The sequence below is a fragment of the Micromonospora sp. NPDC047134 genome (assembly GCF_040643455.1).
In the GTDB taxonomy this organism is placed as follows: Bacteria; Actinomycetota; Actinomycetes; order Mycobacteriales; family Micromonosporaceae; genus Micromonospora.
Genome location: NZ_JBEYUI010000009.1, coordinates 1 through 114,329, shown reverse-complemented (window position 1 = coordinate 114,329; position 114,329 = coordinate 1). Strand labels below are relative to the sequence as shown.

Below are 114,329 nucleotides of genomic sequence, written 5' to 3'. Positions count from 1 at the left end.
GAGCGCCTAGCCGCCGGCTACGAGGTGGGCGCCGGGCGGTACGCCACCCACACCGGGGCCCGGGTGCTGTCGGTCCGCTGCGCCGCCTTCGGGGAACGTCGCCGGCTGGCTCCCCTGGCCGACCTGGTACGCGCCGCCGCCGGCCTGCCCAACGACACCGCCACCGCGGTCACCCGGGCGGCCGTGGAGGAGCGGCTGCGTCGGCTGGGACAGCGCCTCAGCCGGTCCCGCTCCGAGCCCACCCCGGTCGCCGTCGACCAGTTGCTGGCCCTGCTCGGGTACGCCGAACTGCCTGCCGGCACCGACCAGGTCGACTGGAGCGGCGCCCCGCCGCCGGACGCGGACGCGGTGCCGAACGCGGTGGCGGACCTGCTCAGCGCGCTCGCCGCGGAGGCGCCGCTGATGGTCGTGGTGGACGATCTGCACGACGCCACCAGCGAGACCATCCAGGCGCTGGAGGTCACCCTGTCCCGGCTCAGCGGCCCGGTCCTGGTGCTGCTGCTGGGCCGACCCGAACTGGTACGCACCGCCGGCACCCTGACCCGGGTGGCCGACGCCGAGGTGCACGCCCTGCCGCCGCTGCGGGGCGCCGACGCGGCCCGGCTGCTCACCAGCTATCTGGGCGGTGGGCGGCTGCCCCAGGCCGACACCGACCGACTGCTCGCCACCGCCCAGGGCAACCCCTTCTACCTGGCCGAACTGGTGACCCTGCTGATGGAGCGGGGGGCGCTGACCGCCGGGGCGGGCAACACCTGGCGGTTGGCACCCCGCTCGCTGGGCAGTCGACTGCTCTCCCGGGACCTGGCGGCCGTGCTGGCGGCGCGGATCGACGCCCTGCCGCCACAGGCCCGGGCCGTGCTGCGGGACGCGGCCGTGGTCGGTGACACCGTGCCCGACGGGGCCCTGGAGGTGTTGCGGGAACAACGCGCGGGCCGGGACGGTCGGCCGGCGGCGGTGGTCGCGGTGGAGTTGGAACGGGCGGTGGAGGAGCTGCTGCAACGCCGTATGCTGCACCGCACCCGGACCGGGTTCGCCTTCGCCACCCCCCTGATGCGGGAGGCGGCGTACTCCGGGGTCAGCAAGGCGGAGCTGGCCGAACGGCATGCCGCCCTGGCCCGGTGGGCCGCACCCGGGGAGGGCGCGACCGGCGGCCCGGGTGGCTTCGCCGACGCGGCCCGGGACGACTTCGTGGCCGCCCATGTGGAACGGGCCACCGCCCTGGCCGACGCGGTGACCCTGCGCCCGGACGCCCCGGCCCGGGCGGTCCTGCCCCTTGGGGTGGCGGCGCTGGGCCGGGCCGCCCGCCGATCCTTGCAGGAGGGTGAGCCGGCCCTGGCGGTCGAGTACGCCGAGCGCGCGGCCGAACTGGCCCGTGGCGAGGTGCCGGGTGCGGACCGGGTGGTGCACGCCCGGGCCCTGTTCCAGGTCGGTAGGGCTGCCGACGCCCTGGCCTACGCCGAGAAGATCGCGGCCAACGCCGGGGACCAGGCGGCCACCCGGGTAGGCGCGCTGCTGCTGGCCGGGCAGGCCCAGCAGGTGATGGGTGACCTGCGTCGGGCGGAGACCTGGTGGCGGGAGGCGCTGCAGGTGGCCACGGAGGCCGACCTGCCCGCCCTGCGGGCCTCGGCGATGCGGCGACTGGGCATGGCGGACTTCATCTCCGGCCGGCTGGGTCAGGCCAGCAGCCGGTTGGCCGCCTCGTACCAGGTCAGTCTGGCCGCCCAGGACCGCCGGGGGCAGGCCTGGTCCCTGCAGAACCTGGCCTGGGTGACCACCACCCGGGGGGACTTCGCGGGTACGGACGCCGTCCTCGGTCGGGCGGCGCGACTCTTCGCCGAACTCAAGGACCCCTACGGCCGGGCGTGGCTGCGGGGCACCACGGCCTTCGCCCGGCTGCTGGCCGGTCGGCTGCGGGAGGCGCACCGGCTGGCCCGGGTCTTCCTGCCGTTCGGTGAGCGGGTCGGCGAGGCCTGGGCGGTGGGCACCCTGCGGGCGGTCGACGCGTACGCCAAGGCCGAACTCGGCGAGCTGGCCGACGCCGATCAGGAGGCCAGGCGGGCGTACCGGGAGTTCGCCGCCGTCTCGGACGACTGGGGGCAGGGCTTCGCCCTGGTGGTACGCGGGGTGATCGCCCGAGGGCTGGGGGAACCGGAGCATGCCGCCGACCTGTTGACCGACGCCCTGTCCTACGCCCGCCGTACGGGTCATCCGCTGCTCACCGGGATGGCCGGCACCCTGCGGGGTTTCGTGGCGTTGGACTCCGGCGACGGCGCCGCCGCCGAACGGGACGCCCGTGCCGTGCTGACCAGCGTCGAGCCGCACAATCCGCAGGCCCCCGCGCAGGTGGCGCCCCGGGTGCTGTTGGCGACCGCCCGACTGGCGGCCGGGGACTCCGCCACCGCGGTCGGGTTGCTGGCGCCGGTGGCCACCGCGGCGGCCGGTACCCCCTCGTTGCTGTTCTCCCGACGCCAGTCGATGGCCCGGTACGCCTGCGCCCTGCTCGCCCATGGACAGCCCGAGCAGGCGTTGGACTGGGCCCGGCGGGCGGTGCAGATGCCGGCGGAGGACGTGCGCAGCCAGGTGATCGGGCTCAGCGTGCTCGCCGAGACGTTGGCCGCCTGCGGTCACCGGGCCGAGGCGAGGACCCGCGCCGAGGAGGCGGTCCACCTGGCGTACGCCACCGAGCAGCGCAGTGAGCGGGCCGCCGCCGAGGAGTTGCTCGGCCGCCTGCGCTGAAACTCCTCCCCGGACGTACGACGAACTCCGTCGATGCTGCGGCGAGTTGGTACGGCAGACGCAGTTCTGTCGGTTTCGGTGATGTTGTCCGTCGGAGTCGGCCGATAGCGTGCATGGTGCACGCGGCCGTCGATGTGGACGGTCACGCCGACAGGGGAGGGCATGAGATGAGGCTGCCGCGCTCGGTTGCCGGCTGGACGATCGCGGTGTTCGGTGTGTTGGCGCTGGTGATGGGGGCCGTCGGGCTGCTCTGGCCGGAGGCGCTGCTGGGGATGCTCGGTTTCGAGATACCCGAGACCCGGACGGCCGGTGACTACACCGGGGTCTTCGTGACCGCCTCGTCGATGGCCTCGTTCAACATGGGGGTCTACTACCTGCTGGCCACCGCCACCGAGTGGCGGGCCTTCTACCGCTTCACGGTGGTATTCCGTCTGGTCACCTTCACGGTGTTCACCCTCGCGGTGCTGGCCGACGTGGCCCCGGGCCGGTTCTTCGGGGTGGCGGCCTGGGAGGGCGTGGGGGCCTTGGCCACCGCCGCCGGTCTGTGGTGGGACGCCCGGCGAGGCGGCGGAGCTGCGGATTCGGCTGGGCGCGGCGGTGCGGAAACGTCGAGGGTGGAACCGTCCGCCGATGCGGTTCATTGAGCCGCAGTAGCAGTTGGGTATTTTCGATACCGTGACCGACACGCAGCCCGGCTCCCTGCCGACGCCCATTGTGCCTGGTCTGACTGATTTGCAGGTGTTCGCCCGGGGCGGGTACGCGACAGTTTACCGAGCCACCCAGATCTCGGTGGGTCGTGAGGTGGCGGTCAAGGTGGAGAATCGCACCCTGGTCAGCGAGCGGGACCAGGCGCGGTTCCTGCGCGAGGCGCGGGCCGCCGGCCGGATGTCCTCACACCCGCACGTGGTGGACCTGTTCGACGTCGGTGTGACCATCGACCAGCACCCGTACCTGATCATGGAATTGTGTGACGGGTCGTACGCCGAACGGATGCGCACCTCCCGGTTGGACGCCGTGGAGGCCCGCGACCTCGGTGTCAAGATCGCCGACGCGATCGCCCACTCGCACGGCGCCGGGGTGCTGCACCGCGACGTGAAGCCGGCCAACATCCTGTACTCGCACTTCAACACGGCCGTGCTGGCCGACTTCGGGCTGGCGGTGGTCGCCGAGATGCGGGACGCCTCGGTCGCCCTGGAGGTGCTCACCCCGGCGTACGCGCCGCCGGAGATGTTCAACCACAGCCCGCCGTCCCCGGCCGTGGACGTGTACGCGCTCTGCGCCACCCTCTACGCGGTCATGCACGGGCGTCCGCCCCGGTGGCAGTCCGAGCGCAACCCGAGCCTGGTGACCGTGCTGGAGATGTTCCACCAGCCGATTCCCAGCCTGCCCGGGGTGCCGGAGGACCTGATGGAGGTGCTCCGCGCGGGAATGGCCAACGATCCCGGGGAACGGCCGTCCGCCGCGGAACTGCGCGACCTGCTGACCAACCTCTCCCTGGGGATGCCCGGCGGGTACACCCAGGGCGGTTCGTTCGGGTACGGGGGTGGCCGCTACGACCTCGCGTACCCCACGGCCCGGGAGGGTCAGCTGGTCGAGGGGGCCTCCGCCGGTTCGACTCAGCGACGGCGTCGGCGCCGCTGGTTCTTCGGGGTGGCGGGGGTGGCCGCGTTGGCCGCCTCGGCCGGGGTCGGTGCCTGGGCCGCCGGTGGCATGCCGTCGACACAGGCCACCCTGCCCCCTCGCCCCTCGGCTACCGGCGTCCTCCGCCCGGGTTGCGCGACCGTGCCGGAGACCCTGCCCAGCGGTGTCCGGTGCGCGGAGGAGTTGGAGTGCTTCGGGCCGGTGCAGGTGCGTGGTCAACGGGCCCAGGCCAGTCGGGTGCCGTGCGACACGCGGCACACCTGGGAGAGCTACGCCCTGGGGGAGTTGCCGGCGGCGCTGCTGGACGCCGGTCATGACGAGATCGTGGCCGATCCGGCTGTCCAGCGGGTCTGCAACGAGGAGACCTTCCGGCTGGTCACCGGGGGCCGTCAGCCCATCGGCTGGAACCTGGAGGTGCTGCCGCCGGCCGAAGGGGAGGCCGACCGCATGTACCGCTGCCTGGCCGGACGTGGGCTCAACGGGCTGGCCTCACCCACCCTCACGGGTGGTTGAGGGGTAGACACTGCTCACTGGTCGTCGTCGCGGCGGTAGCGGGCTCGCATGGCCCGGACCGCGTCGCGGTCACCCAGGGTCTCCAGGGTGTCGGCGTCCACCCCGGGAGGCGCGGGGTCGGCTGGCCCGAGCGGCTGCGGGGGATCGGGGGCAGCGGTGGCCTTCTGGTGGCGGGCCGCGGTCACGGCCACCCCGGAGATGGTGGCCAGCAGGACGCAGAGCAGGGCCATCGCCACGCCGAGCAGATCCTGCCGGCCTCCGGCGATGAGTGACACCAGCAACCAGAGGGCCGCGACGGCGGCGGCCACCGCGACGGTGCGGGCGTCGGAGATGCGCTTCACCCGTCCAGAATGTCGGGGATCGCCGCGCTGTCAACCACGGGCTTCCCATCATTGGGAAAATCCTCGGCTGCCAACTGGTGAAGACAGCCTCATTGATGAACAGGTTGTTACATTCCTCAGGGTGGATGCCATGAATGATCCCCTCTGTCCGGAGATGTGACGAGTCCTGAGTATCTAGAGTGGTCGATGGTCGAGCCTCGACTCGACGTCCCCCACCCACCGGAAGGCATCCATATGTCACCAGTCCGGACACTGGCCGCGGCAGCTACAGCCGGCGTACTGCTTGCCGGGATGGCGGTGGCACCCGCCGCTGCCGCCCCGACCGCCATCGGTGGTGCGACCGTCTCGCACCGCACCAGCATCACGGAGAGCCTGCGCGTCGACCGGGTACCCACTCCCAAGATGAACTGGGCGGAGTGCGACGAGGGCGCCGAGTGCGCCACGGTCGACCTGCCACTGGACTACGACGACCCGAAGGGCCCCACCGTCGAGGTGGCGGTCGTGCGGGTCAAGGCACGAGACCAGCAGCGCAAGATCGGCAGCCTGTTCATCAACCCGGGTGGCCCCGGGGTTCCGGCCAGCGACACCGTCCTGGCTTCGCCGTACTTCCTCAGTGACGTGCTGCTGGAGCGGTTCGACATCATCGGGATGGACCCGCGCGGGGTGGGTGCCAGCAACCCGATCAGGTGCTTCAGGTCGGTAGCGGAACAGACCCGGGCGTACGAGGGGTTGAACGTGGCCTTCCCGCACACCAGGGCGGAGGAAAAGGCGTACGTTGCCTCCTCGGCCGCCGTCGGTAAGGCCTGTTCCACCACGGGCAGGCCGATCAGCGGCGCGATGTCCACCGCCCAGGTGGCCCGGGACATGGACGTGCTGCGCCGGGCCCTCGGTGACCAGAAGCTGACCTACCTGGGATACAGCTACGGCAGCATCCTCGGGCAGTACTACGCGAACATGTTCCCCGACCGGGTCCGGGCCGTGGCGATCGACGGGGTGCTGGACGCGACCGCCTGGGTCGGCGGCGGGAAGTACGGCGACCTGGACCAGGAGTCGCGGATGCGCAGCGCCCAGGGCGCATACAAGGCGCTCAGCGAGATTATGAAGCGGTGCGAGAGTGTCGGCGCCGAGGTCTGCCCGCTGGCCCCCGGCGACCCGATGGCCAAGTTCGAGTTGGCGATGCAACGGCTCAAGGCCGGGCCGGTGGTGATCGAGGTCCCGTACCTGGGCCCGCGAACCTTCACCTACACCAGCTTCATCGGGTCCGTCCTCAGGTTGATGTACTACCCCTGGAACGACGGCGACATCGTGTGGTTGACCGCAGAGGTGCTTCGGTTGACCGACCCGACGGCATCCGAGGCGGACCGGGAGCAGGCGCGGGCCGCCCTGGCCCAGCGGCTGGCCAAGGCCAACATCGACGACATTCCGTACGACAACATGCTGGAGGCCTTCCTCGGCGTCGACTGCGCCGACGCCAACCACCCGAAGGCGCTCGCCTCCTGGCCGGCCCGGGCGGCCCGGGCCGACAAGCGGGACCCCTACTTCGGTCGGCTCTGGACCTGGACCAGCGCGCCCTGCGCCCGAGACAGTTGGACCGTCCGCGACGAGGACCGGTTCACCGGCCCCTTCAACCGACGGACCGCCAACCCGGTGCTGGTGGTCGGCAACTACTGGGACCCCTCCACCAACTACAACGGGGCGGTGTCCACCTCGAAGCTGCTGCCGAACAGCCGGCTGCTGTCCAGCGACAGTTGGGGACACACCGCGTACGGGACCTCGGCCTGCGTGACCGATGCCATGGACGCTTACCTGCTGCAGGTGACCCTGCCCAGGAAGGGCACGGTCTGCAAGGGTGACATCCAGCCCTTCCAGGAGGTGCCGGAGTTCGCCGCGACCACCCGGGCCCAGGTGTCCGGCAGCGACATGGCCGCGCGGAGCGCCCCGAAGCAACTACCCCCGGTAGTGGCGCCGCTGCCGGTAGCGACACTGAGCGGCCACTGAGTTACGTTCGATTCACCGGGGTACGGCCGGCGTTCGGGTCGCCCGCCGTACCCCGGCCCTTCTTCCCGGTCTCAGTAGGACTTGTCCTGGCCGAGGAGGTGTTGGGCGACGAAGTTGAGGATCATCTCGCGGCTGACCGGGGCGATGCGGCTGGCGCGTACCGCCCCCAGCAGGGTGGCCACCCCGTACTCCGTGGTCATGCCGGCCCCGCCTAGGGCCTGGACGGCCGTGTCGACGGCCAGCGCCGCCGCCTCGCTGGAGGCGTACTTGGCCATGTTGCCGGCCACCCCCGCCTCCAGATCCCGGCCGGCGTCGTAGAGGGCCGCCGCCTTCTGGATCATCAGCCGGGCCAGCTCCACCTGCACGGAGGCGTGGGCCAGGGGGTGCGACACCCCCTGGTGGGTGCCGATGGTCCGGCCGCCCCAGACCGTCCGGGTGGCGGTGTACTCCGTGGCCCGTTCGATGGCGTACCGGCCGGTGCCGGCACCCATCGCGGCCACCGTGATCCGCTCCGGGTTCAGCCCGGAGAACAGCGCCGGCAGACCGGCGTCCAGGGACTCACCGACCAGGGCGTCGGCGGGCAGCCGGACCTCGTCCAGGTAGAGCAGGAACTGGTTCTCCGGGGACACGATCTCCATGTCGAGCTTGGAGCGGGTCATTCCGGGGGCATCGGTGGGCACCAGGAACAACGCGGGCTTGAGCTTGCCGGTCGTGGCGTCCTCGGTGCGGGCCACCACCAGTACGTGCTGCGCCTCGTCGACCCCGGAGATGTAGCACTTGCGTCCGGACAGCAGCCAGTCGTCACCGTCGCGGCGGGCCACCGTGGCCAGGCGGTGGAAGTTCGACCCCGCCTCCGGCTCGGTGATCGCGAAGACGATCTTCTGGGAGCCGTCGGCCAACCCGGGCAGGTGGCGTTTGCGCTGATCCTCGGTGCCGTGTCGGTGGATGACGGTGGCGGCGATCGCGGGGGAGACCACCAGCAGCAGCAGCGGGCAGCCGGCGGCGGCCAGTTCCTCGCAGACGATGGCCAGTTCGGTGATGCCACCGCCACCCCCGCCGTACTCCTCGGGGATGTTGACCCCCAGGTAGCCGAGCCGACCCGCCTCGTGCCACAGCTCGGTGGTGTGCTCACCGGCCTTGGCCTTCTCCACGAAGTAGCGGTGACCGTACCGGCGGCCCAGCGCGCGTACCGCCTCGCGTAGCTGGTCCTGTTCCGGGCTGAGGTCGAAGTTCATCACGATGCCTCCTCGAGCGGGTTGACCACGGCCAGCACGGCACCCGTGTCGACCTGCCCACCGGGGGACACCGGCAGCTCGGTGACCACGCCGTCGGTCGGGGCGAAAACGGGGTGTTCCAGCTTCATCGCTTCCAGGGTCAGCAGCAGGTCACCGGCGGCGACCTGCTGACCGACCTCGACGTGCACCCGGGTCACCGCGCCGGGCAGCGGGGCCAGCAGCGACCCGGCGGCCAGCGCCGCGCCGGGCAGCGGGAACCGCGGCGACTCGACCAGCCGCGCCGAGCCGTCCGGGCCGTCCACGAAAACCTCGGACCCGGTCCGGTGTACGCGGTACCCCCGCCGCACCCCGGCCACCTCCAGCACGACCCGCTCCGGGCTGGCCTCGATCAGGGTGACCGCCTCGCCCGTCTCCGCACGGGCCTCGCCGGACTCGTTCGGCGTGGCTGGGGTCGAGCCGGCGGGTGAAGTGGCGGTCGAGTCGCCCACCGGCGAGGTCGACCAGTGGGCCAGTCGACCCACCCGGTCCAACCGGTAGCGGACCTCGATCTCGCCACCGTCGCCGCCGGTGAACCGGGTTACCTGGGGAACGGCGGGCACGTTGCGCCAGCCGGACGGCAGCCCGGCCAGCACCGGGGCGGCGGCGCGGCGGGCGGCGGCCGAGGCCAGCGCGGCGGCCAGGGCCACCAGGGGAAGCTCAGCGGGAGGCAGCAGCGGGGCCAGGACCTCCGGGTGACGGTCCAGGAAACCCGTGTCGACCTGCGCGGCGGCGAACTCCGGGCTGCGCAGTACCCGGACCAGCAGGTCCCGGTTGGTGGTGACGCCGTGCAGTTCGGCCCGGGCCAGGGCACCGGCCAGGGCGCGGGCCGCCTCCGCACGGGTGGGTGCCCAGGCGATCAGCTTGGCGAGCATCGAGTCGTAGTGCACGCTCACCGCGGACCCGTCGATCACCCCGGAGTCCAGCCGCAGCCCCTGGTGCGGGGTGAACTCGGCGGCCACCCCGGGGACGGTGAACCGGTGCAGGGTGCCGGTGGCCGGGCGGTACCCCTGGGCGGGGTCCTCGGCGCAGAGGCGTACCTCGATGGCGTGGCCCCGCACCGGCGGGGTAGCCGACAGGGGCAGGGGCTCACCCTCGGCGACCAGCAGTTGCAGCCGGACCAGGTCCAGCCCGGTGACCGCCTCGGTGACCGGGTGTTCCACCTGGAGTCGGGTGTTCATCTCCAGGAAGAAGAACTCGCCCGCCTCGCTGAGCAGGAACTCCACCGTGCCCGCCCCGACATAGTCGACCGCCTGGCCGGCGGCCACCGCCGCCTGATGCAGGCGGTCCCGCAACTCCGCGTCGAGCAGGGCCGGTGCCTCCTCGACGATCTTCTGGTGCCGGCGTTGGATCGAGCAGTCCCGCTCGCCGAGGGCCAGCACCATACCGTGCCGGTCCCCGACGATCTGCACCTCGACGTGCCGACCCCGTTCGACGTACCGCTCGATGAAGACCGTGCCGTCGCCGAAGGCCGAGGCCGCCTCGCGGCGCGCACTCGCGACGGCCTCGGGAAGCCCGGCCGGGTCGCGGACGATCCGCATGCCGCGCCCGCCGCCCCCGGCGGCGGCCTTGACCAGCACCGGGAAGTCGGTCACCTGGTCCGCCTCGCTCCAGCTGGGCAGCATCGGTACCCCGGCCTCGGCCAGCAGGGTCTTGGCAGCCAGCTTGTCGCCCATCGCGGCGATCGCCTTGGCGGGCGGGCCCACCCAGGTCAGGCCGGCGTCGGCCACCGCCGTGGCGAAGTCGGCGTTCTCGGCCAGGAAGCCGTAGCCGGGGTGGACGGCGTCCGCCCCACAGCGCCGGGCCGCGTCGAGGATCAGGTCGATCCGCAGGTACGTCTCGGCGGGGGTGTGACCGGGCAGGCGTACGGCCTGGCCGGCCTCGGCGACGAAAGGCGCCTCGGCGTCCGCGTCGGAGTGCACCGCCACCGTCTCGATGCCCAGCGCCCGGCAGGTGGCGAAGATCCGGCGGGCGATCTCCCCCCGGTTGGCGACGAGCAGCCGACTGATCACGGGGCCAACCTTTCGTTCGCGACTGCGGGACTCCGCTTCGCTGCATTCCTCGCGCTCACGGGCATCTGCCTCACATTCGGAAGACGCCGAAGCCGTCGGCGCCCTTCACCGGTCCGTTGTGGATGGCCGACAGGCAGAGCCCGAGGACGGTACGGGTGTCCCGAGGATCGATCACCCCGTCGTCGTAGAGCCGACCGGAGAGGAACAGCGCTCCGGACTGCGACTCGATCTGCTGCTCGACCATCATCCGCATCGCCGCGTCGGAGTCGGCGTCGAACTCCCGGCCCCGGGCGGCGGCGGCCTGCCGGGCCACGATGGACAGCACCCCGGCCAACTGCGCCGGGCCCATCACGGCCGACTTCGCGTTCGGCCAGGTGAACAGGAACCTCGGCTCGTATGCCCGACCGCACATGCCGTAGTTGCCGGCCCCGTACGAGGCACCCAGGTTGACCGTCAGGTGCGGCACCTTCGAGTTCGACACCGCATTGATCATCAGGGCACCGTGCTTGATGATGCCGCCCTGCTCGTAGGAGGTGCCGACCATGTACCCGGTGGTGTTCTGCAAGAAGATCAACGGGGTGTCGGTGGCGTTGGCCAGCTGGATGAACTGGGCGGCCTTCTGCGCCTCGGCGCTGAACAGCACCCCACGGGCGTTGGCTAGCACCCCGACCGGGTACCCGTGCAGCTCGCCCCAACCGGTGACCAGGGCGGTGCCGTAGGCCGGCTTGAACTCGTCGAACTCGCTGCCGTCCAGCACCCGGGCGAGCACCTCGCGGGGATCGAAGGGCACCCGGAGGTCGGCGCTGACGACGCCGAGCAGTTCCTCCGGGTCGTACTTCGGGGGTTGCGGGTGTGGGTTGCGGGGGGCCGAGCCCAGCTTGCGCCAGTTCAACCGGCGTACGCACTGCCGGGCCAGCCGGATGCCGTCCCGCTCGTCGGCGGCGAGGAAGTCGGCCAGGCCGCTCGTCGTGGCGTGCATGGCCGCCCCACCGAGGGACTCGTCGTCGGCGTCCTCACCGGTGGCCATCTTCACCAGCGGCGGTCCGGCCAGGTAGACCTGGGACCGGTCCCGGATCATGATGGTGTAGTCCGACATGCCGGGCACGTAGGCCCCGCCCGCGGTGGCGTTGCCGAAAACCACGCTGACCGTGGGGATCTTCTCGGCCGAGAGCCGGGTCAGGTCGCGGAACACCCGGCCACCCGGAATGAAGATCTCCGCCTGGGTGGGCAGATCCGCTCCGGCCGACTCGACCAGGTTCACCATGGGCAGCCGGTTGGCCAGGGCGATCTCACCGGCCCGCCGGGTCTTCGCCAGCGACCAGGGGTTCACCGCCCCGCCGCGTACGGTCGGGTCGTTGGCGACCACCAGGCATTCGACGCCCTCGACCACCCCGATGCCGGTCACCACGCTGGCCCCGACCGGGAAATCCGTGCCGTACCCGGCGACCGGCGACAGCTCCAGGAACGGGCTGTCCTGATCCAGCAGCAGCTCGATGCGTTCCCGGGGGAGCAGCTTGCCGCGCCCATGGTGCCGGGTCACGTACTTCTCGCCGCCACCGGCCCGCGCCTGCCGCACGGTGTCGTCCAGTTCGGCGATGCGTTCCAGCAACGCCTCCCGGTTGGCGCGGAACGCCGCCGAGGTGGGATCGACGGCGGTGTCCAGTGTGCTCACGGTGCTCCCTCCGATGCCGGTCCGGCGGTCAGCTCTGCCGGCAGGTCGACCAGCCGGGCACGCAGCAGTTCGCCGAGCGCCTTGGCCTGCGGGTCGAACCGGGTGGAGGCGGCCACCCCGGCACCCAGCAGCCCCTCGATGACGAAGTTGACCGCCCGCAGGTTGGGCAGCTCGTACCGCTGCACCCGCAGCGCCGCGGTCTCCGGCAGCAGCTCGGCCAACCGCTCGACGCTCAGCCAACCGCGCAGCCAGGCCCAGGTCGCGTCCGTACGCGCCCACACCCCGAGGTTCGCGTCGCCGCCCTTGTCGCCCGACCGCGCCCCCACCACCTCGCCCAGCGCCCCCCGCCGGGTCGAGTGAAAGGAAGGGCCCCTTATTAACGCCTGGTGTTGTACAGGGGGCCCTTCCAAACAGGTCACCGGGGGCGGCGGGATCGGCACGCGGCTGCCGTCGGGCAGCACGGCGACGTGCGCGACGTCGCCCTGCGGCACGGTGTCAGTGGTGAAGACGCCGTACGGGGTGGCGTCCCCGGGCAAGGTGGTCAAGGTGCAACCCGGGTAGGAGGCGAGCGCCAGCTCCACCGCCGCCGCCGAGAAGGCCCGCCCGGCCCGCGACTTGTCACCGTCCCGCAGGTGTACGTGCAGCAGGGCGCTCGCCGTCTCGGTCTCCACCGCATCCGGATGATCCGTACGCGCCAGGGTGAACTCCAGCCCCTCCGGGCCTACCGACTCGGTCAACTGCGCCTGCACCAGGGCGGCCTTGGCCGGGATGTCCAGCCCGCAGAGTACGAAGGTCATCGAGTTGCGGAAGCCGCCCAGATTGTTGATGCCGACCTTGAGGGTCTCCGGTGGGGGCGTACCCCGGACCCCGCAGAACCGGACCCGGTCCGGCCCTTGCTGATCCAGGGTCACCGTGTCCAACCGGGTCACCACGTCCGGCCCCAGGTAATCCGGCCCGCCCACCTCGTACAACAGTTGGGCGGTGACCGTCTCGACGGTGACCGCCCCGCCGGTGCCCGGATGCTTGGTCAGCACGGCCGAGCCGTCCGGATGCAGCTCGGCGATCGGGAAGCCCGGCCGGTGCCCACCGTCGGGCAGTTCGGTGAAGAAGCTGAAGTTGCCCCCGGTCACCTGGGCCCCGCACTCGATCAGGTGCCCGGCGACGGTCGCCCCGGCCAGTGCGTCCAGGTCGTCGCGTCCCCAGCCGAAGTGGGCGATGGCCGGGCCGACGGCCAGCGAGGCGTCGGTGACCCGGCCGGTCACCACGATGTCGGCCCCACCCTCAAGGCAGGCGGCGATGCCGAAGGCCCCCAGGTAGGCGTTGGCGGTCAGGGCGTCCGGCCTGGCTAGGGCGTCGCCCTCGACGTACCCGACCCGCACCTCGAGCCCGAGCCGTTCGGCGAGGGACCGGACGGCGACGGCCAGCCCCGCCGGGTTCAGCCCACCGGCGTTGGTGACTATTCGTACGCCCCGGTCCAACGCGGTGCCGAGGGTGCCCTCCAGTTGCCGCAGAAAGGTCTTCGCGTACCCGAGGTCGGGATCGCGCATCCGGTCCCGACCCAGGATGAGCATGGTCAACTCGGCCAGGTAGTCCCCGGTCAACACGTCCAACTCGCCGCCGTCGAGCATCTCCCGCCAGGCCGAGAAACGGTCGCCGTAGAAGCCGGAGGCGTTACCGACCCGCAGCACCGTACCCGTGCCGAAGGTCCGACTCATGCGAGCCGCCCGGTGCCAGCCGGTGCGGTGAGGGGTACGGGCAGGTCGAGCATGATGCCTCCGGGCGGGATCGTCAGTGCCGCGCGCTCCCCGGCGGGTCGGCTGCGGGGGTGAGCAGGGCGGCGAGCTGGTGTTTCCAGGCGTGCAGCAGGGCGGTCCGCCGGGCCGAGTCGTCGCTGAGCAGGTTGGCCACGCCCAGCCCACGCAGCAGGTCGAGGGTCGCCTGCACCGCCTCGCGTACGCCCGGCCGCCGTTCGTCCACCCCGAGCAGCTCGACGGTCAGCCGGTACATCTCCCGGCCCACCCTGGCCTCCAACGGCAGCAGCGCGGCACGTAGTTCGGCGTCGGTGCGGGCGGCCACCCAGAGTTCCAGGGCGGCGACGAACAGCGGCCCGGTGAAGGCGGCGGCCAGCAGGTCGACGACTCGATCCAGCCGATCCGGGCCGGCCGGCAGGGCCTCGGCCTCGACGCGCAACTCCGCCGCCCGCCGCTCGCTGAGGTGCCCGACGGCGGCGGTGACCAGGGTCGCCTTGGTCGGGTAGTGGTGCAGCTGGGCACCCCGGGAAACCCCCGCCCGATGGGCCACGACCGTGGTGGTGGTGCCGGACCAGCCGTGCTCCACCAGGCAGTCGAGGGTCGCCTCCAGCAGTCGGGCCTGAGTGGCGCGACTGCGTTCCTGCTGAGGGACCCGGGTCGATGCGGTGGACACGCGCACAGCCTGCCCCGCCAGAAACAAACAGTCAAGCCTGACTTTTTATGGCTCCGGCGGGGTTGCGGGGTGCAGCGGTTCGGCCGCTTGAGGTAGCCCGAGGTAGCTGGGACGGCTGAGACACGCCACCCGCCCGGCCCAGGTGGTGGGCCGAGCGGGTGGCGTGAGCAGACGGGGTCAGACGCGGGCGCGGCGGGCCAGGCGCTCCGGGTCGAGGATGATGATGCTCTTGCCGTCCAGGCGGAGCCAGCCGCGCGAGGCGAAGTCGGCCAGGGCCTTGTTGACGGTCTCCCGGGAGGCGCCGACGAGCTGGGCGATCTCCTCCTGAGTCAGGTCGTGGGTCACCCGCAGCACGCCGCCGTCGCGGGTGCCGAAGCGACCGGCCATCTGGAGCAGGTTCTTGGCGACCCGGCCGGGTACGTCGGTGAAGATCAGGTCGGCCAGGGCGTCGTTGGTCCGGCGCAGTCGACGGGCGAGTACCCGCAGCAACTGCTCGGCGATCTCCGGCCGGTTGTTCAGCCAGGGGCGCAGGGCCTGCTTGCGCAGTCGAGCCAGCCGGCTGTCGGTGACCGCGGTGGCGGTGGCCGTACGCGGGCCCGGGTCGAACAGGGACAACTCGCCCACCATGTCCGAGGGGCCCATGACCGCGATCAGGTTCTGCCGGCCGTCCGCCGCGCGGCGGCCAACTTTGATCTTGCCGGACAGCAGGATGTAGAGACTGTCGCCGGGCTCGCCCTCGTTGAAGACGACCTCGCCCTTGCGGACCTCGATGGTCTCCATCTCCTTGGCGAGCGCCTCGGCAGCCTCCGGGTCAACGCCCTGGAAGATCCCGCTGCGGGCCAGTACCTCGTCCATCGCGCACACCTCCGGTTGCGCGTGCCGTCTGCTCGGCCGGGACTGCCGTCCGCTGATCCCCTCGCGCGCCGACCAGTCTAGGCGCACGTGAGCAGGAATCAGAGGTCCACCCCTGGAATCTTGATCGTTGGGCGTACCCGCCCGTTGTCGAAGCCTGCCACCATCGCCCGGCCCACCCGAGCGAGTGATGCCGCTGGTCGTAGGGTCACGGCGTGCTGAGCGACCCTGTGCTGACCACCCGCCGTGAGGACGGACGGGACATTCCGCTACTCGTGTGGCGGGCGAGGCGACCCTTACGGGCGGTCAGCAGCGCCCCGCTGGGCGGGGGCATCGGGGTACGGCGGTGGGTGCTGAACGCGACCGTGCCGATGTCGTACGACCGGGAGGACCCGGCCGCCCACCTGGTCGACATGGCCCGCCGGCTCGGCCTGGACGGGCCCGGGGTGGGGCTGCTGACCGGTGTCGACGTCGGGGAGATGCTGATCCGTACGGACACCGGGGTGCGGGTGTGGGCCACCGTGGGCCTGGGCACCCCGATTCCCGCCGCGGCGCCTGCGGCACCGGCGGTGGCTCAGCGGGTCGGCACGGTCAACATCGTGGCCTGGGTACCCGCCCGGCTGGGTGACGCCGCCCTGGTCAACGCGGTGGCCACGGCCACCGAGGCCAAGGCGCAGGCGATCGCCGACCTGGGACTGCCCGGCACCGGCACCCCCACCGACGCGGTAACCGTGCTGTGTCCGCCCACCGGGCCGGTCAATGCGTACGGCGGCCCGCGTTCGGACTGGGGAGCGCCGTTGGCCCGGGCGGTGCACGCCGCCGTACTGGCGGTCGGGACCGGCACAGTGGTGCCATGGTCGGATCGGCTCCGGGTCTGAAACTCCCCGACCGATCGGCCATCGTCATGCGGCTTTCCCGCGCGGTAGTGTCGCCCGCGATGTATGCTCCCGCCTCCCCTGCGTCCCGGCCACGTCGTTCCGCCGTTGCGGTGCTCGGTGCGCTGCTAGCCGCCCTCCTGCTCGCCGGATGTGCCCAAGCCGGGGAGAGGCCGCTCTGGCAGCCCGGCGCGGGCGGCGGTGACACCGGGGCCCCGGTCGAGTCGCCGACGCCGAAGGTCAAGAAGATCTCGCTCTCGGCCACCGGCGACATCGTGATGGCGATGGCCCCCAACCGGATGCCGCCCAACGACGGCAAGGGCTTCTTCGACTCGGTGAAGAAGGCCCTCTCCGCTGACCTGGTGATGGGCAACCTGGAAGAGCCGTTGACCGTGGACACGGGGGCCGGCAAGTGCGGGGCGGACTCCACCCGCTGCTTCCAGTTCCGGGCCCCGCCGGAGTACGCCGCACACCTGGCCGACGCCGGGTTCGACCTGCTCAACCAGGCGAACAACCACGGCTACGACTTCGGGGAGAAGGGGTACGAGAACACCCAGAAGGCCCTGGAGGAGCACGGCCTGGAGCACACCGGCGCCCCCGACCAGATCACCGTGGTGGAGGTCAAGGGCGTCAAGGTGGCCGTGGCCGGGTTCTCCTCGTACCGCTGGTCGAACAGCCTGACCGACATCCCGGCCGCCAAGAAGGTGATCGCCAAGGCCGCCACCCTGGCCGACATCGTGGTGGTGCAGGTGCACATGGGCGCCGAGGGTGCGGAGATGACCCGGGTACGACCGGGCACCGAGATGTTCCTCGGCGAGAACCGGGGTGACCCGATCAAGTTCTCCCGAGCCATGATCGATTCCGGGGCCGACCTGGTGGTCGGGCACGGTCCGCACGTGCTGCGGGGCATGGAGTTCTACAAGGGCCGGCTGATCGCGTACAGCCTGGGCAACTTCGCCGGTGGGGGCAACTCGCTCAGCAACAACGGGCGGCTCGGCTGGGGCGGGGTGCTGAAGGTGTCGCTGGAGGAGGACGGCACCTGGGCGGGTGGCTCCTTCGTGTCGACGTACATGGACGGGGTGCGCAAGCCGGTGGTGGATCCCGACGACCGAGGGCTGGGACTGCTGAAGGAACTCAGCAAGCTCGACTTCCCGGAGACCGGCGCCCGGTTCACCGACTCCGGCAAGATCAGCCTGCCCGAGGAGGACTGAGCCGCTCGGCGTACGCGTGTCCGTGGCACTGTCGTCGGGGCGACGTAGGCTGGCCGTCGTGACCCGAAGTGCCACCGAGACCGACCTCGGACGTACCCGGCGGGCCCGGCGGATCGGCCGGGTGCTGACCGAGACCCACCCCGACGCGCACTGTGAGCTCAACCACGGCAACCCGCTGGAGTTGGCCGTCGCCACCATCCTGTCGGCCCAGTGCACAGACAAGAAGGTCAACGAGGTCACCCCGAAGCTTTTCGCCCGCTACCCGAGCGCGGCCGACTACGCCGGGGCGGACCGGGCCGAGATGGAAGAGCTGATCCGGCCCACCGGGTTCTACCGCAACAAGACCAACTCCCTGATCCAACTCGGTCAGGCCCTGGTCGAGCGCCACGAGGGTCAGGTGCCCGGCCGGTTGGCCGACCTGGTGACCCTGCCCGGGATCGGCCGCAAGACCGCCAACGTCATCCTCGGCAACGCCTTCGGGGTGCCCGGCATCACGGTCGACACCCACTTCCAGCGGCTGGTGCAGCGCTGGGGGCTCACCTCGGAGACCGACCCGGTCAAGATCGAGCACGCGATCGGGGCGATGTTCCCGAAGCGCGACTGGACCATGCTGTCGCACCGGATCATCTTCCACGGCCGGCGGGTCTGCCACGCCCGCAAGCCGGCCTGCGGGGCCTGCACCCTGGCGAAGCTCTGCCCGTCGTACGGCACCGGGCCGACCGAGCCGGCCGCTGCGGCGAAGCTACTCAAGGGGCCCCGGGCCCGTGACCTGGCGGTGGCCGCCGGGATCGATCCGCAACTGGTGCCGGTGCAGGCCGTCCAGGCGGAGGCCCCATGATCCGCCGACTCGCCCTGCTAGCCCTGCCGCTGCTGTTGGTCGCCACCACGGCCTGCACGGCCGACACCGAGGCACCCGCGCCCAGTCGACCGGATCAGGCCGCCGGCCGACCCTCCCCGTTCGCCGACTGCGCCGCCCTGACCAGCCCGCCGAACGGTGCGACCGGGGACCCGGCGGTCGGCGAGACCGGCGGCAGCCGGCTACCCGAACTCTCCCTGACCTGCTTCACCGGGGGCGCCCCGGTGGCCCTGCGGGAGGTACGCGGCCCAGCCGTGATCAACATCTGGGCCTCCTGGTGCCCGCCCTGCCGCAAGGAACTGCCCGCCCTCCAACGGCTCAGCGAACGCGCCGAAGGGCAGCTCCAGGTGATCGGGGTGAACACCCAGGACAGCCGCACCGCCGCCCAGGCCATCGGCGAGGACTTCGGGGTACGGTTCCCGATGCTCGTCGACCAGGGGCAGGCGATGCAGCGGGCGCTGCGCCGAAACGCCTTCCCGGTGACGGTGTTCCTGGCCGCCGACGGGCAGATCCGGCACATCGACACCTCGGGTGCCCTGGACGACGCCAGCCTCACCACGCTCGTCCAGCAGCACCTCGACATCACGGTCGGAGCGTGATCGGAGGTGACGGGATGACTCATCGAGTGGAGACGGCCGACACCCGGCACTCCCCGGCCTGGCTGCAACCCCTGCTGGTCCGCCTGGGCACCGCCCGCACCGAGGACTTCACCCAGCTGCGCACCCCGGAGCAGGGGGCCCGGGAGAGCGCCGTACTGGTGCTGCTCGGCGAAGCCGAGACCGGCCCGGACGTGCTGGTCCTGCAACGGTCCGCGACCCTGCGTAACCACGCCGGTCAGCCGGCCTTTCCCGGCGGGGCCGCCGACCCGGAGGACGCCGACGCGGCGGCGACCGCCCTGCGGGAGGCCAACGAGGAGGTCGGGCTCGACACCAGCAGTGTGACCCTGCTGACCGAGCTGCCCCGGCTGTGGATTCCGGTCAGCGACTTCGTGGTCACCCCGGTGCTCGCCTGGTGGCACGCGCCGCACCCGGTGCACGCCCGGGAGCCGGCCGAGGTGGCCCATGTGGCGCGGCTGCCCATCGCCGAGCTGGTGGACCCGGACAATCGGATGCGGGTACGCCATTCGAGCGGCTGGATCGGCCCGGCCTTCTCGGTACGCGGAATGCTGGTCTGGGGATTCACCGCCGGGGTGCTCTCCGCTCTGCTGGACATGGGTGGGTGGAGTCGACCCTGGCCACAGGACCGGGTCGTCGAACTGCCGCCGATGGGGCAGACCCCGGCGCCGTCGGCCGGAACGGATCAGGCCGACGAGAGTGCGATGCGCTGATCAAGCGGTCACCTTCCGCTAGTGATCAGCCTTCCGCGAGCTGTCGGCCCGTACGCTTGACCCGTGTCGGCCGTGGATCTCGTCCTGCTCATGCTCATGCTCGTGTTCGCGATCAGCGGATACCGACAGGGGTTCGTCATCGGGGTGCTGTCGTTCTCCGGGTTCTTCCTGGGTGCCCTGATCGGGCTCCAGATCGGGCCGATGTTCGCCCAGCAGTTCGTCGACGGCGGCACCCGGGTTCTGGTCTCACTCGTCGCCATCTTCGGGTTGGCCGTGGTCGGTCAGGCCCTGGCCGGCTGGTTGGGGTCACACCTGCGCCGCACGATCAACAGTGATGTGGGTCGGCGGATCGACGACATCGGCGGCGCCTTCGTCTCGCTCTTCGCCGTGCTCCTGGTCGCCTGGCTGGTCGCGGTGCCGCTGGGCTCCTCCTCCCTGCCCTGGCTGGCCGCCTCGGTACGCAGCAGCGCCCTGCTCAACGTGGTCGACCGGGTGTTGCCCGACCAGGCACAGCAGTTGTCGACCGCCTTGCGCGACACGGTCGACACCAACGGGTTCCCGGACGTCTTCGACGGGCTGCGGCGTACCCAGGCCCGGCAGGTCGAGCCCCCGGACCCGGCGCTGGCCGGCTCGGAGGTGGTGGCCAGCGGCCAGCGTTCCGTGGTCAAGGTGCTGGGGTCCGCCCCCAGTTGCTCCCGCCGGATAGAGGGCTCCGGTTTCGTGTACGCCAAGGACCGGGTGATGACCAACGCGCATGTGGTGGCCGGTACCCGTTCGGTGGCGGTGGAGCTGCGGGGCGACCGGTACGAGGGGGAGGTCGTCGTCTACGACCCGAACCGGGACCTGGCCGTGCTGTACGTGCCCGGGCTGCCCGGCCCCTCCCTGCGGTTCGCCGCCGGCAACGCCTCCACCGGGGCGGACGCCATCGTGCTCGGCTTCCCGCTGGACGGCCCCTACAACGCCCAGTCGGCGCGGGTCCGGGACGTCGACCGGATCACCGGGCCGGACATCTACTCCTCCGGCAGTGTGACCCGCGAGATCTACACCATCCGGGCGCTGGTGCGCAGCGGCAACTCCGGCGGCCCCCTGGTCTCCTCGAACGGCCTGGTCCTGGGGGTGATCTTCGCTGCGGCGGCGGACGATCCGAACACCGGCTTCGCGGTGACCGCCGCCGAGGCCCGCCCGGTGGCCCTGGAAGGAGCGCAGCGCACCCGGGGGGTGAACACCGGGGAGTGCACCTGACGGTCAGGAATGTGGTGGCGAGGCTGATCGGGGCCACACCCCCAGGGCAGTGGCGGTGCCGATGATCACCGCCAAGCCGAGCAGCCATCCGGCCAGCACGTCACTGGTCCAGTGCACCCCCAGCGCGATCCGGCTGAACCCGGTGACCAGGGCGAGCAGCAGGGCAGCCAGCCAGATCGCGGCCTGCGTCAGGGGCCCGGCCCGGGTCACCGGCTGACCGGTTCGGGTCGAGGTGGGGGGTCTGGGCAGGAAGACCACCACGAGGACCCCGGCGGCGAGCATCGCGTTCAGGGCGTGCCCGGAGGGGAATGCCAGCCCGGGGGCCTCCGCCACGGGGTCCGGCAGCACCGGTCGGTCCCGGCCCACCAGCAGCTTCAGCAACGGCCCGAGCAGACCCCCGACCACCATGGTGGTGAGGACCCAGACCGCGAGGCGCCTGGCGCCCCGGCTGACCAGCCACAGCACCAGGAACAACGCCGCCGCCCGCAGGGGCCAGGGGGCGAAGAGGTCCGTGCACACCCGCATCACCCGTACCCACAGCGGGTGGACGACGGCGTACCCGTGCAGGGTCTCGGTCACGGTCACATCGAGCCGCCGCAACGGGGACCAGCCACCCAGCACCAGCCCGGCCAGCAGGGTGAAGGGCAGCAGGGGCAGCAGGGTGAGGGCGGGGACAGGGCTGCGGGGGGTGGGGGTGACCGCGGGCAGGCTGTGCTCCCGCCATGACACCCGCCGATCGCTGCCCACGGCGATGTTGTACCCCCGAGCGGGCAGGCGTACCGGGGATTCGGGCAGATTGGGTCAGCGGTGTGACTGCCGGTACCGGCGCACCATGAGTAGGGCCCCGGTGAGCAGGGCCAGGAGGATGGCCGAGCCCACCCAGAGCCGTTCCGAGCCGGTCTCGGCCTGCACCCCGGCCGCCCGGGCCCGCCAGCGGGTCTCCTGCTGCGGGCCGGTGAAGCCGAGTTGGTCGGCCTCCGGGGTGGCCGTCGGGACGAGGCCCGGCGCCGGGCCGAACCCGGTGACCCCCGGGGTCTCGTTGTCGTCCAAGGGGTTGTGTTCCACCAGGGGCACCTCCGCGGTCAGCGCCGCGATCGGGTCCACCAGGCCGTAGCCGAACCGGTCGTCGCGGCCGGTGGGGCCGATGTCCTTGGCGGTGACCAGCAGCCGGTTCACCACGTCACCGGCGGACATCTGCGGATAGCGGGCCCGCACCAGGGCGGCCGTGGCGGCGACCAGGGGTGCCGCGAAGCTGGTGCCCTGCACCCGCCAGTAGCCGCCGGGCGGGCGGGCGCCGACGAGACCACTGGCAGGGGCGGTCAGCACGGTGGCCCGGCCGGTGATCGCGCCACTCCACAGGTTGTCGCTGGACCGCTCCAGACCGGAGACCGCGATCACCCCGGGCTCGCGCGCCGGATACCACACCTTCGAGTCCGGTGAGGTGGCCAGATTCCCGGTACACGCGACCACCACGACGTCCCGGGCGAAGGCATAGTCGATCGCGGCGGCCAAGGCCGGGCTGTCTCCGCTGCCCCCCAGGGACAGGTTGATCACCTGGGCGCCGTTGTCGACCGCCCACCGCACCCCCTGGGCGACGATCAGCGCGTCGTCGTAGCGGTTCTCCTCGTCCAAGACCCGCACGGGCAGGATCCGGGCGTCCGGGGCCAGCCCCACCACACCCTGACGGTCCTCGTTGCGCCCGGCGATCAGGCCGGCAACGGTGGTGCCGTGCCCCACCGGATCCGGCTCGGCCGACCCGTCCGGCGAGACCAGGTCGATGCCGGGCAGCACCCGCCCGACCAGATCGGGATGGGAACCGTCCACCCCGGAATCGATCACGGCCACGGTCACCCCTCGGCCGGTAGAGGTCCGCCAGGCAACCTGTGCGCCGAGCCTGTCCAACTGCCACTGCTCGTCGCGGATCTGGTCGGGACGGTCGGTCACGTCGCCGGGCGCGAACGCCACCGCCGCGGCCAGGACCGGGTTGACCGGCACGGCAGCGGCCGGCACCGCCGCGACGACCACCGACACGGTGGCGGCCGTCATCGTGAGCAGTGCCCGGCTGGTCAGGCGTCGGGGCACCCTGGCACCCCTGAGCCGCACCCTGGTCACATTCTCAGCCGTTCGGTCGCAGCAGACATGACGATCGGAGATTACCGCTTCCGTCCCGCTTGCAAAGACGTTCGCGAGACTCGACGTCACTGTGGTGGCAGGTACGCCAACTGCACCAGGCGTACCCCCTCCCGTCGGGTGAACAGTCGGCCGCGTCCGGGCGGTAGCGGACCGGGTCGTACCGGGCCCACCAGGGCCCCCTCGTCCGGGCTGCCGGACATCACCAGGCCCGAGGTGGACAGTTCACGTAGCCGCTGGACGACCGGCTCGTACTGGGCCCGGCCGGCCCCGCCGCTACGGCGTACCAGCACCAGGTGCAGCCCCACGTCCCGGGCGTGCGGCAGATGCTCCTCAAGTGACCGCAGCGGGTTCGCCGGGCCGCTGGCCACCAGGTCGTAGTCGTCGACCAGCACGAACAGTTCCGGGCCGGACCACCAGGACCGCTCGCGCAACTGGGCCGCGTTGACCTCGGGGCCGGGGATGCGGCCCTGCAGGTAGCCCGCGGCAGACTCCATCAGGTCGGTGGTGTGCGCGGCCGTGGTGCCATACCCGATCAGGTGTGGTTCCTCGACCGCGCCGAGCAGGCTGCGCCGGTAGTCGACCAGGATCACCCGGGCCTGCTCCGGAGTGAACCGGGTGACGATCGTGGTGGCCAGGGCACGCAGGAAGGAGGACTTGCCGGACTCCGCGTCGCCGTAGACCACGAAGTGCGGTTCGGTGGCGAAGTCGAGTACGACCGGGCGCAGGTCCGCCTCGGCGATCCCGATCGGAATCCGCAGCCCGGTGGTGGTCTGGAGGTCCAGGTCCGGGTAGGGCAGCACCGCGGGCAGCAGCCGCACCCGGGGCGCGGTCGGCCCGGTCCAGGCTCCGCTGATCTGTTTGACCAGGGTGGCCGAATCCGCCTCGGTGGACTGGGGCAGGGCGGTGAGGAAGTGCAGACCGGCGGCGGTGATGCCCCGCCCCGGCGTCTGCTCTGGCACGTCCGCCGCGGCCCGCCGGGCGACCAGGGAGTCGGAGGGGTCACCCAGGCGCAACTCCAACCGGGAGCCGAACAGGTCCCGGATCGCGGGGCGGAAATCCAACCAACGCACCGCGGTCGCCACGACGTGCAGACCGTACGACAGACCACGGGTGGCCAGGTCGGTGATCAGGGGTTCCAGGTCGTCGTACTCGCCGCGCAGGGTCGCCCAGCCGTCGACGACCAGGAAGACCTCCCCGAAGGGATCGTCCTGCGGGGTCCCGGTGGTCAGGTGGGCGGCGCGTCGCCGCCGCCAGGCGCTGATCGACTCGATGCCGGACTCCGCGAAGGCCCGCTCCCGGTCGGCCAGCAGGGTGGCCATCTCGCCCACCGTCCGGCGTACCCCGGTCGGGTCGGCCCGGCCGACCACCCCACCGACATGCGGCAGGTCGCGTACCGCCGCCAACCCGCCGCCGCCGAAGTCCAGGCAGTAGACCTGCACCTCGGCCGGGGTGTGGGTGAGCGCCAGGGCACAGATCAGGGTACGCAGGGCGGTGGACTTGCCGCTCTGGGTGCCGCCGACCACGGCCACATGGCCGGCCGCCCCGTCCAGGGACAGCCAGAACAGGTCCCGGCGCTGCTCGTACGGCTTGTCGACCACGGCCACCGGCACCTGGAGGGCACCGTGCAACTCCGGATTGCCGAAGGTCAGGCCCCGCACGGGGTCGACCGTCAGCGGCCCGACCAGCTCGTCCAGGGTGGGGGCGCCCTCCAGCGGGGGCAGCCACACCTGGTGGGCCGGCGGCCCCTGCCCGGCCAGCCGGCCGATCAGCAGGTCGAGCAGGGTCTGCCCGGTCTCCTCCTCCGGCTCGGCGGTGATGGCCGGGGTGGGGGCCGGGGCGGCGGGGGTGAAATGGGTGGAGAAGGCGAGCAGCCGGGGCCGGTCCGGGCCGGCCGTCGAAGCCGAGACCCCCCGCCTACGCACCGGCCCGGAGACGTATGCGGCCTTGAAGCGCAGCAGCGGCTCGGTGCCGAACCGCAGGTACCCGTGCCCGGGGGAGCGGGGCAGTTCGTGGGCGTCCGGCACCCCCAGCACGGTGCGCGACTCCAGCGAGGAGAAGGTACGCAGACCGATCCGGTACGACAGGTGGGTGTCCAGCCCGCGCAGTCGCCCCTCCTCCAGGCGCTGGCTGGCCAGCAGCAGGTGCACCCCCAGGGACCGCCCCAACCGGCCGATCTGGACGAAGAGGTCGATGAAGTCGGGCTTGGCGGAGAGCAGTTCGGAGAACTCGTCACAGATCAACAGCAGGGAGGGCAGGGGGGCCAGCGGACTGCCGGCCGCCCGGGCCCGCTCGTAGTCGCGCAGGCTGGCGAAGTTGCCGGCCCGGCGCAGCAACTCCTGTCGGCGGACCAGTTCCCCGTTGATCGCGTCGACCATGCGGTCGACCAGCGGCAGGGCGTCCGCCAGGTTGGTGATCACCGCTGCGGTGTGCGGCAGCCGGTCGAAGGAGGCGAAGGTGGCCCCGCCCTTGAAGTCCACGAGTACGAAGTTGAGCTGCTCGGAGGAGTGGGTGGCGGCCAGCCCGAGCACCAGGGTACGCAGCAGTTCGGACTTGCCGGAGCCGGTGGCGCCGATGAGCAGCCCGTGCGGGCCCATGCCGTCCTGCGCCGACTCCTTCAGGTCCAGCTCGATCGCGCCGCCGTCGACCCCGACCCCGATCGGCACCCGCAGCCGCCCGCGTGCCGACCGGGAAGCCCAGCCCTGCTCGGCGGTGAAGCCGGTCGGGTCACCCAGGCCCAGCAGCTCCGGCAGGCCCGGTTCGACACCGGGGGCCGCCTCCGTACCGCCGGTGGCGGTGGCCAGCCGCAGCGGTGCCAGCCGACGGGCCACCGCCTCGGCCTCGGCGACGCTCAGGGCGTCCGGGGTGCCGACCTCGGCGGCCTGGTCGATCGAGTGGGAGTGCAGCCGCCCTTCGTGCAGCTCCAGCAGGAGGGTGAACCGATCGAGCAGTCGAGGTGGTGGGGTGTCCAGATCGATCAGGGTGACCCCGTCGATGCCGCCGTCGCCGGCCAGTTCGGTGGCCCCGGTCAGGTCTCCGCCGTCCAGCACGACCACCAGGTGGGGCCCGTCCGTGGTGGGCCCGGCCGGACTGAACCGGGGGCGGTTGACCAGCACCTCGTCGAGCAGCCGCTCCAACTCCACGGCCGAGCTGGTGACCAGGCGTACCGGGCCCAGGGCGTCGCTGCGGGTCGGGTGCCGGGCGTGCGGCAGCCACTTGGTCCACTCCCAGTGGCTGCGGCGCTCCGGCCCGGCGCAGACGGCGATGAGCAGCTCGTCCGGGGCGTGGAACACCGCCAGTTGGGTGAGCATCGCCCGGACCAGGGCCTGGGCGGACGGCGAACCGGTGGGGGTGGACGGCAGGCCCCGGACGAACACCCGGGCGAAACTGCGCAGGGACAGCGCCACCGGCAGGTCCGGCACCACGGAGTACGCGTCGAGGAACCGGCGCAGCGCGCCGGCGGTCATCGGCTCCAGCTCCTCCAACGGGCGGGTCACCGGCGGGACCAGGGGGGTGGCCAGGGTCTGCGGCCCGACCGCGACCCGCACCACGGCGAAGTCCGCGTCGGTGGGCCGGCGCTCCCACACCCGATGGCTGTCCACGGTCGACCAGAGCAGGGCCGGGTCCGGGTGCCGGTAACAGAGCCCGGCCCGCTGACTCGTCGCGGCCTGCCGCACCTGTCGCCGCAGGGTGGCCAGGTGTCGCAGGTACTCCCGCCGGGCCGCCATCATCTCGGACTTCCTGGGGCTACCCGAGGCGCTGCCCCAGGAGGTGACCAGCATGGCCAGGGAGGAGAGCCCGAACATGGCCCCCACCACGTACGAGTAGGCCCCGCCGCCCCGGCCGAACATCATCGCCATGGCCACCGTGCCGCCCAGCATCGGCAGCACCATCAGCATCTGGTGCCACCGCCCACCGGTGACCGCAGGGATCTCCGGTGGCGCCTCGACCGGCAGCTCACCCACCGGGATCTGCGGTGCCGGACGCCGGGGTGGCCGCCGGATGACGACAGTGGACACTCGACCTCCTGACCGCGCTCGGTAACCCGAAGCTGGCTCATCGTAGGTAAAGTCCTCCCGATCGCGCAGCCGTCACCCCGCTGAAAATGGAGGTCGGTCGATGACAGTCGGGCTGACCCGGATCACCGTCAGCACCGCACAGCGCCGGGTCGACGTGGCCCTGCCGGAACACGTCCCCCTGGCCGACCTGCTGCCGGAGGTGCTGCGACACGCCGGGGACGGGCTGGCCGACGACGGGGAACGCCACGGCGGATGGCTGCTGCGGCGGGCCGACGGCAGCGCGCTGACCGCCGGGCAGGCCCTGCTGGCCCAGGGCGTCCGCGACGGTGAGCTGCTGCACCTGGTGCCGGCCAGCACCCAGTGGCCGGAACTGGAGTACGACGACGTCGTGGAAGCGATCGCCGAGGGTGCCCGCCGTCGCGGTGGCGCCTGGTCGCCCGAGGCCACCCGGGCCGCCGCCCTGGGCGGGGCGGCTGTCCCGCTAGCCGTCGGGCTGCTCGCCCTCCTGGCCGGCGGCCCACGACAGCCGGCCGGTTGGCTGGCGGCGACCCTGCTGGCGACCCTGCTGCTGTTGGCGGGCACGGTGCTGTCCCGGGCTCAGGGAGACGGCCCCGCCGGGGCCACCCTGGGTGGGTACGCCCTGCCCTTCGCGGCGGCGGCCGGTGCCCTGGCCGTCGGCTCGGGCGACCCGGTCGGCCCGTTTCGCCCGCTGCCCTGGATCGGTGCCCCGGAACTGCTGGCCGCCTCGGTGACCCTGCTGTTGGCCTCGGTGCTGGGGCTGGTCGGGGTGGCCACCCGGTTACGGATCTTCGTGGCCGGGGTGGTGCTCGGTGCGGTCGGGACACCGGTCGCCCTGGCTGGCCTGTGGCTGACCCCGGCCGGAGCCGCGGCCGTGCTGCTCTGCGTGCTGGCCTTCGGGATCGGGGCCATCCCGCTGCTGGCCATCCGGCTGGGCAAGGTTCCGTTGCCGCCGATCACCCTGCCCACCGGCGCCCCGAACGACCCGGACCGGGTCCGGGACCTGCCCGACCGCAGCCGGGTGTACGCGGCGGTGGCGCGCACCGAGGAGATGCTCACCGGTCTGCTGATCGGGCACGCTCTGCTGGCGGCGACCGCCGCGCTGGTGCTCAGCGGTTCCGGCACGGCCGGTCGGCTGCTCGTCGCGGTGAGCGCGGCCGTGCTGCTGCTGCGGGCCCGACTGTTCGTGGCGGTACGCCACCGAGTGCCGCCCGTGCTCGCCGGGCTGGCCGGGTACCTGCTGCTCGGCCTGGATCTGGCCGGCACGGCGGGGCGGAACGGTCAACTGGTCCTGGCCGCCGCCGGGCTGCTGATCGCCCTGCTGGTCGTGGCCGGTGGCACCACGTACGCCCGCCGCCCGGTCTCCCCGTACCTGGGTCGGCTGGCCGACCTCAGCGACACCCTGCTGGTGGTCTCCGTGGTGCCGATCACCTGCGCCGTGCTCGGCCTCTACGAACAAGCCCGGGGACTGCTCGGCTAGAGCGGTCCCCGGGCTGTGCGAAAGCCGTGGGTCAGTGCGCGGACTCGCCGCTCTCGGCGGCCTTCTGGGCCCGCCGGTACGAGGCCCGGATCTCGGCCTCGGCCTCGGTACGCCCCACCCAGGTCGCACCCTCGACCGACTTGCCCGGCTCCAGGTCCTTGTACACCTCGAAGAAGTGCTGGATCTCCAGGCGGTCGAACTCGCCGAGGTGGTGGATGTCGCGCAGGTGCTCCTGCCGCGGGTCCTCGTAGGGCACGCAGAGGACCTTGTCGTCGCCGCCCTTTTCGTCCGTCATCCGGAACATGCCGATGGTGCGGCAGCGGATGAGGCAGCCCGGGAAGGTGGGCTCGGGCACCAGCACCAGGGCGTCCAGCGGGTCGCCGTCCTCGCCCAGGGTGCCCTCGATGAAGCCGTAGTCGGCCGGGTACTGGGTGGAGGTGAAGAGGGTGCGGTCCAGCCTGATCCGGCCGGTCACGTGGTCCACCTCGTACTTGTTGCGGTGACCTTTCGGGATCTCAACCGTGACGTCGAAATCCATCTGCACGCTCCTCGTTCGCCCACGCTGGCTTGACGGAACCGGCGGCAGCACCCCCGGACAGGCGAATACCTGCCCATCGACTCCGACCGCCGCATAGTCTTCGGACCGAAGTAGTGTCACCCAGGCCGGGTTACGGGTGTGGAGGAGGGGGTCGTGGGGAGGGAAGATTCACACTATCGACCCGAGGGCGCGGGTGAGGGTGATTCCGCCCCGCCGACTCCGAAACCAGCTACCGGCCGGGTGCCGGTGCCCGAGGCGCAGATTCTCCGACCCCAGGCGGCCCCTGACGCCCCGGCTGAGCGGGAGCGGGCGGAACAGACCCAGCCCCTGACGGTCGGCGCGGGCACTTCTACGCCGGCCGGTCCACCCCCGTCGAATCCCACCGGCGGCGGTGGGTCGCCCGATCCCGTCGGCGTACCCCCCGAGCAGCCCCGACCGGCGCGGCGCCGGCTGCCCATCCTGCTGGCCGCCGTGCTGGTCCTGGTGCTGGCCCTGGTGGGGCTGGTCGTGGTGCGTCCCGGTCCGATCGAGGGGTGGTTGGCCGACGAGCCGACCGCCGCCGAGACCCTGCCGGTGGAGCCGTCGCCGAACGCCGTGCTGGCGGCCACTGACATCGGCGCGCCGCTGCCGGACGCCGGCCGGCTGCGGACCGTGCTGGCCCCGCTGATCGCCGACCCCGCCCTGGGCGGCCGGGTCCACGTGTCGGTGACGGACGCCCTGACCGGGCAGCAGTTGTTCGAGCGCGGTGGCGGTACGGGGACCGTGCCGGCCTCGGTGACGAAGCTGCTGACCGCGGTGACCGTACTCACCGCCCGCGGCCCCGGGTACCGGATCCCGACGAAGGTCGTCGCGGGCGCCGAACCGGGAGAGGTGGTGCTCGTCGGCGGCGGCGACCCCACCCTGGCGGCCGGTGCCAAGGGCTTCTATCCCGGCGCGGCCAGCCTGAAGGACCTGGCCGAGCAGGTGCGGACCGCGCTGGGCGGCACCGCGCCGACCCGGGTGCTGGTCGACTCCTCGCTCTATTCCGGTCCACGGCTGGAGCCGGGTTGGGACGAGGACATCCCGACCGGCGGATACGGCGCCCAGATGACGGCGTTGATGCTCGACGGGGCGCGTAAGGATCCGAAGGCCGGCGAGGGCTGGGCCGAGCGGGTAACCCAGCCGGAACTCGTCGCCGGGCGGACCTTCGCCCGGCTGCTGGGGGTGCCGGAGAGCGCGGTGCGCAGCGGCACCGCCCCGGCCGCGCCGCCGGAGACGACCGGGGCCACCGAGGCGACCGGGGCCACCGGCCCGGGTGCCGAGCTGGGGGTGGTGCACTCCCCGCCCCTGATCCGGCTGGTCGACATCATGATCAGCGACAGTGACAACATCCTCGGCGAGGCGCTGGCCCGCCAGGTGGCCCTGGCCCGAGGGCTTCCGGCGTCCTTCGCCGGAGCCGCCTCGGCGATGACCGAGGTGCTCGCCGACCTGGGCCTGCCGACCGAGGGGCTGGCCCTGGCCGACGGCAGCGGCCTGTCCCGGCGGAACCTGATCAGCCCCACCCTGCTGACCGAGCTGTTGGCGCTGGCGGCCAGCCCGGACCGCCCCGAGCTGGGCGGCATCTTCGGTGGACTCCCGGTCGGCGGCTGGTCCGGCACCCTGCGCGACCGGTACGGCTCGGTGCCCGGTACGGCCGCCGGGGCCGGGACGGTCCGGGCCAAGACCGGCACCCTGACCGGGGTGCACGCCATCGCCGGGGTGGTGACCACGGCCGAGGGCAGGCCGCTCACCTTCGCCGTACTCACCGATCGGGTTCCGGCCGACGGGATGGAACCGGCCCGGGGGGCCCTGGACCGGATCGCGGCCGCCCTGGCCACCTGCGGCTGCCGCTGACCGCCGTCGAGGGCGTGGACTGCTGTCCCGGCGCGGGTACGGTGGGTGGCATGGCGCAGTTCGTGGACTGGGATCTGGCCGTCGCGACCGCGGGGGCCCTGGGCAAGACCGGCCCCCGGGTGTCGTACGACGAGGCCACCGAGGTGGTCGCCGACCTGCGCCGGTTGACCGACGAAGCGGCCGGGCACGTGGCCGACTACACCGGGCTCACCTCGCAGGTGGCCCACCCGCCGGTGCGGGTGGTCGACCGGCGGGACTGGGCCGCCACCAACATCGCCGGCCTGCGTGAGGTGATCACCCCGCTGGTCGGTCGGCTGGCCCCGGAGAAGCAGCCCGGCGCGCTGACCGAGGCGGTCGGCTCCCGGGTCACCGGGGTGCAGGCGGGCACCGTGCTGGCGTACCTGTCCGGCCGGGTGCTCGGCCAGTACGAGGTCTTCTCGGCCGACCCGGGCCAGTTGCTGCTGGTCGCGCCGAACATCGTCGAGGTGGAGCGCAAGCTTCAGGCCGACCCCCGAGACTTCCGGCTCTGGGTCTGCCTGCACGAGGTGACCCACCGGACGCAGTTCACCGCGGTGCCGTGGATGCGGGGCTACTTCCTCGGCGAGGTGCAGGCCTTCGTGGACGCCTCGCAGGGCGGTGAGCACCTGCTCGACCGGCTGCGCCGGGGGGTGGGCACCCTGGCCGATGTGGTGCGCAACCCGCAGAGCCGCTCCAGTGTGCTGGACATCGTGCAGACCCCCGGGCAGCGGGCGGTGCTGGACCGGTTGACGGCGCTGATGACCCTGTTGGAGGGGCACGCCGAGTTCGTGATGGACGGGGTCGGCCCGCAGGTCATCCCGAGTGTCGAGCGGATCCGAGCCGGGTTCAACCGGCGCCGGGAGGCCGGCAACCCGGTGGAGAAGGCCGTCCGCCGGTTGATCGGCCTGGACGTCAAGATGCGGCAGTACGCCGAGGGCCGCACCTTCGTGCACGCGGTGGTCGAGCGGGTCGGCATGGCCGGCTTCAACCGGATCTTCGAGTCCCCGCTGACCCTGCCCCGGCTGACCGAACTGAGCGACCCGGCGGCCTGGGTGGCGCGGGTACACGGCCCGGTCGGGCCGGTGCCGCCGGCAGTCTGAGCGATGCCGATGGCCGCGATCTTTCCGCCGGTCGCCGCGATCCGGGTCGCGGTACGTCGCGCGTTGGCCGACCTGCCGGCGGAGGGACCGGTGCTGGTCGCCTGTTCCGGGGGCGCCGACTCGCTGGCCCTGGCCGCCGCCGCCGCGTTCGTGGCACCCCGGGTGGGGCATGTCGCCGGGCTGGTGACGGTGGACCACGGTCTGCAGACCGGGTCGGCCGAGCGGGCCCAGACGGTGGCCCGCTGGGCCGAACAGGCCGGTCTGTCGCCGGTGGAGGTGATCCGGGTGGAGGTCGCCGGCCGGGGCGGAGGGCCCGAGGCGGCCGCCCGTGAGGCCCGCTACCAGGCCCTCGTCGAGGTGGCCCGGCGTCATCGGGCCGCCGCCCTGCTCACCGGGCACACCCGTGACGACCAGGCCGAGACGGTGCTGCTGGCGCTGGCCAGGGGGGCGGGTCCCCGCGGGTTGGCGGGCATGCCGCCGCGCCGGGAGTTGGCCGGGGTGCCCCTGGTCCGGCCCCTGCTGGAGATCAGCCGTGGGCAGACCCGGTCGGCCTGCACGGCACTGCGCCTGACCCCGTGGGAGGACCCGCACAACGTCGACCCCGCGTACGCCCGATCCCGGGTGCGGGCCGAACTGGTGCCGGCGCTGGTCCAGGCACTGGGTCCCGGTGTGATCGACAACCTGGCCCGCACCGCGCGGCTGGTGGCGGCGGACAACGCCGTACTGGACGAGTTGGCCGGTGCGGCGCTGCTCTCCGCCCGGCATCCCGACGGCGGGCTGGCCGTCAAGACCCTGGTCGACCTGGCCGGGGCGGTACGCGGCCGGGTGCTGCGTACCTGGGCCCACGAGTTGGGGGCCTCGCCGGCCGCGCTGTCGCACCGGCACATCGCCGCCCTGGACGCCCTGGTCACCGGCTGGCGGGGCCAGGGGGCGGCCTACCTGCCCGGAGGACTGCGGGTGGTCCGCCGGGCCGACCGGCTGTTGCCGGTGCTCGGCTGAGCTCAACCGGCGGGGACCCGGTCGCGGAAGGTGACCCGGTAGGCGTTCGGGGTGGCACCCACCCGACGGGTGAAGTGGTGGCGCAGGGCGGCGGCGTTACCGAAGCCGGCCCGGTCGGCCACCTCGTCCACGGTCAGCCCGGTCTCCTCCAACAGTCGACGGGCCAGCAGGACCCGCTGGTTGGTCAGCCAGTCGTGTGGGGTGGTGCCGGTCTCGGCCCGGAACCGGCGGGCGAAGGTACGCGGCGCCATGCCGGCCCGGTCGGCCAGCTCGTCGACGGTCACCTGCCGGTCCAGCCGCCCGATCAGCCACTGCAACACCGGCTCCAGGGTGGAGGCCTGCGGCACCTTGGCGATCGGGGTCTCGACGTACTGGGACTGCCCGCCGTCGCGGTGCGGGGGTACGACCATCCGCCGGGCCAGCCGGGTGGCGGCGGCCGAGCCGTGCTCCTGGCGTACCAGATGCAGGCTGGCGTCGATGCCGGCGGCGGTGCCCGCGCTGGTGAGCAGCCGACCGTCCTGGACGTAGAGGGAGTTGCAGCGGACCCGGGCCTGCGGGTGTCGGCGTTGCAGCTCCTCGACGTGCCGCCAGTGGGTCGTGCACTCCCGGCCGTCCAGCAGACCCGCCTCACCCAGCAGGTACGCCCCCGTGCAGACGCTGAACAGGTACGCCCCTCGATCGGCGGCCCGGCGTAGCGCCTCGTGCACCTGCCGGGGCGCGGCGGTGTCGCAGTGGTGGGCGGGGACCGCCACCAGGTCCGCCCGCTCGATCGGGCCCAGGTCGGCGTTGGGCATCAGGTGGAAGCCGGCGGAGGTGCGCACGGTGGCGGCCTGCGGGCTGCACACCTCGAAGCGGTAGCCGGGCAGGCCGTCCGCGGTGCGGTCGGTGCCGAACACCTCCGCGAGTACCCCCAGCTCGAACGGGGCCACCCCATCCAGCACGAGTACGGCCACCGAACGCAGCATGTGACGAGGGTAACCGCGCTACTGGCGGAAAATCGAGGGGGAGTGGCATTCCTGCCACTGTCGGGCCGGTGAGCGGACGCGCAGACTCAGAGGTGCCCGGTGCGCACCCGGCGGCGAAAACACCACCAACCGCAGGAAAGTGAGCGCCGCCATGGAGTTCCTCTTCGTCCTGTTCCTCCTGTTCGTTCTCGCCGTGGCCTCGGCCGCCGGCCTGACCGCCGACAGCCGCGACTGCGCCGACTGGAAGCCCACCGATGGTGGTCGTCGATGGAGATCACGCACCAGCTGAGGCGATTGGCAGCTTCTGCCGGAAATCTGAGCGCGGGCCGTTCCACAAAGGGGCGGCCCCGCCGACGATCCACCCACGGCGTACGGCAGGCTAGGGTCATGGCTGACGGCTCCTGGTACGACGCCGACATCGACCACGTGATCATTTCCGAGGCGCAGATCCGCGAGAAGACCGCGGAACTGGCCAAGCAGGTCTCCGCGGACTACGCCCACGTCACCGACGGGCTGCTGCTCGTCTGCGTGCTCAAGGGTGCGGTCATGTTCATGGCCGACTTCGCCCGGGCGCTGGGCCGGGAGGGCCCGCCCGCGGAGTTGGACTTCATGGCCATCTCCTCGTACGGGCAGGGCACCACCTCCTCCGGGGTGGTGCGCATCCTCAAGGACCTGGACCGGGACATCGCCGGGCGGCACGTCGTCGTGGTCGAGGACATCGTCGACTCCGGGCTGACCCTCTCCTGGCTGCTGCGCTACCTGGAGTCCCGGTCGGCGGCCAGTGTCGAGGTGGTGGCGCTGTTCCGTAAGCCGGAGGCGGTCAAGGTGACCGTGCCGGTCAAGTACGTGGGCTTCGACATCCCGACCGCCTTCGTCGTCGGATACGGTCTCGACTTCGGGGAGCGCTACCGCGAGCTGCCCTACGTCGGTGTCCTCAAGCCGGAGGTGTACGCCCGCAGCTGACCGGCTGGCGGGCGATTCCGCCCGCCCTTCTCGGGTGACGTACAGCCGCCTTTCAGGTGCTCGGGCTACCGTTGAGCACGGTGGTGGGGAGCCCCGCTCCCGACCACGCCGGTCGACTCCCGGGTTCGCCGTGCGCGTAAGTGCTGGGCTCGCCAGCTCACATCCGTCTCGCACGGTGTACCGTCGAATGACCGTGGCGCGGCAATTCGCGCCTCGGGGTCGAGGCCGGCCCGCACGGCGGCTACGGCAGCCGCCCCGGCGGCGACACCCAACAGTCGGTCAGGACGTCGATCAGGAGGATGCGGGCGTCTCGGCGCTCGACAAAAGCATGGAACGTACGCGTTTCTTCCGCCGACCGGTGTTCTGGGTCATCCTGGTCATCCTCGGCGCCGTCGTGCTCAGTCAGTTGTTCACCTCTGGTCCCAGCTACCACCGGGTGGACACGTCAGTCGCGCTCGACCAGCTCAACAAGGGCGGCATCGAGAAGGTCGTGTTCCAGGACAAGGAACAGACGATCCAGCTCGAGCTGGCCGAGGAGGCCGAGTTCGGCAAGACCACCACCAAGCTGATCGAGGCCCAGTTCCCGTACGAGGTCGGCAACGAGGTCTGGAACCAGGTCCTCGACGCCAAGGCGAACAATCGGGTCACCGGGCCGGCCGACACCGAGGTGTCGTCCGACAGCATCTGGGTCAGCCTGCTGGTAAACCTGCTGCCCATCGTGCTGCTCGTGCTGCTGCTGCTGTTCTTCATGTCGCAGATGCAGGGCGGCGGCTCCCGAGTGCTCAACTTCGGCAAGTCCAAGGCGAAGATGATCACCAAGGACACGCCGAAGACCACCTTCGCCGACGTGGCCGGTGCCGAGGAAGCCGTCGAGGAACTGCACGAGATCAAGGACTTCCTGCAGAACCCGGGCAAGTACCAGGCCCTCGGCGCCAAGATCCCGAAGGGCGTACTGCTGTTCGGCCCGCCCGGTACCGGTAAGACCCTGCTCGCCCGAGCGGTCGCCGGCGAGGCCGGGGTGCCCTTCTACTCGATCTCCGGCTCCGACTTCGTCGAGATGTTCGTCGGTGTCGGCGCCAGCCGGGTCCGTGACCTCTTCGAGCAGGCCAAGGCGAACGCCCCGGCGATCGTCTTCGTCGACGAGATCGACGCCGTCGGTCGGCACCGTGGTGCCGGCATGGGCGGTGGCCACGACGAACGTGAGCAGACCCTCAACCAGCTGCTCGTGGAGATGGACGGCTTCGACGTCAAGGGCGGGGTCATCCTGATCGCCGCGACCAACCGGCCGGACATCCTAGACCCGGCGCTGCTGCGTCCGGGACGGTTCGACCGGCAGATCCCGGTGGACGCCCCCGACATGGAGGGCCGCAAGGCCATCCTGCGGGTGCACGCCAAGGGCAAGCCCTTCACCCCGGATGTCGACCTCGACTCGGTGGCGAAGCGGACCCCGGGCTTCAGCGGTGCCGATCTGGCCAACGTGATCAACGAAGCCGCCCTGCTGACCGCCCGGAAGGACCAGCGGGCGATCAGCAACGAGTCGCTGGAGGAGTCCATCGACCGGGTCATCGCCGGCCCGCAGCGGCGTACCCGGGTGATGAGCGACCAGGAAAAGAAGATCACCGCGTACCACGAGGGTGGGCACGCCCTGGTCGCCTGGGCCCTGCCGCACGCCGCGCCGGTGCACAAGGTGACGATCCTGTCGCGTGGTCGCTCCCTGGGCCACACCCTGGTGCTGCCCACGGAGGACAAGTACACCCAGACCCGGGCCGAGATGATCGACACCCTGGCGTACGCCCTGGGTGGCCGGGCCGCCGAGGAACTCGTCTTCCACGAGCCCACCACCGGGGCCGGCAACGACATCGAGAAGGCCACCGCACTGGCCCGGGCGATGATCACCCAGTACGGCATGAGCTCCAAGCTCGGTGCGATCAAGTACGGCACCAGCGGTGACGAGCCGTTCCTGGGCCGCAACATGGGCCACGAGCGGGACTACTCCGACGCCGTCGCCGCCGAGATCGACGGCGAGATGCGGGCCCTGATCGAACTGGCCCACGACGAGGCCTGGGAGATCCTGGTCGAGTACCGGGACGTCCTGGACAACATCGTGCTCGAGCTGATGGAGAAGGAGACCCTCTCCACGGCCGACATGGCCCGGATCTGCGCCCGGGTGGTCAAGCGGCCCCCGATGGCCCCCTACAACGGCTTCGGCAAGCGTCAGCCCTCCACCGAACCGCCGGTACTCACCCCGGCGGAGAAGGAGGCGCTCAAGATCCAGGCCGAGGCGGACGGGGCGCAGGCCACCGTCGGCAGCCCGAACTCGAACAACTCGGACGGCCCACACTGAGCACCAACGACCCGGCGGCCAGTCCCTCGCAGCGAGGGCTGGCCGCCTCCTCTACCGAACCCGACGACCTCGACTACATCGCCGCTCGGCTGATCAACGGTCGGCTGACCGGACGCCCGGTCGAGGAGATCGTCGACCTGGCCCGCATCGAGAAGGCGGTCCGCGAGATCCTGATCGCGGTCGGCGAGAATCCCGACCGGGACGGCCTCCAGCAGACCCCGGCCCGGGTGGCCCGCGCGTACGCCGAGCTTTTCGCCGGTCTGCGGGTGGACCCGGCCACGGTGCTCACCACCACCTTCGAGGCCAACCACGAGGAACTCGTGCTGGTCCGGGACATCGACGTGATGAGCCTCTGCGAGCACCACCTGCTGCCCTTCCGGGGCAGCGCGCACATCGGCTACATCCCCGGCCCGGACGGGCGGATCACCGGCCTGTCCAAGCTGGCCCGCCTGGTCGAGGTGTACGCCCGTCGCCCGCAGGTGCAGGAACGGCTCACCTCGCAGATCGCCGACCTGCTGATGGATCGGCTCGCCCCGCGAGGGGTGGTGGTCGTGCTGGAATGCGAACACATGTGCATGGCCATGCGCGGCATCCAGAAGTCCGGCGCCATGACCATCACCTCGGCGGTACGTGGCACCCTCCAGCGGGACGCCAAGTCCCGCGCCGAGGCGATGGCACTGATCCACCCCCGCTGACTCCCCTGGACGGCTGCCCGCCCGCCGGTCAGCCGCCCAGGCGGAACCGGGTTTGGCAAGTGGCGTCGGTCAGGTGGCCAGCATGGCCAGGAGGATTCCGGCGGTGGCCACCACCGCCGGAATCAGGCAGGTCAGCGCGCCGAAGCGCGCAGTCCGCTCCACCCGCTGCCCGGGATGGGACGGAAAGAGCCGCCCCACCGCCAGCCAACCCGCGCCGAAGGCGACAGCCGGGCCCGGCAGCCCCACAACCAGGGCCAGGATGGTCACCGGGCCGGTGCCGGCAGCCAGATAGATCGCGATCAGCAACAGCGGAACCAGCAGCCCCAGGGGCCCGTACACCAGCAGGTTGCGCGGGCGGGGCGGCCAGTGCGCCACCCGCGACAGCCCCCGTGCGGCGAGGATGTCATCGACCCCGTACGCCCGCCGCCGGGCCTCCCGCAACGCGGCCAGCACCGCCCCCGGCCCGCCCGACATCGACCGGGTGGCCTCGGACAGTTCCGGTGGGGTCGGTTTCAGCGAGATCGGCGGTACGCCCTGCTCACAGAGTTGGGCCTCCTGCGCGGCCAGGTGGGTACGCACCGCGACCAACTCGTCCCGCGCCGCCTGGACGGTACGCGCCTGCTCACTAGCGGCGATCGCCGCGTCGCGGCGTAGCCCGTCCAGTTGACGGGCGGCGGTCAGGTAGTCCGACCACGCGGCCGACAGGGCGTCCCCCGGCTCGGGCGGGGTCCGCTGCCGACCGGGGCGTACGGCGGTGGTCCCCGCCTCGCTGATCGTCATGGTTGTTCACCGTCCTCCGGCAGGTCGTACGGCACCAGCACGACTCCCCGCTCATCGGGGCCGTCCCAGAGCACCACCCGATCCCGGCGGGGCCGCCACTCCACCGGCCGGCCGAAGACCGGCGTGAGCTGGGCGCCCGGTACCCCCGCCACCGCCACCGCGGTCAACTTGTCGACCGTCTCCTCGGCCTCGATGAGGGCCGCGAACGAGGGCACCGTACGCCACCAGCCCAGCAGGTGCTGCCCGGTCGGTGGGCCCTCCCGCAGCAACATCCGTAGCCGGGCCGGCGGCAACTGCTCGGCAGGTGCCACATCCAGCCCGAACACCACCAGATAGGCCGCCGCCCCGGCATCCAGCACGGTCACCAACCCGGCCAGGTCGACCCTCTCGACCGGATGTCTGGCGGCCAACTCGGCGGCCAGGGCGTCCGCCGTCGGCTGAGCCTCGGGGTCCGGTACGGCGATCACGAACCGGGCCGTCCCGGGCTGATGGTGGGCTGCGGTACTCCGGGCCGCCATGGCCAGCAGGCGACTGCCCTCGGGCCGGGGACCCAGCACCGCCAGGTTGCGTCCGGCAGCCGGGCCCAGCGGCACCGCTGCGGTGGTACGCGCGACATCCACCGCCCGACCCAACAGCGCCGCCGGTGCCAACGCCCGACCGGCCAGGGCGGACCGGTAACGGGGATCATTGCCCAGCAGCGGACGGGCGTACCCGGCGAAGACCACCGGGGCGGCGGCACCCTCCGGACGGGCCGCCCAGAGCCGGTGCCGTAGCCCCGCCACGACCTCCGGCTCATCCTGCGGATCAGGGAACCGGACCATCCGCTCATGCCCCCGGATCGCCCCCCGAGGCCCACCCAGGCCACCGGCGGTGTTGACCACCGCGCTGCCGGCCGGCAACCCGGCCGCCGAATCATTCGTCGGCTCCAACACCGCCCCGCCGCCAGGCAGGGCCACCCGGACCGGGAACTGACCGAGCAGGGAATCCCGCTGCCCGGGCTCATTGCGTACCCCCAGGCCCAGATCAGCCTCACCGGCGAGAACCAGGTGTACGCCGTGCAGCCGGCCGGTCCTGGCCAACACGTCCAGCCGGGCCAGGGTGTCGGCGGTCAGTCGATCCCGCTCGGTGAGGAGCAGCGGCAGATTGTCCACCACGCACACGATCCGGGGCAGCCGATGATGCTGCCGCAACTCGGCGAAGCGTTGCCCGCCCGCCCGGGCCGAGGCCCCGGCGCGTCGCTGCACCTCGGCGATGAGCTGCTCGAACAGGTCGAGCAGGTACTCCCGGTCGGCGGCCATCGCCGCCGCCCGCACCTGCGGGATCCAGGACCGGTCGCGCTCAGTCTGTAGGAACTCCGCGAAGGACTCACCCTCGCCGAGGTCGACCAGGTACAACGACAACTCGTCCGGGCCGTACCGAGCGGCCAGGCCGAGCAGCGCGGTGGTCAGGAAGGTCGACCGACAGGCCCGCGACCGACCACTGACCAGCCAGTGTGGCGTCAGCTCGGTAAAACCCAGCGGCACGGCTCGGCCGCCGGCATCCCCGACGCTGGTGCTCAAGCCTTCGGTCGAGTCCGCCTGCCACAGTTCCTCCTCCGCCGAGGGCAACAGGCTGGCCAGGGACAGTCGGGTGCCGGCCTCGATCTGCGCGGCGAGTCGCCGACACACCGCCTCCACCAGTTCGGTCGGTGGGTCCGCCTCGACGAACACCGGGGAGTTCAACCCGCCCTCGGAGCCCGCCGCCGCGAAGGTGGCCCCAGGCACATCGCCCAGCAGCGCATAAGCGGTCCGCATCGCCAGGGGAGTCGCCCCCGGCAGCGGAGCACGGTCCTCAGTCGGCCAGCCCGCCACCACCAGGTGCAACCCTGCGGTCGGCCCCTGCTCGGCCAGGAACTCGATCCGGGAAAGATCCTCGCCGTGGATCCCCTCGGGCAGCCCGGCGAGCACCACCAGCAGCAGTCGCTCATGCCGGCGCGGCCCGGCCGAGCCGGGCGTCACCCACCGCTCCGCCTCGTCGAGCAGGGTACGTAGCCCGGCCAGGTCCGTGGCAGGCGGCGACAGCAACCCGGCATCGCCCAGGGCCCGGAAGGCGGCCAACACCTCGCCGGTCGCATCCATCGCCCGCACCAGCAGGGTCCCCGCCGGGGTAGCCGCCACCAACCGCAGCACCAACGCCCGCAGCAGCCCGGCCACCCGAGGATCCTGCGCGTCGGCGTCCACAGTCAGGTGACCGGCACCCAGCAGCGGAACCAGAGCGGGGAAGCGTGCATCGTCCAGCGGCGCGGCCGTGCCCACCCGGACGAAGGGCGGCGGAGCATCCCCGGCGCGGGTCGTCGGCTCGATGCTGTCCAGCGCCTCGCCGGCCCACCCCGGCGCCAGTACGGTCGCAGCGGTACGCAACCGTTCGGCCAGCGCGTACTGACGACGTTGGTCGGCTGGGGCCGGACGGGTGTCGTCGAGACTGGCAGCGGCAGCCGCCACCGTCGCGGCGGCCCGGCGGTGCAACGCGGCGGCGCGGAGCGCCCGTGACTTCGGTCCGCCCACCGGCTCCACCTCCTCCGCCCGAGGTCGGCACCCCCTCGTCGAGCAGTGAAGACGGTATCCCAGCGGCAGCCGGACCTCGGGGACGCGTGGCGATGCTGCGCCGGTGTTGTCGTGAATCTCACCGGTCGGCAGTGATCCGTCACGATCTGCTGAATCTGGGGCATTGGGTCCGCAGCCTCCAGCCGATAGCCTCAGGGGGTGGAATCAGTGCCGCCCCCCGCCGGTTCCCAGGTCTCCCGCGTACCGGCGCAACGGACCCCGCCAGAGGAGCTGGCGCCGCCCTCCGTCGCGCCAGCGCCACAGCAGCCACGCCGACGGGTCCGGACGGTGCTGACGGTGGTCGCCGGGGTGCTCGCGGCGCTGTGTCTGGGCGGCGGCGTAGTCGGCTACCTCGTCTACGACCGAGCCACCACCCCCGACCGCAGCGCACCCGACGTGGTGGTGGACAACTACCTGCGCGCGTTCCTGGTCGACCGAAACGACGTGCGCGCCAACCTCTTCGTCTGCGAGGGCACCCCCGACCTTTCGGCAGTGCGGAATCTTCGAGACGAAATCCTGCAACGGGAGGCGAACTTCGGTGTGGTTGTGAGAGTGAGTTGGGGAACGCTGCTTCAGACGGAAACGGCGGGAAGCCAGCTAGTCACGACCACTCTCACGATCTCAAGCTCGGCCGAGGGTGTTTCGCGAAGCAGTAGACGCGAGGAATGGGTCTTCGAGGTCAGCGACACTAAAGCCGGATGGCGGGTCTGCAGCGGACGGTTGGGGTAACAGCTCACTCCAGCCACAACAGATGCACGGGAACCTCCAGGGTGGTCGGTGATTGACCACGCCAGGCCCAGCGGTACCACTCCATCTCAGGGGCGACCCGTACGCAGATGTCGCCCTCGGCGCCGGAGTAGGTCTCCGTCACCGCGCGAAGGTCGCGCTGCTCAATGGAGCCCACCATGTGCACCACCCGGCGTCCGATGACCGAATCCGCCTCGAAGACCGGTGTCGGTGGCCGGTGCGCCGGCGCGTCCAGCGAGACCAGCCGGAAGCCGCCACCTTCTGTGATCGCGGGGGTGGCCGGTGGGCCGACTGTCTCGACCCAGACCCGTTCGATGGGCACCAGCGGGGCGAAGACCTCCACCTGGTCTGACTCGGCCCGGTACCACTCGTGTTCGGGGATGACCGGCACGTAGGTGCGGCTGTTCTGCACCACCTTCTCGTCAGCCCGCAGGTCACCTCGCCAGCCGAAGCCGGGCAACCCCACCAGCACCCGTCTTCCGCGCAGGTCCACTCGGCCGGCGGCCGGGACGATCTCGATGGGCCGGGGGGGTTGCGGTGCCCAGTCCGGCTGGTCGGCGAACGGGTCCGGTAATGGCTCGGTCATGACGGGAACGAGGCTACTCCGCGCCCTTGAGTGGGGCGCCCTTCGACCGCATGAACGGCACCGGGTCGATCGCGCTGTGGCTGCTTCGGTCGCCGTCGGTGTGTACCTCGAAGTGCAGGTGCGGGCCGGAGGAGTTGCCGCTGCTGCCCACCTCACCGATCACCTGACCTGCCTCCACGGTCTCCCCTACGGCGACCCGGGGGCGACTGACCATGTGGCAGTAGCGGGTGACGATGCCCTGTGCGTGCAGGACGTCGACGAACCAGCCGCAGCCGCCCTTGTCCGGCCAACCGTCCACGTCACAGCTGAGCCTGCCGCGGCGGTCCGGGTCGCAGCGCGAGACCAGGACCCGGCCGGTGGCCGCTACCCGAATGAGGGTGCCCTTCGGGGCGGCGATGTCCACCCCGTTGTGGCCGGGCCGGCTGGCGGTGCGGAATCCGGAACCGACACCGCCCGGAATCGGGGCGGTCCAGCCGGAGGCGGCGATGTCGCCCGCCGAGGCCGCGTCGCACACCTCCTGCCCAGCGATCAACGCCGTCCGGGCCGCACCGCCGGCCAGCGCGTCCACGATCCGGGCGGCGATCTCCTCATGTTTGGCGTAGGCATCCGGGAAGGCACTGATCTGCACTCGTTGGGCGGCCACGGTGAGCGGCAGCTTCTGCCAGTCGGGCACGTCCACGAGCTTCTCGTAGAACTTGCGGGAGGCGTACTCGGGATTCATCCGCTGCCGCACGGAGCCCCAGGAGGCACGTTGCTGAAACAGCCCGACCGAGTCGTGGTCGGCGCCGATGCCCTCGTGGGGGATGTCCTGAGACTCGGCGACGGTGCGGTTGGCCAGGTTCAGCAGGCGGGACTCCTGCATCGCGGTGGCCACCGCGATCACCCAGCCGCGCGCCGGCACCTTCATCTCCTGACCGACCTTGATGATGACGGCCGCGTTACGGAGCTGGCGTTCTCCGTACTGCGGGATCCGGGGCATCTTGCCGGTCACGTCGACCGTGAAGTCTCCGGTGCATTCCAGGCTCGCCGGGGTGATCTGCTCGGCCGCCTCGCCGCCCAACTCGGTCAGGAAGAAGGCGCCGGCGCCGCCGGTACAACACAGGAACGCCAGGGTCGCGGTCAGTGCGGCAGCCAGGGCGCCCACCCGCACCGGTCGGCGATGGGGCGTACTCGGGTCGGTCATGATCGCTCCCAGTCCACGGCATCCACCAGCCACCGCCCCTGCGGCGCCACCAGTTCCAGACGCAGCCGTCCGGTGTCGAGGGCGATCATCGCCTCCACGAAGGTCTCGCTGCGCGGCCGGATGGTCACCTCGTCCGTCATCTGCCCCGACGGCACCCTGGCCGGATCGGCTCCGGCCAGCTTGTCCATCAGGTCGGCGGTGGACAGCGGCCGCAGTCCCTCGTGCCACTCCTCGACGGTCAGACCGGGTTTGCCGAGCCAGGCCACCACGAAGCGCTCCGCTACCTGTTCCGGTTCGGCCTCGCCCGGGGCAGTCTTCGGAGTCGGTGTGCTGGTGGTCGAGATCGCACCGTCGTCACCCGTGGTCGGATGCACCGTGGTGATCGGCTCGGCCGGACGGTTGCTCAAACCGGTCGTCGGATCTCCCGGGCCGGCTACCAGCCGGGCCGCCCCGACCACGCCGAGCACCAGCACGGCGATGCCCAGGGCGACCCCGAGCCGGGAGCGCAGCAGCCGGGTTACCAGGAATTCGATGGCCCGCCGCACTGCGGTCACCGGGCCTCGGAGCGGATCCGGGGCGCCGTCTTCTCCGGTGCCTTCTCGGACGACCCCGGACGGTAGATGGCGAAGGAGGGGTTCTCCTCGGGTACGTCCGGCTCGGTCCAGGAGGCCGGCTGCCGACGTCGGGGCCGGGGCGCGACCGGTCGGGTCTCCGGCCGCTGCTGCTCCTCGGTGGTTCCCCGCCCGGCGCCGGTCTTGTGACCCTCCGGACGTTCTTGGGTGGGTGGCGCGCTGGCCGGTACCGGGTCCGGGCGGGCCTCCGGCCGCACCCTGGGTTGTTCCGTCCCTAGGGCGCGGCGCCGTCCCACCGTGGGCTCGGCGGTGCCGCCGGGCTCGGCGACGTCGAGCCGGGCCGCGGTACGCATGTCTCGGAAGAACCGCCGATGCCAGGAACCGGCCGAGCTGACCGCCTCGCTGCTGTCCTTGCCGCCGAGTTGGGTGATGCGTCGATACGGGCGCAGCAGCAACCAGCCCACCACGCCGCAGAGCCAGACCAGCACCACCTGCAGCCAGCCGGGCAGGGTGGGGGTGCTCATGATGAGGTCCACCGCGAAGAGGTAGATCGCCGCACCGGTTCCGAAGATCGCGATGTTGAAGAGAGCGGCCACCACCGCGTTGCCCAGCCGCCGCAGGCCGGCACTGGCCGGTCGGAGCAGGCCGATCGTGCCCAGGATCGGCGCGGCGATCACCGCCCACCGGAAGACCAGGAAGCCCAGCAGCACGAGCAGGGAGGCGGTCAGATCGAACATCGCGAAGAGCAGAGCGGCCAGCACCGCGATGAAGCCCGCACCCACTCGGTCCATGTCCCGGACACCCTGCAGGTACTCGTAGGCCTCCGGGTCCTCCCGCTCGATCTGGGCGGCCACCGTCATCCACTGCTGCTTCTTCGCGTTGATCGTGGCTTCGCGGGTACGAGGATTGGCCCGGATCTTCTCCGCCTCCTCCCACGACAGCGACTTGGCGTCGTAGAGTGCGGCACCGTACTTGCGGGCGGTCTCGCTGTCGGCCGAGCCGAGCACGCCCCGCAGCCAGTTCCGGTAGAGCATGCCCTCGGTGGCGGTGTCGCTCGCCCGTACCGCCGGCGGGCGGTTGTCTTTACAAGCCGCCGGATTCGGATCATCACATTGGTCTGGAGGGGTGTCCTTGGTCGCCGGGCCGACGGCGTCGTGTACGACGCCGAGGGTGGAGATGAGGGCACCGTCGGCCAGGTTGGCGGACTTGACCGGCCAGGCGGCCAAGGCGGTGATCGCCACCATCACCACCAACGCCCAGCCCGCCGTGGTCATCGCGCTGCTCATGTCCGACTGGCGTGAGCGCCAGAGCAGGTAGAGGCCGACCACGCAGAGGGTGACTATGCCGAAGACGCTGAACACCTTCTGGTAGATCGCCTTGGTGGCCTGGTCCACCAGAGGGTCGGCCCAGCCCCACATCGTCCCGGGGTCCCAGGCACGCTCCCGCAGCGCGTTCGAGGCGCCGATGATCGCCGTGGCGATCATGAACTCCCCGTTGGCGATGGTGTTGGTGAACTTGTAGTCCGGGTGCAGCAGCGTGGTCGCGCAGCCGGTATCGATCTTGTAGGTGGTGTAGCTGTACCCGGCGTAGCCGTAGTCGCTGTAGTAGCCCTTGGGGCCGGGGAGCTTGGCCGCCTCCGGCCGGGCGGCGAACCAGCCGGCGATGCCGGAGTCCGGGGCGGTAGGGGTCGGGGGATTCAGGCAGGTCGCCTCGCTCTCCGCGACCTGCTGGAGCTTGCTGACGCAGGCGCGGAAGTCGGCCTGCCATTCCTCCGTGGTGCAGAGGTCGGTGGGGGCCTGGTACGCGATTGGGGCGGCGTACGCGGGTGTGGCGGTGAGCCCTGGCCAGCTGATCGTGGCCACGGCGAGTACGCCGAGTGCCAGGAGGAGCGCCGCGATCCGAGTCCGGGCCCTCGCCATGTCACGCCTCCAGGTCGGGCAGCACGGTCGGCAGCACCCCGGCGGCGGCAGCGATGGCGGCAGGGGTGGTGTCTAGGTGCGCCAAGAGTCCATCCACATAGGACACATCGACCCGGACCTTCTGCACCCGGCCGTCGACGTCGCGCATGACGAATTCGCGGAAGCCGAGCCGGTGGGCGGAGGTCGCGTCGGCGGTGGAGAGCGAGGCCAGGGTCGCCTCGTACCCGTCGTCGACCGGGACCCGCAGCAGGCGTAGCGCTTCCGAGGCGATCTCGGTGTCCTCGGCGATCCGGCCGACGAAGACGGTGGAGACCAGGTTCTGTACGTCGAGGCCGAGGATGTCTCGGGGGTTCTGCGAGGCGACCAGGGCGGCGAGGTTCCACTTACGCGAGTCCCGGGCGAGCCGGACCAGGAAGGAGCGTCCGGAGCGCCACCCCTCCATGAAGTGTGCCTCGTCCAGGCCCACCAGCTTCCGGGACGACATCGAGCCGCCGTAGCAGCGGCGTACCGCCAGCCGGTGCGCGGTGTGCAGCATCGGCAGGGCCAACGCCTCCTCGGCCGACCAGTACTCCCGTTCGATCTTGAGGTCGGGCAGCCGCAGGCCGGCCATGGTGATCACGGTGAGGGCCGCGTCCGCGCCCAGCAGTCCCTCCGGTGGCCGGCCGAAGAAGAGCATGGCCAGCGGCATCTCGGCGGTGTCCAGCAGCAGGTTGGCCAGTTCCCGGCCGGTGTCGTCGTCGAGTTGGGCCAGGCAGGTGACCACGTCGTCGAGGGTGGAGGTCTCCTCGGCCGGCACCTGGCGGACGGCGTGCCGGAACAGGGTGGCGGTGGAGGCCTCGCGGGCCACCTGGGGCGGCACCAGCATCATGCAGATGTCCTGCACCAGCATCCGGCGTTCGGCCCGAGCGTTGGAGACCGCGATCTCGAACTCCCGATCCCCGGCCGGACCGGCGCTGAACTCACTGCGCAGCGGCGTCGGAATCAGGGAGTACGGAGCCAGGGTGCCGTGCTCGGACCCGGTCAGGTTGAGCACCCGGGAGTACGGGCGCAGTTCCGGCATGGCGCAGAGGCGGGCCAGCGGGCCGGAGGGGTCGAGCAGGGTCACCTGCACACCCCGTCGGGCCGCCAGGTAGCCCAGCGCGCCGAGCAGGGTCGACTTGCCACCACCGGGCTCGGCCACGAAGACCGCCAGACCGGAGCGTTCCCGTACCTCCATGGGGAAGTGCAGGTCTAGGAAGACGGGTCGGCGGCAGGTGCCGGCGGTGCGTCCGATCAGGTCCCCGCGGCGGTCACCCACGGTCGAGGCGGCCTGCGGCAGCGCCGCCGCCAGCAGGGGCACCGGCATCCGTCGGACGTAGCCGGTGTTGGCGATCGGCTCGCCGGGGATGAACTCCCGGGCCAGCCAGTCCTGGTTCTTCGGATGTTGCAGCGAGATGCGCAGTTCCCGGGAGTAGAGCTGGATCAGGCGGCGCGCCCGCTCCAGGCATTCCTCCCGGGTCCGCCCACCCACCGCGATCCGATGCCAGCCGTGGGCCCGGGCGGAGTCCACCGGCAGGCCGGTGGTCATCTCGTCACCGATCACCAGGGCCCGCTTGGCCAGTCGTTCCAACTCCGGCGGGGCGTCGATGCCGTGCTCGGCGTAGTCGAGCTGTTGGGACCGGATCATCCGCAGCCGGTGCTCCAGGTTCCGGAAGGAGTCCCCGGAGCCGAGGATGTCGACCCGGGTGGAGAGCTCCATCGGCCACGGCAGCCGCTCGTGGAAGTGCAGCCAGGGTTCGTGCCGCTCGGGGATCTCCAGGGGCTCCATCCGGCCCACCGCGAGCACGGCCACATGCCGTTCCTCGCCGGTCATCCGGTTGACCAGCTTCACCGTCGAGCCGTACGGGGTGCGGTAGCGCTCCACCTGTTCGGTGAGGGCCAGCAGGTCACCCCGCTCCCAACGCCCGTCGGTGATCGGCGAGAGGGCACCCGGGGGCGACATGCACAGCGCCACCGAGCGGTAGAGCAGCCATTCCAGTTCCTGGGCGGTGACCCGCCGACCGCGCATGCCGAAGGCGCCGAGCACCTCGTCGAACTGTTCCACCGTGCGGCCCAGCTTGCGACGCTCGCCTTCGGCGACCCCCCGCCCGAAGGTGCGCAGCACCCGCTCGGTGAGTGAGTCGCCGAGGGAGCGGCGGGCGAAGGTGACCCCCAGGTAGGTCTGCCCCTCGGCGTGGTTGACCGACAGCAGGTGCCGTTGGGCCGCCACCAGGTGATCCGCCCAGCCGGTCGTGCCGGGCACATCGGGCAGCGGGGAGGCCGTGTGGGCGTCGATGGTGCGGGCCCACTCGTCGGCCGGGAAGGGGCGGGTGGTGCGCCGCAGGTGCAGGCGGAACCCGGCCAGGCCGGCGTACTGCTCGGAGATCGCCGAGAGCAGGGCCTCGCGTTCCGCGTCCGGGCGGAAGGCCCAGCGCACCTCGGGGAGCCAGTACCAGGCGGTGACCGTGTTCGGGGTGAAAGTCAGGTGACCGGCGATCTCGGTGATCGCCAACTCCACGGCCGGATCACGATCGCCAAACTTGATCTTGGGTGCGCGGACCCGGGCCGGCTTGATCGGTCGGTCCCGGCGGTCACCCGAGCGCTGGCGGGGCGGGGTGGCGGGGCGGGTGGCCGGCGCGGCGGCCCGGCGGTCCGGGGTGGCCTCGATCGCAGGACCCTCGGCAGGGCGCGGCTGGTCGTCGGCCGGGGGCCGGGCGTTCGGCAACCTGTCGCTCGGCGGCGGGAGGACCGGCACGGGCGGGGGCGGCGGTATCGCGGGTGCGGCCGCCGGTTCCACCGGGAGGCGGGGGCTGTCCAGGGGGCGCTCCGGTGCGGTGGGTAGCGCGGACGGTGCCGGGCGACGGGTAACCGGCGCCGGTGCCGGGGTCGGAGCCACCGGGGTCGCCTGCTGCGGCAGGGCCCGGGTCGGCTGGCCGTTGCCCCGGGAGGCGGAACCCGGCCGGGGGTAGGTGCCACCGAACAGGTCCAGGAAGGGTGAGTCGATGTCGGCCCCGTCCCGGGTGGTCGGTACGGCCGAGGCAGGCTCACCCGGAACCGCCAGGCGCTGCGGCGGGCGGGGGGCCTGGAAGACCCCTACCCCGCCGTGTCCCGGCGCGGTGACCAGGGCCGGGTCCAGCGAGGCGTCCTCGGACTCCTCGGATTGCGGGTAGTCGAACGATCGCGCACGGTTACCGTGCGGCGCGGTCGAACGCCCGGCCGGGGATCCCGGCGTGGAGGAGCGGCTCATGCGATCGCCCGACCCGTGTCCGCAGCCCTGGCCCGATGGCCACGGGGCGGCTGCGGCTCCGCCTCGCTCGCCGCCGGGTTCACCGGCAACCCTTCTGAAGGCCGGTACGGCGTGCAGCCGGTCATGCCAGTTCCTCCCGGATCCTGATCCCGCTGCCGACCAGGCGCGGGTCGCGCTGCTCGGCGGCCGGCTCCCGGGTGCGTCGCCAGTCGGTCAGCGCGGTGCGGATCACCATGCGCGCCGGCCGGTCCGGATCGACGTACCGGAAGACGAACGAGGTGGTCACGATGGCCAGGGCGATCTCCCACGCGGGGAAGAGTTCGACCTGCAACGTGAACAGCCAGTGGATGAACATGTAGAGGGGAACGAGCAGCAGGAACAGTCCGTACTGGGCGTACGGCAGGTGGACCGGAAGGGTGTAGCCGGGTGGCCCGAGATAGACCAGGCGGGCCCGGTAGATGTCGTCGTCGGTGCGCAGCCGCATCTCGTGCCCGCGCCTATTCGAAGATCAGGTTGATCAGGAAGTCGCCGATGAAGAAGAGGGTGGCGGCTCCGGCGATGAAGGCCAGTCCGACGATCGCGATGGCGGAGCTGGTCAGCACCTTCGAGATCTCACCCCGGCTGGCACGGCCGATGAAGATGACCCCCAGCACGGCCAGCAGGATCGGGGCGATCTTGCTGGCGAAGAAGGTGACGACGCCCTCGGTGTTGATCCCCTTCGGCTCCTCGGCCGCGAGTGGAATCGACGATGCCAGGGCGGAGAGCAGGTGGGCGGCGTTGCTAAACGCCGATTCCATCAGCTCGATGGCGATCACTGGAACCTCCCCAAGTCGCGGCCGGCGGCGCCGCGGTGGTGCAGTAGGCAAGCCTTGCGGGATGGGTGCTTACTCTGCGCAGCGCCCGAGACCCTGCGTGCATAGCTCGCCACGGTAGGTGGCGATTTTTGGGCGGATTAACCCCGCTTTGGCCCTCCCTCCAAGCGTCGCCATCTCGATGCTGGGCAATTCCACAGCGTACGGGCCGCCCCCCTTTGCGACAACCCGCGAAGAGTCTGCCCGATACCGCCCAGACGACCGATCGTACACATGTTTCAATTGCCATGTCAGTGCCCTGGCCCCGGGCTGATCGGGGCGGTCCCGGCGACCGGTACCGTCTAGTCGTGACCGATCTGGTACGGGCCCCGGCCCCGGTGGTGATGGGCGTCCTGAACGTCACGCCCGATTCGTTCTCCGACGGCGGACGCTACGCCGACGTCGGAGCCGCTGTCGCACACGGCGTCCGGCTACGCGACGAGGGTGCCGGGTTGGTTGATGTCGGTGGAGAGTCGACCCGCCCGGGTGCCGAACGGGTCGACGCCGACACTGAGGCGGCCCGCGTGGTGCCGGTGATCCGGGAGTTGGCCGAGGTCGGCGTGCCGGTGAGCATCGACACCACCCGGGCCCGGGTGGCCGAAGCCGCCCTGGCGGCCGGTGCGGTGGTGGTCAACGACGTCTCCGGTGGGCTCGCCGACCCCGACATGGCCCGGGTGGTCGCCGACGCCGGCTGCCCCTGGGTGCTGATGCACTGGCGGGGCCACTCGCAGCGGATGGCCGAACTGGCCCGGTACGACGACGTGGTCGCCGAGGTACGCACCGAACTCGGCCAGCGGGTGGAGGCGGCGCTGACCGCCGGGGTGGCCGCCGATCGCATCGTGATCGATCCGGGGCTCGGGTTCGCCAAGACGGCCGTCCACAACTGGCAGCTCAGCGCCCGGTTGTCGGAGTTGCTGGACCTCGGCTATCCCCTGCTGTTCGGCGCCAGCCGCAAGTCGTACCTCGGTCTGCTGCTGGCCGGACCGGACGGGGAGCCGCGACCCACCGGCGGCCGGGAGGCGGCCACGGTCGCCACCAGCCTGCTGGCGGTCGCCGCCGGCGCCTGGGGGGTACGGGTGCACGACGTCCGGGCCACTGTGGATGCCCTGGCCGTCTGGCGGGCCACCGGTAGCCCTCGACTGGCCTCCGCCGGCCCGCGGTCCGAGGCCGCCGCGGCGGACCTGGCCGCGATCGGCGAGCCCCAGGAGGTACGGCCGTGACCGACCGGATCGAGTTGACCGGGCTGCGCGCGCACGGGCGGCACGGGGTGTACGACTTCGAACGCGTCGCCGGGCAGGAGTTCGTCGTCGACGCGATCCTGGAACTGGATCTCGCGGCGGCGGCCCGCTCCGACGAGGTCAGCGACACCGTGCACTACGGCGAGTTGGCCGAGCGGCTGGTCGCGGTGATCACCGGGGAGCCGGTCAACCTGATCGAGACCCTGGCCGACCGGCTGATCACGGTATGCCTGGCCGACCCGCGGGTGCACGCCGCGACGATCACCGTGCACAAACCCGAGGCGCCGATCCCGCACACCTTCGCCGACGTGGCCGTCACGATGCGTCGGGCCCGATGAGCCGCGCGGTGCTCTCCCTGGGCAGCAACCTGGGGGACCGGATCGCCAACCTGCGTACCGCCGTGCGGCTGTTCGGCGATCACCTGCTGATGGCCTCCGGGGTGTACGAGACCCCACCCTGGGGAGACACCGACCAGCCGGCGTACCTGAACGCGGTTCTGCTGGTGGCGGACCCGGAGGCCGGCCCGCACGACTGGTTGACCCGGGCGCAGGCCGCGGAACGGGCGGCCGACCGGGTCCGCGACCCGCAACGGCGGTTCGGCCCCCGCACCCTCGACGTCGACGTGATCACGGTCTGGGGCGACGACGACGAGCCGGTGATCAGCGACGATCCGGAGCTGACCCTGCCGCATCCCCGGGCTCACCTGCGCGCCTTCGTGCTGCGGCCGTGGATCGACCTCCAGCCCTACGGCGAGCTGCCCGGACACGGCTGGTTGACCGATCTGCTGACCAACGGACCGGCGGCGGCCGAGGTCGCGGAACTGCGTCCCCGACCGGATCTGGCGTTAGAGTCGAGGACATGAGCCAGCGGCAGCGAGCGAAGGATCAACGCGGTGCCGTGGCGCCTTTCGGCACCGCCCGCAGGCGGCCGACATGACGCAGAACCCACCGCCTGACGGGTCGCGGATGCGACCCACCCGCCTGTCCACCCTGGTGGTGAGCGCCCTGGTCGCCGCGGCGGTCGCCTGGCTGCTGATCAGCAGCATCTACTACGACCGGCTGCCGCCGTTGCCGTGGTTGCCGGTGGTCACCCTGGCCGGGCTGGCCGTCCTGGAGGCGTACGCCGCGATCAACACCCGGGGTCGGATCGAACGACGACCGGGTCGCGACCCGGTCAACCCGCTGATGGTCGCCCGGTTCGTCGTACTGGCCAAGGCCTCCGCCCTGGCGGGTGCGATCTTCGCCGGTTTCTACGCGGGACTGACCGGCTGGTTGCTGGTCGAGCCGACCCGGGCTGCGGCCGACGACCGACCGGCGGCCATCGCCGGGCTGCTGGCCTCTGTCGCCCTGGTGGCGGCGGCGCTCTGGCTGGAACGGTCCTGCCGGGTGCCGGACCGGCCGGACGACGAGCGTGAGCCCGACGACTGGGAGCCGCATCCGGGTCGCCGCTGAAGCCGGCCGCCGCACGGGGGTTACGTCCGGCTGCGGGCGCGGGTACGGTGCCTGCGACCGCAGGGCAAGCGGTCACCACCTATATGCCCTCTCGTCGAAGCAGTCCGGGCGGCCGCTGGAAGGCAGGCATGATGGCGTACGACGAACCAGGCCGCAGTGGGCAGTCGGAGTCGACCCTGGTCGGGCCCGATCCCGGCGCGGAAGCCGTCGCCGACGACCTCCAGAACGGTGAGCCGGGCCGGGACCGGTTCGGGGTCTACGTGTTCTGGGAGACCCTCCTGCTGTTCGGTTTCGGTGCCCTGGTCTATCTGCTCTGGCAGGAGAATCCGGCCGCCCTGCGCGGCAACGGGTTGCGTGCCCTCATCGTCGATGTGGTCGCCCTGGGCCTGCTGGCGTTGGCGGCCGGGCTGAGTCTGCGTACCGCCGCGGTGAACCTGGCCATCGGCCCGGTGGCGGTCGCCGCCGGGTTGCACTTCGCCGAGCAGAGCGACCGGGGCCTGCTGGTCGCCGTCGGCACCCCCGCTGCGGTGGCCGCGGTCGGTGGCCTGCTGCTGGGGCTGACGGTCGTGGTGCTGCACGTTCCCGGCTGGGCCGCCAGCCTGGGCGCGGCGGCAGGTGTCGTCGTCTACATCGAGCAGCGTGCCGCGCCGGTGCTGGTGCAGGGGGACTACGACCCGCGCGGCATCGCCGGGCAGCTCTTCGTGGGCTTCGCCGCGGTCACCGTGATCGGGGGGCTGTTCGGCGCGATCGGACCGGTCCGCCGGCTGGTCGGCCGGTTCCGTCCGGTCGCCGACCCGGCCCGACGGCGTGGGGTGGCCGCCGCGGTCGTCACCGCCGGTGGGTACGTCTGCTCCACCGTGCTGGCGATGCTCGCCGGTGCCCTCCTGGCGTCGGTCGACGGGACGGTCACCCCGGCGGACGGGTTGGACTGGACCGTGCTGGCCGTCGGCGCGGTGCTGCTGGCCGGCACCAGTGCCTTCGGTCTGCGCGGCGGGGTGTTCGGCACCCTGCTGACGGTCGGCGCGGTCGGCCTGTTCCTCGCGTATGCGCAGGCCCGGGGCTGGACGGTCAGCCGGTGGCTGATCGGGGGAGCCGTGCTGGCGGTCGGGCTGGGGGTGACCCGGCTGGTCGAGAGGCTAGGTCGGCCCGCCTCGGAACCGGCCCGACCGGTGTCGCCGCCGGCCGCCGGGGAACCGACCGGGGGTGCCGGCGGCTGGGCGATGTCCCAACCGGAGCCGGTCGGCGACTGGCCACCGGTCCTGCCCGCCCAGTCAACCGACAATCCCACCGATCCGTGGGGGCCGCGCCGGTGGGAGACCAACTCGCCGATCTGGCAGGCCGACGACCGGTAGTGGGCGGTTCAAGGGTGTCGTCGACGCGCCGAATGTGATCTCGGCGGTTAGGCTCGGCCCATGACCGACACATCATCGAGGTCCGGCGGCCGGTCGTTCGAAGAGTTGGACGTCCTCAGCACGGAGGAGCTGCGCGAGCAGGCCTTCGCGGTGGCTCGGGAACGCCGGGACGTGAAGTTCTTCTGGTCGGTGCTGCGGCACCTGCCGAACGCCGACGAGGCCGCCGCCCTCGACGGGGCCCCGAACTCCGTGGGGCCGACGGTCGACGAGGCGGTGGCCCTGTGGCGGGAGATGACCGGCCACGGCTACGAGGAGTCCGCTCCGCTGCTGCGTGCCGCCTTCATCGACTACCTGATGAAGCACTGACCTGCCGAACCTCTCGGCCTGCCGGCGACAGGCGGCGGTCGGCCGGTCTCGGCATACCGCCATAAACCGCGCCCTGGCGTTTGCTGCCGTCGATCCGCTGGGAACTAGCGGGCCATGGCTCTCACCAATCGATACAAGTCCGCACCCGGGGCCGGCACTCTCGCCGCCCTCCTGCTCGTCCTGGTCTTCGGCAGCCCCTGGTACGCCGACTGGGCCGCAGACAACACCGATCCCGACAGCGCCGGCGGGTGGTTCTTGAGACTGCTCGCCTGGCCCGCCTGGCGGTTCGACTCGTCCGACTCCATTCAGGAGATCATCGCGGCGGACCTCAAGGCGATCCTCCTGGTCGTCCTGACCTTCGTCTTCCTCTACCTGCTGCCGGGGTCCCAGTTGGCCCGGGCCCGGGGCACCCTCAGCCAGTTCTTCGCCGGCTGGGCGGCGTACGTCTTCGCCGCCGCCCTGGCGGCCCTGCTCACCGCGTTGATCCGGAGCAACCCCTCGCTGCTCGGTGCCTTGCAGGCCGCAGGCGACGGGGCGGAGTACGGGCTGTTCACCGGCTGGATCATCGGCATCGCCACGCTCGGTGGCTGGCGGGGACGTCGTTGACGCCGTGGCCGGCCCGGTGATCCTTGATCCCTGGCCGGCGCGGTGCCAGCAGGTCAGCCGCTCGAGTCAGCCGGTCGAGTCAGCCGGTCGGATCCGACAGCGCCAGGACCTGTTCCCGGCGCAGGAGTCCGACCGGCCGACCCTGTTCGGTGACCACCACGGCGGGCGCACCGGCCGAGGTGAGCAACGCGGCCAGGGCGTCGTACGCCGAGCCGCCCAGGGCCACCGTCGGCAGCGCGGCCACATCCTCGCCGGGCAGCGGCGCGAGCACCTCCCGGGTGACCGGGGTGACCACCAGCCGGCGGACTCCCCGATCGGCGCCGACGAACTCGCGGACGAACCCGGTGGCGGGGGCGCCGAGCAGGGTTCCCGGGGTGTCGTACTGCTCCAGTCGGCCCCCCTGGGAGAGCACCGCGATCCGGTCGCCGAGTCGGACGGCCTCGTCCAGGTCGTGGGTCACCAGGATGATGGTCTTGCGTACGGTGGCCTGCAGCCGCAGGAACTCCTCCTGAAGCCGGGTGCGCACGATCGGGTCGACAGCGGAGAACGGCTCGTCCATCAGCAGGACCACCGGGTCGGCGGCCAACGCCCGGGCCACCCCCACCCGTTGGCGCTGACCGCCGGAGAGTTCGTGCGGATAGCGCCGCCCGAACTGCCCCGGGTCCAGTCCTACCAGCTCCAGCAACTCCTCGACCCGGCTTCGGGCGCGGTCGGAGGCCCAGCCGAGCAGCCGGGGCACGGTGGCCACGTTCGCCGCCACCGTCTGGTGGGGAAACAGCCCGACGTTCTGGATGACGTACCCGATCCGTCTACGCAACCGCACCGGATCGGCCCGGGTGACGTCGGAGTCGCCCAGCAGGATCCGTCCGCTGGTCGGCTCGATCAGCCGGTTGATCATCCGGAGCACGGTCGACTTGCCGCACCCCGAGGGGCCGATCAGCACCACCAGTTCACCGGCCTCGACGTGCAGGCTGAGGTCGCGGACCGCCTCGGTGCCGTCCGGATATCGTTTGCCGATGCCCTCCAGGGTGATCGACGCCGCGCGCTGGCCGTCGTCGGCGGCCGGGGTACCGTCCACGTATGTCCTTCCGCCTGAGCTACCGGGCCGACCCGGGCAATCCGTGGTTCTCCTGGCAGTACGTGCGGGACAACTCTGACACGGTGCTGGCCGCCCTGCGGGACCACACCACCCTCACCCTGCGAGCGGTGCTGATCGCCACGTTGATCGCCGTCCCGCTGGCCGTGGTGGCGTACTGGTTCCGGTCGCTCACCGGGCCGATTGTCGCACTCACCGGGGTGCTCTACACCCTCCCGTCCTTGGCCCTGTTCGCCTTCGTCGCGCCCTATCTGGGCATCGGGGTGGCTACCGTGCTCAGCGTGGTGGTGCTGTACGCGCTGCTGGTGATCGTCCGGAACACCCTGGCCGGGCTCGATCAGGTGCCGGCGGAGGTGCGGGAGGCCGCCGAGGGCATGGGGTACGGCCGTTGGGGCCGACTGCTGCGGGTCGAACTGCCGCTGGCCCTGCCCGGCATCCTGACCGGCCTGCGGTTGGCCACGGTCTCCACGGTCGCGCTGATCACCGTGGGGGTGGTGATCGGGCGGGGTGGGCTGGGGCAGATCATCTTCGCCGGGTTCAACAACAACTTCTACAAGGCGCAGATCATGACCGGGACCCTGCTGTGCGTACTGCTGGCACTGGTGCTCGACCTGATCCTCGTCGGTGTCGGCCGGCTGCTCACCCCCTGGACGCGGGGGCGGCTCGGATGAGGGCCCGCTGCGGCGGCGGGGGCGACCGGAGGTGGGAATGAACCCCGTACAGCAGGCGGTGGTCTGGCTCAACGACCCGCTGAACTGGACGAACCCGGGCGGCGTCCTGGACCGGCTCGGCGAGCACGTCACCATCTCGGCCGCCGCGGTCCTGCTGGGCTGCCTGGTGGCCTGGCCGCTCGGGCTGTGGCTGGGGCACGCCGGACGGGGTGGCGGGCTGGTCGTGCTCATCTCCAATGTCACCCTGGCGGTGCCCACGCTGGCCCTGCTGACCATTCTCCCGTTGACCTTCCTGGGCTTCGGTAAACCGGCCGTGATCGTCGCCCTGGCGGTGTTCGCGGTGCCGCCCCTGCTGGCCAACGCGTACACCGGGGTCCGGCAGGTCGATCCGCAGACCCGGGAGGCGGCCCGGGGGATGGGGATGACCGGCGGGCAGGTGCTGCGCCAGGTGGAGTTGCCGCTGGCGGTCCCCTACCTGGCAGCCGGCTTCCGGACCGCCGCGGTCCAGGTGGTGGCCACGGCGGCCCTGGCGACCTTCGTCAACGGTGGAGGACTGGGCGAGATCATCCGACTGGGGTTCGGGCTGAGCATCGCGGTGGGCGGCGGCCAGATTCTCGCCGGTGGCCTGCTGGTCGCCGGGCTGGCGGTCAGCGTGGAGCTGCTGTTCGGGCTGGTCGAGCGGCTGGTCACCCCAGCTCCGCTGCGCCGCGCCCGACGGCGTGCGGCCGGTCGCGCTGCGAACGCGGTGACCGGGTCCTGACCTCCTGCGCCCTGAGCGGCGCTACACCGGCCCCCCTTCGACCAGGGCGGGGCGGTTGGTGACGGTCCGGTGACGAAGGCGGTCAGAAGTTGTCGGTAGCGCGCGGCAGGATGTTGGGTGGATCTGCGGGCGGCCGAAGGGCGGATCGCCCGTCGGACACGCGGCCGGCCCGAGGGGGCCGCGCCGGGACACGGAAGGCGGGTTCATGCGCGCAGGGAGAAGATTGTCCATCGCCGTCGTCGGCGCCCTGGCTGCGGCCGGTGTGTTGGCGGGCTGCGGCGAGGCCGGCTCGTCCGGCACCGAGGCCCCACCCGAGGCGGCCTCGGGCGAGGGGTGCGCCCCGGTAGCCGGCGAGCAGCTGATCGCGCTGACGGACGACAAGGCCCTCCAGAACGCCGACAACATCATCCCGGCGATCAACACCAAGGCGGCCACCCCCCAACTCGTCGCCGCCCTGGACAAGGTCTCCACGGTGCTCGACACCCCTGAGCTGGTGCAGCTCAACAAGGCGGTCGATGTCGACCGCAAGAGCGCCCAGGCGGCCGCGCAGGAGTTCAGCACCGCCAACGGGCTGGCCGAGGGTGTCGAGAAGGGACCGGGCGGCAAGGTCACCGTGGGGGCGGGCAACTTCACCGAGAGCGAGATCATCGCCGAGCTCTACAAGATCCAGTTGACCGCGGCCGGTTACCAGGTGACCGTCCAGCAGATCGGCAACCGGGAACTGTACGAGCCGGCGCTGGAAAAGGGTGAGATCCAGGTCGTCCCGGAGTACGCGGCGACCATGGCCGAGTTCCTCAAGGGCAAGACCGGTGGTGGCAGCGAGCCGGTCTCCTCGCCGGATGTCGAGAAGACCGTCACCGCCCTGCGTACCCTCGGCGAGCAGGTGGGGATCAGCTTCGGCCAGCCGGCACCGGCGCAGAACCAGAACGCCTTCGCGGTGACCAAGGAGTTCGCCGACAAGTACGGCGTACGGACCCTGTCGGAGTTGGCCGACAAGTGCTCCGGTACGGCCACCGTGCTGGGCGGGCCGCCGGAGTGCCAGGAGCGCCCCTTCTGCAAGCCCGGCCTGGAGCAGACCTACGGTCTCTCGGTCGGCTCGTTCTCCTCTCTGGACCAGGGCGGACCATTGACCAAGACCGGTCTGCGCAACGGCACCATCAGTGTCGGTCTGGTCTTCTCCACCGATGCGGCCTACGCCACCAGCTGAGCCGAGCCGCCGCCCCGGCTGAACCGGCCGGGGCGGCGGGCGGCCTCGCTGCTCCGGGCCGGTCAGCGATCAAGGTCGAACTTCGGCATCAACTGTCGCCGTTGCCCCCGGTTTCCTGGTAACCCAACTCTCGGTAGGCTGCGGACCCATGCCCGCAACGGTGCCCACCGATCCGCGCAGCAAGCAACTGTTGACCGCCCTCTTCTGGGGTGGGGTGGCGCTGGCCCCGGTAGCGGCGCTGATCCTGCTGGTCGCCGACGGCAACGGTCCACTGCGGTTCGCCGCGCTGCTGGCCATCATGGCCGTGGTGCTGATCGGGCTGTCCATCACCCTGCGCGCCGACAGTGGTGGCGAACAGCACGCCGAGGAACTGCGCGCGGAAATCGAGCAGGTGCAGCGGGAACTGCGCAGCGAGATCGTGGCCGCCGCCCAGCGGAGCAATCAGGCGTTGAACGAGGTCGAGCGGGTCCAGCAGGCGCTGGCCGGGTTGCGCCATACGACGGCCGCAGCACCGGCTCCCTCGACCGGAAGCGCCCCACTCGCCGACGGGGAACCGGTCGGCGCAGGCCGGGCCCGGGTGGCGATGGAACCAGAGGCACCACCCCCCGCCGTGGAGCACCCCGCCCCGCCCGCTCCGGAGGACCGGCCGACATCGGCGCCCTACGGGGCACGGCCGGCACCGGCCCCCTACGCCGACCGGGCCGCGTCGGCTCCCTACGGGGAACGGCCCGCGCCCGGTGGCCCAGGGAAGCGGCCGGGCAGCCCCGGCGGGGTGTACGGCTCGGCCCAACCGGCAGGCCAGGGCGTGGTCCGGCACACCGAGACCGTGCATGTCACCACTCGACACACCATCGTGGACGGGGCGATGGGTGACCCGGCATCCCGCTTCGGCGGCTACGTCCCGCCCTGGCCCGGCGACGACCGGTCGGCACCGGGCGATCCGGTCACCCACCGCGAGGACCGACCGGCGTACCGCGAGCAGCGTCCGGCATACCGCGAGGACCGCCCCGGGCACGGCGAGGACCGCCCGGCGTACCGGGACGGCGGGCCGGGGCTCCGCGAGGAACGCCATGGCTACCGGGACGAAGGCGACTGGGCGGCCTCCCGCGAGGAGCGCGGTCGGGGCGAGAGCGGACCGCAGTGGGGGGCCGCTGCCGAGGTGGCACCGGACCGGCCGCCCCGCGCGGACGACACCGGGGAGTACTGGGCCCAGTTGCGGGCCGGGGACCGTTGGGCGGCCGTCCGCGACGACGAGCGGGGACGTGAGTACCGGGCCGGTGAACGTCACGCAGAGGTGAACGCCGACCATACCGGCACGGAGTACCGGGTGGCGGACCGCTGGGCCAGCGTCCGCCACGGCGAGCCGCGTCGAGCGGCCGACGGCGACGAGGGATGGCGGGACGGACCGGCCGAGGATCGCCGACCGGCCCTGCCGCCCGGCGGGGTGCCGGTCCCGGAGGAGTGGCGCGCACCGCGACAACGCGGGCACCACCCCGAGGCTGGTCGGGGCCCTCAGGCCGAACCGGTGCGGGGGTACCAGCCCGAGCCGCCCCGGGGACATCAGCCGGAGCCGTACGGCCGTCGGCACCGGGCCGAGGACACCGGCTACGGTCCGCCGGTCCAGGACCCGGGCAACCGCTGGCACTGACCAGGCGCGAAAAGTCGGTCCGCCGCCCCGGAGAGCCCTGGCGGATCACTTGTCGATGTCGCCGACCACGAAGAACATCGAGCCGAGGATGGCGATCAGGTCCGGCACCAGACAGCCGGGCAGCAGGGTGGCCAGGGCCTGCACATTGGCGTACGAGGCGGTGCGCAGCTTCAACCGCCAGGGGGTCTTCTCCCCCCGGGACACCAGGTAGTAGCCGTTGATGCCGAGCGGATTCTCCGTCCAGGCGTAGGTGTGCCCCTCGGGGGCCTTCAGCACCTTCGGCAGCCGGGTGTTGATCGGCCCGGTCAGCCGGTCGACCCGGTCCAGGCACTGTTCGGCCAGGTCCAGTGAGGCGTACACCTGGTCCAGCAGCACCTCGAACCGGGCGTGGCAGTCACCGGTGGTGCGGGTGACCACCGGCACCTCCAACTGGTCGTAGGCCAGGTAGGGCTCGTCGCGGCGCAGGTCCAGGTCCAGCCCGGAGGCGCGGGCGACCGGGCCGGAGGCGCCGAAGGCGGCGGCCTCGGCCGCGGAGAGCACCCCGATGCCGACCGTACGGGCCAGGAAGATCTCGTTGCGTCGGATCAGGTTGTCCAGGTCGGGCATCCGGCGGCGTACCTCACCGATGGCGGCCCGGGCCCGGCCGGTCCATCCGGAGGGCACCTCCTCCTTCAGCCCACCGACCCGGTTGAACATGTAGTGGATCCGCCCGCCGGAGACCTCCTCCATCACCGCCTGGATGGTCTCCCGCTCTCGGAAGGCGTAGAACATCGGGGTGATCGCGCCGATCTCCAGGGGGTACGAGCCGAGGAACATCAGGTGGTTGAGCACCCGGTTCAACTCGGCCAGGGCCATCCGCAGCCAGGTCGCCCGCTCCGGCACCTCCATGCCCATCAGCCGTTCCACGGCCAGCACCACGCCCAGCTCGTTGGCGAACGCCGAGAGCCAGTCGTGCCGGTTGGCCAGCACGATGATCTGCCGATAGTCGCGTACCTCGAACAGCTTCTCCGCGCCCCGGTGCATGTACCCGACGATCGGCTCGGCGGAGATCACCCGTTCGCCGTCCAGGACCAGCTTCAGCCGCAGCACCCCGTGGGTGGAAGGGTGCTGGGGTCCGATGTTGAGCACCATGTCCGTGCCGAGCTGCTCCCCGCCGGTGCCCGCCACCAGCCCAGCTCCGGTGCCGACGGTCAGCTCGCGCAGGTCGCCCGTGGTCATGCCCGCCATCGTGCCATGACCGGCCGGTCAGGACGGCGCAGCGGTGTCGATCGGCCCGAACACCCCGGGCAGCAGCCGGTCGGTGGGCAGGCCGACCGGCTGCCACAGCCACCAGTGCCCGCCGAGTCCGGCCGGGTCGGTCAGTTCGGCCGCCGCCGAGGCCGCTGCCAGCGCCCGCACGTACCCGGCCGGGTCGTGGGCGGCCAGGCTCAGCGGCGGTCGCCCCCCGTCGGCCCCGAGCGCCCGCAGCCCGTCCCGCTGCGACCCCAGGGCGTACGCACACCGGGCGACCCGCTCACCGGCGGAGGCGACCGAGTCCATGGCCACATGCGCGGTGACGTCACACGACCCGTCCGGCACCGGTGGCACCTGCCGCCCGGCCCGGTACCCGGTCAAGGTTCCGTCCACCGGTCTGGTCGCCCGCAGATGGCCGTAGTCCACCGCCAACGCCAGGCCTCGTTCGACGTGGCCGACCGCGTCCGCCCAGGCTTCGTCCCTGGTCCTGCCGATCTCCACTGGTGCGCGGTCCGTGGGGGTGCGGTCCGTTTGGGTTTCCGGGCAGCCCGACCGGCTCCGGGCGGTCAGGCTTGATCCCTGCGCCGGTCGGGCTGCCCGGAAACCCGACTCGGTCGAGCTGTCAGCGTCGTGTGCGGTCGTGGGTGGGGAGAAGGGGACCGTCGCAGGGTTCGCCGGCTCCGGGCCGGTCGGGGCTGGCTGGGTGGTCGCCGCGAGAGTGGCGGGCCACCAGGTGGAGAGCCAGTCGAGGTCTGCTCGGCTGAGTGGGGTGCCGATCGTCTCCTCGCCGGAGGTGGGGTCGACGAGCAGGTAGTGCCAGCCGGTTCCGGTGTGCACGGCGAGGTCCAGCGGGACGTTGTCGAGCCACTCGGTGGCCAGGAGCAGACCCGTGATGCCAGCGGGAATCCGGTCGGTCCAGCGGATCTGTTCGGGCAGGTCATCGGGCCGCGGAGCGACTTCGACAGCGGTGAACCGCACCCGCTCAACCAACGACACCCGGCCGGTGGGCTCCCCGGAAACCCCCACGGACAGCGCCCGAACCAACTCCCCCCGCCCCGCCCCCACGTCGACCACATCGAAGACAGCAGGATGACCGAGCACCCCGTCGAGATGACGGATCAACCGGAGCAACGCATCAGCGAAGACCGGAGAGGCGTGCACGCTGGTACGGAAGTGCGCCGCCGGCCCCGCGCCGGAGACGAAGAAGCCGTCCGGCCCGTACAGTGCCCGCTGCATCGCCTGATGCCAACGCATTGCCATTCGGTCCTCGCTCTCGGCGCTTCCACCGCGCCGATCCAACGGCGGTGAACGATTTCACACATCCTTGTTTCGGATCCGTGTCAGCGACACATACTTGCCTCGACCGGTACCCATCTCGAGGACTGGATCGTGACATGAGCGCACCCTTGCGCACGTATCCGGCCGCCCGTCGGCGGTCCGCGACCGTGCCGTCTGCCAATCATGCCGCTCTCACCGTCGGCGTGATCGGCGCCGGGCGGGTCGGAGCCACCCTGGGTGCCGCGCTTACCGCCGCAGGTCACCGGGTGGTAGCCACGACCGGCAGTTCCGGGGCCTCTCAGGCCCGGGTGGCGCTGCTGCTGCCGACGGTCTCCCGCCGCCGGGCCTGCGAGGTAGCCCGGGCGGCCACCGACCTGCTGCTGATCGCCGTACCGGATGACGCCCTGGCCGGGGTGGTGGCCGACCTGGCCGCGCAGGGGGCCCTGCGGCCCGGTCAGGTGGTCGCGCACACCTCCGGGGCCCATGGTCTGGGGGTGCTGGCCCCGGCCGCCGCGGCGGGTGCCCGTCCGCTGGCCCTGCACCCGGCGATGACCTTCACGGGTACCCCGGACGACCTCAGCCGGCTGCCTGGCATCTCGTACGGGGTGACCGCGCCGACCGACCTGCGCCCGTTGGCCGCTCGGCTGGTGGCCGATCTCGGCGGGGTGCCGGAGTGGATCGGGGAGTCCGACCGGCCGCTCTACCACGCGGCCCTGGCGCACGGCGCCAACCACCTGGTGACCCTGGTCAACGAGGCGGCCGACCGGCTGCGTGACGCCGGGGTGACCCAGCCGGAGAAGGTGCTGGCCCCGCTGCTGCGGGCCGCCCTGGAGAACGCGCTGCGGCTGGGTGACGACGCCTTGACCGGGCCGGTGGCCCGGGGTGACGCCGGTACGGTGGCCCGGCATCTGACGCAGTTGGCGACCATCGCGCCCGAGTCGGTGGAGGCCTACCTGGCGTTGGCCCGGCGTACCGCCGACCGGGCGGTGGCCGCCGGCCGACTGCGGCCGGCGGAGGCGGAGCCGCTGCTCGGGGTGCTGGACCGGGAGCAGAGCCGGGTGGCGGCGTGAGCGGATTGGTGAACGACATGGATCGCGTGACGAGGCTCGTGCACACCCGTGCCGAGTTGGCCGAGGCCCGGTCCGCCCTCACCGGAAGGGTGGGGGTGGTGATGACCATGGGTGCCCTGCACGAGGGCCACGAGGCCCTGCTGCGGGCCGCCCGGGAACGGGCCGATCACGTGATCGTCACGGTCTTCGTGAACCCCCTCCAGTTCGGCCCGAACGAGGACTTCGACCGCTACCCCCGGACCCTGGAGGCTGACCTCGAGGTGTGCCGGCGGGCCGGTGCCGACCTGGTCTTCGCCCCGGCGGTGTCGGACATGTATCCCGAGGGGGCACCCCAGGTACGGCTGGACCCGGGCCCCCTGGGCGAGGACCTGGAGGGGCTGAGCCGGCCCGGCTTCTTCCACGGGGTGCTCACCGTGGTGCTGAAGCTGCTCCAACTCACCCGGCCCGACCTGACCTTCTTCGGCGAGAAGGACTACCAGCAGCTGACCCTGGTCCGGCGGATGTGTCGGGACCTGGAGGTGCCGGTCGAGGTGGTCGGCGTACCCACCGTCCGGGAGTCCGACGGGTTGGCCCTGTCCAGCCGCAACCGCTACCTCTCCGACACCGAGCGGCAGGTGGCGCTCAGCCTGTCCCGGGCCCTGCGGGCCGGGGCGGAGGCCGCCGAGGCAGGCCACGACGCCGGGGCGGTGCTGTCGGCCGCGCACGCCGCCTTCGGTGCGGGGGAACCCGGGGCCCGACTCGACTACCTGGTCCTCACCGACCCCGAGCTGGAACCGGGACCGGTCCAGGGGCCGGCCCGGCTGCTCGTCGCCGCCTGGGTGGGTCAGACCCGGCTGATCGACAACGCGCCCGTCCTGCTGCACCCGGCGTCCTGACCAGACCTGCGCGAAAGGCGTCCCGATGTACCGCACCATGCTCAAATCCAAGATCCACCGGGCCACGGTGACCCAGGCGGATCTGCACTACGTCGGGTCGGTGACCGTCGACGAGGATCTGCTCGACGCCGCCGACCTGCTCCCCGGGGAGCAGGTGGCGATCGTGGACATCACCAACGGCGCCCGGCTGGAGACCTACGTGATCCCGGGGCGGCGGGGCAGTGGGGTGATCGGCATCAACGGCGCCGCGGCCCACCTGGTGCACCCGGGGGACCTGGTCATCCTGATCTCGTACGGTCAGATGGACGACACGGAGGCCCGCACCTACCGCCCCCGGGTGGTGCATGTCGACGCCGACAACAAGATCGTGGACCTGGACGCCGACCCCTCGACCGCGGCCCCCGGCACCGCCGGCACCCCCATCCCCAACCCCCTGTCGGTGAAAGGAAGGGCCCCTTCTTAACGCCTCACGAGGTAGAAGGGCCCCCTGTTAACACCCGCCCCACCCTGCGCCCGGAATCCGCTCTGTCACCGGAAGGTCATTTCTGGTTACGCTGTGACCGCCGTCAGGAGACGGCCGCTGGCTGGGGGAGGCGGCGTCATGCAGCGTGCGACGAGAACCCTGACCGCGGCCCTGGCCGTCGCGGTGCTGCTGGTGGGCTGCGGTGCGCCCCACGGGCTGGACGGTGACCTGACCGACGACTGGGCGGCTTTGGCCGCGCCCGGTGCCTTCACCCCGGCCGCCGAGGTCTGCCACGAGGCGGACTTCGCCGACGCGGTGTCGTTGGCGGCGTACGCCCCGGTGGACTGTGCCACCCCGCACCGGGTGGAGACCGTGCACGTCGGGACCTTCCCGGCCGAGCGCAAGGAACCACCCCCGGTGGCCTCACCCGAACTGCGTACCGCCTTCGCGGACTGCGACAAACGGGCCAACGCCTACGTGGGGGACAACTGGCGGGCCGGTCGACTGCGGCTGGCGGTGGCGGTCCCCACCGGGGCGGGCTGGGCCGCGGGGTCGCGGTGGTACCGCTGCGACCTGATGGAGGTGACCACGGCCGAGGCGGGCGCCAAGGTGGTGACCCGCAGCGGCTCCCTGCGCAACGCGCTGCGGCCCCCCTCGCCGCTGTGGCTGGGCTGCCAGCAGGCCCGCACGGACCGCTCCCGGGTGGTGCGCTCTCTGGTGCCGGTGGACTGCGCCGAGCGCCACGACGCCGAGTTCGCCGGAGTGTGGCAGGCACCTGATCGCCCGTACCCGAAGAACAGCGCGCAGTGGGCCCCCTTCTACGCCGGGTGCCGTACGGTGCTCGCCCGCTACGCCGGGGTGCCGGACGACGGTGACCTGATCTACCGCAGTGACCTGGTGGTCCGTCCGCCCGGCGCCGGGCGGTGGCAGGTGGGGGACCGGGGAGTGCGTTGCTACCTCTGGCTCGGCGACCGGAAGGTGACCGGTTCACTCAAGGGGGCCGGCCCGGCCGGACTCCCGGTTAGGACGAAGTAGCGGGAACCACTCGTCCCGCCCCCGCCGCCCGAGCCGAGTGACCTTCGGGTTGACTGGGGGGATGCAGTTACCGACCGTCGGCTTGCCGGCGCTGCCCCGCCTGCTGTCCGCTCCGGCGCCGGGTTGGGTGGAGACCACCGACGTGATCGTGGTCGGCTCCGGGGTGGCCGGGCTGACCGCCGCCCTGCACCTGCGGGAGGCCGGCCTGCACGTCACCGTGGTCACCAAGGTCAACATCGACGAGGGTTCGACCCGCTGGGCCCAGGGGGGCATCGCGGCCGTCCTCGACCCGGCGGACACCCCGGCGATGCACGCCGCCGACACCGAGATCGCCGGGGTGGGGCTGTGCGATCCGGCTGCGGTCCGGGTGCTGGTCGAGGAGGGGCCGACCCGGCTGCGGGAACTCATGCGGATCGGGGCCGCCTTCGACCGCAACCTGGACGGTTCGTTGGCGCTGACCCGGGAGGGCGGGCACCGGGCCGACCGGATCGTGCACGCCGGTGGCGACGCGACCGGCGCGGAGGTCCAACGGGCCCTGCACGAGGCGGTCCGCCGGGACCCGTGGATCCGCCTGGTCGAACACGCCCTGGTGCTGGACCTGCTCCGGGCCCCCGGTGCCGGCCCGGACGGGCTGGGCAGGGCGTGCGGCATCACCCTGCACGTGCTCGGTGAGGGCAGTGAGGACGGTGTGGGTGCCATCCTTGGCCGGGCCGTGGTGCTGGCCACCGGCGGTCTGGGGCAGGTCTTCGCGGCGACCACCAATCCCCCGGTCTCCACCGGCGACGGGGTGGCCCTGGCCATGCGGGCCGGTGCGGCCGTGACCGATGTGGAGTTCGTGCAGTTCCACCCGACCGCCCTGATCGTGCCGGAGCAGGCCCGTACCCCGGACGCCGGTCACGCCCAGCAGCCCCTGGTCTCCGAGGCGCTGCGCGGCGAGGGCGCGCATCTGGTGGACGCCGACGGCAAGCGGTTCATGCTCGGCCAGCACGAACTGGCGGAACTGGCCCCTCGGGACGTGGTGGCCAAGGGCATCCACCGGGTGTTGCTGGCCACCGGTGACGACCACGTCTACCTGGACGCCCGCCACCTCGGCGGCGAGTTCCTGGCCCGCCGGTTCCCCACCATCGTCGCCTCCTGCCGGACCATCGGGGTGGACCCGGCCGAGGACCTGATCCCGGTGGCACCGGCCGCCCACTACGCCTCCGGCGGGGTCCGCACCGACCTGCACGGCCGTACCTCCATCCCCGGCCTGTACGCCTGCGGCGAGGTCGCCTGCACCGGCGTGCACGGCGCCAACCGGCTGGCCAGCAACTCCCTGCTGGAGGGTTTGGTCTTCTCCCGGCGGATCGCCGACCACATCGCGGCCGGTCTGCCTGAGCAGGCCCGCCCGGCGGACACCGGGGCCTGGCGCGGGGGAGCGGGCTGGGTGGTGCCGGCCGCCACCACACCCGCCCTGCAACGGGCGATGACCCGGGGTGCGGGAGTGCTCCGCTCGTCGGCGACCCTGGCCGCCACCGCGGCCGAACTGGTCGAGCTGAGTGCCGGTCGGGGTACCCCCCGGACCGCCGACTGGGAGGCGACCAACCTGCTGACGGTGGCGAGCGCCCTGGTGGCTGCCGCGTACGCCCGGCAGGAGACCCGGGGCTGCCACTGGCGGGAGGACCACCCGGAGGCGGACGAGCGGTGGCACGGCCACCTGGTCGGCGCGATCGGTACGGAGAACCAGTTGACCATGCGGTGGGAGGAGACCCGATGAGTGACGGCGGTGCCGCGGTGGCCGGCCTGAGTGTCCGGACGGAAGGGCTGCTGCGGGCGGCCGGACTGGAGCCGGAGCAGGTACGCCGGATCATCGAGACCGCGCTGGTCGAGGATCTGGGTCCGGATCTGCTCGACGTGACCAGCGTGGCGACCATCCCGGCTACCCAGATGGACACCGCCGACGTGGTGGCACGGGCCGACGGGGTGGTGGCCGGGCTGGCCGTGGCCGCCGCCGTGTTCGAACTCGCCGACGAACTGACCGGCTCCGGTCGTACCGTCGCGGTGTCCGTGGTGGCCCGCGACGGTGATCGGGTGGCCCGCGGCGATGTGCTGGCCACGGTGACCGGCCCCACCCGGGTGCTGCTCACCGGCGAACGCACCGCCCTCAACCTGCTGAGCCGGATGTCCGGGGTGGCCACCCACACCCGGGCCTGGGCGGACGCCCTGGCCGGCAGCAAGGCGATGGTCCTGGACACCCGCAAGACCACCCCGGGCCTGCGTGCCCTGGAGAAGTACGCGGTCCGCGCCGGCGGTGGCACCAACAAGCGGATGGGCCTGTACGACGTCGCCATGATCAAGGACAACCACAAGTACGCCGCGGGCGGGATCACCGCGGCCTACCGGCGGGTCCGTGCGGCCTTCCCTGAGGTGCCGGTGCAGGTGGAGGTGGACACCCTCGCCGAGGCGGTGGAGGCGGTCGAGGCCGGCGCCACCTTCCTGCTGCTGGACAACATGCCCCCCGCTCTGCTCACCGAGGTGGTGGCGGCCGTCGGGGACCGGGCCGAGCTGGAGGCCACCGGCGGGCTGACCCTCGCCGACGCCGCCGAGGTCGGGGCGACCGGAGTGGACTATCTCTCCGTAGGTGCCCTGACCCACTCCTCGCCGATCCTGGACATCGCCCTGGACCTGCGTACGGAGTGAGCCCGGCCGGGCCGGCCGTCTAGGCTGCGGGGCGTGCTGCTCTGCATCGACATCGGGAACACCAACACCGTGCTGGCGACCTTCGACGGCGACCAACTGGTGCACTCCTGGCGGATCAAGACCGACGCCCGCTCGACCGCCGACGAGCTGGGGCTGATGTTCCGGGGACTGCTGGCCGGGGACGCCGTCGAGATCACCGGGGTGGCGGCCTGCTCGACCGTGCCGGCCGCCCTGCGCTCGCTGCGGACCATGCTGACCCGCTACTACGGGGCACTGCCTAGCGTGATCGTGGAGCCGGGGGTACGCACCGGCGTGCAACTGGCCATCGACAACCCCAAGGAGGTCGGTACCGACCGGGTGGTCAACACCCTGGCCGCGTACAGCCTCTACGGGGGGCCCTCGATCGTGGTCGACTTCGGTACCACCACCAACTTCGACGTGATCAGCGGTCGGGGCGAGTTCCTCGGCGGGGCCTTCGCCCCCGGCATCGAGATCTCCTTCGACGCCCTGGCGGCCCGCGCCGCCCAGCTCCGCAAGGTCGAGGCGACCAAGCCGCGTTCGGTGATCGGCAAGAACACCGTGGAGTGTCTCCAGGCCGGGCTCTACTTCGGGTTCGCCGGTCAGGTGGATCGGATCGTCGAGCGGATGGCCGAGGAGATGGGCGAGTTGAAGGCGGTGATCGCTACGGGTGGGTTGGCGCCGCTGGTGCTCAATGAGTGCCGGACGATCACGCATCATGAGCCGATGATCACTCTGATGGGGTTGCGCATGGTTTATGAGCGGAACGTCTGATTGCTCTTTGGGGTTTCCGGGCAGCCCGACCGGCTCCGGGCGGTCAGGCTTGATCCCTGCGCCGGTCGGGCTGCCCGGAAACCCGTCGGTGCGCCGGCTCAGCCGTTCCTTGCGGGCTTGAGGGGGTGTCCGGGCTGCACCGTCTTGGTGGGGTGGGTCATTAGGGGGTGGGCTATCCGGTGATGGGGGGTGGGGGGCTTGAGTACGCTCTGGGCTTGACCCCGCCCGAATTCTCCTTCTGAGGAAGCGTGCCGTGACCCAGCAGAGCCCCGTGCCAGTCGACCCCGCCGACGACCTTCCCGAGCAGATGAAGGTCCGCCGGGAGAAGCGGGAGCGGATGCTCGCCGACGGCGTCGAGCCGTACCCGGTCAGCTTCTCGCGCACCAGCAGCCTCGCCGAGGTGCGGGAGCGCTACGCCGACCTGCCCACGGACACCGCCACCGGCGACCAGGTCTCGGTCACCGGCCGGGTGATCTTCGTACGGAACACCGGCAAGCTCTGCTTCGCCACCCTGCGGGACGGGGACGGCACCGAGTTGCAGGCCATGCTCTCCCTGGACCGGGTCGGCGCCGAGCGGCTGGAGGACTGGAAGCGCCTGATCGACCTCGGGGACCTGGTCGGCATCACCGGCGAGGTGATCACCAGTCGGCGGGGGGAGCTGTCCGTGCTCGCCGAGCAGTGGGCGGTCACCGCCAAGGCGCTGCGCCCGCTGCCGGTGGCGCACAAGCCCCTCAGCGAGGAGGCCCGGGTACGGCAGCGGTACGTCGACCTGATCGTCCGGCCGCAGGCCCGCCAGATGGTGCGTACCCGGGCGACTGCGGTGCGCAGTCTGCGCGATTCGCTGCACGGTAAGGGATTCATCGAGGTCGAGACCCCGATGCTCCAGTTGCTGCACGGTGGCGCGACCGCCCGGCCTTTCGTGACCCACAGCAATGCCCTCGACACCGACCTGTATCTACGAATCGCGCCGGAACTGTTTCTCAAGCGCGCCGTGGTGGGTGGTGTCGAGCGGGTGTTCGAGATCAACCGTAACTTCCGTAATGAGGGCATCGACTCTTCGCACTCACCGGAGTTCGCGATGCTGGAGGCGTACGAGGCGTACGGCGACTACAACACGATGGCCGAGTTGACCCGCAATCTCGTCCAGCAGGCGGCGATCGCGGCGACCGGATCGACCGTGGTGACGCACGCCGACGGTCAGGAGTACGACCTGGGCGGTGAGTGGCGTTCGGTGAGCCTCTTCGGTGTGCTTTCCGAGGCCCTCGGCGAAGAGGTCACCGTCCGCACCGAGCGCGACCGTCTGGTCGAGTACGCCGACAAGGTGGGGGTCAGCGTCGACCCCAAGTGGGGGCCGGGCAAGTTGGCCGAGGAGTTGTTCGAGGAGTTGGTCGTACCGGGGCTTCAGGCGCCTACTTTCGTACGCGACTATCCGGAGGAGACCAGCCCGCTGACCCGGGGCCATCGCAGTGAGCCGGGTTTGGCGGAGAAGTGGGACCTGTACGTGTTCGGCTTCGAGTTGGCCACCGCGTACTCGGAGTTGGTCGACCCGGTGGTGCAGCGGGAACGGCTGATCGCCCAGGCGCAACTGGCCGCGCGCGGCGACGACGAGGCGATGCGACTCGACGAGGACTTTCTCCGGGCGATGGAGTACGGAATGCCGCCGGCCGGTGGCATGGGAATGGGAATCGATCGACTCCTGATGGCGCTGACCGGGCTGGGAATTCGGGAAACCATCCTGTTCCCGTTGGTTCGCCCCGAGTAGTCGCTGGGAAGCTTCTCGGGTCGTTACCGGATCCTATTGACGGGGCAAGCATCTGGCAGGTTATTGTTGCCCTGCAGATGGCAGTACCAGCCCTGCTCGAAAGGAATGTGGGACGTGGCCAAGCAGATCATTCACAAGCTGGTCGATGACCTGGACGGCGGGGACGCGGACGAGACCGTCAAGTTCGCGCTCGACGGCGTGCAGTATGAGATCGACCTCTCGAGTTCCAACGCCGAGAAATTGCGTGACGCATTCGCGCAGTACATCGCCAACGGCACCAAGGTGGGTCGTGGCGGTGTGGTCGTGGGTGGGCGTGCCGCCCGCGGTCGGGGTGGTGCGACAGCCGACCGTGAGCAGAACAAGGCCATCCGGGCCTGGGCGCGTAAAGCCGGCAAGGACATCTCCGACCGGGGTCGGATCCCCCAGGAGATCGTCGACGAGTACCACGCCAAGGCGGGGCACTGAGACGAACCTGCGAAGGTCATCGGTCGACGCCGGCCCGGAGGAATCTCTGGGCCGGCGTCGCCGTCTCTCGGCCCGGTCGCCCGGCGCGGGCCGGCCCCTCGGCGGGTTCGGGACTAAACCCGAGGGGTCGGACGTTGTCCACAACCGGTGGATGTCTTGTCCACAGCCTGTGGATGGCGTCACCCCTCGATGGTGTCGGACGGGCTGCCGTTCGGTCTCCGGAGCCCCTCCGTGCGCGCTCCGGACGGCTTGTGGCCGCCGGTCGAATTTCGCTCTGCGCGTACAGACCCCCCGCCCGGAACACCCGTTGAGCGCGGAGGGTTGTGCAAAACGACGCGTACCGGGCCCACCGCGCAGACACACGAGGTCAGCCGAACCCGTTCGCGGCGATAGAGTAATGAGGCGCGGACGTCCGTCCCGGGCGCTCGCGCACCGGCCCCGCCGAGAGTCTTGACCACCAAGATCGAGTGCGCACGGCACGTGAGGAGCACGAGGGCATGTTCGAGCGGTTCACCGACCGAGCGCGACGGGTTGTCGTCCTGGCCCAAGAAGAGGCCCGGATGCTCAACCACAACTACATCGGTACGGAACACATCCTGTTGGGCCTGATCCACGAGGGTGAGGGCGTCGCGGCCAAGGCCCTGGAGAGCCTCGGGATCTCCCTGGAGGGCGTCCGCCAGCAGGTGGAGGAGATCATCGGCCAGGGCCAGCAGGCGCCGAGCGGGCACATCCCGTTCACGCCGCGGGCCAAGAAGGTGCTGGAGCTGTCCCTGCGCGAGGCGCTGCAGCTCGGCCACAACTACATCGGCACGGAGCACATCCTGCTCGGCCTGATCCGTGAGGGCGAGGGCGTCGCCGCCCAGGTGCTGGTCAAGCTCGGCGCCGACCTCAACCGGGTCCGCCAGCAGGTGATCCAGCTGCTCTCCGGCTACCAGGGCAAGGAGCCGGCCGCGGCGGGCACCGCCCCGGGTGAGGCCGCGCCGTCGACCAGCCTGGTGCTGGACCAGTTCGGCCGGAACCTGACCCAGGCGGCCCGGGAGGGCAAGCTCGACCCGGTGATCGGGCGCGAGAAGGAAATCGAGCGGGTCATGCAGGTGCTCTCCCGCCGTACCAAGAACAACCCGGTCCTGATCGGTGAGCCCGGCGTCGGTAAGACCGCCGTGGTCGAGGGACTGTCCCAGAAGATCATCAAGGGCGAGGTGCCCGAGACCCTCAAGGACAAGCAGCTCTACACCCTCGACCTGGGTGCCCTGGTGGCCGGCTCCCGCTACCGCGGTGACTTCGAGGAGCGCCTGAAGAAGGTGCTCAAGGAGATCCGCACCCGCGGTGACATCATCCTGTTCATCGACGAGATCCACACCCTGGTGGGTGCGGGTGCCGCCGAGGGCGCGATCGACGCGGCGAGCATCCTGAAGCCGATGCTGGCCCGGGGTGAGCTGCAGACCATCGGCGCGACCACCCTCGACGAGTACCGCAAGCACCTGGAGAAGGACGCGGCTCTGGAGCGCCGGTTCCAGCCGATCCAGGTGGGTGAGCCCTCGCTGGCGCACACCATCGAGATCCTCAAGGGCCTGCGCGACCGCTACGAGGCGCACCACCGCGTCTCGATCACCGACGCTGCGCTCGTGGCTGCCGCAACTCTGGCCGATAGATACATCTCCGACCGGTTCCTGCCGGACAAGGCGATCGACCTCATCGACGAGGCCGGTGCCCGGATGCGGATCCGCCGGATGACCGCGCCGCCGGACCTGCGTGACTTCGACGAGCGCATCGCCCAGGTGCGTCGCGACAAGGAGTCCGCGATCGACGCGCAGGACTTCGAGCGCGCCGCCCAGCTGCGCGACAAGGAGAAGCAGCTGCTGGGTCAGAAGGCGCAGCGGGAGAAGGAGTGGAAGGCCGGTGACCTGGACGTCGTCAGCGAGGTCGACGACGAGCAGATCGCCGAGGTGCTGGGCAACTGGACGGGCATCCCGGTCTACAAGCTGACCGAGGAGGAGACCTCCCGCCTGCTGCGCATGGAGGACGAGCTGCACAAGCGCGTCATCGGCCAGGAGGACGCGGTCAAGGCGGTCTCGAAGGCCATCCGGCGTACCCGGGCCGGCCTGAAGGACCCCAAGCGCCCCTCGGGCTCGTTCATCTTCGCCGGTCCGTCCGGTGTGGGTAAGACCGAGCTGTCCAAGGCCCTGGCCGAGTTCCTGTTCGGCAGCGAGGACGCCCTCATCCAGCTGGACATGTCGGAGTTCCACGACCGGTACACGGTCTCCCGGCTCGTCGGTGCCCCTCCCGGGTACGTCGGCTACGACGAGGGTGGGCAGCTGACCGAGAAGGTGCGGCGTCGGCCGTTCTCGGTGGTGCTGTTCGACGAGATCGAGAAGGCCCACCCGGACGTGTTCAACACCCTGCTCCAGATCCTGGAGGACGGTCGGCTCACCGATGGTCAGGGCCGGATCGTGGACTTCAAGAACACGGTCATCATCCTGACCACCAACCTGGGCACCCGGGACGTGGCCAAGGCGGTCTCGCTGGGCTTCCAGGCCTCGGAGGACTCCGAGTCGAACTACGACCGGATGAAGCAGAAGGTCAACGACGAGCTCAAGCAGCACTTCCGGCCCGAGTTCCTGAACCGGATCGACGACACCATCGTCTTCCACCAGCTGCGTCAGACGGAGATCCTGTCGATCGTCGACATCATGATCGCCCGGATCGAGACCCAGCTGCGGAACAAGGACATGGGCCTTGAGCTGACTGACAACGCCAAGAAGTACCTGGCTGCCAAGGGCTTCGACCCGGTGCTGGGCGCCCGGCCGCTGCGCCGCACGATCCAGCGCGACATCGAGGACAACCTCTCCGAGCGGATCCTGTTCAACGAGCTGATCCCGGGTCAGATCGTCGTGGTGGACTGCGAGGGGGACCCGAACGACATCGACAAGTCCAAGCTCGTCTTCAAGGGCTCCGATCGCCCGGTCGACGTGCCGGACGCCGTCCCGGCTGATCTCGGTGGCACCGCTACCACCGGTGCGGACGAGTCGGCGGCCTGAGTTCTACCAGCTCACATCAGCGGCGGCCCGGTGGCAGATGCCACCGGGCCGCCGCTTTGCGTACCCCGGGTCGGGCCGCTGCCGCCGGGATTATCAGGTGGTTTGTGCATCTATGGGCGATGTGATGGAGGCTGGCAGCCCGGATCGACCGCCGGGTGGCTGCCGTCACGCTGTGTGAGGGCATGACCGAGCGCCAGGAGCGGTTGTACGAGGGGTAACCGGAGCGGCACTCCACGAACATGCTGCTGCTCGCCAGCGCTCGCCTTGCCGAAGAAGGCCGAGGTGGGCTGCTACTTCCCCCCGACGCGGTTCGCACCCTCCCCTTGCCGGGTGTCGTGTCGATCCCCCGAGATGGAAGGCGCTGACCCATGACGACTCTGATGCAGAAGGCCGCCCTGACCGTCGCCGGTGCCGTCTTCGCCGGTGGCATGGTCGCCGGTCCGACCGCAGCCCTCGCCGCCCCCCAGACCTCCAGCCCACTGATCGCCGACCACGATCAGGCCAAGGGCGAGCGGCAGCTCAAGGTGCGCTATCAGGCCCAGTCGAACTACTACTACTGCGGCCCGGCCGCGGTGCGCAACGCCCTGACGACGCTGGACAAGGACGTTTCCCAGGACGACCTGGCCCGGGAGATGGGCACCACCGAGCGGGGCACCGACTCCGCGTACGACATCACCAAGGCGCTCAACAAGCGGGTCGGCAAGGAGGTCTACCGCACGGTGGAGGTCCCGGGTCGTTCCGCCGACCGGGCTGAGACCGACCGGCTGCGGGCCGACATCGTCCGCGCGGTCGACGAGGGCCGCGGCGTGGTGGCCAACGTGGCCGGCACCGCGGTCGACCTCAGCGGTCAGACCCACTCCTTCGAGGGCGGCCACTACATCTCGGTGACCGGCTACCGGGACGGCGGCGCCCAGGCGAAGATCGCTGACTCCGCCGACCCCGTGCAGGCCGAGTACTGGATCGACACCGAGGCGCTGGCCGACTGGGTGGCCACCCGCGGCTACTCCGCCTGATCCACCAGCAAGCAGCACAGGGCCGGCCTCCATCGGGAGGCCGGCCCTGTCGCGTCAGAGGGGTTCAGCTCGGCACGGGGGCTGGTGGGCCGTCGCCGATCAGGCGGAAGGAGGCCTCGCCGACCGGCTCGACCAGACCGTCGGTGATCAGGCCGGCGAGGGCCCGGGCCCGTTGCACCTCGTCCGCCCAGACCTGGTCCAGTCGCTGGTGCGGCACCGGACCGGTCGCCTCCCGGAGCACCCCGAGCAGCAGCCCGCGCACCTGGCGGTCGGTGCCCGCGTACCGCTGGGGGCGTCGGGTCGGCCCGGCCGGAGCGACCTGCCCCGAGGCCCGCCAGGCACAGGTGGCCTCCACCGGGCAGGCCGTGCAGCGCGGCGACCGGGCGGTGCAGATCAGCGCCCCCAGTTCCATGATCGCGGCGCTGGCCAGTGCCGCGGCGGCCGGATCGGCCGGCAGCAGTTCCTCGGTCGCGACCAGGTCGGCGGGCCGGGTGGCGGGGCCGGCGTCCGGCTCACCGGCGATGGCCCGGCACACCACCCGGCGTACGTTGGTGTCGACCACCGGGTGCCGCTGGCCGAACGCGAAGGCCGCCACCGCCCTGGCCGTGTACGTACCGACGCCGGGTAGGGCCAGCAACTGGTCCAGGCGGCCCGGCACCTGCCCGCCGTGCCGTTCCACGATCGCCACCGCGCAGTCGCGCAGCCGTACGGCGCGGCGCGGATAGCCGAGCCGTCCCCACATGCGGATGGCCTCGGCCGGGCTGTCCTGGGCCAGGGCGGCCGGGGTGGGCCAGCGCTCCAGCCAGGCCTGCCAGGCGGGCAGCACCCGGACCACCGGGGTCTGCTGGAGCATCACCTCGCTGACCAGGATCGCCCAGGGGGTGACCTCGGGTTCCCGCCAGGGCAGGTCCCGGGCGTTGCGCTCGTACCACCGGCTCACCTGGCCGGCGAATGTCGATTCCCTCATCGCGCCGCTGATGATGTCACGCGCCCAGGTTCCGCCGTTCGGACGCCTCCGGGCGGGCCGTGGCCAGTGGCGATCGACGATCGGAGAGAATGCCCGGATGAACGAGCTCGCGATCACCGTCATCGGCCGGGACCGGCCGGGCATCGTGGCCGACGTCGCCGAGGTGCTCGCTCGGCTCGGGGCCAACCTGACCGACAGCACGATGACCCGGCTACGCGGACACTTCGCGATGACCCTCATCTGCGTCGGTCCGACCTCCGCGGCGGTCGAGGACGCCCTGGGCCCACTGACCGCCGACGGCCAGCTGCTGGCGACCGTACGCGAGGTGCGGCCGGACGGGGAGGTCGCCTCGGCCGGTGAGCGGTACGTGATGTCGGTGCACGGTGCGGACCGGATGGGCATCGTGGCCGCGATGACCCGGGCGGTCACCGAGGCCGGCGGTAACGTCACCGACCTGAGTACCCGGCTGGCGGGAACCCTCTACGTGGTCGTCGCCGAGGTCGACCTGCCGGCCGGCGCCTCCGACGCCCTGACCGGCCGGTTGGCGCAGGTGGCCGCCGACCTGGGTGTGGAGGTAGCTCTCCGTCCCGCCGACCCGGATCTGCTGTGACCGGGCAGACGGGCGGGCCGGAGTCGGACCCGCAGACGGATACCTCGACCGGCCTCGGCGACTGGACCCCGGAACTGGTCGGTGCGGGCCAGGTGCTGCCGGTGGTCTCCGCGCCGCACCCGGCGCTGAGCCGGGCCGGTGACCAGGTCGACCCGACCGCCGAGGAGACCGTACGGCTGGCGGCCGACCTGATCGCCACCATGCGGGTGTCACCCGGCTGTGTCGGCCTGGCCGCCCCGCAGGTGGGGGTGGGTGCGCAGGTGTTCGCGGTGGATGTCACCGGACACCCCAAGGCGGTCACCGTGCACGGCACCTTCGTGCTCTGCAACGCGCGGGTGGTCGAGGCGACCCGGTGGAAGGCGGGCCGGGAGGGGTGCATGTCCGTCCCGGACCTCACCGGGGACGTCAAGCGCGCCAGCCGGCTCGTGGTCGAAGGGGCGCTGCCCGGCAGCGGCAAGCAGATACGCCTGGTGACGGACGGTTTCGAGGCGCGTGCCCTGCAACACGAGATCGACCACTGCTCCGGTCTGCTCTTCCTGGACCGGGTGGCCGGGGCCCACGCGATCTACCAGCGCAAGGTCTACCTCTGAGCCGCCCCTGACAGCACTCAGAGTGACGGAACTGTCGACATTGGAGGGTGGGTTCCGGTGGCTCCGGTACGCCTCGGCGCGTCGTCACCGTCCGTCGCGCATGGCGCCGCTACGGTGGGGGCATCATGCGTCTGACGGTCGGCCCCCTGCCTCCCGCCGTGTACTGGCGGCGTCGCGCCGTCGTGCTCGGCGCGGTCCTGCTCTTCCTGATTGTCCTGCTCTACTCGTGCAACGGTCCGCGTGGCGGCAAAGATGCCACCGGGCAGGGGCAGCCCGATCCGGGCGTCTCCGGCACCCCGGAGCCCACCGGTTCGGTGTTGACCCCGCAGACCGGGTCACCCCCGCCCTCGGGTGACGCCGGTGCCGGCCCGGCCAGCCCTTCCGGCACTCCCTCGCCCGACACGAGCCTGACCAACGATCCGCCGGCCGTCGCCCCGGTGGCCGACGAGGGCACCTGCACGGACACGGAGCTGGCGGTGACCGCCCAGGCCGTGCCGAACCGGGTGGTCCGGGGTGCCGCGGTGGACCTGCACCTGAAGGTCCGTAACCGGGCCGACCGGACCTGCAACCGGGATGTCGGGGCGACCGCCCAGGAGATCTACATCAAGTCCGGTGCCGACGTGGTGTGGTCGTCGGACACCTGCGGCACCGCCGCCGGGTCGGACGTGCAGTCCTTCACCCCGGGCTTCGAGCGCGCCTACCAGGTCGGTTGGAACGGCAAGGACAGCAGCCGGTGCGCCAACGGGCTGGCCAGCGGCGACACCCCGCCGGCCGGGACCTACCAGGTGTTCGCCCGGGTGGGCACCAAGCTGAGTCAGCCGGCCAAGCTCGTGCTCACCGACTGACCTGACCCTCAGACGTACCGCTCCAGGATGGACGCCTCGGCCAGCCGGGACAGTCCCTCGCGTACGCCTCGGGCCCGGGCGTCGCCGACCCCCTCGACGGCCTGCAGGTCCTCCACGGTGGCCCCGAGCAGCCGCTGAAGGCTGCCGAAGTGCACCACCAGCCGGTCCACCACGGTCACCGGCAGTCGGGGCACCTTGGCCAGCAGGCGGAATCCGCGCGGGCTGACGGCCGCGTCCAGCGCGTCGGAGGCGGCCGGGTAGCCGATGGCCTTGGCCACCGAGACCAGGTCGATCAGCTCGGTGGCACTGAGCAGGTCCAGCTCGACCAGGGCCTCGTCCAGGGTGCGGGACTTGCGGCCGGTGGGCAGGTAGTCCCGGATGACCAGGGTGCGGTCCGCGTCCACCCCGGCCATCAACTCGTCCAGTTGCAGGGCCAGCAGTCGACCGTCCGTGCCCAGTTCCACCACGTACCCGGCGATCTCGTCGGCGATGCGGCGGACCATCTCCAGCCGCTGCACCACCGCCACGGCGTCACGTACGGTGACCAGATCCTCGATCTCCAGGGCGGAGAGGGTGCCGGAGACCTCGTCCAGCCGGAGCTTGTACCGCTCCAGGGTGGCCAGGGCCTGGTTGGCCCGGGACAGGATCGCCGCCGAGTCGTCCAACACGTGCCGTTGCCCGTTGACGTAGAGGCTGATGATCCGCATCGACTGGCTGACCGAGATCACCGGGTAGCCGGTCTGCCGGGCGACCCGTTCCGCCGTGCGGTGTCGGGTGCCCGACTCCTCGGTGGGAATGGTCGGGTCCGGCATCAGGTGCACCGCCGCGCGGACGATCCGGGTGCCGTCACTGGACAGCACGACCGCGCCGTCCATCTTGCACAGTTCACGGACCCGGGTAGCGGAGAACTCCACGTCGAGGGGGAAGCCGCCGGTGCACAGGCCCTCGACCACCTTGTCGTAGCCGAGCACGATCAGCGCGCCCGTCCGGCCGCGCAGGATGCGTTCCAAGCCGTCGCGCAGCGCGGTGCCGGGCGCCATCAGGGCCAGGTTGGCGCGCAGCGGATCGCCGGCGCTGCCGCCCCCGGTCACGCTGATGCTGATCGGACGGGCGGGCGAGCCCACGGCGCCGGTGCGGGCGTGGGGAGTCGCGCCGGCAGGCTTGGTGGTTTCGCGGTCGACTGGCACGGGCACAGTCTACGGACTGCCCTGCGGTGGGTGCTCCTGTGGTTACTGTGATGTGTCATGATCCGCCTGTCCGGTCCCTGCCGGGCGGATCGCCCGGGAACGTGGCATTCATTCCGCCGAGGCCCGAGCCGCAGCCTGAAGGGCTGAACGGACGTTGTCGACCTCGATCACCCGCATCTGTTCCGGCCCGGCGCCGGTGCTGCTCGGCCCGCATCCGGGGGGCACCAGGGCCAGCCGGAAGCCGAGCCGGGCCGCCTCGGTCAGCCGGCGGGGCACCGCACCGACCCGGCGTACCTCCCCGGTCAGGCCGACCTCGCCGATCGCCACCAGGTGGGGTGCGATCGCCAGGTTCAGGCCCCCGGAGGCGACCGCCAACGCGACCGCCAGGTCCGCGGCCGGTTCCACTACCCGGATGCCTCCGACGGTGGCCGCGAAGACCTCCCGGTCGTGCAGGGTCAGCCGCTCGGTGCGGCGCTGGAGCACCGCCAGCACCATCGCCAGACGGGCCGAGTCCAGTCCGGAGACCGTACGCCGGGGGGAGCCGGCCACGGTGGCCCCGATCAGCGCCTGCACCTCGGTGACCAGGGCCCGCCGTCCCTCCATCGCCACGGTCACGCAGGTGCCCGGCACCGGCTCGGCGTAGCGGGTGAGGAACAGCCCGGAGGGGTCGGCGAGGCTGCTGATGCCACCCTCGTGCATCTCGAAGCACCCGACCTCGTCGGCGGCACCGAAGCGGTTCTTCACCCCGCGCACCATCCGCAGCGAGGAGTGCTTGTCGCCCTCGAAGTGCAGCACCACGTCGACCAGATGCTCCAGCACCCGAGGGCCGGCCACCTGGCCGTCCTTGGTGACGTGGCCGACCAGCACGGTGGCGATGCCGCGCTCCTTGGCGACCGAGACCAGCGCGGCGGTGACCGCCCGGACCTGGGTCACCCCGCCGGGCACCCCCTCGGTGCCGGTGGTGGAGATGGTCTGCACGGAGTCGAGCACCAGCAGGCCGGGCTTGACCGCGTCGAGGTGACCCAGCACCGCGGCCAGGTCACTCTCGGCGGCCAGGTAGAGCTGCTCGTGCAGGGTGCCCATCCGCTCGGCGCGCAGCCGCACCTGACTGACGGACTCCTCGCCGCTGACCACCAGCGAGGGGCTGCCCGCACCGGCCGCCCACTGCTGGGCCACGTCGAGCAGCAGGGTGGACTTGCCGACCCCGGGCTCACCGGCGAGCAGCACCACCGCCCCCGGCACCAGCCCGCCACCGAGCACCCGGTCCAGCTCGCTGACCCCGGTGGGTCGGGCCCGGGCCGGTGCCGCGCTGATGGTGGCGATCGGTCGGGCCGGCTCGGCGGGCATCCGGGAGCTGACCACCCGCCCGGAGACCGTGGGACCGGTGACGGTGCACTCGACCACCGAACCCCATTCGCCGCATTCCGGGCAGCGCCCCACCCACTTCGGTGGCTGGTGGCCACAGGCGTCGCACTCGTACGCGGGTCGGGGCTCACGGGCGGAGGCCTTGCCGCGCCCACCGGTGCCGCCTCGGGCCGGAGTCGATCGGGAGATGCTCACCCCAGCGACGCTAACCCCCGGGTATGACGACGGCGCCGCCGGCATGGGGTCACCACGCCGACGGCGCCGCACGATCGGGCGGATTGGCTACCGCCCCGGGGCTTCTAGTGGCCGCCTTCACCCTCGTACTCGGTGTGCCGCTCGATGATCGGCGAGGGCGGCGGCGGCGGGGTGAGCGGCACGGCCACCGGCGCCGGGCTGGTGATCTGGTCGCCGCCACCGAAGTCGAAGTTGAGGTTGATGTTCTGACCGGCGAGCGCGGCCACGTTCAGCCCGATCAACTGGAGCACCCGGTCACCCTCGGTGTTCAGCTGCACGTAGCTCAGCGGCGGGATCTCGATGCGGGCCGGCTGGTTGGTCGGCGACGAGGTCGGCTCCGGCGACGGCGAGTCGTCCGGGGAGGCGGAGTCGTCCGGGGACGGGGAGCCCGACGGGGAGGGGGAGCCGGTCGGCGAGGGGCTGCCGGTCGGGGTCGGGCTGGTCGCCGCGCGGACCGTGGTGAGCACCACCTCGCGGGCGTCCGGCGAGGTCACCGTCACGGTGATCGGCTCGTGGGTGTCGTTGTAGAAGACCGCGTTCAGCACCGCGTTGTCGCCGGGGCGGTAGCCCTCGACACCGGGGTAGTCGACCAGTACGCCCAGCACGCCGTACTTGCCCTCGGTGCTCTTGAGGTTGATGCCCTGCACCGACGGCACCTTGTTGGCCGTCTCGGAGATCTGGCCGGCGCCGCACCCGGACAGCAGCAGCGCCGCTGCCGCCGCGATCCCGGGCAGCAGTACGGCAGCTCGCCGGGAACCCCTGATCGAGCGCGTCACGTCGGTCCTCCTCGTCACGATCACACCCGGCTACGCCGCCGGACCCGCTGGCCATGCCCGCGCAGACCGCGCTCCAGGGTAGTTGGAGCTGATCGTGGCCCGCACGCCGACCCGGGGCAGCCACCTGCCCGGGTGAGGTTTCAGAACAGCCGACCGCTGGTGACCAGCAGTACGACGTCGAGCAGGGCCACCAGCATCATCGCCCGGAAAGCGGCCACCGGACGGGTGCCGGCGCGTTGGGCGGCGCGCCCGGCGTACCCGGCGGAAATGGTGATCATCACGGCCGCGACGATCGCCGCCAGGCCCACTCCCGAGGGGGGCCCGGGGGGCCCGAACACCAGGGTGCCGGTGGCCGCCGTCAGCAGGCCGACGGCGGCCCACCGGCTGCCCGCCGGACCCAGCCGGTGCGGCAGCCCGCGTACCCCTGTGCGGGCGTCGTCCGCGAAGTCCGGCAGCACGTTGGCGAAGTGTGCCCCCGCCCCCAGCAGGGCGGCGGCGGCGACCAGCCAGACCGGCGGGGCCGGTGCCTCGGGTCGGGCCAGCACCACGAAGGCGGGCAGGCTACCGAAGGAGATCGCGTACGGCAGCACCGAGATGGCGGTGAACTTCAGCGGCCAGTCGTAGAGCAGGGCCGAGACCAGCCCGATGCTCGCCCATCCGGCGGCCACCGGTGTGGTGGTCAGGGCCAGGGCCACCGTGGTGACGGCGGCCACCGCCGCGGCCACCCCCACCAGGCGGCGGCTGACCAGCCCGGTCGCCACGGGTTTGTCGGTCCGCCCGACCAGGGCGTCCCGGTCGGCGTCGACCAGGTCGTTGGTCCAGCCGACCGCGAACTGACTGGCCGCCACGGTCAGCGCCACCGTGGCGATGCCCCCGGGTGGATGACCGGTGCCGGCGGCGAGCAGGGCGGCCACTGTGGTGACTGCCGCCGTAGGTTCCGGATGGCTCGCCCTGACCAGCCCTAACACCGTCGACGACATAACGGAAGTCTGGTCGTTACCCGCGAGTCGTGCCACGCTCGGTGACATGCGTGATGCCGGCTTGAGCCTGCCCCGCAACGATCCACGTCAGTACGACGAGCTGGCCGACGAGTGGTGGCGGCCGGATGGCGTCTTCGCCATGCTGCACTGGCTGGCCGAGGCCCGGGCGATGCTGGTGCCACCGGCCACCCGTCCCGGAGCCATCCTGGTCGACCTGGGTTGCGGCGCCGGCCTGATGGCTCCGCATCTGGTCGGCAAGGGCTACCGGCACATCGGGGTGGACCTGACCCGTTCGGCCCTGACCCAGGCGGCCGACCACGGGGTGACCGTGGTCAACGGTGACGCCATGGCGGTGCCCCTGGCCGACGGCTGCGCCGATGTGGTCACCGCCGGAGAGCTGCTGGAACATGTCCCGGACTGGCGGGTGACGGTAGCCCAGGCCTGCCGGCTGCTGCGCCCCGGCGGCCTGCTGGTGGTGGACACCCTCAACGACACCGCCCTGAGCCGGCTGGTCGCCGTCCGGATCGCCGAGCGGCTGCCCACCGTGCCGCGTGGCATCCACGACCCACGGTTGTTCGTGGACGATCGTGAACTGGTGGCCGAGTGTGCCCGGCACGGAGTGGACCTGCGGGTCCACGGTGTCCGGCCGGGGGTGCCCGGCCTGCTGCGCTGGCTGGTCCGCCGGGCGCGCGGCCGGGCCACCGCACCCGGGCAGGCCCCGCGCATCGTGCCGACCGGCTCGACGGCCGTGCTCTACCAGGGACGCGGGGTACGCGACGGGTAGCGGAACTCCACGGGGGTATGACGATGGTCGAGGAGGGTGCCATGAAGGTGCGTCAGCGGATGGATCGTCGACCCGGTGTGGAGCGCCGGCATGGGTGACGGGGTAACCGAGGCCCGGAGGTTGGCACCCCGGTTGGCGGCCAGGGCCGCCGGACACGACCGGGAGGGCTCCTTCCCGGCCGAGGACTTCGCCGATCTGCATTCGGCCGGCCTGTTCGGGCTGATGGTGCCCGAGGCTCTGGGGGGCTCCGGTGCCACCTTCGCCCAGTACGCGGCCGTCGCCACCGAGCTGGCCCGGGGCAACGGGGCCACCGCCCTGGTGTTCAACATGCACGCCTCCGTCACCGGGGCCCTGGGGGCGGTGACCGAGGAACTGGCCGAGGCTCTCGGCGTACCGCAGGAGGCACTTGCCGCCCGGGACCGGCTGCTGCGGGCGGCGGCCGAGGGGGCCTGGTACGCCGTGGCGATGAGCGAACGCGGGGCCGGGGCCCGGCTGTCGCAGCTCAGCACGGTGTACGAGGCGGTCGAGGGCGGCTGGCGGATCAAGGGCAGCAAGACCTTCTGCTCCGGCGCCGGGCACGCCGACGGCTACCTGGTGGCCGCCCGCAGCGCCACCGACCCCTCACTGGTCTCCCAGTTCCTGGTCCCGGCGGGCGAGGGCATCACCGTCGAGCCGACCTGGGACTCCCTGGGCATGCGGGCCACCGCCTCGCACGACCTGCACCTGGACGTGACCGTCCCGACCGACCGGCTGCTCGGCGGGGTGGAGGGGCTGGCCCTGGTGGTGGCCCAGCTCATGCCGCACTGGCTGGTGGCCAGCTACGCCGCCGTCTATGTAGGGGTGGCCCGGGCCGCGGTGGAGGCGGCGGCCGAACACCTGAACGCCCGGGACCTGGCCGGCCTGCCGGCGGTACGCGCCCGCCTGGGCCGGGCGGACGCCGCCGTGGCGGCAGCCCAGTTGACGGTGGCCGAGGCGGCCCGGCGGGTCGACGAGGCGCCCGGTGACGCCGAGACCAACCGGTGGGTGTGGCGGGCCAAGCTGCTGGCCGGTACGACCGCCGCCGAGGTGGCCGCCGCCATGCTGGAGGCGGCCGGTACCTCCGCCACCCGACGTGGCCATCCTCTGGAGCGGCTCTACCGGGATGCCCGGTGCGGATCGCTGCATCCGGCCACCTCGGACGTCTGCGCGGACTGGCTGGGGGTCGCCGCTCTCGGCGGTGACCCGGACCGTGCGGGATCGGCCCCTCGTTGGTGAGGGTGGAAGTCGTCCGGAGCAGGGGGAGGGAACAGCCGTGTCGGTACCGGTGATCGCGGGCCTGGGCACGGCTTCGCCGCCCTCGGCCCACCAGGACGAGTTGTGGGAGCGGTTCTTCTCCCGGCACTACTCCGGCACCACCCGTGCCCTGGCCCAGCGGATCTTCGCGAACTCCGGGGTGGAGCGGCGCCAGGCCGCCGTCAACCCCCTGATCGAGGATGTCTCCGACTGGCCGACCGAGCGGCGGATGCGCCGCTACCAGGTGGAGGCGTTGCCGCTGGGCAAGGAGGCGGTGGGTAGGGCGCTGACCTCGGCGGGGCTGGCCGCCGGTGACATCGGGCTGTTCGTCGTCTGTTCCTGCACCGGGTACGCCACCCCGGGGTTGGACATCCTGCTGGCCCGGGATCTGGGCATGGCCCCGTCGACCCAGCGGATGTTCGTCGGCCATATGGGCTGCTACGCGGCGCTGCCCGGGCTGGGAGCGGCGAGTGACTTCGTGACCGCCCGGGGGCGGCCGGCGCTGCTGCTCTGCACCGAACTGACCAGCCTGCATCTGCAACCGTCGTCCGCCCGGGTGGACACCCAGCAGATCGTCTCGCACGCCCTCTTCTCGGACGCGGCCGTCGCCGCGGTGCTGGTGCCCGGAGGGCGTGGGTACGCCGTGCGCGCGGTCACCTCGGTCACCGACTCCTCCACCGCCGACCACATGACCTGGGACGTGACCGACACCGGGTTCCGGATGGGGCTGTCCCCCAAGGTGCCGCAGGTGCTGTCGACCCATGTCCGGGGCTTGGTGGATGAGCTGTTGGCCGGGCACGGCTCCACCCTGTCCGAGGTGGACGGCTGGGCGGTGCATCCGGGTGGGCCCCGCATCCTGACCGTGGTGGAGCGGGAGCTGGCCCTGGCCCCGACCGCCTTGGCCGCTTCCCGGCAGACCCTGGCGGAGAACGGCAACTGCTCGTCCCCCACGGTGCTGCTGATTCTCGACCGGCTGCTGCGGTCCGCCCCGTCGCCGCGTCGGGTGGTGATGCTCGCCTTCGGACCCGGATTGACCCTTTACGCGGCGCTGTTGGAGCGGCACGGCTGAAGCGGCCTGAGGACTATCCTTCAGGGGTGGACGTCGATTCCCTCTATCGCCTGCGGGGAGCCCTGCTCACCGGGGTGGGGGTCATCGCGCTGGTTGCCGGCGGCTGGTGGTGGCGGGGGGAAGCTCCGGCGGGGTCCGACGCCTCGATGACCTCCCCGGTCAGCGCCGACTGGCAGGAGTCGGCCGCCTCCGCGCGCTACGACATGGCACCGACTGGCAGCAGGGTGATGGTGGACCCGCGTACCGGGCGGGTGGTGGGGTACGCCACCGAGAGCTCGGGGGATCGTGGGATGGCCCGGGAGGGGGGCCGTGGGGCGGTGGTGTGGACCGATCGCGCGTCGCTCAGCGCGGGCAGCGCCCTGGTCCGGGAGGCCCGGCTGACCCGCGGCGAGCGAAATCTGCTGATCTTCAGCTGCACCGGTCCGGGTGAACTGCTGGTCACCGTCATCGGCGCCCGGGCCGCCGACCCCCTGACGGTGGGCTGCGACGGCACGGTGATCACCACGGAGATGACCGGCACCGGCGCCCCGGTGACGGTCGCCTTCTCCACCGCCGGTGCGGCCTCGCTGATGCTGGTGGCCCGCCTGATCGACCCCTCCTGAGGGGTACGGACTCAGCCCGCCAGGGTGGCCAGTTCATGCTGGTAGTCGGTGACCGAGCCGACCTCGCTGACCACCAGGGCGATCCGGCCGGTGCGGTCGGCCAGCAGGGCGGTCACCGTGTCGGGGCGGGCCGGCAGGTGCAGGAAGGCCCGCAGTCCGCCGGCCGGGTCACCGAGAGCGCGTACCTGGGTGCCGGCCGGTGCCGCTGGTGGGCTCTGCGCGCCGACCGTGACCACGGTGACCCCGACCGGGGCCGCCGCGGCCGCCTCGATGACCCGGTGTGGGCAGGCACACCCGTCCACCAGCAGCACCAGCGCCGGCAACAGCCCGCGCAGCGGCACCGGCGACTGCCCGGCGTCGACGAGATCCAAGGCGGGCAGGGCCCGGCCGATGAACTGCGCGGGCGCGGGGTCCGGCCCGGCCGCGGCCGGCTCGGGGGTGCCCCGCCCGGCCCGCGGCCAGGTGACGGTCACCAGCCCGGCGACCGCGGCGATCACCGCCACCAGCAGCAGCACCACCGGTAGGGCGGAGGGTGGCCACCGGCGGGACCGGTTGGCCATCCGCAGCTCGCGGCGGAGCTGTTCGGCCTCCTCGGCCAGGGCGGAGGCATCGTCCGGTACGACCACCCGGCCCCACTCCGGCGGGAGGTCGGGCAGCCCGGGACCATCGGCGTCAGGCTTGCCCATGACGACCCCCTGGTGCTCACGGGTGCGCGGACAGTGGCCTCTCCAGCGTCCCGCACTGGGCCCGGTCTCGCTACCGCTGCCCACACTCGGGTACGGCGAGATATCATGGGGTGGATGCGTAGCCCTTGATCTCCTGGCACTCGATCTCCGAGACCTCGGTCAGGGATCTCGTGGCTCGGGATCTTGATCACCGAGTTACTTGATCTTTGACGTGGGCCTAATCGTGGCATGGGGGTATTGGTCCACCGAAAATTGATCATTACTTGGTCGATCATTGACGGCTGCGCTGGTGATCACGGCGTTTTCGTCGTCCATGTCGGGGGGTCATCTCCAGATTACAGAGCGTGTTTGAATCATCGACTCGGTCATCTGTCAAGCCGAAGAAATACCTCTCACACGGCCCCTGAGCTGCGCCAACGGTCAGGACAGCGGTGAGACATCGGTGCCTGAGCGTGTTACCCTAGACACAGCGAAAGGGGTTTCGAACCTATGGTTTTCAGTGTCGGCGAGACCGTTGTTTACCCCCACCACGGGGCCGCACTCATCGAGGCAATCGAGACTCGGGTCATCAAGGGCGAGCCCAAGCAGTACCTCGTCCTGAGGGTCGCGCAGGGTGACCTGACGGTCCGGGTGCCTGCCGAGAACGCCGAGATCGTGGGTGTGCGCGAGGTGGTCGGCGAAGAGGGTCTTGGCAAGGTCTTCGACGTTCTCCGGGCTCCGCACACCGAGGAGCCGACCAACTGGTCGCGACGTTACAAGGCGAATCTGGAGAAGCTGGCCTCCGGCAACCCGCTGAAGGTGGCCGAGGTCGTCCGCGACCTGTGGCGCCGGGAGCGGGAGCGGGGCCTTTCCGCAGGTGAGAAGCGCATGCTCGCCAAGGCCCGCGACATTCTCGTCGGCGAGGTGGCGTTGGCCGAGAAGAGCACCAAGGACGAGGCGGAGACGCTGCTCGACAAGGTGCTGACCGAGGCCTAGTCCGCACAGCATCGTCGTACCCACTTCGTAGCGAAGAAACCATCGAGGACCGCGACGTGACCGCGCAGCTGAATCCGCGCGGTGACGTCGCGGTCCTCGTGCCTGCGGCCGGTGCCGGGGTACGCCTCGGCCCGGGCCGACCCAAGGCACTGCGGCTGCTGGCCGGGGAGCCGCTGCTGGTGCACGCGGTCCGCCGACTGGCAGCCGCTTCCTCGGTGCACACCATCGTGGTGGCCGCCCCGATCGCGGAGGTCGCGGCCGTGGGTGACCTGCTGGCCCCGATCGCCCCGGTGACGGTGGTGCCCGGCGGGGCCGAACGGCAGGAGTCCGTGGCCGCCGCCCTGGCCGCCGTACCGGCCGGACCGGACATCATCCTGGTGCACGACGCGGCCCGGGCGCTGATCCCGCCCGCCCTGGTGGAGTCGGTGGCCGCTGCGGTGCGCTCGGGGCACGAGGCGGTGATCCCGGTCCTGCCGGTGGTCGACACGATCAAGGAGGTCGACCCGGGGGAACTGGTACTCGGCACGGTCGACCGTCGGGCCCTGCGGGCGGTGCAGACCCCCCAGGGCTTCCGCCGCTCCGTGCTGACCGCCGCCCACGCCGCCGCCGGTGACGCGTTGACGGATGACGCCGGGCTGGTGGAGAAGCAGGGGGTGCCGGTGTTCTGCGTTCCCGGGTCGGACCTCGCTCTGAAGATCACTCGACCCTTCGACCTGGCCCTGGCCGAGCACCTGCTGGCTACCGGGCTCTGACGCGTACCCTCGAATCATGATCGTTCCTAGGGTGGCCATCGGCACGGACGTGCACGCCTTCGCCGCTGGCCGACCCTGCTGGGTGGCCGGCCTGCACTGGCCGGACCAGGACGGTCTGGCCGGGCACTCCGACGCCGATGTGGTCGCGCACGCCGCCTGCAACGCCCTGCTCTCCGCCGCCGGGCTGGGCGATCTCGGCGCCAACTTCGGGGTGGACCAGCCGGAGTGGGCCGGGGCCAGCGGAGTGCGTCTGCTGGTCGAGTCCGCCCGCCGGGTCCGCGCCGCCGGCTTCACCATCGGCAACGTGTCCGTGCAGGTCGTGGGGGTACGACCCAAGATCGGCCCCCGTCGGCAGGAGGCCGAGCGGGTGCTGTCGGAGGCGGTGGGCGCCCCGGTCACCCTCTCCGCGGCCACCACCGACGGGCTGGGCTTCACCGGCCGTGGCGAGGGACTCGCCGGCATCGCGGTGGCCTTGGTGTACGCCCAGCCGACCGCCTAGGCTCGCGCGATGTCCGCCGACGTTCCCGCCGACCCGCCCACCGCCGACGGCTACCTGCAACGCGCCACCCTCCTCGCCGAGCTGGGCCGCTACGACGAGGCCGTCGACGAACTCGGTTTCGCGCTGGCCCTGGATCCCGCACACCCGCCGACCCTGGCCATGCTCGCCCGGGTGCACCTGGCCGCCGAACGGCCCCTTGAGGCGCTGGCCGCCGCCGAGTCCGCCGTCGCCGCAGCCCCCGGACAGATCCCCCCGCTGGTGCTGCGTGGTCTGGCCCTCGGTGATCTGGAACGGTACGGCGAGGCCGCGCGTACCGCCGACGAGATCCTGGCCCTGGGCCCGCAGGACGCGTACGCCCAACGCAGCGGGGCGGCGATCCTGGCCGGCTCCCGCAACGGCCAGCCGGCGTTGAACGCCGCCTGGCACGCCGTGGAGTTGGCACCGCAGGAGCCGCAGGGGCATCTGGTGCTCGGTCTGGTGGCGGCGAACATGCGGATGTTCGATCTGGCCGAGCGGGCCTACCGGGAGGCGTTGCGGCTGGACCCGAGGCTGGCCGAGGTGGGCGAGGAGGTCGGGGTACTGCGGTTGGAGCAGCGCCGGTGGACCACCACCCTGGAGCGGCTGGCCGAGGCGGCCGTGCCGATTCTGCCGCCGACCGAACCCCGCCCGGCCGAGGGTCCCCGCCCGGAGCAGACTCCGGGTGATCCGGGCAACCCCGACGACCAGGCGCCCTCGCCAACAGGCGCGGGCCCGGGCTGGTCGACGGAGGAGCCGACCAGGTCGGGCGGCCCGGTGGCGGCCGGACGGGCCGACACGGGTCCGTTCGCCGCGCGTCGCCCGGTGCCGGCGGCGCTGCGGCAGTTGGTGCTCTGGGGGACCGGCTGGTCGATCGTCGCCGCCCTGGTGATCGCCTGCTCGGCCGGCACCGGTTCCGGTTTCTCCCGGCTCATGGCTCTGCTGGCCGCCATCGGTGGGGCGATCGTGATCCGGCGGCACACCTCCCGGTTGCCCGGTCTGGCCCGGACCGTGTTGCCCGTCCTGCGGCGAACCGACCGTCCGTTGGCCCTGGCCGTGTACGCGGCCCCCGCCGGCCCCACGTTGATCCTGCTCTACGCCCTGATCGGTACGCCCTGGCCGCTGGTCCTGGCCATCGGCATAGCCACGGTCGCCCAGTTGACGATCGTCACCCGCCCGGTGGCCTGAAGCCCCACTGCCGGGGTGGGCAGCGGGGCTTCAGAGGGTTGACGAGGGCCCGCCGGTCAGCGGCGGGACCAGGTCCAGGCGTAGGCGTCGTCCTCGCAGTCCGCTGCCGCGTCGCACAGGTCCAGCGGGCGGAAGGTGTCGACCATGACGGCCAACTCGTCGAAGAAGTCGACCCCGATCGAGCGTTCCGCCGCCCCGGGCTGGGGGCCGTGGGTGAAGCCGGAGGGGTGCAGGGAGATCGAGCCCTGTTCGATGCCGGAGCCGCGCCGCGCCTCGTAGTTGCCGCCGGTGTAGAAGAGCATCTCGTCGGAGTCGACATTGTGGTGGTGGTACGGCACCGGGATGGCGTCCGGGTGGTAGTCGACCTTGCGGGGGACGAACGAGCAGATCACGAAGTTCGGGCCCTGGAAGGTCTGGTGCACCGGTGGCGGCTGGTGGATCCGGCCGGTGATCGGCTCGAAGTCGTGGATGGAGAAGGCCCACGGGTACAGGTGACCGTCCCAGCCGACCACGTCGAAGGGGTGGTTGGCGTAGACGTGACGGGTCCAGCCACGACGGTGGCGGACCAGCACCTCCACGTCGGTCTCCTCGACCAGCAGCGGCGCGTCCGGCCCCCGGACGTCCCGCTCGCAGTACGGGGAGTGCTCCAGGAACTGGCCGCGTACGGACAGGTAGCGCTTGGGTGGGCCGATGTGCCCGGAGGCCTCGACGGCCAGTAGCCGGGTGGGGGTGTCGCCGGTGGGCACCAGTCGGTGCACCGTCGAGGTGGGGATGACCACATAGTCCCCGGCCACCGCGTCCAGTACGCCGAAGGTCGACTCGACCCGCAGGTTGCCCGACTCGACGTACAGGCAGTGGTCGCCGGTGGCGTCACGGAACAGCGGGGAGGGCCGGTCGGCCAGCACGTAGGCGATCCGTACGTCGTCGTTGGCGAGCAGGTAACGCCGGCCCAGGATCGGGTCGGCCCCGGTGCCGTCGAGCTTGTGGGTGCGCAGGTGCCGCGGCTTGAGCGGCAGGTTGGGCACCCGGGTCACGGCGGGCGGGGTGAACTCCTCCGCGGCGACGATCGCGGTGGGGGCGTACCGGTGGTAGAGCAGGGAGGAGTCGGAGGAGAAGCCCTCCTGGCCCATCAGCTCCTCGGTGTAGAGGCTGCCGTCGGGCTGCCGGAACTGGGTGTGGCGTTTGCGTGGCAGTTCGCCGACGCTGCGGTAGTACGGCATGTCGCCTCCCGGTCACCAGCTTGGTGCGTCCGATTATCGGACGCTGTTGTCCGCTCCTTGTAGCGTCCCGTACATTCTTGTCTCGTGTCAACGCAGCTGCCCGCACTCGTCGCCGGTCTGGTCGACGATGCCGCCGTCTTCCCGCCGGGCAGCGCCGCGCTGCCCGACGCCGTGACCGCCCACCGAGGCCATCGCTCCGCCTGGTACGCCGACCTCGTCGGCCCGCTGCTGCTGCCCGCGTCGAAGGTGGTGGCGGGCGAGCTGGACGGTCTGATCGACCCGGCCGAGGGCTTCGTGATCGGGCTGATCGGCGACACCGGCCTCGACCGGCTGCCCTTTGCGCTGTCGTTCCTGCCTCCGCTCGGGGTGACCGTCCGACAACTGGAGGCACCGGTCGCCAAGCGCGGCGAGGACCCGCAGCCCGGTCTGGGCGAGCTGATCACGCTTACCGAGCGGTTGGACGGCGTGGCCGCTTTCGCGGAGATCCCGTTGACCTTCGGGCTGATGTCCGCCCTGGACACCCTGGCCGAAGCGAGATCCCGTGGCCTGCCGGTGGCGGCCAAGTTCCGTACCGGAGGGCTGGCCGCCGAGCTGTTCCCGAGCCCGGCCGAGCTGGCCGCGGTCATCTGCGCCTGTCGGGACCGGGAGGTGCCGTTCAAGCTGACCGCCGGGCTGCACCACGCGGTGCGCCACCTCGACCAGGAAACCGGCATCACCCACCACGGCTTCGCCAACGTGCTCGCCGCGACCCTGGCCGCCACCGAGGGCGCCGGGGTGGAGGCGGTGACCGAACTGCTCACCGTCCGCGACGAGCGACCCCTGGTGCAGCAGCTCGACGGCCGGCACGACCTGGGGCGTCCGCTGTGGGTGGGCTTCGGCTCGTGCAGCATCGTGGAACCACTTACCGATCTGATCCGGCTGGGGCTGGTGAACGGGGGATATCAGGCATGACCGCGCAACAGAGCTGGGTGCCCGGGGCGCAGGAGTCCGGCTTCGGGATCCACCACCTGCCGTACGGGGTGTTCCGGGTCGGCGAGGGGCAGCCGCGCATCGGCGTACGCATCGCCGACCTGGTGCTGGACCTGACCGCCGCCGAGGAGGCCGGCCTGGTGCTGGCCGGTGGGGCGCTGGGCCAGCCCACCCTGAACACCTTCCTGGCGCTGGGCCGCCCACAGTGGACCGCGGTCCGCCAGCGGATCACCGAACTGCTCACCGACCCGGCCCACCGCCAGGCCGTGGAGCCGCTGCTGGTGCCGCTGGACCAGGTGCGGATGGAGCTGCCCATCGAGGTCGCCGACTATGTGGACTTCTACTCCTCCGAGCAGCACGCCTCCAACGTCGGGCAGATCTTCCGGCCCGGCCAGCCGGCCCTGCTGCCCAACTGGAAGCACCTGCCGATCGGCTACCACGGCCGGGCCGGCACGGTCGTGGTCTCCGGCACCCCGGTGGTACGCCCGCAGGGTCAGCGGCCGAGCAAGGAGGGGCCGGTCTTCGGCCCGTCCGCCCGGCTGGACATCGAGGCCGAGGTCGGGTTCGTGGTCGGGGTGCCCAGTCCGCTCGGCTCCCGGGTGGCCGCGGCCGACTTCGCCGAGCACGTCTTCGGGGTGGTGCTGGTCAACGACTGGTCGGCCCGGGACATCCAGGCGTGGGAGTACCAGCCCCTGGGCCCCTTCCTGGGCAAGTCCTTCGCCACCTCCATCGCCGCCTGGGTGACCCCCCTGGAGGCGCTGGGGCACGCCCAGGTGGCCGCCCCGCCGCAGGATCCCGCGGTCCTGGACTACCTGCGCGACGAGCCGCATCTAGGACTGGACCTGCGGATGACCGTGCACTGGAACGGCGAGCAGGTCAGCCGGCCGCCGTTCGCCCAGATGTACTGGACTCCGGCCCAGCAGTTGGCCCACCTGACCGTCAACGGCGCCTCCCTGCGTACCGGTGACCTCTACGCCTCCGGCACCGTCTCGGGTGATCGGCGGGACCAGGTCGGCTCGTTCCTGGAGCTGACCTGGGGCGGGGCCGAGCCGGTGACCGTCAGGGGCGAGGAGCGCACCTTCCTGCTGGACGGGGACACCGTGACCATCACCGCCACCGCCCCCGGCCCGGAGGGCACCACCATCACCCTGGCCGAGGTCACCGGCACGATCGCGGCAGCCGGCTGACTTCATCCCGACAGCCAGCCCCTTGTCGCACCGGCTGTGCGATCAAGGTCGGGGGCCCGTCTCGTTGATCGCCTCGGAATTCGTCGCCACGCGGCACCCGGCCGACCGGAACCCGGTCGGCCGGGTAGCGGGCGGCATGTCGAAGCCGAGGGAGATGACGACGATGCACGATCTCGTGGGTGCGGTGTGGCGGACCAGCAGCCGCTCCAATGACCAGGGCCTCTGCGTGGAGGTGGCCGACAACCTGGCCCGCCACGGCGTGGTGGGGGTACGCGACTCCAAGGACCAGGGCGGGCCGTTGCTGGTGGTCAGCACCCGGGTCTGGCGCGCCTTCGTCGGTGCGGTCCGCGAGGGCGACCTGGCCCGCTGAGAACCCCAGGGTCTCCGGGGCGGCAGCCCTGCCCCGGGGCCCGCACCGCGTGATCTTCTCGCGCCGACCACCCCGCAGCGGGGTCTGACCGCAGCTCCGGGGTCGTTCCGACCGGTGGGTAGGGTGCCGGGCGGGGAGGTACGGCATGGGGTGGACGAGCAGTCGGCGGCGGATCGTGGCCGCGGTGGCGGCGACCGGGGTGGCCGGGACGCTGGCGCTCGTGGGATACCGGGTCCTGGCCCCGGCCGAGGTCAGCACCCCGGCCCGGGTCGACTATCCCGCCCTGAGCCGTCCGGAACCGGGGGTGGTGGGTCGGCTGCCGGTCGCCCCGTTGATCGTCGACGGTCGACTGCGGGTGTACGCGGCCGAGCGTCAGGTCTATGCCGATCAACCGGCTGACGGTCGGCACCGCAGCACCCCCTACTGGTCGTACCGGCGTTGGCCGGCGACCCTGGACGCGGTGGTGGCCAGCGGCACTACCGTGGTCAGCCGATGGTCCGACGGTGACCTGGTGGCCCTGGACGCGCGTACCGGGGGGGTCGCCTGGCGCGCGCAGGGGCCGGAACCGGAGGGCAAGCGCAGCACCCGACGCACCGGGAGCGAGGTCGTCTGGCAGCCGCCGGGTCTCTCCGTGATCAGGACGGCCGAGGGCCGGGAGGCGGTGGTCAGCTCCGGGGCGGGCGAGGTGCGGGCCGTGGACCTGGCCGACGGGGGCCAACTGTGGCGGGCCGAGGTGGGGCGTGGTTGCCGGGAACCGGTCGGCGGCAGCACCAGCGGCCAACTGCTCAGCCTGGACCGCTGCGCCGGACCGACCGTGGTCGAGTTCCGGGATGCGGGGACCGGGGTGGTGGCCGCCCGGTGGCGTCCCCCGGAGGCCGGCGAGGAGCTGACGGTGAACCTGATCGGCTGCCTTCCGACCGGCTGTGCCGGGCTGCGTACCGCCGGTCCGGGTGACGGGGCGGCCCGGGGCTGGCTGCTCGGCTCCGGGGAGCCGGTGGCCGCTGCGGCGCTGGACGGCACGGAGGTAGAACTGCTCGACCGGATGGCCGTGACCCCGGCGGAGGGTGTGGTGGTGGGCCGGGCGGTCCGCGACGGCACCGAACTCTGGCGGACCCCGGTGGGGCCGGGGCGGTTGATCGCGGTCCAGCCCGGCCGGGTGCATCTGGTGACCGAGGAGAATGAGCTGGTCACCCTGGATCCGGCCACCGGCCGTCAGCTGTCCCGGTTCGTGCTGAATGTGGGCGCCGACGGCACCGGATGGGTGCCGGGCCGGGCGTACGCGGTCGACGGATACCTGGCGGTGGAGCGGCTGCGGTCCCCGGTCGACCCGGAGGCCGACGATCACGGCTACTACTTCACCTCTGAGCCGTTGATCCTGGCGGCGACCTAGCCCGAATCAGCGGTAAATCGGACAAAAGCCGCGTAAGCTGTCTTTCATGGGCTTCCGGGCCGGTCCGCAGGGGGATGGCGGACCGGCCCGGCTCAGCTCCACGCCCCGGTGAGTTGGGGCCGAATTTCTGTCAGGCCAGCGCCGACTCGGCGGCGGCCAGGAAGGCGTCGTTCTCGGCCGGGGTGCCGATGGTGACCCGGACCCCGTCGCCCGGGAAGGGCCGGACGATCACGCCCCGGGCCTCGCACGCCTTGCCGAACTCCAGCGCCCGCTCGCCCAGCGGCAGCCAGACGAAGTTCGCCTGGCTGGCGGGCACCTCCGGGATCAGCTTGCGCAGCGCCTCGGTGACCCGCTCCCGCTCGGCCACCACCAGGGCGCACCGCCGCTGCATCTCGTCGGCCTGAGCCAGGGCGGCCAGCGCTCCGGCCTGGGCCGCCATGCTGCTGGAGAAGGGGGTGACGACCTTGCGTACCGCCGCCGCCACCTGCGGCTGGGCGACCAGGAAACCGATCCGCAGACCGGCCAGCCCCCAGGCCTTGGACAGGGTGCGCAGCACGGCCACGTTGGGCCGGTCGGCGTAGTCCAGCCCGTCGGGCACCTCCGGGTCGGTGACGAACTCCCGGTACGCCTCGTCGATGACCACCAGCACGTCGTCCGGCACGGCGTCCAGGAAGCGATCCAGCTCCGCCCGACCCAGGGCGGTGCCGGTCGGGTTGTTGGGGTTGCAGACCAGGATCATGCGGGTCTGGTCGGTCACCGCCGCGGCCATCGCCGCCGGGTCGTGCCCGTGCCCGGCGTCGTTGGGCACCTTCACGCTGGTCGCGCCGCTGGTCGCCGCGATGATGGGGTACGCCTCGAAGGACCGCCAGGCGTAGATCAGCTCGTCACCGGGCAGGCAGGTGGCCCGTACCAGGTGCTCGGCCAGCGCCACCGAACCGCAGCCGGTCGCGATCCGGTCGGGGTCCACCCCGTACCGGTCGGCCAGGGCCTGACGCAGCGCCACCACTCCCATGTCCGGGTAGCGGTGCACCCCGGCGGCGGCCTCGGCGACCGCCTCCACCACTCCGGGCAGCGGGCCGTACGGCACCTCGTTGCTGGCCAGCTTGATCGCCTCCGGCAGACCAAGCTCCCGAGCCAGGTCGGCCGGGCTGCGGCCGGGCACGTAGTTGGGCAGCGCGTCCAGGTCGGCGCGGGTCAGCCGCACTGTCGGCTGGCGTCCGGTGTCGGTCATGAGGCATCTCCGGGTGGGTTGGTGCGATCAGCGGGGGTAGGGGGAACCTTGACCACCACGGTCTGCGCCCGCTTGTCGTGCAGCGCCTGCCGCAGTGGGTGGTCGAAGAGTGGGGAGAGGGCGTCGAACAACTGGAGCAGCAGACCGAGCCCGCAGCAGTACCAGAGCAGGGTGGGCAGACCCAGGGTGTTCCACCGCCGCAGCGCGCGGGCGAAGCCCAGCGGGGCGTCCGCCTCGACCGGTACCGCCCGGATGCCCACCAGCCGCTTGCCGAAGCTCTGCCCGCTGGCCGCCATCGACGGCACCTCGTACGCCAGCCAGAGCATCGTGGCGATCAACAGGATCACCACGATCAACGAGCCGGTCTGGTCGCCCGCCTGCGGCAGGGGTTCGGTGTTGCGTTCCGGGTTCTGCAGCCGTCGCCCGAACTCGTTGAGCGGTGCCGAGATCTCGTCCAGCAGACGTGCCACGAACCAGCCGTTGACCAGCACGTTGAGCAGGAACACGATGCCGAAGTCGATGAGCCGGGCACCCAGGCGGGCACCGAAGGAGGCCAGCGGCATACCGTGCGGCCGGGGCTCCGGGGGGCGTCCGGGCCAGGTCGGGTACGGCCAGCCGGGGGGTGGCCCGTGCCGAGGGTCACCGATCGGTGGCGCCTGCTGCCAGCCAGCGGGTGGGGGATATCCCGGAGGTGGGCCGCCGACCGGTGTGCCGGGCGGGGTGGCCGGTGTGCCGGGCGGGGTGGTCGACGTCACCGGCTCGGGTTCCGGTGTCGGTTCGGGCTCGGGCGGGGGCGGGCCCTCGGGTGGGGTGGCATCGACCGGGATGGGCGCGCCGATCCAGCCCTCGCCGTCCCAGTATCTGCGGGTTTGCGGGTCGGCGGGGTCGACGTACCAGCCGGGTGCCACGCTCACGGCGCGGCCTTGCTGTGCTCGGTCACCTGGCCACCTTAACGACGACGGTCCCGGCGAACTTGTCGTGGAGGCACTGCTGCCAGGGCTTGTCCCACAGCTGCCACAGCCCGTCGAGGTAGCTGCCGAAGGGCACCAGCGACCCGCCCACGAACTCCACGAGGTATCGCTTCCCCGCCATCCGTCGATCGAGGGTGGCGGTCGGATCGAGCGGAACGACCCGCAGTTTCATCACCTTCTTGCCGATGGTCTGCCCGGTCCGCTTGAGGTACTCGACGTGGTACAGCCAGTAGATCGCGAACATGAGCGCGAACAGCGCGACCTGGAGCAGCAGCATCGGCAGCAGGATCTCCGTGATGACGTCGGCGGGGGTGGGGTCCGCCAACGTGCCGTCCGGGTTCATCTCCGGCAGGTTGGTGACGAGCCAGGCCGTGAATGCCAGGAAGATCGGCGTGAACAGCACCAGCAGCACGGCGGTGGCGATCGCCGTGTCGATCAGGTATGCCAGCAGCCGGTCACCGAAGCTGGCCAGCGGCTGACCGCCCGGCCCCAACACCGGCGGCGGTGGCCCGGCCGCCCACTTCGGCGGAGGCTGACCCGGGGACCAGCCCGGTGGGGGCTGACCCGGGGACCAGCCCTGCGGCGGGCCGCCGGGGACGCCCGGTGGGGGCGGCGAGCCTGCCCAACCTGCGGGAGGCGGGGCGTACTGCGGCGGGGGGCCGGTGGGCGGCGGGGTGCCACCGGCGGCGGGCGGCGGCCCACCGATCGGTGAGCCGCCACCGGCCGGCGACGTCGGGTGCGGCGAAGGCTGATTCACCCTTGAGATTGTTACAGGTTCCCGCGCTTCTCCTGCTCACGCTCGATTGCCTCAAAGAGGGCCTTGAAGTTGCCCTTGCCGAAGCCGAGGGAGCCGTGCCGCTCGATGAGCTCGAAGAAGACCGTCGGGCGGTCCTGCACCGGCTTGGTGAAGATCTGGAGCAGGTAACCGTCCTCGTCCCGGTCCACCAGGATCTTGCGGGCCTTCAGCTCCTCGATCGGCACCCGGACCTCGCCGATGCGGGCCCGCAGCTCCGGGTCGTCGTAGTACGAGTCCGGGGTGTCCAGGAAGTCGACACCGGCGGCCCGCATCGCGTCGACACTGGCCAGGATGTCGTTGGTGGCCACGGCGATGTGCTGGGCGCCGGGGCCCTGGTAGAACTCCAGGTACTCGTCGATCTGCGACTTCTTGCGGGCGATGGCCGGCTCGTTGAGCGGGAACTTCACCTTGCGGGTGCCGTTGGCGACGACCTTGCTCATCAGCGCCGAGTAGTCCGTGGCGATGTCGTCACCGATGAACTCGGCCATGTTGCTGAAGCCCATGACCCGCTTGTAGAACTCGACCCACTCGTCCATCTTGCCGAGTTCCACGTTGCCGACGATGTGGTCGACGGCCTGGAAGAAACGCTTCGGCTGGAGGCCGGCGTCGATCATCGGCTGCCGGTTGACGATCGGGCCCCGGGCCACGAAGCCGGGCAGGAAGGGGCCGGTGTAGCGGGACCGGTCGACCAGGGTGTGCCGGGTGTCGCCGTACGCGGCGATGGCGGCCATCCGGACGGTGCCGTGCTCGTCGCTGACGTCGTGCGGCTCCAACAGACCGGCCGCACCCTGCGCGGTGGCGTGCGCGTACGCGGCGTCCACGTCCGGCACCTCCAGCGCGATGTCGCTGACCCCGTCGCTGTGCTTCGCGACGTGGTCGGCGCCGTCGGCGTCCGGGCGTACCGCCCCGGTCAGCACGAACCGGGCCGAACCGCTGGTCAGCACGTACTGGGCGTGGTCGCGGTAGCCCTGCTCCGGACCCCGGTACGCGACACAGGTCATGCCGAAGGCGGTGGAGTAGTAGTGCGCGGCCTGCTTGGCGTTGCCGACCAGGAAGTGCACGTGGTCCAGACCCTTGACCGGGAAGGGGTCCTTGTTGATGTCGTGGTTGACGGCGCCGACTAGGGCATCGACGTCGACGTCCTCGGTCGACTGGGGTCGGTCGATCGCCTGGGTCATGGTGGCCTCCCTTGCGTACCGGCCGGCCGGATCGGCCGACGCTGTGCTCGTTCCCCGGACTATCACGGTGAGGCCGCTCACTGGGCAACTGTCAGTCACATGGTTGGTCAGGTTGCACAACAAGTAGGGTGGGAAGCCGTGAACCCTGGACAGGATGTACAGCTCGATGCCCTGGACGTGAGCCTGATCGAGTTGCTCGCCGCGGAACCCCGGATCGGGGTACTGGAGTGCTCCCGCCGGTTGGGGGTGGCCCGGGGCACCGTCCAGGCTCGACTGGACAAGCTGGTCGACCGGGGGGTGATCGGCGGCTTCGGACCGGAGGTGTCACCGGCCGCGATCGGGTTCACGGTGACCAGCTTCGTCACCCTGGAGATCAGTCAACGGCACGGACACGACCCGGTGGCCAACCACCTGGCCGGGATTCCCGAGGTGCTGGAGGCGCACACCATCACCGGCTCCAGCGACCTGCTCTGCCGGATCGTGGCCCGCTCCAACACCGACCTGCAACGGGTGATCGACCAGATCGTCGCGTACGAGGGCATCCGCCGGGCCTCCACGATCATCGCCCTGGCCGAACAGATCCCCTACCGGGTCCTTCCCCTGGTCCGCTCCGCCCTCCGGGGGGAAGGAAGGGCCCCTTATTAACGCCTCCGGTAGAGCAGGGGCCCCTTGTTAACGCGGATCCTCGGCCGAACGCGGATCAGTCGGCGGCGAGAGCGTCGCCGAGTGGGGTACGCCGATAGCGCACCGCCCGACCGGCGCGGATCCGGCTGACCAGCCCGGCCTCCCGCAACACCGTGAGGTGGTCGCCGACGCCGCCGAGACTGAGCCCGAGCTGGGCGACGAGTTGGCTGGTGGTGGCGGGCAGGGCGAGCGCCCGCAGCACGGCCGCCCGGGACCGGCCCACCAGTCGATCCAACGCGTCGTCCGGCCGGGTCGGGTCGGGCGGACCCAGCAACTCGGCCACGCCGGTGGCCCGGTAGACGATCGCGTACGGCCAGGGCTGCTCGACGTAGGTGATCAGGGTGCCGAAGACGGTCGGCACGAACAGCAGCCCTCGCCCGGCCAGCGAGTGGGTCTCCGGGTCGTCGCCGCTGATCTCGATGACCCCGACCTCACCGGGGATCCAGCGCAGTCGGGGGTCCAGGTCCGCGATGGCCGCGCCCCAGCCGTAGGCGAGCAGGCGACCCGCCCGCCGCACCAGATCACGTTCCAGGATGGCGCGCAGCCGCGGCCAGTCCGGCTCGACCAGCGCCTGCCAGGCCGCCTCGATGGCGTCCGCGATCAGGTCGACCATCTTCGGCGAGGCGTAGATCTGGCGGGCGTACGCCGGTGGGGTGGCCCGGGGGCCGGCCAGGTTGCGGGCCAACTCGTCGCGGGCCTGGGCCAGCGGGGTGGCCCGGACCGCGGCCAGTTCCCCGTGGAAGTCCCGGGCCGAGCCGTCCGGCGGAGGCTGGATGAAGTCGGCGTTGTAGCCACCCCGATGCAGCAAGGCCAGCAGGGCGCCGACCGCCGGTACCTCCCGGCGCAGCCGGTCGTAGGCGGGTCGGGTCCGGGTCACCCACGGCCCCAGACCGTCGGTGGAGCGTTGACCGGCGTGCAGCCGCAGCGCGGACACCGTCTCGCCCAGCGGGGAGATGGCGTACCGACTGGCTGCCAGGTCGGCGGGAGTGACCTCGATCCGCACGGCTCCACCTTTCGCTCTCAAGCGAAAGGATAGAGCGGACCGGGGCTTTCGGACCAGGCTGGCGGCCGTGAGTGACACGAGTACCCCGACCCTGGACCGGTCGGCGACCTTCGGCGACGTCTTCGCCGTGGCTGAGTTCCGGGTGATCTTCGGCAGCTTCGGGATCTTCATGATCGGCGAGACCGTGAAGATGCTCGCGCTGTCCGTGCTGGTCTACGAGCGCACCGGCTCGGGGCTGCTGGCCGCCCTGGCGTACGTGACCGGGTTTCTGCCGCACGCCCTCGGTGGGGTGTTCCTGCTGGCGTGGGCGGACCGGATGCCGGCCCGTGCCCTGATCGTCGGGTACGACCTGCTGCGGCTGGTGATGGTCGCGGTGCTCGCCACCGGGATGCTGTCGCCGCCGGTGATGCTCACCCTGGTAGCCGTGGTGGCCCTGTTCGGCCCGGTGAGCAGTGCCGCCCGCTCCGCCCTGCTGCCCGAGGTGCTGCACGGCGACGCGTACGTGCTCGGGCGGTCCCTGCTGTCGGTGGCCGCCGGGGGTACCCAGGTCGCCGGTTTCGCCGTCGGTGGGCTGCTGCTGGGGCTGGTAGGTCCCTACGGCGCGCTCTGGCTGACCGCCCTGACCTGTGGCCTCTCCGCCCTGCTGGTGCGCCTGGGCCTGGCCGCCCGCCCCGCCCGGATCCGCCGCACCCCCGAGGCTGATCGGGCGGCCGAGGGCAAGTGGCGGGGCAGGGGCGGTGCGGTCCGGGAGACCCTGCGGGTCAACCGGGAACTGCTGGCCGATCGCCGCATCCGGGGACTGTTGCTGGCCCAGTGGCTGCCCGGCTCGCTGCTGGTCGGGGCGGAAGGGGTGGCGGTGCCGTACGCGGCGGATCTGGGGCCGGGGGCCAGCGCCGGGGTACTGCTGATGGCCGGGGCGGGCGGGATGCTGGTCGGTGACCTGCTGGTGGGTCGGTTCGTGTCGCCGGCCGGCCGGGAACGGCTGACTCCCTGGCTCTCGCTGCTGCTCGGCGTACCGATGCTGGTGTTCGTGGCCCGACCGGGACTGGTGCCGGCGGCGGCGCTGTTCGCGGTGGCCACCGCGGGCTTCGCCTACCAGTTGGGGCTGGCTCGACGGTTCCTGGAGGCGGTGCCGGAGCTGCGTCGGGGGCAGGCCTTCGGGCTGGTCAACACGGGAATGATGGCGATGCAGGGGCTGGCGGCGGCGGGCGCGGGCGGGCTGAGTGAGCTGCTGGCCCCGGGCATCGTGATGGCGGTGGCCGGGGCCGCCTCGATCGCCGCGACCCTGACCCTGTGGCCGGTGCTGAAGCCTGCCGCCAGGCAGTGTTAACAGGGGGCCCTGCTACTACCGCAGGCGTTAATAAGGTGCCCTTCCTTTCCCGACACGCGGTGGGGTGCGGGCGGTGGGGGATGCGGGTGGCTACCGTGTTCCGGTGGCGAAGGGCAGTGGCCTCGGCGTGCGTGGCTGGCTGCTGCTTGCCCTGACCGCCGTCGTCGTGCTGGCCGCCACCGGAGTCTGGAACCCCTTCCCCGGCATGTGGGACTGGGTGAACCGACGGCAGCCGATCTCCGAGCCGGACGTGCTCTGGCAACAGCGCATCGGGGGTACCCCGCGCAGCGTCACCATCGCCGGGCAGACCGTGGTGGTCGAGCAACGCACCCGGGTGGAGGCCCGCAGCCTGGCCAACGGCAGCCAGCTCTGGGAGCGCAAGGCCGACTGGAGCGCGGTGGCCGGCAGCGGCGCCGAGGCCGTGGTGGCCGTCGGCCGCCTGCTGGTCAAGGGGTACGAGGTCCTCGACCCCGGCACCGGGGTCACCCGTCGGCGGGACAACGATGCCGTGGCCGTCTGGACCTACCGCAACCTGCTGCTGGACGCCCGCTGTGTGGAGGCCACCGACTGCACCCTGAGCGCCTGGGAACCCCGGGGGACCGCGCCGCTGTGGACGGCCTTCCTGCCCGGGGTCAGCAGTGGCCTGCTGGCCGACAACCCGAATCTGCTGGACAGCCGTCGACTCACCAGCGCCCGGATCCACGGGCAGGTGGCCGGCCCGGAGGCCGTACCGGCCCTGCTCGGGTTCCCGGTCGACGGGCGGGTGCACGTGGTGGACACCGCTACCGGTCGGGTGTTGCAGAACGTGGAGCCGGGACGCGACGAGCGGCTGGCGGTGATCGGTGGGCGCGTGCTGCGCATCGTCGCCCGCTCCCAGGACGGCAACTGCTACTTCGCCATCTCCGGCCGGGACGCGGTCACCGGCCAGGAGATCTGGCAGCGTTCCGGGCTCAACCTGCGGACCGCCGACAGCGCGGGATGCGTGCAACGGGAGGACCCGTACGGCGCCCGTAACGTGCTGGTCGGGGTGGCGCCGGACGGTCGGGAGGCCGTCATCGACGGGTACGACGGGCGGTTGCTGCTGGCCACCGAGAACTCCGAACGGGTGCTCGCCGTGGACGACCGGTACGCGGTGGTGCGTACCGCCGGCCGGGACGGGCTCTCCGGCCGTGAACTGAGCTCCGGGCAGGTCCGGTGGAACCGGCCGGCCGGCGAGAAGGCCGGCGCGGCCCTGACCCCGTACGCGGCCGTGGTGACCGAGGAGAAACCGAACCGGCTGGTGGCCCTGGATCCGCGTACCGGCCGGGAACTCCTCGGGTTGCGGACCTCCGCCAACGCGCTGGCGGTCGGCCCGGCGGGGATGGTGATCGGGGAGGGCCGCGAGATCGGGTACATCCGGTTCGGCACGACCACCGGTGACCCTGCAGGCGATGGGGGTCCGGCCCGCGACAGTGGTGGGAACGGACCCGGTCCGGCCGGCACCGGCGGGGTGCCCGGACCCCAGGGCAGTTGCGGGCCGAAGAACGAGTTGTGCACCGCCCCCGATTCCGGCAAGTGACCTGGCCGGTACGGAGAAAGGGCGAGCGTCACCATCACCGGCGGCGGGTAGGAGTGATCGAACCTTCTGCCCTAGGCTTTGCCGTCATGAGCGAGCGTCAGCGAGCGAGTCACGGGTGTGGTGCGGTGGTGTCCGACAGCGGCACGGAGCGCAGCGGAGTTCCGGCATGAGCACGGAGTTCTCGTACTCTCCGTTGCTGCCCACCGGGCCGGACCAGACGGAGTACCGCCTGATCACCGACGAGGGCGTCGACGTGGTCAACGGCCCGGGTGGGCGTCGGTTCCTCACCGTGGACCCGGCCGCGTTGACGGCGCTGACCGCCGAGGCGATGCACGACATCGCCCACTTCCTGCGGCCGGCGCACCTGGCCCAGCTGCGGTCGATCATCGATGACCCGGCGGCCTCGCCGAACGACCGGTTCGTCGCCCTGGATCTGCTGCGCAACGCCAACATCGCCGCCGGCGGGGTACTGCCGATGTGCCAGGACACCGGCACCGCGATCGTGATGGGCAAGCGGGGTCGGCACGTGCTCACCGACGGCAGCGACGCCGAGGCGATCTCGCGTGGGGTGTGGCAGGCGTACACCCGGCTGAACCTGCGCTACTCGCAGCTCGCCCCGCTGACCATGTGGGAGGAGCGCAACACCGGCAGCAACCTGCCCGCCCAGGTGGAGCTGTACGCCGAGGACCCGGACGGGTACCCGGACGCGTACAAGTTCCTGTTCATGGCGAAGGGGGGCGGCTCGGCCAACAAGTCGTACCTCTACCAGGAGACCAAGGCCCTGCTGAATCCGACCCGGATGATGCAGTTCCTGGAGGAGAAGCTGCGGCTGATCGGCACCTCGGCCTGCCCGCCGTACCACCTGGCCGTGGTGATCGGCGGCACCAGCGCCGAGTACGCCCTGAAGACCGCCAAGTACGCCTCCGCCAAGTACCTGGACGCGCTGCCCACCTCCGGCTCGATGAGCGCGCACGGCTTCCGGGACCTGGAGCTGGAGGCGGAGGTGCTGGAGTTGACCCGCAACTTCGGCATCGGGGCGCAGTTCGGTGGGCGCTACTTCTGCCACGACGTCCGGGTGGTGCGGCTGCCCCGGCACGGTGCCTCCTGCCCGGTGGCGATCGCGGTGTCCTGCTCGGCGGACCGGCAGGCGGTTGCCAAGATCACCCCGTCGGGGGTGTGGCTGGAGCGACTCGAAACCGACCCGGCCCGCTACCTGCCCGAGGTCACCGAGGCACAGCTGGACACCACCGAGGTGGTCCGGGTCGACCTGAACCGGCCGATGGACGAGATCCGCGCCGAGCTGTCGAAGTACCCGGTCAAGACCCGGCTGTCCCTGACCGGCCCGCTGGTGGTGGCCCGTGACATCGCTCACGCCAAGATCGCCGAGCGGTTGGACGCGGGCGAGTCGATGCCGCAGTACCTGCGCGACCACGCGGTCTACTACGCCGGCCCGGCGAAGACCCCGGAGGGCTACGCCTCCGGCTCCTTCGGCCCGACCACGGCCGGGCGGATGGACGCCTACGTGGAGAAGTTCCAGGCCGCCGGCGGGTCGATGGTGATGCTCGCCAAGGGCAACCGGTCCGCCCAGGTGACCCGCTCCTGCGAGCAGCACGGCGGCTTCTACCTGGGCTCCATCGGCGGCCCGGCGGCCCGGCTGGCCCAGGACTGCATCAAGCACGTCGAGGTCCTGGAGTACGCCGAGCTGGGCATGGAAGCGGTGTGGAAGATCGAGGTGGAGGACTTCCCGGCCTTCATCGTGGTCGACGACAAGGGCAACGACTTCTTCGCCGAGGTGACCAAGCCGGTGCTGACCATCGGCCGCCGCTGAGGGAGTGACATCGGTGCGCCCGCCTTTCCCAAGGCGGGCGCACCGCCCCCGTCGATCGCACCCCACGTGTGCGACCGGGAGTAAGTCTCCGACCAGCCGCTGTTGATCCACTCTCAGATCGCTATCAGGCCGATAGGAACTTCGGTGATCATCGGACTACCCTGCTGAGAGTTGCACCAGTCGCGAGCGGGGAAGTGGATGCGATTCCGGATCCTGGGTCCACTGTGTGTCGGTGAGGGCGATACCACCATCACCGCGCCTCGGGACCGGGTCGTACTCGCGGTCCTGCTGTTGCGCGCCAACCGGGTGGTCTCCGTGGACGATCTGGTCGACGCGATCTGGGAGGAGCACCCACCGGCCACCTCGCGGGCCCAGTTGCAGACCTGTGTGTCCCGGCTCCGTCAGCGGCTGGCCGACCTGGGTCTGTCGCCGGACACCATCGCCACCGATCCCGCCGGATACGCGATCCGGATCCGGCCCGGCGAACTGGACAGCGAGATCTTCGCCCGCCGGGTGGAGGCCGGTCGTGCCGCGCTGGCCTCGGGCTGGTTGATCGACGCGCGTCGGCAGTTCCGCTCCGCCCTGGAGCTGTGGCGGGGCCCGGCGCTGGCCGGCATTCCGCAGCGCAGCGTACGTCGGCGGGCCCAGGCGTTGGACGAGCAGCGCCTGGCGGTGCTGGAGGAGTGTGTGGAGGTCGAGCTGCGGCTGGGCCACGCGGGGGCGCTGCTCGACGAGCTGACCGAGCAGTTGGAGCAGCATCCGCTGCGGGAGCGCCTGCGGGGGCAGCTCATGCTGGCCCTGTCCACGGTCGGTCGGCAGGCCGACGCGCTGGCCCTGTACCGGGCGGGACGACGGTTGTACGCCGAGGAACTCGGCATCGAACCGGGGCCCGCCCTCCAGGAGTTGCATCAGCGGGTGCTCGCCGGTGACCTGGCGGTGGCCGGTCCGGAACCGCGGTCCAACGTTCCGGTCCGGGCCCTGCCCCGGGCCATCACGGACTTCACCGGGCGGATGGAGACGGTCACCCGGTTAGTGAAGGAGATCGAGGAGGGGGAGGCCCGGATCCACCTCATCGACGGGATGGCCGGCAGCGGGAAGACCACCCTGGCCGTGCATGTCGCCACCCACCTGGCCGACCAGTACCCGGACGCCCAACTCTTCATCGACCTGCACGGGCACAGTGATCGGGCCCCCCTGACCCCCGGGGCGGCCCTGGCCACCCTGCTGCGGCAACTAGGGGTGCCGACCGAGCGGATCCCGGTGGACCTGGACGACCGACTGGCCATCTGGCGTACCGAACTGGCCGACCGACGGGCTCTGGTGCTGCTGGACAATGCGGCCAGCGCCGAGCAGGTTGCTCCCCTGCTGCCCAGCGGCGCCGGCTGTCTCACCCTGATCACCAGTCGGCGTCGGTTGGTCGGCCTGGACGAGGGGCGGCCCTCCTCGCTGCCGGTACTGGCCACCGACGAGGCGGTAGAACTGCTCGGCCGGGTGGCCGGTGTGGAACGGGTGGCCGCCGAGCCGGAGGCGGCCGTCGAGGTGGTACGCCGCTGCGGTCACCTGCCCCTGGCGATCCGACTGGCCGGAGGCCGCCTGGTCCACCGTCCCCGGTGGCGCCTGGCCGACCTGGCCGACCGGCTGGCCGGCAGCCGGGACACCCTGGCCGAACTGGCCGTGGGTCAGCGTTCCGTCGCGGACGCCTTCGCCCTGTCCTATGTCCAGGCATCTCCCGCGGCCCAGCGCACCTTCCGGCTGCTCGGCCTGCATCCGGGGGTGCGGGTGGACACCGCCACGGCCGCCGCGATCGCCGGGGTGCCGCTGGCCGAGGTGCAGGACGCCCTGGACGAGCTGGTCGACGCCCACCTGATGGACGAGCCGGAGCCGGGCCGGTACCGGCTGCACGACCTGGTCCGGGAGTACGCCCGGACTCTGCTGGCCGATCCGGCCAACGCCACCGAGCGCCATGCGGCGCTGGGTCGGCTGCTCGGTCACCACCTGCACGTCCTGGTGGCGATCGCCACCCCGTACGAGACCCCCAGCAGTCGCCTGACCCTTCCTCGTGACCTGCCCGATCCGCCCTGCCCGGACGCGGTGGCCGGCTGCATCGACCGGGGTATGGCCTGGTTCGACGAGAACCGCTGCAACCTGGTTCCCCTGGCCACCATGGCTACGGAGTCCTTTCCGCACCATGCCTGGCAACTGGCCCGGGCCAGTTGGCGGCTGCTCTATCTCGGCGGGCACCTCGAGGAGTTGCTCGAGATCCACCATGTCGGGCTGTGCGCGGCCGAGGCACTCGGCAACGAGCAGGCCCAGGTTCTGATGCTGAACTACCTGGCCTCGGCGCACGTTCGGCGGGCCCGCTTCGGCCAGGCCAACGCCCTGCTGCGCCGGGCGGTCGAGTTGTGTCGTCGGGCCGGTCCCCCCCACCTGCTGCGCCGGCTGCTGGCCAACATCGCCATCGGCAACTGCATCATCGGCGAACCACGTCGAGGCATCGAGGTGTTCAACGAAGCGGCGGCTGCCATCGGTGGCGGGAACGTGGCCGAACGATGCGACCTGCTCAACAACCTCACCCACGCGACCTGCGCCCTGGGCCGCTACGAGGAGGCGCTGCGGCTCAGCCGGCGGCACCTGCTCCTGGCGCGGGAGGTCGGCGACCCTAGGCACCTGGCCACCGCCCTCGGGCATGTCGGTATCGTCCGGCATCGGATGGGCCACACCGGGCCGGCGGGCCGACTGCTGCGGATGGCGTTGGTCCTGCAACGGCAGTTGCGTAACCGGTTCGACGAGGGGGAGGTGCTCAACGAGATCGGCATGATGGCCCGGGAGGCGGGTCGACCGGAGGAGGCCGCGGCCCTGCACCGGCAGGCGTACATTGCGATCAGCGACGGTGGGGACCTGATCGGTGAGTGCAGGTCACGCAACCTGCTGGCCCGGGCCCTGCTGGACCAGGGGGACGTGCGCAGCGCCCAGGACCTGTTCGGCCGGGTGCTGCTCGACGCCACGAAGATCAACCATCGGTACGAGCGGGCCCACGCGTTGGACGGCCTGGCGCGCTGCCTGCGGGACACCGACCCGGCCGGAGCCCGGTCCTACTGGTTCCGGGCGCTGTCCCTGCTGCGCGAGGTCGAGTCGCCCGACGCGGAGGAGATCGAGGGGTTGCTGGCCGAGCTGGCTTGAGTCCGGCTCCCGCGATCATCTGCACGTCCGCGGTCGGCGCGGCAGGATGGTACGCGTGACGACTCCAGAGACCACGGGCTACCGGATCGAACGCGACTCGATGGGCGAGGTGGAGGTGCCCACCGAGGCGCTGTGGCGGGCCCAGACCCAGCGCGCGGTGCAGAACTTCCCGATCTCGGGTCGGGGGATCGAGCCCGCCCAGATCCGGGCGTTGGCCCGGATCAAGGGAGCGGCCGCCGAGGTCAACGGCGAGCTGGGGGTGATCGACCCGAGCGTTGCCGCGTCGATCGCGGCAGCCGCCGCGCACGTGGCCGACGGCGGGTACGACGACCAGTTCCCGATCGACGTGTTCCAGACCGGCTCCGGCACCTCCTCGAACATGAACGCCAACGAGGTGATCGCCACCCTGGCCAGCCGGGAGCTGGGCCGGGACGTGCACCCCAACGACGACGTCAACGCCTCCCAGTCCAGCAACGACGTCTTCCCCTCCTCGATCCACCTGGCCGCCACCGAAGCGGTCGCCCGGGACCTGCTTCCGGCGCTGGACCACCTGGCCGGTGCCCTGGAGACCAAGGCCGGTGAGTTCGAGACCGTGGTCAAGGCCGGGCGTACCCACCTGATGGACGCCACCCCGGTGACCCTGGGCCAGGAGTTCGGCGGGTACGCCGCCCAGATCCGCTACGGCATCGAGCGGTTGGAGGGGGCCCTGCCCCGGCTGGCCGAACTGCCGTTGGGCGGCACGGCGGTCGGCACCGGCATCAACACCCCCCTGGGCTTCGCCGCCGCCGTGATCGAGAAGCTGCGCGACTCCACCGGGCTGCCGTTGACGGAGGCCCGCAACCACTTCGAGGCCCAGGGCGCCCGGGACGCCCTGGTGGAGGCCTCGGGCCAGCTGCGTACGGTCGCGGTCGGTCTTTACAAGATCGCCAACGACATCCGCTGGATGGGCTCGGGCCCCCGCGCCGGCCTGCGTGAGCTGCGCATCCCCGACCTCCAGCCCGGCTCGTCGATCATGCCCGGCAAGGTCAACCCGGTGGTCTGCGAGGCGGTCCGGCAGGTCTGCGCGCAGGTGATCGGCAACGACGCCACGATCGCCTTCGCCGGCTCGCAGGGCGACTTCGAACTCAACGTGATGCTCCCGGTGATGGGCCGCAACCTGCTGGAATCCATCCGGTTGCTGGCCGCGTCGAGCCGCCTGCTGGCCGACCGCTGCGTGGTCGGCCTGGTCGCGGACGCCGAGGTCTGCCTGTCGTACGCCGAGGGCTCGCCGTCGATCGTCACCCCCCTCAACCGCTACCTGGGGTACGACGAGGCCGCCTCGATCGCCAAGGAGGCCCTGGCCAAGCAGACCTCCATCAAGGAGGTGGTGATCGCCCGGGGCCACCTCGAATCCGGCAAACTCACCGAGGTCCAGCTGGAGGAGGCCCTGGACCTGCTCCGGATGACCCACCCCTGAGCGTCGGAAGCGCGGCACCGAGTGCGATGCCCTTGGCGAGGTGTGGCCCGTCAGGCGTCGGTCACCGGCCTTGAGGTCCGGGTCCGGCCTGCTGTCGAGCTGAACCGTTGGTGCTATCACCCACCTGCCTGCTGATCGACGTCCGGCGAGCGGGTCGCCCTTGTCCCGTCAGCAACCAGCACTCCGGTCCTGACCGCCACCACCGGCTTCCATGGTCAGTGGGTCACGGTTCACCTCGGGGGCGCGGTACCCAGGCGAGGAAGCGGGCGAAGAGCGCGGCCGGGGTCGGGCCGTCGTCCGGGTGGAGGCGATACAGGTCGGCGACGGCCTCGTGCAGGACGCGCAGAGGTAGACGCTGAGTGCGATCCGGTCGTGGGCGTACTCGGCGATCAGCGTGAGTCGTGCCGTGGCGCAGGGCCAGGGTGCTGCGCAGACCCGGCACAGCCACAGTGGACGCAGCGGCAGGTGAGGGCGCGTCACCGGTGCGTCGGCGGATGGGGTCGGCATGGCGCAGCCTTCCGGTAGAGCGGACTCGTCATGGCCCCCGGCGATGGGACCGCCCGGCCGGGGGAGCGGGGTGGTCCCACCTCGACGTCGCCTCTCGGGGGAATGAGCGGCGAGCGTCGCTGCGCACAGTCTGCTGAGCACACCGTTACGGTCGGAAGGGTTTGGCCGTGCTGTCCGAGGCCCACTGTGGCCGGGTCGAGCGGCGGCTCGCGGAGCGGATGGCCAATCAGGCGGTGCTGTCCGGCGACTCCCCGCCCCATTTGGTGGCGATCATCGACGAGGCGCTGATCCGCCGATGTGTCGGAGACCGGAAGATCATCTCCGAGCAGGTGTCACACCTCGTGCAGGTCGCCAGCGAACATCCCCGGGTGCGGCTACATGTCATCCCGCAAACGGCGGCGGAGCACCCCGGCCTGGGCGGTCCCTTCCTGCTGGCCACGGCGAGGGACGGCACCGACAGCGCTTTCCTCGGCAGTCATATCGGGGGACAGGAAGTGGACCGGTCGGCGGATCTCGATCTTCTGAGGCAGGTGTGGGAGGTTTGCCTGGGCGAGGCGTACACGCCTACTCAATCGATCGAGTTGATGAGGGAAGTGGTCGAGTCATGGAATTGACCGGTGCCCGGTGGCGCAAGAGCAGTCGTAGTGCGCAGTCGAACGACTGTGTCGAGGTGGCTACGAATGTGCCTGGGGTGGTGGGGGTACGGGACAGCAAGGATGCGGCGGGGGCGGTGCTGACGTTCGAGCCGTACGCCTGGCGGGTTTTCCTCACCGCACCGCCGCGCTGAGGTGATCGCCTCGCCTGGCGCGGAGGTGTTGGAGCCGCTGGAGCGGGGGCGGTTGGTCTGGCTCTGCCCCAGTCGATCGAGTTGATGAGGGAAGTGACCGAGTCATGAAACTGACCGGTGCGCGGTGGCGCAAGAGCAGCCGCAGCGGCTCCAGCGACCAGTGTGTCGAGGTGGCGACGAACGTGCCTGGGGTGGTGGGGGTGCGGGACAGCAAGGATCCGGCGAGGGTAGTGCTGACCTTCGACGCGTACGCCTGGCGGGTTTTCGTCGCCGCGCCGCCGCGCTGAGGTGATCACCTCGCCTGGTGCGGAGGTGTTGGAGCGGCTGGATCGGGAGCGGGTGGTCTGGCTCTGCACCCTGCGGCCGGACGGGTCGCCGCACCTGACCCCGGTCTGGTTCCTGTATCTCGACGACGAGTGGTGGATCGGCACGGCCGAGCGCAACCGCAAGGTCCGCAACATCGCCGCCGACCCCCGGGTCTCGCTGGCGCTACCGGACGCCCTGTCTGCCAGGCTGAGATGAGGCAGCCGTTCCGGGAGCGTTAGGCTTGCCGGGAGACAGGAAGAGGATCATCGTGACACTACCCAGCACGC

At 71.8% G+C, this 114,329-nt stretch carries 102 protein-coding genes and 1 pseudogene (1 of these 103 running past the window's edge); 66 read left to right on the top strand and 37 right to left on the bottom strand.

Annotated features, from left to right (window positions below):
* The 3 genes from ABZ795_RS13905 to ABZ795_RS13895 all read left to right on the top strand — a co-directional run.
* Window positions 1-2,736, top strand: partial view of an adenylate/guanylate cyclase domain-containing protein gene (locus ABZ795_RS13905; protein WP_357530558.1) — the 3' portion only. The gene continues 819 nt to the left of window position 1, outside the view; the window shows 2,736 of its 3,555 coding nt (coding positions 820-3,555); the start codon falls outside the window, past its left edge; the stop codon is at window positions 2,734-2,736.
* Between the two features lie 167 nt (window positions 2,737-2,903).
* Entirely contained in the window at window positions 2,904-3,380 is a 477-nt protein-coding gene (locus tag ABZ795_RS13900) for a hypothetical protein (RefSeq protein ID WP_357530557.1), read from the top strand.
* Between the two features lie 31 nt (window positions 3,381-3,411).
* Complete coding sequence (locus tag ABZ795_RS13895; protein WP_357530556.1) at window positions 3,412-4,890, top strand: serine/threonine-protein kinase; 1,479 nt, start codon at window positions 3,412-3,414, stop codon at window positions 4,888-4,890.
* Window positions 4,891-4,904: 14 nt separating this feature from the next.
* On the opposite strand, the gene ABZ795_RS13890 is transcribed toward ABZ795_RS13895, so the two are convergent.
* Window positions 4,905-5,231 (bottom strand): hypothetical protein, encoded by a 327-nt coding sequence (locus ABZ795_RS13890; RefSeq protein WP_357530555.1) that lies wholly within the window; start codon window positions 5,229-5,231, stop codon window positions 4,905-4,907.
* A 291-nt stretch (window positions 5,232-5,522) separates the two neighbouring features.
* Between ABZ795_RS13890 and ABZ795_RS13885 the strand changes: the two genes are divergently transcribed.
* On the top strand, window positions 5,523-7,229 hold the full coding sequence (locus ABZ795_RS13885; protein ID WP_357530554.1) for an alpha/beta hydrolase: 1,707 nt from the start codon (window positions 5,523-5,525) through the stop codon (window positions 7,227-7,229).
* 71 nt (window positions 7,230-7,300) lie between these two features.
* On the opposite strand, the gene ABZ795_RS13880 is transcribed toward ABZ795_RS13885, so the two are convergent.
* The 6 genes from ABZ795_RS13880 to ABZ795_RS13855 all read right to left on the bottom strand — a co-directional run bounded on the left by ABZ795_RS13880 (window position 7,301) and on the right by ABZ795_RS13855 (window position 15,463).
* Window positions 7,301-8,464, bottom strand: a complete 1,164-nt coding sequence (locus ABZ795_RS13880; protein WP_357530553.1) for an acyl-CoA dehydrogenase — start codon at window positions 8,462-8,464, stop codon at window positions 7,301-7,303.
* Window positions 8,464-10,512, bottom strand: coding sequence for a biotin carboxylase N-terminal domain-containing protein (locus tag ABZ795_RS13875; protein ID WP_357530552.1), 2,049 nt, complete (start codon window positions 10,510-10,512; stop codon window positions 8,464-8,466). The genes ABZ795_RS13880 and ABZ795_RS13875 overlap by 1 nt, the downstream gene beginning before the upstream one ends.
* Window positions 10,513-10,582: 70 nt before the next feature.
* Window positions 10,583-12,184, bottom strand: coding sequence for a carboxyl transferase domain-containing protein (locus tag ABZ795_RS13870; protein WP_357530551.1), 1,602 nt, complete (start codon window positions 12,182-12,184; stop codon window positions 10,583-10,585).
* On the bottom strand, window positions 12,181-13,899 hold the full coding sequence (locus ABZ795_RS13865) for an acyclic terpene utilization AtuA family protein (RefSeq protein WP_357530550.1): 1,719 nt from the start codon (window positions 13,897-13,899) through the stop codon (window positions 12,181-12,183). The genes ABZ795_RS13870 and ABZ795_RS13865 overlap by 4 nt, the downstream gene beginning before the upstream one ends.
* 73 nt (window positions 13,900-13,972) lie before the next feature.
* The gene (locus tag ABZ795_RS13860; RefSeq protein ID WP_327023740.1) at window positions 13,973-14,608 is read right to left on the bottom strand and encodes a TetR/AcrR family transcriptional regulator; all 636 of its coding nucleotides are present in this window, start codon (window positions 14,606-14,608) and stop codon (window positions 13,973-13,975) included.
* Between the two features lie 177 nt (window positions 14,609-14,785).
* Window positions 14,786-15,463 carry a Crp/Fnr family transcriptional regulator gene (locus ABZ795_RS13855; RefSeq protein WP_013736306.1) on the bottom strand — a complete coding sequence of 226 codons (678 nt, stop codon included), beginning with the start codon at window positions 15,461-15,463 and terminating at the stop codon, window positions 14,786-14,788.
* Window positions 15,464-15,675: 212 nt separating this feature from the next.
* Here ABZ795_RS13855 and ABZ795_RS13850 point away from each other — a divergent pair, with 212 nt between their 5' ends.
* The 6 genes from ABZ795_RS13850 (at window position 15,676) to ABZ795_RS13825 (ending at window position 20,971) form a co-directional block, all read left to right on the top strand.
* Entirely contained in the window at window positions 15,676-16,338 is a 663-nt protein-coding gene (locus tag ABZ795_RS13850) for an adenosylcobinamide amidohydrolase (protein ID WP_357530549.1), read from the top strand.
* 59 nt (window positions 16,339-16,397) lie between these two features.
* Complete coding sequence (locus ABZ795_RS13845; protein WP_357530548.1) at window positions 16,398-17,546, top strand: CapA family protein; 1,149 nt, start codon at window positions 16,398-16,400, stop codon at window positions 17,544-17,546.
* Window positions 17,547-17,574: 28 nt separating this feature from the next.
* Window positions 17,575-18,384 carry an endonuclease III gene (gene nth, locus ABZ795_RS13840; RefSeq protein ID WP_357530613.1) on the top strand — a complete coding sequence of 270 codons (810 nt, stop codon included), beginning with the start codon at window positions 17,575-17,577 and terminating at the stop codon, window positions 18,382-18,384.
* Entirely contained in the window at window positions 18,381-19,001 is a 621-nt protein-coding gene (locus ABZ795_RS13835; protein ID WP_357530547.1) for a TlpA disulfide reductase family protein, read from the top strand. The genes nth and ABZ795_RS13835 overlap by 4 nt, the downstream gene beginning before the upstream one ends.
* A 14-nt stretch (window positions 19,002-19,015) precedes the next feature.
* Window positions 19,016-19,729: a CoA pyrophosphatase gene (locus tag ABZ795_RS13830; RefSeq protein ID WP_357530546.1), complete on the top strand. Its 714-nt coding sequence runs from the start codon at window positions 19,016-19,018 to the stop codon at window positions 19,727-19,729.
* 63 nt (window positions 19,730-19,792) lie between these two features.
* Entirely contained in the window at window positions 19,793-20,971 is a 1,179-nt protein-coding gene (locus ABZ795_RS13825) for a MarP family serine protease (RefSeq protein ID WP_327023744.1), read from the top strand.
* 3 nt (window positions 20,972-20,974) lie between these two features.
* Here the strand turns inward: ABZ795_RS13825 and ABZ795_RS13820 are convergent, their stop codons facing one another.
* The 3 genes from ABZ795_RS13820 to eccCa all read right to left on the bottom strand — a co-directional run bounded on the left by ABZ795_RS13820 (window position 20,975) and on the right by eccCa (window position 27,120).
* A complete protein-coding gene (locus ABZ795_RS13820; protein WP_357530612.1) occupies window positions 20,975-21,679 on the bottom strand; it encodes a phosphatase PAP2 family protein in 705 nt (234 codons plus the stop codon).
* 93 nt (window positions 21,680-21,772) lie between these two features.
* Window positions 21,773-23,017: a type VII secretion-associated serine protease mycosin gene (gene mycP / locus ABZ795_RS13815; protein ID WP_357530611.1), complete on the bottom strand. Its 1,245-nt coding sequence runs from the start codon at window positions 23,015-23,017 to the stop codon at window positions 21,773-21,775.
* Between the two features lie 152 nt (window positions 23,018-23,169).
* On the bottom strand, window positions 23,170-27,120 hold the full coding sequence (eccCa, locus tag ABZ795_RS13810; RefSeq protein WP_357530545.1) for a type VII secretion protein EccCa: 3,951 nt from the start codon (window positions 27,118-27,120) through the stop codon (window positions 23,170-23,172).
* Window positions 27,121-27,220: 100 nt separating this feature from the next.
* Here eccCa and eccD point away from each other — a divergent pair, with 100 nt between their 5' ends.
* A complete protein-coding gene (eccD, locus tag ABZ795_RS13805; protein WP_357530544.1) occupies window positions 27,221-28,618 on the top strand; it encodes a type VII secretion integral membrane protein EccD in 1,398 nt (465 codons plus the stop codon).
* Window positions 28,619-28,649: 31 nt separating this feature from the next.
* On the opposite strand, the gene ABZ795_RS13800 is transcribed toward eccD, so the two are convergent.
* Window positions 28,650-29,156 carry an inorganic diphosphatase gene (locus ABZ795_RS13800; RefSeq protein ID WP_327023747.1) on the bottom strand — a complete coding sequence of 169 codons (507 nt, stop codon included), beginning with the start codon at window positions 29,154-29,156 and terminating at the stop codon, window positions 28,650-28,652.
* A 450-nt stretch (window positions 29,157-29,606) separates the two neighbouring features.
* On the opposite strand from ABZ795_RS13800, the gene dacB reads away from it, so the two are divergent.
* The 3 genes from dacB to tilS are packed head-to-tail and all read left to right on the top strand — an operon-like array spanning window position 29,607 to window position 33,145.
* On the top strand, window positions 29,607-31,028 hold the full coding sequence (gene dacB / locus ABZ795_RS13795) for a D-alanyl-D-alanine carboxypeptidase/D-alanyl-D-alanine-endopeptidase (RefSeq protein ID WP_357530610.1): 1,422 nt from the start codon (window positions 29,607-29,609) through the stop codon (window positions 31,026-31,028).
* Between the two features lie 50 nt (window positions 31,029-31,078).
* Window positions 31,079-32,146 (top strand): zinc-dependent metalloprotease, encoded by a 1,068-nt coding sequence (locus ABZ795_RS13790; protein ID WP_357530543.1) that lies wholly within the window; start codon window positions 31,079-31,081, stop codon window positions 32,144-32,146.
* A gap of 9 nt (window positions 32,147-32,155) precedes the next feature.
* Complete coding sequence (gene tilS / locus ABZ795_RS13785; protein ID WP_357530542.1) at window positions 32,156-33,145, top strand: tRNA lysidine(34) synthetase TilS; 990 nt, start codon at window positions 32,156-32,158, stop codon at window positions 33,143-33,145.
* Window positions 33,146-33,147: 2 nt separating this feature from the next.
* On the opposite strand, the gene ABZ795_RS13780 is transcribed toward tilS, so the two are convergent.
* A complete protein-coding gene (locus tag ABZ795_RS13780; RefSeq protein WP_357530541.1) occupies window positions 33,148-34,110 on the bottom strand; it encodes a helix-turn-helix domain-containing protein in 963 nt (320 codons plus the stop codon).
* A gap of 151 nt (window positions 34,111-34,261) precedes the next feature.
* Here ABZ795_RS13780 and ABZ795_RS13775 point away from each other — a divergent pair, with 151 nt between their 5' ends.
* From ABZ795_RS13775 to folE, 4 genes are all read left to right on the top strand, one after another.
* Entirely contained in the window at window positions 34,262-34,399 is a 138-nt protein-coding gene (locus ABZ795_RS13775; RefSeq protein WP_357530540.1) for a hypothetical protein, read from the top strand.
* Between the two features lie 98 nt (window positions 34,400-34,497).
* Window positions 34,498-35,073, top strand: coding sequence for a hypoxanthine phosphoribosyltransferase (gene hpt, locus ABZ795_RS13770; RefSeq protein ID WP_327023752.1), 576 nt, complete (start codon window positions 34,498-34,500; stop codon window positions 35,071-35,073).
* 328 nt (window positions 35,074-35,401) lie between these two features.
* On the top strand, window positions 35,402-37,417 hold the full coding sequence (ftsH, locus tag ABZ795_RS13765) for an ATP-dependent zinc metalloprotease FtsH (protein ID WP_327023753.1): 2,016 nt from the start codon (window positions 35,402-35,404) through the stop codon (window positions 37,415-37,417).
* 38 nt (window positions 37,418-37,455) lie between these two features.
* Complete coding sequence (gene folE, locus ABZ795_RS13760; RefSeq protein ID WP_327027381.1) at window positions 37,456-38,112, top strand: GTP cyclohydrolase I FolE; 657 nt, start codon at window positions 37,456-37,458, stop codon at window positions 38,110-38,112.
* Between the two features lie 69 nt (window positions 38,113-38,181).
* Here folE and ABZ795_RS13755 read toward each other — a convergent pair whose 3' ends face one another.
* Window positions 38,182-38,892, bottom strand: coding sequence for a hypothetical protein (locus ABZ795_RS13755; protein ID WP_357530539.1), 711 nt, complete (start codon window positions 38,890-38,892; stop codon window positions 38,182-38,184).
* Window positions 38,889-41,444, bottom strand: coding sequence for an FtsK/SpoIIIE domain-containing protein (locus ABZ795_RS13750; protein WP_357530538.1), 2,556 nt, complete (start codon window positions 41,442-41,444; stop codon window positions 38,889-38,891). Before ABZ795_RS13750 ends, ABZ795_RS13755 begins: the two co-directional genes overlap by 4 nt.
* A gap of 198 nt (window positions 41,445-41,642) precedes the next feature.
* On the opposite strand from ABZ795_RS13750, the gene ABZ795_RS13745 reads away from it, so the two are divergent.
* On the top strand, window positions 41,643-42,203 hold the full coding sequence (locus ABZ795_RS13745) for a hypothetical protein (RefSeq protein ID WP_357530609.1): 561 nt from the start codon (window positions 41,643-41,645) through the stop codon (window positions 42,201-42,203).
* Between the two features lie 4 nt (window positions 42,204-42,207).
* Here ABZ795_RS13745 and ABZ795_RS13740 read toward each other — a convergent pair whose 3' ends face one another.
* The 7 genes from ABZ795_RS13740 to ABZ795_RS13710 form a co-directional block, all read right to left on the bottom strand.
* Window positions 42,208-42,807, bottom strand: a complete 600-nt coding sequence (locus tag ABZ795_RS13740) for a hypothetical protein (protein WP_357530537.1) — start codon at window positions 42,805-42,807, stop codon at window positions 42,208-42,210.
* A 13-nt stretch (window positions 42,808-42,820) separates the two neighbouring features.
* A complete protein-coding gene (locus ABZ795_RS13735) occupies window positions 42,821-43,990 on the bottom strand; it encodes a M23 family metallopeptidase (RefSeq protein WP_357530536.1) in 1,170 nt (389 codons plus the stop codon).
* Window positions 43,987-44,544: a hypothetical protein gene (locus ABZ795_RS13730; protein WP_357530535.1), complete on the bottom strand. Its 558-nt coding sequence runs from the start codon at window positions 44,542-44,544 to the stop codon at window positions 43,987-43,989. The genes ABZ795_RS13735 and ABZ795_RS13730 overlap by 4 nt, the downstream gene beginning before the upstream one ends.
* Window positions 44,541-46,481 carry an MFS transporter gene (locus ABZ795_RS13725; protein WP_357530534.1) on the bottom strand — a complete coding sequence of 647 codons (1,941 nt, stop codon included), beginning with the start codon at window positions 46,479-46,481 and terminating at the stop codon, window positions 44,541-44,543. The genes ABZ795_RS13730 and ABZ795_RS13725 overlap by 4 nt, the downstream gene beginning before the upstream one ends.
* Window position 46,482: 1 nt before the next feature.
* A complete protein-coding gene (locus ABZ795_RS13720; RefSeq protein ID WP_357530533.1) occupies window positions 46,483-49,746 on the bottom strand; it encodes an ATP-binding protein in 3,264 nt (1,087 codons plus the stop codon).
* 121 nt (window positions 49,747-49,867) lie between these two features.
* Window positions 49,868-50,230 (bottom strand): hypothetical protein, encoded by a 363-nt coding sequence (locus ABZ795_RS13715; RefSeq protein WP_327023761.1) that lies wholly within the window; start codon window positions 50,228-50,230, stop codon window positions 49,868-49,870.
* Between the two features lie 13 nt (window positions 50,231-50,243).
* Complete coding sequence (locus ABZ795_RS13710; protein WP_357530532.1) at window positions 50,244-50,561, bottom strand: hypothetical protein; 318 nt, start codon at window positions 50,559-50,561, stop codon at window positions 50,244-50,246.
* Between the two features lie 344 nt (window positions 50,562-50,905).
* Here ABZ795_RS13710 and folP point away from each other — a divergent pair, with 344 nt between their 5' ends.
* The 7 genes from folP (at window position 50,906) to ABZ795_RS13675 (ending at window position 55,610) form a co-directional block, all read left to right on the top strand.
* Window positions 50,906-51,817, top strand: coding sequence for a dihydropteroate synthase (gene folP, locus ABZ795_RS13705; RefSeq protein ID WP_357530531.1), 912 nt, complete (start codon window positions 50,906-50,908; stop codon window positions 51,815-51,817).
* The gene (gene folB / locus ABZ795_RS13700) at window positions 51,814-52,173 is read left to right on the top strand and encodes a dihydroneopterin aldolase (protein WP_357530530.1); all 360 of its coding nucleotides are present in this window, start codon (window positions 51,814-51,816) and stop codon (window positions 52,171-52,173) included. The genes folP and folB overlap by 4 nt, the downstream gene beginning before the upstream one ends.
* Window positions 52,170-52,697, top strand: a complete 528-nt coding sequence (gene folK, locus ABZ795_RS13695) for a 2-amino-4-hydroxy-6-hydroxymethyldihydropteridine diphosphokinase (protein WP_357530529.1) — start codon at window positions 52,170-52,172, stop codon at window positions 52,695-52,697. Before folB ends, folK begins: the two co-directional genes overlap by 4 nt.
* 70 nt (window positions 52,698-52,767) lie before the next feature.
* The gene (locus ABZ795_RS13690; RefSeq protein WP_327023766.1) at window positions 52,768-53,286 is read left to right on the top strand and encodes a DUF3180 domain-containing protein; all 519 of its coding nucleotides are present in this window, start codon (window positions 52,768-52,770) and stop codon (window positions 53,284-53,286) included.
* A 131-nt stretch (window positions 53,287-53,417) separates the two neighbouring features.
* Entirely contained in the window at window positions 53,418-54,638 is a 1,221-nt protein-coding gene (locus tag ABZ795_RS13685; RefSeq protein ID WP_357530528.1) for an ABC transporter permease, read from the top strand.
* Between the two features lie 60 nt (window positions 54,639-54,698).
* Window positions 54,699-55,004: a hypothetical protein gene (locus ABZ795_RS13680; protein WP_327023767.1), complete on the top strand. Its 306-nt coding sequence runs from the start codon at window positions 54,699-54,701 to the stop codon at window positions 55,002-55,004.
* A gap of 114 nt (window positions 55,005-55,118) precedes the next feature.
* Window positions 55,119-55,610, top strand: coding sequence for a hypothetical protein (locus tag ABZ795_RS13675; RefSeq protein WP_327023768.1), 492 nt, complete (start codon window positions 55,119-55,121; stop codon window positions 55,608-55,610).
* Window positions 55,611-55,689: 79 nt separating this feature from the next.
* Here ABZ795_RS13675 and ABZ795_RS13670 read toward each other — a convergent pair whose 3' ends face one another.
* On the bottom strand, window positions 55,690-56,688 hold the full coding sequence (locus ABZ795_RS13670) for an ABC transporter ATP-binding protein (protein ID WP_357530527.1): 999 nt from the start codon (window positions 56,686-56,688) through the stop codon (window positions 55,690-55,692).
* A gap of 2 nt (window positions 56,689-56,690) precedes the next feature.
* Between ABZ795_RS13670 and ABZ795_RS13665 the strand changes: the two genes are divergently transcribed.
* The 4 genes from ABZ795_RS13665 (at window position 56,691) to ABZ795_RS13650 (ending at window position 60,992) form a co-directional block, all read left to right on the top strand.
* Window positions 56,691-57,377, top strand: coding sequence for an ABC transporter permease (locus ABZ795_RS13665; RefSeq protein ID WP_327023770.1), 687 nt, complete (start codon window positions 56,691-56,693; stop codon window positions 57,375-57,377).
* A gap of 37 nt (window positions 57,378-57,414) precedes the next feature.
* Entirely contained in the window at window positions 57,415-58,137 is a 723-nt protein-coding gene (locus ABZ795_RS13660) for an ABC transporter permease (protein WP_357530526.1), read from the top strand.
* Window positions 58,138-58,360: 223 nt separating this feature from the next.
* Window positions 58,361-59,344, top strand: a complete 984-nt coding sequence (locus ABZ795_RS13655; RefSeq protein WP_357530525.1) for a glycine betaine ABC transporter substrate-binding protein — start codon at window positions 58,361-58,363, stop codon at window positions 59,342-59,344.
* 148 nt (window positions 59,345-59,492) lie between these two features.
* Window positions 59,493-60,992 carry a hypothetical protein gene (locus ABZ795_RS13650; RefSeq protein WP_357530524.1) on the top strand — a complete coding sequence of 500 codons (1,500 nt, stop codon included), beginning with the start codon at window positions 59,493-59,495 and terminating at the stop codon, window positions 60,990-60,992.
* A gap of 45 nt (window positions 60,993-61,037) precedes the next feature.
* Here the strand turns inward: ABZ795_RS13650 and ABZ795_RS13645 are convergent, their stop codons facing one another.
* Complete coding sequence (locus ABZ795_RS13645) at window positions 61,038-62,219, bottom strand: NADH-quinone oxidoreductase subunit D (RefSeq protein ID WP_327023774.1); 1,182 nt, start codon at window positions 62,217-62,219, stop codon at window positions 61,038-61,040.
* Between the two features lie 18 nt (window positions 62,220-62,237).
* Entirely contained in the window at window positions 62,238-63,485 is a 1,248-nt protein-coding gene (locus tag ABZ795_RS13640) for an SAM-dependent methyltransferase (protein WP_357530523.1), read from the bottom strand.
* Between the two features lie 134 nt (window positions 63,486-63,619).
* On the opposite strand from ABZ795_RS13640, the gene ABZ795_RS13635 reads away from it, so the two are divergent.
* The 11 genes from ABZ795_RS13635 (at window position 63,620) to ABZ795_RS13585 (ending at window position 76,695) form a co-directional block, all read left to right on the top strand.
* On the top strand, window positions 63,620-64,573 hold the full coding sequence (locus tag ABZ795_RS13635; protein ID WP_357530522.1) for a Rossmann-like and DUF2520 domain-containing protein: 954 nt from the start codon (window positions 63,620-63,622) through the stop codon (window positions 64,571-64,573).
* Between the two features lie 26 nt (window positions 64,574-64,599).
* Complete coding sequence (gene panC, locus ABZ795_RS13630) at window positions 64,600-65,448, top strand: pantoate--beta-alanine ligase (protein ID WP_357530521.1); 849 nt, start codon at window positions 64,600-64,602, stop codon at window positions 65,446-65,448.
* A 25-nt stretch (window positions 65,449-65,473) separates the two neighbouring features.
* A complete protein-coding gene (gene panD, locus ABZ795_RS13625; RefSeq protein WP_357530520.1) occupies window positions 65,474-65,911 on the top strand; it encodes an aspartate 1-decarboxylase in 438 nt (145 codons plus the stop codon).
* A gap of 138 nt (window positions 65,912-66,049) precedes the next feature.
* The gene (locus ABZ795_RS13620; RefSeq protein ID WP_357530519.1) at window positions 66,050-66,946 is read left to right on the top strand and encodes a septum formation family protein; all 897 of its coding nucleotides are present in this window, start codon (window positions 66,050-66,052) and stop codon (window positions 66,944-66,946) included.
* 61 nt (window positions 66,947-67,007) lie between these two features.
* Window positions 67,008-68,702 (top strand): L-aspartate oxidase, encoded by a 1,695-nt coding sequence (locus ABZ795_RS13615; protein WP_357530518.1) that lies wholly within the window; start codon window positions 67,008-67,010, stop codon window positions 68,700-68,702.
* Window positions 68,703-68,728: 26 nt separating this feature from the next.
* Window positions 68,729-69,625, top strand: a complete 897-nt coding sequence (gene nadC, locus ABZ795_RS13610; protein WP_357530608.1) for a carboxylating nicotinate-nucleotide diphosphorylase — start codon at window positions 68,729-68,731, stop codon at window positions 69,623-69,625.
* A gap of 33 nt (window positions 69,626-69,658) precedes the next feature.
* Window positions 69,659-70,417, top strand: coding sequence for a type III pantothenate kinase (locus ABZ795_RS13605; RefSeq protein ID WP_357530517.1), 759 nt, complete (start codon window positions 69,659-69,661; stop codon window positions 70,415-70,417).
* Between the two features lie 253 nt (window positions 70,418-70,670).
* The gene (gene lysS, locus ABZ795_RS13600) at window positions 70,671-72,179 is read left to right on the top strand and encodes a lysine--tRNA ligase (protein ID WP_357530516.1); all 1,509 of its coding nucleotides are present in this window, start codon (window positions 70,671-70,673) and stop codon (window positions 72,177-72,179) included.
* 114 nt (window positions 72,180-72,293) lie between these two features.
* Window positions 72,294-72,644, top strand: coding sequence for an Lsr2 family protein (locus ABZ795_RS13595; protein ID WP_327023783.1), 351 nt, complete (start codon window positions 72,294-72,296; stop codon window positions 72,642-72,644).
* 497 nt (window positions 72,645-73,141) lie between these two features.
* Complete coding sequence (locus ABZ795_RS13590; RefSeq protein ID WP_327027387.1) at window positions 73,142-75,682, top strand: ATP-dependent Clp protease ATP-binding subunit; 2,541 nt, start codon at window positions 73,142-73,144, stop codon at window positions 75,680-75,682.
* Window positions 75,683-76,050: 368 nt separating this feature from the next.
* Window positions 76,051-76,695 carry a C39 family peptidase gene (locus tag ABZ795_RS13585; protein WP_357530515.1) on the top strand — a complete coding sequence of 215 codons (645 nt, stop codon included), beginning with the start codon at window positions 76,051-76,053 and terminating at the stop codon, window positions 76,693-76,695.
* Window positions 76,696-76,759: 64 nt separating this feature from the next.
* On the opposite strand, the gene ABZ795_RS13580 is transcribed toward ABZ795_RS13585, so the two are convergent.
* Entirely contained in the window at window positions 76,760-77,662 is a 903-nt protein-coding gene (locus ABZ795_RS13580; RefSeq protein WP_357530514.1) for an A/G-specific adenine glycosylase, read from the bottom strand.
* A 97-nt stretch (window positions 77,663-77,759) separates the two neighbouring features.
* Between ABZ795_RS13580 and ABZ795_RS13575 the strand changes: the two genes are divergently transcribed.
* The 3 genes from ABZ795_RS13575 (at window position 77,760) to ABZ795_RS13565 (ending at window position 79,707) form a co-directional block, all read left to right on the top strand.
* The gene (locus ABZ795_RS13575; RefSeq protein WP_357530513.1) at window positions 77,760-78,272 is read left to right on the top strand and encodes an ACT domain-containing protein; all 513 of its coding nucleotides are present in this window, start codon (window positions 77,760-77,762) and stop codon (window positions 78,270-78,272) included.
* Window positions 78,269-78,862 carry a peptide deformylase gene (locus ABZ795_RS13570; RefSeq protein WP_327023787.1) on the top strand — a complete coding sequence of 198 codons (594 nt, stop codon included), beginning with the start codon at window positions 78,269-78,271 and terminating at the stop codon, window positions 78,860-78,862. Before ABZ795_RS13575 ends, ABZ795_RS13570 begins: the two co-directional genes overlap by 4 nt.
* Before the next feature lie 125 nt (window positions 78,863-78,987).
* Window positions 78,988-79,707 (top strand): hypothetical protein, encoded by a 720-nt coding sequence (locus ABZ795_RS13565; protein ID WP_327023788.1) that lies wholly within the window; start codon window positions 78,988-78,990, stop codon window positions 79,705-79,707.
* An 8-nt stretch (window positions 79,708-79,715) separates the two neighbouring features.
* On the opposite strand, the gene disA is transcribed toward ABZ795_RS13565, so the two are convergent.
* From disA to ABZ795_RS13545, 4 genes are all read right to left on the bottom strand, one after another.
* The gene (disA, locus tag ABZ795_RS13560; RefSeq protein WP_357530512.1) at window positions 79,716-80,894 is read right to left on the bottom strand and encodes a DNA integrity scanning diadenylate cyclase DisA; all 1,179 of its coding nucleotides are present in this window, start codon (window positions 80,892-80,894) and stop codon (window positions 79,716-79,718) included.
* Window positions 80,895-81,002: 108 nt separating this feature from the next.
* Window positions 81,003-82,454, bottom strand: a complete 1,452-nt coding sequence (gene radA, locus ABZ795_RS13555) for a DNA repair protein RadA (protein ID WP_327023790.1) — start codon at window positions 82,452-82,454, stop codon at window positions 81,003-81,005.
* Between the two features lie 104 nt (window positions 82,455-82,558).
* A complete protein-coding gene (locus ABZ795_RS13550; protein ID WP_357530511.1) occupies window positions 82,559-83,269 on the bottom strand; it encodes a hypothetical protein in 711 nt (236 codons plus the stop codon).
* 140 nt (window positions 83,270-83,409) lie between these two features.
* Window positions 83,410-84,297 carry a UbiA family prenyltransferase gene (locus ABZ795_RS13545; protein ID WP_357530510.1) on the bottom strand — a complete coding sequence of 296 codons (888 nt, stop codon included), beginning with the start codon at window positions 84,295-84,297 and terminating at the stop codon, window positions 83,410-83,412.
* Between ABZ795_RS13545 and ABZ795_RS13540 the strand changes: the two genes are divergently transcribed.
* The 4 genes from ABZ795_RS13540 (at window position 84,296) to ABZ795_RS13525 (ending at window position 87,976) form a co-directional block, all read left to right on the top strand.
* Window positions 84,296-85,033: a methyltransferase domain-containing protein gene (locus tag ABZ795_RS13540; RefSeq protein ID WP_357530509.1), complete on the top strand. Its 738-nt coding sequence runs from the start codon at window positions 84,296-84,298 to the stop codon at window positions 85,031-85,033. The genes ABZ795_RS13545 and ABZ795_RS13540 overlap by 2 nt on opposite strands.
* Window positions 85,034-85,123: 90 nt before the next feature.
* On the top strand, window positions 85,124-86,287 hold the full coding sequence (locus ABZ795_RS13535; protein WP_357530508.1) for an acyl-CoA dehydrogenase family protein: 1,164 nt from the start codon (window positions 85,124-85,126) through the stop codon (window positions 86,285-86,287).
* Between the two features lie 37 nt (window positions 86,288-86,324).
* Entirely contained in the window at window positions 86,325-87,374 is a 1,050-nt protein-coding gene (locus ABZ795_RS13530) for a type III polyketide synthase (RefSeq protein WP_357530507.1), read from the top strand.
* Between the two features lie 26 nt (window positions 87,375-87,400).
* Window positions 87,401-87,976, top strand: a complete 576-nt coding sequence (locus ABZ795_RS13525) for a hypothetical protein (RefSeq protein ID WP_357530506.1) — start codon at window positions 87,401-87,403, stop codon at window positions 87,974-87,976.
* Between the two features lie 11 nt (window positions 87,977-87,987).
* Here ABZ795_RS13525 and ABZ795_RS13520 read toward each other — a convergent pair whose 3' ends face one another.
* A complete protein-coding gene (locus tag ABZ795_RS13520; protein ID WP_357530505.1) occupies window positions 87,988-88,662 on the bottom strand; it encodes a hypothetical protein in 675 nt (224 codons plus the stop codon).
* A 489-nt stretch (window positions 88,663-89,151) separates the two neighbouring features.
* On the opposite strand from ABZ795_RS13520, the gene ABZ795_RS13515 reads away from it, so the two are divergent.
* Genes ABZ795_RS13515 through ABZ795_RS13500 form a run of 4 tightly spaced genes read left to right on the top strand, consistent with a single transcriptional unit; the run spans window position 89,152 to window position 92,091 of the window.
* On the top strand, window positions 89,152-89,637 hold the full coding sequence (locus ABZ795_RS13515) for a CarD family transcriptional regulator (RefSeq protein WP_007073334.1): 486 nt from the start codon (window positions 89,152-89,154) through the stop codon (window positions 89,635-89,637).
* Window positions 89,638-89,693: 56 nt separating this feature from the next.
* The gene (gene ispD, locus ABZ795_RS13510) at window positions 89,694-90,389 is read left to right on the top strand and encodes a 2-C-methyl-D-erythritol 4-phosphate cytidylyltransferase (protein ID WP_327023799.1); all 696 of its coding nucleotides are present in this window, start codon (window positions 89,694-89,696) and stop codon (window positions 90,387-90,389) included.
* 13 nt (window positions 90,390-90,402) lie between these two features.
* On the top strand, window positions 90,403-90,888 hold the full coding sequence (ispF, locus tag ABZ795_RS13505; protein ID WP_327027388.1) for a 2-C-methyl-D-erythritol 2,4-cyclodiphosphate synthase: 486 nt from the start codon (window positions 90,403-90,405) through the stop codon (window positions 90,886-90,888).
* 9 nt (window positions 90,889-90,897) lie between these two features.
* On the top strand, window positions 90,898-92,091 hold the full coding sequence (locus ABZ795_RS13500) for a tetratricopeptide repeat protein (RefSeq protein WP_357530504.1): 1,194 nt from the start codon (window positions 90,898-90,900) through the stop codon (window positions 92,089-92,091).
* Between the two features lie 56 nt (window positions 92,092-92,147).
* Here ABZ795_RS13500 and ABZ795_RS13495 read toward each other — a convergent pair whose 3' ends face one another.
* Window positions 92,148-93,311: a homogentisate 1,2-dioxygenase domain-containing protein gene (locus tag ABZ795_RS13495; RefSeq protein ID WP_357530503.1), complete on the bottom strand. Its 1,164-nt coding sequence runs from the start codon at window positions 93,309-93,311 to the stop codon at window positions 92,148-92,150.
* A gap of 84 nt (window positions 93,312-93,395) precedes the next feature.
* Here ABZ795_RS13495 and ABZ795_RS13490 point away from each other — a divergent pair, with 84 nt between their 5' ends.
* The 4 genes from ABZ795_RS13490 (at window position 93,396) to ABZ795_RS13475 (ending at window position 97,227) form a co-directional block, all read left to right on the top strand.
* A complete protein-coding gene (locus ABZ795_RS13490) occupies window positions 93,396-94,262 on the top strand; it encodes a hypothetical protein (RefSeq protein WP_357530502.1) in 867 nt (288 codons plus the stop codon).
* On the top strand, window positions 94,259-95,467 hold the full coding sequence (gene fahA, locus ABZ795_RS13485) for a fumarylacetoacetase (protein ID WP_357530501.1): 1,209 nt from the start codon (window positions 94,259-94,261) through the stop codon (window positions 95,465-95,467). Before ABZ795_RS13490 ends, fahA begins: the two co-directional genes overlap by 4 nt.
* Before the next feature lie 163 nt (window positions 95,468-95,630).
* Window positions 95,631-95,837 carry a DUF397 domain-containing protein gene (locus ABZ795_RS13480; RefSeq protein WP_327023804.1) on the top strand — a complete coding sequence of 69 codons (207 nt, stop codon included), beginning with the start codon at window positions 95,631-95,633 and terminating at the stop codon, window positions 95,835-95,837.
* Between the two features lie 145 nt (window positions 95,838-95,982).
* Window positions 95,983-97,227: a PQQ-binding-like beta-propeller repeat protein gene (locus ABZ795_RS13475; RefSeq protein WP_357530500.1), complete on the top strand. Its 1,245-nt coding sequence runs from the start codon at window positions 95,983-95,985 to the stop codon at window positions 97,225-97,227.
* 130 nt (window positions 97,228-97,357) lie between these two features.
* Here the strand turns inward: ABZ795_RS13475 and hisC are convergent, their stop codons facing one another.
* From hisC to hppD, 4 genes are read right to left on the bottom strand one after another with little or no spacing between them, the layout of a single operon-like run.
* Window positions 97,358-98,458 (bottom strand): histidinol-phosphate transaminase, encoded by a 1,101-nt coding sequence (gene hisC / locus ABZ795_RS13470; protein WP_357530499.1) that lies wholly within the window; start codon window positions 98,456-98,458, stop codon window positions 97,358-97,360.
* Window positions 98,455-99,372, bottom strand: a complete 918-nt coding sequence (locus ABZ795_RS13465) for an RDD family protein (protein ID WP_357530498.1) — start codon at window positions 99,370-99,372, stop codon at window positions 98,455-98,457. The genes hisC and ABZ795_RS13465 overlap by 4 nt, the downstream gene beginning before the upstream one ends.
* Window positions 99,373-99,394: 22 nt before the next feature.
* On the bottom strand, window positions 99,395-100,186 hold the full coding sequence (locus ABZ795_RS13460) for an RDD family protein (protein WP_357530497.1): 792 nt from the start codon (window positions 100,184-100,186) through the stop codon (window positions 99,395-99,397).
* 11 nt (window positions 100,187-100,197) lie between these two features.
* Complete coding sequence (gene hppD / locus ABZ795_RS13455; protein ID WP_357530496.1) at window positions 100,198-101,403, bottom strand: 4-hydroxyphenylpyruvate dioxygenase; 1,206 nt, start codon at window positions 101,401-101,403, stop codon at window positions 100,198-100,200.
* A gap of 138 nt (window positions 101,404-101,541) precedes the next feature.
* Here hppD and ABZ795_RS13450 point away from each other — a divergent pair, with 138 nt between their 5' ends.
* Complete coding sequence (locus tag ABZ795_RS13450; protein ID WP_327023810.1) at window positions 101,542-102,048, top strand: Lrp/AsnC family transcriptional regulator; 507 nt, start codon at window positions 101,542-101,544, stop codon at window positions 102,046-102,048.
* A 55-nt stretch (window positions 102,049-102,103) separates the two neighbouring features.
* On the opposite strand, the gene ABZ795_RS13445 is transcribed toward ABZ795_RS13450, so the two are convergent.
* Window positions 102,104-103,090, bottom strand: coding sequence for a winged helix-turn-helix domain-containing protein (locus ABZ795_RS13445; RefSeq protein WP_357530495.1), 987 nt, complete (start codon window positions 103,088-103,090; stop codon window positions 102,104-102,106).
* A gap of 67 nt (window positions 103,091-103,157) precedes the next feature.
* Here ABZ795_RS13445 and ABZ795_RS13440 point away from each other — a divergent pair, with 67 nt between their 5' ends.
* The 5 genes from ABZ795_RS13440 to ABZ795_RS13420 all read left to right on the top strand — a co-directional run bounded on the left by ABZ795_RS13440 (window position 103,158) and on the right by ABZ795_RS13420 (window position 112,442).
* A complete protein-coding gene (locus tag ABZ795_RS13440) occupies window positions 103,158-104,420 on the top strand; it encodes an MFS transporter (protein WP_357530494.1) in 1,263 nt (420 codons plus the stop codon).
* Window positions 104,421-104,523: 103 nt separating this feature from the next.
* On the top strand, window positions 104,524-105,978 hold the full coding sequence (locus ABZ795_RS13435) for a PQQ-binding-like beta-propeller repeat protein (protein WP_357530493.1): 1,455 nt from the start codon (window positions 104,524-104,526) through the stop codon (window positions 105,976-105,978).
* 166 nt (window positions 105,979-106,144) lie between these two features.
* Entirely contained in the window at window positions 106,145-107,806 is a 1,662-nt protein-coding gene (locus tag ABZ795_RS13430) for a fumarate hydratase (RefSeq protein ID WP_327023814.1), read from the top strand.
* A gap of 198 nt (window positions 107,807-108,004) precedes the next feature.
* A complete protein-coding gene (locus tag ABZ795_RS13425; protein ID WP_357530492.1) occupies window positions 108,005-110,986 on the top strand; it encodes a BTAD domain-containing putative transcriptional regulator in 2,982 nt (993 codons plus the stop codon).
* Between the two features lie 46 nt (window positions 110,987-111,032).
* The gene (locus ABZ795_RS13420) at window positions 111,033-112,442 is read left to right on the top strand and encodes a class II fumarate hydratase (protein ID WP_357530491.1); all 1,410 of its coding nucleotides are present in this window, start codon (window positions 111,033-111,035) and stop codon (window positions 112,440-112,442) included.
* A 223-nt stretch (window positions 112,443-112,665) separates the two neighbouring features.
* On the opposite strand, the pseudogene ABZ795_RS13415 reads toward ABZ795_RS13420, so the two are convergent.
* A pseudogene (locus tag ABZ795_RS13415) lies at window positions 112,666-112,949 on the bottom strand (hypothetical protein).
* Window positions 112,950-113,116: 167 nt separating this feature from the next.
* On the opposite strand from ABZ795_RS13415, the gene ABZ795_RS13410 reads away from it, so the two are divergent.
* From ABZ795_RS13410 to ABZ795_RS13395, 4 genes are all read left to right on the top strand, one after another.
* A complete protein-coding gene (locus ABZ795_RS13410) occupies window positions 113,117-113,563 on the top strand; it encodes a DUF5753 domain-containing protein (protein ID WP_357530490.1) in 447 nt (148 codons plus the stop codon).
* Window positions 113,554-113,736, top strand: coding sequence for a DUF397 domain-containing protein (locus ABZ795_RS13405; RefSeq protein ID WP_357530489.1), 183 nt, complete (start codon window positions 113,554-113,556; stop codon window positions 113,734-113,736). Before ABZ795_RS13410 ends, ABZ795_RS13405 begins: the two co-directional genes overlap by 10 nt.
* A 104-nt stretch (window positions 113,737-113,840) precedes the next feature.
* Window positions 113,841-114,023, top strand: a complete 183-nt coding sequence (locus tag ABZ795_RS13400; protein WP_357530488.1) for a DUF397 domain-containing protein — start codon at window positions 113,841-113,843, stop codon at window positions 114,021-114,023.
* A gap of 1 nt (window position 114,024) precedes the next feature.
* Complete coding sequence (locus tag ABZ795_RS13395) at window positions 114,025-114,258, top strand: pyridoxamine 5'-phosphate oxidase family protein (RefSeq protein ID WP_357530487.1); 234 nt, start codon at window positions 114,025-114,027, stop codon at window positions 114,256-114,258.
* Window positions 114,259-114,329 lie beyond the last annotated feature (71 nt).

Bases quoted from the DNA above. Each gene is read 5' to 3' on its own strand.
- ABZ795_RS13900 (WP_357530557.1), top strand. From the start codon at position 2,904: ATGAGGCTGCCGCGCTCGGTTGCCGGCTGGACGATCGCGGTGTTCGGT.
- ABZ795_RS13885 (WP_357530554.1), top strand. From the start codon at position 5,523: ATGGCGGTGGCACCCGCCGCTGCCGCCCCGACCGCCATCGGTGGTGCG.
- ABZ795_RS13880 (WP_357530553.1), bottom strand. From the start codon at position 8,464: ATGAACTTCGACCTCAGCCCGGAACAGGACCAGCTACGCGAGGCGGTA.
- ABZ795_RS13865 (WP_357530550.1), bottom strand. From the start codon at position 13,899: ATGAGTCGGACCTTCGGCACGGGTACGGTGCTGCGGGTCGGTAACGCC.
- ABZ795_RS13855 (WP_013736306.1), bottom strand. From the start codon at position 15,463: ATGGACGAGGTACTGGCCCGCAGCGGGATCTTCCAGGGCGTTGACCCG.
- ABZ795_RS13845 (WP_357530548.1), top strand. From the start codon at position 16,398: ATGTATGCTCCCGCCTCCCCTGCGTCCCGGCCACGTCGTTCCGCCGTT.
- ABZ795_RS13835 (WP_357530547.1), top strand. From the start codon at position 18,381: ATGATCCGCCGACTCGCCCTGCTAGCCCTGCCGCTGCTGTTGGTCGCC.
- ABZ795_RS13830 (WP_357530546.1), top strand. From the start codon at position 19,016: ATGACTCATCGAGTGGAGACGGCCGACACCCGGCACTCCCCGGCCTGG.
- mycP (WP_357530611.1), bottom strand. From the start codon at position 23,017: ATGACGGCCGCCACCGTGTCGGTGGTCGTCGCGGCGGTGCCGGCCGCT.
- eccD (WP_357530544.1), top strand. From the start codon at position 27,221: ATGACAGTCGGGCTGACCCGGATCACCGTCAGCACCGCACAGCGCCGG.
- ABZ795_RS13800 (WP_327023747.1), bottom strand. From the start codon at position 29,156: ATGGATTTCGACGTCACGGTTGAGATCCCGAAAGGTCACCGCAACAAG.
- ABZ795_RS13790 (WP_357530543.1), top strand. From the start codon at position 31,079: ATGGCGCAGTTCGTGGACTGGGATCTGGCCGTCGCGACCGCGGGGGCC.
- tilS (WP_357530542.1), top strand. From the start codon at position 32,156: ATGGCCGCGATCTTTCCGCCGGTCGCCGCGATCCGGGTCGCGGTACGT.
- ABZ795_RS13780 (WP_357530541.1), bottom strand. From the start codon at position 34,110: ATGCTGCGTTCGGTGGCCGTACTCGTGCTGGATGGGGTGGCCCCGTTC.
- ABZ795_RS13775 (WP_357530540.1), top strand. From the start codon at position 34,262: ATGGAGTTCCTCTTCGTCCTGTTCCTCCTGTTCGTTCTCGCCGTGGCC.
- hpt (WP_327023752.1), top strand. From the start codon at position 34,498: ATGGCTGACGGCTCCTGGTACGACGCCGACATCGACCACGTGATCATT.
- ftsH (WP_327023753.1), top strand. From the start codon at position 35,402: ATGGAACGTACGCGTTTCTTCCGCCGACCGGTGTTCTGGGTCATCCTG.
- ABZ795_RS13755 (WP_357530539.1), bottom strand. From the start codon at position 38,892: ATGACGATCAGCGAGGCGGGGACCACCGCCGTACGCCCCGGTCGGCAG.
- ABZ795_RS13740 (WP_357530537.1), bottom strand. From the start codon at position 42,807: ATGACCGAGCCATTACCGGACCCGTTCGCCGACCAGCCGGACTGGGCA.
- ABZ795_RS13735 (WP_357530536.1), bottom strand. From the start codon at position 43,990: ATGACCGACCCGAGTACGCCCCATCGCCGACCGGTGCGGGTGGGCGCC.
- ABZ795_RS13725 (WP_357530534.1), bottom strand. From the start codon at position 46,481: ATGGCGAGGGCCCGGACTCGGATCGCGGCGCTCCTCCTGGCACTCGGC.
- ABZ795_RS13720 (WP_357530533.1), bottom strand. From the start codon at position 49,746: ATGAGCCGCTCCTCCACGCCGGGATCCCCGGCCGGGCGTTCGACCGCG.
- ABZ795_RS13715 (WP_327023761.1), bottom strand. From the start codon at position 50,230: ATGCGGCTGCGCACCGACGACGACATCTACCGGGCCCGCCTGGTCTAT.
- folK (WP_357530529.1), top strand. From the start codon at position 52,170: ATGAGCCGCGCGGTGCTCTCCCTGGGCAGCAACCTGGGGGACCGGATC.
- ABZ795_RS13690 (WP_327023766.1), top strand. From the start codon at position 52,768: ATGACGCAGAACCCACCGCCTGACGGGTCGCGGATGCGACCCACCCGC.
- ABZ795_RS13685 (WP_357530528.1), top strand. From the start codon at position 53,418: ATGGCGTACGACGAACCAGGCCGCAGTGGGCAGTCGGAGTCGACCCTG.
- ABZ795_RS13680 (WP_327023767.1), top strand. From the start codon at position 54,699: ATGACCGACACATCATCGAGGTCCGGCGGCCGGTCGTTCGAAGAGTTG.
- ABZ795_RS13675 (WP_327023768.1), top strand. From the start codon at position 55,119: ATGGCTCTCACCAATCGATACAAGTCCGCACCCGGGGCCGGCACTCTC.
- ABZ795_RS13665 (WP_327023770.1), top strand. From the start codon at position 56,691: ATGTCCTTCCGCCTGAGCTACCGGGCCGACCCGGGCAATCCGTGGTTC.
- ABZ795_RS13660 (WP_357530526.1), top strand. From the start codon at position 57,415: ATGAACCCCGTACAGCAGGCGGTGGTCTGGCTCAACGACCCGCTGAAC.
- ABZ795_RS13650 (WP_357530524.1), top strand. From the start codon at position 59,493: ATGCCCGCAACGGTGCCCACCGATCCGCGCAGCAAGCAACTGTTGACC.
- ABZ795_RS13645 (WP_327023774.1), bottom strand. From the start codon at position 62,219: ATGGCGGGCATGACCACGGGCGACCTGCGCGAGCTGACCGTCGGCACC.
- ABZ795_RS13640 (WP_357530523.1), bottom strand. From the start codon at position 63,485: ATGGCAATGCGTTGGCATCAGGCGATGCAGCGGGCACTGTACGGGCCG.
- ABZ795_RS13635 (WP_357530522.1), top strand. From the start codon at position 63,620: ATGAGCGCACCCTTGCGCACGTATCCGGCCGCCCGTCGGCGGTCCGCG.
- panD (WP_357530520.1), top strand. From the start codon at position 65,474: ATGTACCGCACCATGCTCAAATCCAAGATCCACCGGGCCACGGTGACC.
- ABZ795_RS13620 (WP_357530519.1), top strand. From the start codon at position 66,050: ATGCAGCGTGCGACGAGAACCCTGACCGCGGCCCTGGCCGTCGCGGTG.
- ABZ795_RS13615 (WP_357530518.1), top strand. From the start codon at position 67,008: ATGCAGTTACCGACCGTCGGCTTGCCGGCGCTGCCCCGCCTGCTGTCC.
- ABZ795_RS13590 (WP_327027387.1), top strand. From the start codon at position 73,142: ATGTTCGAGCGGTTCACCGACCGAGCGCGACGGGTTGTCGTCCTGGCC.
- ABZ795_RS13585 (WP_357530515.1), top strand. From the start codon at position 76,051: ATGACGACTCTGATGCAGAAGGCCGCCCTGACCGTCGCCGGTGCCGTC.
- ABZ795_RS13580 (WP_357530514.1), bottom strand. From the start codon at position 77,662: ATGAGGGAATCGACATTCGCCGGCCAGGTGAGCCGGTGGTACGAGCGC.
- ABZ795_RS13575 (WP_357530513.1), top strand. From the start codon at position 77,760: ATGAACGAGCTCGCGATCACCGTCATCGGCCGGGACCGGCCGGGCATC.
- ABZ795_RS13565 (WP_327023788.1), top strand. From the start codon at position 78,988: ATGCGTCTGACGGTCGGCCCCCTGCCTCCCGCCGTGTACTGGCGGCGT.
- ABZ795_RS13540 (WP_357530509.1), top strand. From the start codon at position 84,296: ATGCGTGATGCCGGCTTGAGCCTGCCCCGCAACGATCCACGTCAGTAC.
- ABZ795_RS13545 (WP_357530510.1), bottom strand. From the start codon at position 84,297: ATGTCACCGAGCGTGGCACGACTCGCGGGTAACGACCAGACTTCCGTT.
- ABZ795_RS13535 (WP_357530508.1), top strand. From the start codon at position 85,124: ATGGGTGACGGGGTAACCGAGGCCCGGAGGTTGGCACCCCGGTTGGCG.
- ABZ795_RS13520 (WP_357530505.1), bottom strand. From the start codon at position 88,662: ATGGGCAAGCCTGACGCCGATGGTCCCGGGCTGCCCGACCTCCCGCCG.
- ABZ795_RS13515 (WP_007073334.1), top strand. From the start codon at position 89,152: ATGGTTTTCAGTGTCGGCGAGACCGTTGTTTACCCCCACCACGGGGCC.
- ABZ795_RS13500 (WP_357530504.1), top strand. From the start codon at position 90,898: ATGTCCGCCGACGTTCCCGCCGACCCGCCCACCGCCGACGGCTACCTG.
- ABZ795_RS13495 (WP_357530503.1), bottom strand. From the start codon at position 93,311: ATGCCGTACTACCGCAGCGTCGGCGAACTGCCACGCAAACGCCACACC.
- fahA (WP_357530501.1), top strand. From the start codon at position 94,259: ATGACCGCGCAACAGAGCTGGGTGCCCGGGGCGCAGGAGTCCGGCTTC.
- ABZ795_RS13480 (WP_327023804.1), top strand. From the start codon at position 95,631: ATGCACGATCTCGTGGGTGCGGTGTGGCGGACCAGCAGCCGCTCCAAT.
- ABZ795_RS13475 (WP_357530500.1), top strand. From the start codon at position 95,983: ATGGGGTGGACGAGCAGTCGGCGGCGGATCGTGGCCGCGGTGGCGGCG.
- hisC (WP_357530499.1), bottom strand. From the start codon at position 98,458: ATGACCGACACCGGACGCCAGCCGACAGTGCGGCTGACCCGCGCCGAC.
- hppD (WP_357530496.1), bottom strand. From the start codon at position 101,403: ATGACCCAGGCGATCGACCGACCCCAGTCGACCGAGGACGTCGACGTC.
- ABZ795_RS13430 (WP_327023814.1), top strand. From the start codon at position 106,145: ATGAGCACGGAGTTCTCGTACTCTCCGTTGCTGCCCACCGGGCCGGAC.
- ABZ795_RS13425 (WP_357530492.1), top strand. From the start codon at position 108,005: ATGCGATTCCGGATCCTGGGTCCACTGTGTGTCGGTGAGGGCGATACC.
- ABZ795_RS13420 (WP_357530491.1), top strand. From the start codon at position 111,033: ATGGTACGCGTGACGACTCCAGAGACCACGGGCTACCGGATCGAACGC.
- ABZ795_RS13405 (WP_357530489.1), top strand. From the start codon at position 113,554: ATGGAATTGACCGGTGCCCGGTGGCGCAAGAGCAGTCGTAGTGCGCAG.
- ABZ795_RS13400 (WP_357530488.1), top strand. From the start codon at position 113,841: ATGAAACTGACCGGTGCGCGGTGGCGCAAGAGCAGCCGCAGCGGCTCC.